The sequence below is a fragment of the Brevibacillus sp. BD137 genome (genome assembly GCF_041644655.1).
GTDB lineage: Bacteria > Bacillota > Bacilli > Brevibacillales > Brevibacillaceae > Brevibacillus > Brevibacillus brevis_D.
On the sequence record NZ_JAOTNO010000001.1, the window covers coordinates 1 to 115,343 of the forward strand.

Consider the following 115,343-nt stretch of genomic DNA (forward strand, 5'->3'; position numbering starts at 1 on the left):
TGAAAGCCCTGTTCGCTTCAACGGCGACAGGGCTTTTTTATTGATACTTTGGATTTGGACGTTGATGGTATTTCCAACACTCGGGTCAGATCATAAAAAAGAACCAGGATCACATGTATCCTGGCTGTTGGTGTTGCTTTGCTTACTGTTGGTTGTTCTCCTGAGACATGAGTGATACAGGGCGTTGCGGAGTGAAAGTGGAGATCGCATGCTTGTATACTAATTGTTGCTTGCCTTCGCTATCAATCACAATCGTGAAATTATCGAATGCTTTAATATACCCGCGCAATTGAAATCCATTCACAAGGTAAATGGTAACCGCGATGTTTTCTTTCCGCAAATGATTCAAGAACGTATCTTGAATGTTGATCGTCTGTTTCATGTACACTACCCCCTAAAAGGACTTGTATGTTATATATTCGGCAATTGTTGAAACTTTCCTGCCAATATTCGCTTGATAGTTTCCACGTTATTCCTATGTTCGGCTGGATCGGTCATGTCAAACCAATGAATTTCTTCCATGCGCCGGAACCAGGAAAGCTGGCGTTTGGCAAAATGTCGCGTTCGCTGCTGTATGTCGTTCACCGCTTTTTCTAGCGTGATTTCTCCATACAGGTAAGGGATGAGCTCCTTATACCCTAAGCCTTGCATAGAGACCAGTGACGCGTCGTAACCAGCATCCAAGAGCCCCCTCACTTCCTCAACCAGTCCCGCTTCGATCATGAGTTCGACCCGGTGGTTGATTCGTTCATACAGCTTTGCGCGGTCCATCGTGAGACCAATCATCACCAAATCATAGGGTGAATGCTTCGCCCGGAGCTGAAAGTCGGACATTTTGTACCCGCTGCTTTCATAAATCTCCAATGCGCGAATCACCCGCTTTACATCATTGGGATGCAAGCGTTCGGCTGTAATCGGATCGACATCGGCCAATCGGGCGTGTAGTGCTTCCACGCCTTCACTGTCAGCCAATCTTTGCAGTCGATCACGTAGCTCAGGGTCTTGAGAAGTGGTGGAAAACTGAAATCGATGAGTAACCGATTCTATGTACAGACCTGTCCCGCCGACGATAAACGGAAGTCTGCCACGTTGGTTGATGTCTGAAATCAACCCTGCGGCACTTTCCTGAAACATCGCAACAGAGTATTCCTCGTCTGGATTTTTAATATCAATGAGGTGATGCGGTATGCTCGCAAGCTCCTCAGGTTCTGCTTTTGCGGTGCCAATATCCATCCCACGGTATACTTGCATGGAATCTCCGGAAATAATCTCACCGTCGAACTGTTCGGCCAGCTCCAGACTAAGCTGGGTTTTGCCGACCGCTGTTGGGCCAATAATTACAACTAGCCTTTCTCTCTGTTGCAAGGTCACTCCCCTCCACCTATCTCTTTGTAGCTGTACACGACCTGCTGGCCGCGGGAGCGAAACGGCGTAAAGCCAAAGCGCTCGTACATCCTACCTTCTTTTCCTTCTTTCATTACCACACGTTTTCTCGCAACACGCTGCGCTTCCAAAACAGCCTCCTCGGAAAGAGCCTCTGGATTGGCGAGCTCACGGACTCCAGCGATCCCCGACGAGCTTTGTACAGTTATCTCGAACATAGGATCGAAATAAACGACGTCGAAGGAACGGGCGGGCAGTCCTCTCAGTACTTCTAGATGGTTGCCACATCGTACCTCAATACGACGCATGGCTTGCTCTAATTCTTCCGCATCGGATGACCAGTACCGCAACCCATCTTCTACTAAGATGGCTAGCAATCGCTCAGATTCGATGCCAACAACTTTCCCATTTGCACCAGTCGCATGAGAAAACACAATCGCATCAGCACCCAAACCCAAGGTGGCGTCCAGCACTTTATCCCCTGGATGAATTTGGCAAGCAACAAGCATAGTATCAGTATCGCCGCGCATGAGCCGCTTTATACGAAAAGCAGATGTGTTCGGATGAAAAAAGAATGGTTTTTTCCCCGGCACTTCCAGACGTGCTCCGAGAGCGGAAACCACCAACACTTCTTCTACCCCATATCGCTTACGCATTTGCCCCAATGAAAAATCGCGTCGATTCACAACTTGTAGCCCCAATGTACTAGCCAATTCAGCTGCGTGACGCAAGGTTTCTTCACCAGGCTCAAGTCCTGTCGTAACAATCACGCCTTTGTTCCCTTCCTTACGTCTTCGCCCTTTTGATCAGAACTGCTGTTCCAGAAAAACGACTCGACGGTTTTTACATAAACGGTAACGATCATATTATTGTAAGCAGGATTAATTTGCCGGTCAAATAGAATCTGAACCAAACTTTTTTCCTGTTCGCTATGACAATCATACCATTTTTTATGAAAGCGCGTCGGACTGTAGTATGATTTTCAGTCCATCAGCTTCACCCAAGTAAAAATGACCCACGAAGTTCCGTGGGCCTTGTTGCATAGGGGTATACGCCAAGTGAATGAAAAAGTTATCTCCACTCCTCAACGGCAAGGTTTGCCTGTTTGATCCAGTTCAGTCTGCGGTTATTTAACAGACCGAGATTGTAATAAACAATCGATTGAGCACCTGCGTCCACTGCTGTTTTCACCCTCGTTGCCAACTCGACTGCTGTCTGGATTTGGTTATGATGCAGGGAAAAAGCGGCTCCCAACGTCGCTTCTGGCGCTACAAGCTTGATTGCATGGAATGTATAGGCCACATCACCGACACTGTCCCCATAAGCGAGCGGCACGACACGATCGAGAGTAGCCGCTGCTTTTCGCAAAGAAACCCCTTCCCAATATGACTGATTCACAAAAAACGGTGTCGAGGACGGAAAGCCATCCAACGCAGTCCCCAGACTCTGTGCGATCTCCCTCAGGCTCCTCCATAACTGATCTACCGCTTCCAGACGAGATTGCTGATAGTGATACAATTCCGGGTACTCCAGCAGTAAAAAGGCAACTTCTCTCGCTTCGGCGGATACTTGCGAGTGAGTATCGGCATCCACCATCTGACTGACTAGCCTTGATACAAGCTGTTTAACTGCTCCGACATCGATTCGCTGCGATTCGGCACGCTCCGTACATGCCCCGCAAAAACAGAGCGAGAGTAACCATTGCAGCGATTCTCCTAACGGTAAGAGACATACTTCATGATGCTCGCCATGCTTCATCGGCAAAAAGGCAGTCGCTTCGATCAAAATCCGCTCTGGCTTGACCTGCTCTAGCGTATCGGTAAAAAGGGTCTTGGCGTAATGCTGAACCTCAGGCTGCGATGGACATAGCGCGTATGTGTATGTATCCCCCCAAATGTTTTGCACACAAAGATCTGGGTGAGCCAAACCAAGTGTAGAATTGTGAAGGCTAACCCACCAAGTATGAAACCCCATCCCTGCCTGCTCACAAGCTTCTTTCATTTTGCCAAGAATGCCTGCTTGTGCGATTGGCTCGTGTACAGTCGGGCGCAAACGGTTGTACTTCGACCATTCGGGCGTAAACGATACCCCTGAAAACGGCAGCCTGCGAAACGTTTTGCTTCGCGGGTGAAAAAATCTCCCCTGATGGTAGCTACTATTGACCACCGCTGTATTGCATCTGGCTTCTTGCAATGTTTGCATCACAGCTTCGATACCACTTTCGGCTATATCCCACGGATAGATAAACATCCCGGTTTGGCGTGATGAACTCATTTTGTTTCACCTCGTTTTTGCAAGTAATCATAAGTCAGTGTTTGCCTAAAATCAATTCCGATTTTCAAATTTTCTGAATAATACCCCAAACAATTACCCCCAAATCCCATACATCTTCCATGTTCTTAGTTGCAGGGATACGCCCTTCTTCAACATCTCATATTTATCGAATCAGTATATAGTTCATAAATATTTCATTTTTATTTAACATTTTATTATTATTTAGCATTTTATTTTTGTTAAAATCTGAAAGAGTTTTACATTACATATAAAGAAAATAGGGGTTGGCATCATGATTGCACTGGATAATAAATGGAATTCACTTAGGGTGTTCTACGGCCTAACAAAAGAAGACTTAGACCTCTTGTATTCACACAAAGAATTCTTCAGCACTCATTCAAAAGAAATCGTAGATTGTTTTTATGAAGAATTGGAAAAACATCCTAACTTGGATCAATTGATTCGTACAAATGTAACAATGGACCAATTAAAGAACATGCAGATTTGGTATATCGAAACACTTTCTTCTCCTGTTATTGATGAAGAATATGTAAACAGCCGAAAACGAATCGGAACAACCCATGCGAGAATTGGATTGTCTGCTTCTTGGTTTTTGGGTGGATACTCACTGTATTTACGTCTTTTTTCAGAAAGAATTCAATCGTTAGAAAACTCAGCTGCATTTTATCAGGCTCTTTTCAAAAGAGTTTTTTTTGATTCTGCAATTATTCTTGAACAGTATATTGGCGACACGATGCGTGAAAATGTAAGCTACCGCCACAATATGGAGCAAATGGCAGCCGAATTGACAGCTACAACCCAGGAAGCGCTTAGAATCTCTTCCGTCTTCACCGACTCCGCAACCAAACTATATGAATACAATGGTGAGATCGCTCATTCCATGAATGTGTTAAAGGAGCAGAATGAGGAGATTGAGAAACTCAGCGGCTTCGTAGCAGATGTTTCTACACAAACCAATCTTCTAGGCCTTAATGCTGCGATTGAAGCTGCTAGAGCTGGAGAGCACGGACGTGGCTTTACCGTTGTTGCTAATGAAGTACGTAAATTAGCCGATAAATCAAATGCCTCATCTAAAGACATTTATCAATCTCTACAGAACATTAACAATCAATTACTTAAAATTGATCAACAGGTCTCATTATCAACGGTTTCCGCTGAGCAATTAGATACTACTTCCGAGCAATTATTTTCTATCATCCATAAACTAGATGAAATTTCTCGTCGCCTTCAGAATAAACACTAACTACTTCTGAACGGCCAAAGGAGCTTATTTCTTTGGCCGTGTTCTATTAGTAGCTCCTTCCTTTTCCACGCTTCCAGGAACGTCATGTTATCTGGTTTAGAACGTTTCCACTCACTATATTACCTCCAACACTGTCAATTGCCGCCGCGAGATCGACCTGTCTTGATCCATAGTTCCTCTATTGTTGGTGTTCTACCCCGCCCTGCTGAAAAAACAAGGGCATTTGTTCTTGTTTTTTAGGGGTGACGAAAAAAGAAAAGCCCCACTTTTTAGTGGAGCAATGCAATCGGGTGCCAGACAGGACCGCCGTCCAAACGTAGTCCCCAATCAGGACCAGTTAATAGGTCCTCGATGGAAGAAGCTCTATTCCAGCATGAGATTTGCTTATTGACTCTTGTTTTTCCCGCTTTCTTTTACAGTAGAATACCCTTCCTGGATTTTTCCGCAGGAGGGCACAGTTCACATCACACGCTTAAACATTTTTTCTAAGTCATAACCAGTAAAATGAATCACAATCGGCCTGCCGTGCGGGCACGTATACGGACTGCTCGTCTTGCGTAGCTGGTTCAGCAAGCTTTCCATCTCTGCATGCGTGAGGAAGCGGTTCGCTTTAATCGATGCTTTGCAAGACATCATGATGGCAGCTTTTTCGCGCATCAGCACGACATTGGCTTGGGTGTTTTCTCCCGTTTCCAGTACAAACTGAATGAGCTCCTCTATGACCTCAAGCTCAGCCCCTTCTGGGAACCAATGTGGATGAGCACGAACGATAAAGGTCCGTCCACCGAACGACTCGATTTCCAAACCAAACGATTGCAAAAGCGATAGTCGCTTCTCCAGTTTGCTTGCCTCTGCAGCCGTATATTCCACCGTATGAGGAAACAGCATGATCTGACTGGAAATGTCCTCTTCTGCAAGCTTGTCCATGAAATACTCGTAAAAAATCCGCTCCTGCGCGGCATGTTGATCAATTAAATACATGCCTTCGTCATTTTGCGCGACGATGTAGGTACCATGGACCTGACCAACTGGGTACATAACGGGAACAGGCGAATCTGTTTCGTTTTCATTGGTGGCTTCCACGAGTGGCGGTGTTTGTTCGGTACCCGCTACGGCTGAGTGGTCCTCGCTGTTGATTTCATGTATCGGGTACGCAGGAGATGATGCCTGGGCAATGTCCAATTGTACCGGAATCTTCGTCTCATTAGGCCGGAAAGCTTCCCTCGTGTCTGTTTGATCCAATAGAGTCGCCTGCACGATTTCATGCGGGATAGCCTCTACTTTTGCAGCCTCCAGCTTTTCATAGTTAGCCGCAGTCTCCTTGACCGTGCCGTTCTCAAAAGATGGAGCGATAGGCGTCACTAGATCCACTTGCTTACTTGGTACCTCCTGCTTGGCCATCCATTCCTGGAGTCGGGGACTCGCGGCTAGTAACGGCGATTGCGGAGTATCAGGCTTGGTAATTTGCAGGTCAAACTGCGGTTGAACAACCTGGGTGACGACCTTAGCTTTTGGTTGAGTAACCATAGGTCTGACAATCCCCAAGCCTTGTCGCAATGTCTCTTTTACCGATTGTTCTATTGCACTGCACAATTCATCTTCTTTACTAAATCTCGCCTCTAGTTTGGCAGGATGTACGTTCACATCTACCAGTGACGGATCCATTTCGATCTGCAAAGCTACAATCGGATAACGACCGATCGGTAACAATGTATGATACCCGCGCATAATCGCATTGTTGATCGAATAGCTGCGCACGTATCGACCGTTTACCAGTGTCGAAAGGTAAGAGCGATTCGCCCTTGTCACTTCCGTCTTCGAAAGAAAACCAGACCACTTATAATCGAGAGTCTCCCCTGCAATTGGAAGCAATAGCTTCGCGACCTGCACACCGTAAATCGCCGCCATGACGTGCAGCAGCTTTGCGTCCCCAGACGTTTGCAAGAGTGTCTTGCCGTTATGAGTCAGCAGGAAGGAGATCGACGGATGCGTAAGTGCAAGCCGATTCACATAATCAGAAATATGTCCGACTTCCGTGGCGATCGACTTCATATATTTCAAGCGAGCAGGTGTGTTGAAAAACAAGCTGCGTACACATACTTCTGTCCCTTTTACAGCGGCTTTATCGGAAATTGTTCCGAGCTGCCCACCTTCAATCAAGAGATGAGTACCTACCTCACTACTGGACGTGCTGCTCGTTAGCTCCATACGCGAGACTGCCGCGATACTCGGCAGTGCCTCTCCGCGAAAGCCCAGCGTACGAATGCGGAATAAATCACGAGCGTTGCTAATTTTACTCGTGGCATGGCGCTCAAAAGCCAGCTGACAATCTTCCCGATCCATCCCCCTCCCATTGTCAACGATCCGAATCATCTCCAGACCGCCTTCCTCAACATGGATCTCGATTGTCGTTGCACGAGCATCAATTGCATTTTCGACCAGCTCTTTGACAACCGAAGCCGGTCTTTCCACTACTTCCCCTGCAGCAATCATATTGGCGAGTTGCTCATCTAAAACTTGAATGGTTCCCATGAGTGCCTCCCCTCCGGACGAACCCTATCGCTTTTTCAATTGCTGTTTCCATGCATATAGTTTCATCATGGCGTCCATTGGCGTCGTTGAATTCAAATCCAGCTCGCGCAGCTCAGCCATAATCGCTTCTTCCTCCGCTGACGCAAACTGCATCGGCTCTTCACGCACCGCAGCAACTGGTGCCGTCCATAGCGTTTCGAGCGACATTTGGACGTCACTCGCTGCATTTCCATTCCCTGTACTCCCATTTGCTTCAAGTCCAGTTAAGATGCTACGCGCCCGCTCAATGACCCAAGTCGGCATTTCCGCAAGCTCTGCCACATGAATTCCATAACTCTTATCTGCTCGTCCTTCTTCAATTTTGTGAAGGAACAAGAGCTTCCCTTCCCGTTCTTCGCATCGAGCATTGACATTCACGACACCACTCAACGTCTCAGCTAACCCGGTCAACTCGTGGTAATGCGTCGAGAAGAGTGTTTTGGCACCGATTTTTTGGCAAATGTACTCAATGACTGCTTGTGCAAGCGCCATTCCGTCGTACGTCGAAGTCCCGCGACCAATTTCATCGAGCAGGATCAAGCTCTTCGCTGTCGCTTTTTGCAGGGCGTGTCTCGTCTCCAGCATTTCCACCATAAACGTACTGTGCCCGCCTACCAAGTCGTCGGCTGCTCCAATTCGAGTAAAAATCTGATCGACAATCGACAGCTTGGCCTGTTTAGCAGGAACAAAGCAACCGATTTGTGCCATCACCGTGATCAAGGCAATCTGTCTCATGTACGTACTCTTACCCGCCATATTCGGACCCGTAATGAGCAAAACTTGACGATTGGTCTGATCCATCTCCACGTCATTAGCCACGTATTTTTCGCGCTCCAGAACGGCTTCTACCACTGGATGGCGCCCTTCTGTAATGACGTAATCGCCGCTTTCCACAAGCTCAGGGCGTACAAATCCCCGCTCGTCACTTACTGTTGCAAACGCCTGTAGAACGTCCACAGATGCAATGCGCTCCGCGAGGTTCTGTAGTCTTGGTATATGCTTCGCGACTTCACTTCTTACCGCGACGAACAGCTGGTACTCCAGCTCAATCATCTTTTCTTCTGCTTCCAGAATGAGGGCTTCACGTTCCTTCAGCTCTGGCGTGATGTACCGCTCTGCATTGGCCAAAGTTTGCTTGCGCTCATACCGACCAGCCGGAACGTTGGCAATGTTTGATTTCGATATTTCGATGTAATAGCCGAATACCTTATTGAAGCCAACTTTAAGCGAACGAATCCCTGTCGCTTCCCGTTCTCCCTGCTCCAGTTGGGCGATCCACGTCTTCCCTTCGCGGCTTGCCGTATGGAGCTTGTCCAGGTACTCATCATATCCCGTCCGAATCATTCCGCCTTCACGAACCGATATCGGGGGATCATCCACAAGGGCATGAGCCAAATAGTTGACAATATCTGTACATTCATCCATCCCATTAGCCAGTTCCATCAATACCGGGGTATTCGTTTGGATCATATACTGCTTCAGCTCTGGAACAGCTTCCAAAGACATCCGTAGCTGAATGAGATCTCGTGCGTTCGCATTCCCGTAGGAAATACGACCCGCCAGACGCTCCAAATCATAGACACGATCCAAGCAAGTCCGCAAATCCGAGCGAAGCAGCATGTCCCCCTTCAAGGCTTCCACAGCGCTCAGACGTGCCTCCAACTGATCGCGATTGAGCAATGGACGCTCAATCCATCTGCGCAAAAGACGACCACCCATTGCCGTTTGAGTCCGATCCAACAGCCACAACAGGGAGCCTTTTTTCGTTTTATCACGAATGGTTTCTGTCAATTCTAAATTGCGTCTGGAAAAGCCGTCCATTTGCAGATATTGCTTTGCATCGTACTGCTTTAACAGGCGCATATGGGCAAGGCTACGTTTTTGCGTCGTCCCTATGTAGAACAAGAGAGCATTGACCGCCGCTCGCATGGACACATCCAGCCCTTTTGCCTGCTCCGCGTATTGACTATCCACTGCAAATACGTCCAGTTGGTGCGCATCCACGACAGTAGATGGCAGTGCTGTCTTCGGCAAAGCAGCGAGGCCAAAAAAGACGAGCTCCTTAGGGCGATATTGCAAGGCTTCATCCAGGACACCCTCTGCCTGTCCCGCCAAAGAAGTAACGTACATCTCGCCTGTACTCATATCACACGCAGCAACACCCGTTCGCCCTTCTACTTGGGCCAACGCTGCCATGTAATTGTTTTCCTTATCCGTCAGCCATTTGCCTTCCATCATCGTACCTGGGGTAATGACGCGTGTCACTTCCCGGCGAACGACCCCTTTGGCTTCTTTTGGATCTTCGACTTGCTCGCAAACGGCTACTTTATGTCCTTTTTTCAGTAACTCTGCGATATAGCCGTCTGCCGCATGATGTGGAACTCCACACATTGGTATGCGCTCAGAACCACCACCATCACGTCCCGTCAGTGTAATTTCCAGCTCACGGGACGCAAGAATGGCGTCATCAAAAAACAGTTCGTAAAAATCGCCTAAGCGAAAAAATAAGAAAGTATCCGGATAATCTTTTTTGATAGCCAGATACTGTTGAATCATCGGGGTATATTGAGCCATGATTTTCTTCTCCTAGCCTACTAATTCTCGTCGCTATTATATCATGATTGAACGGTAATGTTGACCCTGCATCCGATGGTAGTATCCGTTTATGGTAGCTTCCATATCTTGCGCAGGTCTTCATCCGTTCTCCACGATTGACTCTCGATTAAAAACGAAAAGTATCGATCCAAATGAATTCGTGACAGCGTATAGCCTGGCAGCTCCTTTACTTCTTGCCAGACTTGAACTACGTACGGCAGGAGCTTTTCTTTTTCGCCTTGGTAGTATGCTTTGATTAGCGGTAGCTTGAGATGAGGCGTCGCTTGTAACTTCTCGTGATTGATTGCAACCAAATGGGCCAAATGAAGAATCCCTCGAGCGACAAGGGGATCAACGAGCCAACTCGGGAGTGTACGGTATTCGAATCCATATTCCTTCTCCCTTACATCCCCCAAAAATCCATAGCGCTCTCTGCGGCTCATACAGCCTACATCCTCAATCAGAACTAGAGGAAGAGCCAAGTACGCATCCAGCTTTCGCCGAAGAGAAAAAGTAGGTGTGAGCCCACCAAAATGAATATGCCCGCCGATTGGATAACCTTGAAACGGCATTCCTCCAGCGAGCCATTCGATAGACGCTTCCCCTATTTTTTGGTAGGCGAGTGCCAGATTATCGTAGATATGCGTAAATAATTGATCAGGGTCCTCCGATGGCGCAGGTCTCAACTCTGCAACCGGGTGCTGATGGAGACCTAATTCTTCCCGGTAGCGTGTCGTATCACATCCAACCGCCCCATTGATGCTCAGGAAGTCAGAAGCAAGTGCCATTTCTCCTGTGGGCTTGCGCAAAGCAAATTCCGGATCAGCCCCCAAACTTTGTAGCGTTTGCGGCTGTTTACGCATCCGAGCTTCCCACCAATCTCGGGCACGCTGCATATATTCGTCAGCATGGCTGGCTGGCCAATTTGGTTCCACCTCGACGACCTTAAGTCGATGGGGAGAAGCCGCCATGATCGTCACTTGACCCGCATCCGCTCCCACGGCATACAAACTGCGTGTAGCCAGCCCTTGCACCATCTGAATCTCTGTTTCAGTGGAAGGCAAGGTGACGGAATGCCACTCGGGTTCCTGCAGACGGTGCAGCAGCCAATGTGATTGCTCCTCGCTTTTGGCGATATCCAGTACATAGTCTTGGTAAAGGCATACCCTATATGTTCGCCAGCCCGGTCGCGCTTCATTTCCTGTTACAGGTATTCGCCCCTGCCGGAGCAACCAGCGACCGATTTCAGGACGATGTAAATAGGCTACGACTTCTTTCGCGTTAGCCGTCATCGGTTGTGTTGCTGGCGTTTCCTGCCCGTTAGCTCGCTGACTCGTTTTTGTGCGTAGAATCATGCCTTCCACACTCCCTCGCTGTTCTTTCGTTATCTTATGAATGCGCCCAGAAAAAAGTGTGAATGACCTGTATCCGAAAAAAAAGAAAAAAGAGGAGATAATTTCTCCTCTTTAGTCGAGCTCGTCGAGTAGCGTAGCGGAATCAAAGTCATCAAACTCGTCACTGTTATCTTCAAAGTCGTCAACCAGATGGAATTCTTTGTCATCACAACTATTGCAGACAACAACGCACACCTTTGTTTCTCCAATGACCTCTACTGCATATTCGCTTTCAACTCTGACCGTGATTGTGCCACCACCACTTAACTCCGCTTTTATGCACTTCGGTTGCTCCACGGCACGTGCAACGATTTCCAGATCGCCTCTGCAGTTCTTGTCGAAGAACGTAAGCGGTACGAGAACGGAGAAATGAACCGTTTCCCGCTTGACTTCGGTTTGCGTGTTATTAGCAAACGAAAACCACAGGTTGACGTCATACGTACCAGATACTTCAACGGCATCTCCGACTTTCTCTGCTTGGAAGTTCGTGTTTATAACCCAGCATCCGAGGATCGTCGAAGGAGTTTGCGACGGTATGATGGTGTGGGTGGTAATAGAAAATTTATGGCCTTTGCCGCAGACTGCTTTCGCGATAAGTTCCCGGCACTGTAGATCTTTGTCTATACCCGACATTTCGTTACCTCCTCCATACAACGTTTCTGTACATTTGTATGCAGGGCATTCGACTAGCGTGCAAACAACCACCTTATATTTGGGAAAGTTGTTGGGTATTGATCAGAACAGCGCCGGGAAGGCTTTCTATCAAGAATTAGGAGCAGCAGCCGTCAGATTTTTTCTTTTCAGGCCCGCCACCAGTCTTTCCAGTCAATGGGTTTCCGCCTGTATCCAAAATAATACGCTCCGATACGGTGTTCGTGATCACGTTCGTGACCATTTGCAAAAGATCGTTCACATCAACCTGCGATTGCTTGAATTCCGTAACGATTGGAATGGCATCCAGCTCTTCGTGCAATTGGTTGTACTCGTCTTCCACTTTTTTCACCAGTTCCGGCTTGTTGATGGATTCAAACATCACCATTTGCTTTTGTTTCTGCTTCAATGTATCAATCAAATCTTGCACACGTTCATTGTGCTTAATTTGCAGTTCGGCACGTTTGAAGAAATCAACTTCATTCGTACGCGCGATCATAGCGGCAAGCTCGCGAGCTTTATCGAGAATTTCCTTCTGTGTAAAAACGTTTGTTTGTTCCATAATGACCTACACCTCAACTTTGGATACGAGTTCACCGTGGAGTGTCCACGTTTTCGCATCCGTAATTTTTATGTGCACATACTGTCCGATCAAAGATTTGTCGCCGGTGAAATGGACAAGCTTGTTCGTACGCGTACGTCCCGCAAGCACTTCCGCATTCGTCCTCGATTCGCCTTCCACGAGTACCTCGACAACCTGATCCTGCAGTTTTTTGTTCTGCTCTAGAGCGATGCCAGCCAGCACTTCATTGAGTCGATACAAGCGTGCTTTTTTCACTTCCATCGGAACGTTGTCTTCCATGACAGCAGCCGGTGTCCCTTCACGTGGGGAGTAAATGAAGGTATACGCAAAATCATACTTGACCTCTTCCACCATCGAAATCGTATCTTCAAACTGCTCATCGGTCTCGCCTGGGAAGCCGACAATAATATCGGTAGAAAGCGAGACATTCGGGATCGCGTCCTTGATTTTGCGAACAAGCTCCAGATAATGCTCACGCGAGTATTTACGTGCCATTCGCTTGAGTACTTCTGTCGATCCGGATTGGACAGGCAAATGGATTTGCTCCACCAGGTTGCCGCCCTTTGCCAGCACCTCGATCAAGTGGTCATCAAAATCGCGCGGGTGACTTGTCGTGAAACGCACACGCGGGATATCAATCTTGCGGATCTCGTCCATCAGGTCTCCAAAACCGTACTTGATATCCTCAAAATCTTTCCCGTACGCATTGACGTTTTGTCCAAGAAGCATGATTTCTTTATAGCCTTGGCGAGCGAGATCACGCACTTCTGCGATGACATCTTCCGGGCGTCGACTGCGTTCTTTTCCGCGGGTATACGGCACGATACAGTACGTACAGAACTTGTCACAGCCGTACATAATGTTAACCCAGCCCTTGGTGTTTCCTTCGCGGAGCTTCGGCATATTTTCAACGATATCGCCTTCTTTGGACCAAACCTCAATCACCATTTCTTTGCTGAACATCGCATCGCGCAACAGTTCTGGCAATCGGTGAATATTGTGCGTTCCAAAAATCAAGTCGACCTGCTGGTAGCTTTTCAGGATTTTCTTGACGACTTTCTCTTCTTGGGACATACAGCCGCAAACACCGAGGATCAGATTTGGATTGTTATTCTTGAGCCGCTTCATGTGGCCAAGCTCCCCAAATACTTTATCCTCTGCATTTTCGCGTATCGCACAGGTGTTAAATAGAATGACATCCGCATCTTCGACAGAATCAGACGAGGTATAACCCATTGCCTGCAAAATACCAGAAATCGTCTCCGAATCATGCTCGTTCATTTGACAGCCATACGTACGAACGTGATAGCGCTTTCCTTTTCCGATGTTCTGCATGTCTTCTGGGATATGAAAATCGTAATGGACTAAAATCTCTTCCTTACCGCGTGTTTTCGCATCTTTCAGAGAGGGGGCCTGGAAGTATTTCGCATAGTCTTCCGTCTTCTTTGGAGACTTAACGGATTTTAAGTCCACAGTCGCCTCTTTCGTTTCCTTCATCATATATCACCTCAGCTATAATCATCTACATAAGTAACCAATAAAGAATTATATCATTTTGGGTGATACAAAAGCCAATGCATAATAACCATTATGAGGCAAAATATGTACGAAACGGCGAAAGTCTGATAGACAACGTCTTTCCAAACATACCCATGTTGGTCCTGCATGCCCTTACCATTGTACATACTCCTCCTTACCTGCCAATTTTTTTGAAACTCCTCCTTTTTTCCTATTTTCACCATAATATTTTTTTCCCCTGCAACAATACAAGCCCACTCGACGTCTGAATAGCAGTCAACAAAAACTACATTGCCATTTTGAGGAGGTTAATATGAAAAGAGCACTAGCCGTATTTTTGTCGGTGTTGATGTTCTTAACGATTATCCCGGTCGTCGGTGCCGCTTCCACCCCTTCGTTCTCAGACGTTCCACGTAGCCATTGGGCATACAAGGAAATTACGGAGATGGCGGCAAAAGGGATCATCAAAGGGTACGACAATCGAACATTTAGACCGAACAATGAGGTAACCCGCGCCGAATTTGCCAAAATTATGATCGCAGCAGCAGATGTAGATATAAACAAACGCTACGTCGAGCAAACCTTTAAAGATGTCCCGCGTCATCACTGGGCATTTTTGTATGTGGAACACGCCAAGCCTTTCTTGACTGGTTACAAATCCGGCTCTACCTACACGTATAAGCCAGATAAAGCGGCAGTACGTGAAGATATTGCTGTCGCATTGGTACGCCTGTTGGGCTACGACCAAAAGTACAAAGCCGACTTGAATCAATTGAAAAAGTTCCGTGATTACGACGATATTTCGTCCGCTCTGCGTCCGTATATTGCGATTGCGATCCAAACCGATCTGATGAAAGGATACAATGGCAATTTCCGTCCACAAGATCCGATTACTCGTGCGGAAGCTGCTTCTCTGCTCTATCGTGCTATTTTGGATCGTGGCGATGATGAAAGCAAAATTGTATTCCCTAACCCTGGTCAACCGCAGCCTCAGCCAGAACCAGAGAAAATCAATATCAGCGATTCCTTCTCTGATACCAAATTGAAAAACTGGGATACTGACAAAGCGATCGGTAACTGGGAGGTCGCTAGCAAACAAGTGACTGCTGAATCCGATGATGATGATCTGGATCATTACCTTCTGCCACTTCGCTGGAATGAATCTGACAACGTCAAGAATTATGAATTGAGCGTCGATGTGAATGTGGTTGGCAGTGAAGGTTTAGGCGGTCTGTACTTCAATGGCAAAGATGGAAAAGCCAATGTCGTCTTCATCCAAAAAGATCGCGTTGTTTTAGGAAAAGTAAATGATGTGGAAGACGACGATATCGACATCATCTCATCCAGCACCTACAAGCTGAAATCAAGCAATCACTTGAAGGTAGCTGTCACTGACAATACCGTTTCCATTTACTTGAACGATCAATACTTGTTCGGTCAACAATATGTGAAACAAGAAGGCAAAAAACTTGGTCTGTACCTGCAAGAAGAAGCGACAAAAGGCGCTCCTCGCAAAACGACTTACCTGGACAATTTCACCTTTAAAGAGACGAAATAAAGACCCATATCCCACCCGACAAGCTATCTTGGCCTGTCGGGTATTTTTTCACTCCACACGACATGCATGTTCTACCAAATGGAAAAAAGATAGCGAAAACGTAGAAATAAACGCATTTCAGATGTTATAATGATAGCTATTCTTGTCCTGTGAAGGAGCCTTCCTATGTCTTTTTCTGTTAATCAACCGTTTCGCTGGATGGACTCCGGTACCTACCAGGATAGTCCACTGGAGCCTTTAATTCGTGATGAAGCGTTGGCAGCCAGTATGCAATCTGAATCAGCAACACCTGTCATCCACCTCTGGGTGTACGATCAGGCGCTGTATCTCGGCCGCAGAGACGCCAAGCTTCCACATCTCCAGCAAGCCTTGCATCAGTTCGGTCAAGATGGCTTTGGTTGTGTTCTTCGCTCGTCTGGAGGAGCTTGTGTTCCGCTTGATGCTGGCGTACTCAATATGGCTTGTTTATTGCCTGACACTTCGATTTCCATTGACTCCTTCTTCTCGTTTGTTGCCCAGCTTCTTGATGTGGGCCTGCGCGATTACGGAAAGCTGGAATTTGGAGAAGTGACGGGTTCCTACTGTGCAGGGGAATACGATTTTTCCATTCACGGTAAAAAAATCGGAGGTATGGCACAAAGACGCACGCGACACGGCTCTATTTTGCAATTATGCATTAACGTCGACGATCGTCCACGAGGCGAATGGATGGAGCACTTTTACCGTCTCGCCGGCTTGGATGAAATGCAAAGCCATAAGCCAATTCCTTCCATCGATGCTTCTACCGTTGGCAGCATTGCGAGTTTGACTGGAAAATTGGCCACAATGGATGATGTAAAAGCACGTCTATTGGAGACAATCCGTTCTGAGTGGGCTGTATCACCTACCCCCTTTTATGTGCAAAATGAGTTAGTGACAGAGTCGAGGCATCATTTGTCGCAGCGATTACACTTATTTTCTTATACCGCAAAAGAACTGGCTGCACCTGACTGGCACTTACCCGAATAACGGGCGTTGTACTTGTTTTTGATTCTCCAGGTGCTGCCGGTAAAATTCTGGAGGAATTATGAATAGCAATCGAAAGGGGACGTTTCAGGATCTGAATGCCCTTTTTGTTTTTGGGGCTCTTACTGTCTTGATGATTCACATCCTCAGTTTTTTCCTGGCCAATGAGAAGACGTATCCGTGGAATAGTGATTTGCAAGCCGTTCTAATTATCTTATTAAAATTCGGTCGCTCTTTGTTTATATTTGCAACTGGAATGCTGCTGTTTTACTGGTATCAAAATCGACAATTGGATTGGCGTGCTTTCTGGCAAAAACGCTGGCGCGCTGTTATATTGCCTTACGTAATTTGGACGGCCATCTTCACCTATTTTAAACATCAAACCTTTGACCCAGCCGTGCTGGTAGGACCGTTTTTCGATAGTCTGTTTACGGGTAGCTCTTTCTACCACTTGTACTACATTCCAGTTTACTTGCAATTGTGCTTGTTGTTTTGCCTGATTAAACCGTGGATGGAACGGTACTTGAATTTCCGTTGGATCATCGTCCTATTTATTGGACAAGCTGGTCTGTACCTTCTCTACCACTATTTGTTCATTACGCCGTTATGGGCCATTGATTGGACTGCAAACCCATTCCTGTCCATCGTGAAGCACACGTATGTTTACGGACAGCATTATGTTTTCATGTACGTGTTTACTTTTGCACTCGGCGCTTATGCCGGGATGAATGTGGATAAATGGCGGACATGGGTGAAACGTCTTCAAACACCTTCTATCGTTGTGATGGCAAGTGCAGGCGTTTGGATGGCTTACAGCTATCTTTCCGGCTCCACAAGCTATTACGAGAGTATGAACATTTTCGAGCCGCTTTACTTGTTGTACACACTCTGTGTAATCGTCAGCTTTTATCCTGCATCCAGTTATTTCGGCAAGCTGCCTAAACTCGGTCCGTGGCTTTCCCGGTTGGCCAAACAAAATATGGCCATCTATTTGGTTCATCCGTTGATCTTGTTCTTGATGCAGAGCTACGTCATTCATCGACTAGGCTGGTCGACACCGTCAATGGTTCTCGGCATGTTCGTGATTACACCGCCACTTTGCATTTTCCTTTACGAGTTGACGACGATGTCCTTTTGGTTTAATCGAAAAAAACGGGTGGAAGCCAAGCCCATTTTCAAAAATCAAACGTATAAAGCGTAAGGGAGGAACTGGTTTCCTCTAAACTCCTAATGTAAAACACAATTTGAGCTCGCATACTAGAGCTAGGGACGATTGTTCCACACCTCGATTACTTGCCTGGCGTAACTGCCGGGCTTTTTTCGTCTTTAGCCCCCGACAAAGCCTTGGCGGCGCCAAGTTTTCTAAATGTAGCCCTACCGTTTGTACCTCTCTTACGGTATCATAGAAGGGGACCACATGCAGTTCTTACTGCTATAGACGACAGAAAGAAAAGGTGGTGGATCTGAATGAATCAAGAGATCCCTTTGTTACATATTCCGATCAAAGACCTCATAATCGCGTCCACAAAGGTCGCACATGTACAGCTAGGTAATTCGCTTGAGCACGCCCTTCTAGTCCTAATCAAGTCCGGCTATTCAGCCGTTCCTGTACTGGATCATCAGTATCGTTTGCATGGGTTAATCAGCACGAATATGATCATGAATAAGACTCTTGGTTTGGAGCGCTTCGAGACTGAGCGTATGTCCGAACATATTGTAGATGATGTGATGGATGCGAAGGTCCCTCGATTGCGTGACACCGATGAATTTTTGAAAGCATTAGAAGTGTCCATTAATCACCCTTTCGTCTGTATTGAAGACGAGGAGCACTATTTCCAAGGAATCTTGACTCGAAAATCGATTTTGGCTTTAGTATATCGTCACTTTCGCAATCTGCCCTTTCCTTTGGCTGACCAACAACAGCCGGCAGAATCGTAGGTCAAGGCATACGAAAAGACGGGGCAATAAATGCCACCGTCTTTTTCACATTCTTCTGCCTATCTTCTTTAGACCCATTGGCTTGGCACTAGGAGTAGATGTTTCCGTTTCTTTTTTTCCGTGAGCAATGCCTGCGCATATTCCAGTGGATGACGGTACGTTTGTTTAAACATCTCTTTCTCTCCTGCTTTGAAAAACGAATAGCGTTGGTCACGCACATTGACTTCAATTAAATACGGATTGCCTCTCTCGTCAATTCCCATGTCCATCCCTAAGTCTGCTAATGACGAAAAATGCCGACCGTACTGCTCCGCAATTTCCACCGCCGCTATGCCTACTCTTTCAATGACAGCTTGTTGTTGTTTCACCTCAGGAAAGATGGGTACCAAAGCTTCCGAAAACGGTACTGCTGTCCCTCCTCGAGAGAGATTACTCAGCTTGTTTTTCGTATTGGCGACCTTGGCAACCATCCCGCTCACAGTCCACTGTTTCTCTTTGTTTTTCTGCACCGAAACACGAATATCAAACGTTTTGCCTCCATAGCGGGCCAAAGGAATTCCTCGCTGGATCAAAAATCTTTTGTTACCAACCCAACGTCGCACCGTGGAGAATATCTGCGAATGAGATAAGATCTGCCGTTTTTTCGATGCAATGAAATGATAATTGCCTCCATGCCTTTCAATACGTGCTACCCCAATTCCGACTGATCCAATCGAAGGCTTGACGTACACCACCTGGTACTTATTTAAAAACTGGCGCAACTGCTCCATGGAATAAGGCACTGTATGCGGCAGATAGCTGCGAATTTGTTCATTTTTCCAGAGCATCTGGTGTACTTTCCGTTTATCCCGTACAACCAAGCCATTGAACACCGTTTTCTTTTGGCTCAATCTTCGAATCACATTCCGCGCTTTTGCATCCCCTGTCAAAACGCGATTGTGGATGACTCGCGGGACTGAAACCAATTGTGAGACGAGTCGGTTTCCGTTCCAAAAATATCCTTTGACTCTTTCATCTCCTGGCCTCACATGCCGCGGATGAAAAAAAACTGGCTCCAACCCAAGCTCTTTACCGATTTCGACATAATAAGGCAGACGCTCATATGACTTGATGCCTTGAATTCCTTTCACCATAAGGGCCCAATCCAACATTATTCCGATTCTGTCCACGCAGATCCCCCTTGCCACATTGCTCTACATAGGGTATGTGCCAGAAAGGCCAAGAGCGTGCCTATTTTTGTACACCTCTTTCGCAACCTGACAAAATCATTGCTTTCTCATAAGAATGATGTCGGATGCTGCGCTTGCCCGGGAAAGGATCGCGTTTCGTTTTTTTATTGTCCCCTGCGCTCGATGGCCAGTAAAAATGGGGCTTGGTTTTGCTGATTGATATATTGGTATTTTAAAACCAAATAATCCAATTGACTTAGCTCGTGGCAAAATGCTTCCACTGCCTCTTTTTCCGTCTCTCCCGCCGGATGCCCCCAATAAATCATGACTGTCATGATTCCACCTGGTCTGAGCACCCTCAATCCTGATTGAATCGCCTGAATGGTACTGCTCGCTTGAGTTGTAATTTCCTTGTCTCCACCCGGCAAATAGCCCAAATTAAACATGATGGCCGCGGCACGAATCTCCAGCTTGTCAATTTCCTCATGACTGGCGAGCTTCATTTCTACCCTGTTCGCCAGACCTTCTCTCTCGAGTCTCTCGCGCGTTTTCTCGATCGCCTGTGGCTGGATATCGAAGGCGATTACCTTCCCCTCTTCTTGCACCAATTGCGCAAGAAATAAGGTGTCATTTCCATTTCCCATTGTAGCGTCTACAACCGTTTCCCCTACTTGTACCCGTTCACGGATTAATTTGCGTGCGACTTCTAATACATTTGGAAACACAGTCAGCTCTCCTCTCTATGTACACAAACAACGTTATAAATCGATTTGCAGACCAATGCGTGCCGCATAAACTGGACCTGCGACAAAGGCATTGGCCTCCGCAATTACTTGGGACTCCTCATAGCCGTAAAACAGATGTGTGACTAATAAAGAACGGCAGGATAGGGATTGCGCCAATTCCGCCGCTTGGCGAACAGAAAGGTGTCCATTTGGCTTCGCTGGTACATTGTAATCCAGATAGGTCCCCTCGCAAATAAACAAATCTGCTTGACTTGCAAAGCCCTCCCAGGCAGTAGCTGGTCCACTGTCCGCTCCGTATACGAGGACACGTCCGTTGGCTTCCAAACGCATGGCGTAGCAAGGATCTCCGTCTCCATGATCTGTCCGTAAAAAAGTGATTGCAACGTCCCCAATGGTAACAGACGTTTCTTCGGTGATTGGGGTCAATGTGGTCGCCTTTCGATACACTAATGTCTCGGCATTGGCCACAGGCAGCGCAGGAGCGTAGATCGGAAGCGGCTTGTCAGCAGGTCTTTGTCCAAATAACTGATGAACCATCAAACCGTACTGCATCACTCCTACATCCGCAACATGATCATGATGATAGTGAGATAGGAGCATAGCATCCAGCTCAAAAATAGGTAAATGCTTGCCTAACTGCGCAAGAACACCGCTGCCGCAGTCGAGAAGAATTTTAACACGGTCTGTCTCAATCAAGTAACCCGGAGTAGCACCCCCTGGGCCAGGATAAGGAGATTGATAGCCTAACACAGTAACGCGCATATTCGGTTCACTCCCTCTCATAGGATGGAATAAGGTGGGACAGGAGGTCTGAGATGCAAGGAACATGGAGAGCCGCATGGCAGATCGCTTTTACGTATATTGGGACAGTCGTAGGAGCTGGTTTTGCCTCAGGCAAAGAAATTGTAGAGTTCTTTGTTCAATATGGAACACAAGGCTTAGTTGGCATCATTCTGGCAACGGTGCTGTTTATTTGGGCAGGTATCCGCGTCATGCTGATTGCCTATCGGATTCAGGCCGATTCCTATCAAGAAGTCAGCACCTATTTATTTGGGCATCCGTTTGGCACTGTATTTAATACCTTGCTTCTAACCGTATTGCTAGGCACTACCTCCGTCATGCTGGCTGCTACCGGTGCGATTTTTTGGGAGTCATTTCGATTATCTCCCCAAATCGGTATTTGGTTTAGCATGATCTTGATTTTTTTCGTGACGAAAAAAGGGCTATTTGCCATCCATCACGTGAACAGTATTTTTGTTCCGATGCTCATTGGTTTTACTGTACTTGTCTTTTTTTATACGAAGCCATGGTTAGATACGAGTGTCGTCGTTGAATCGTTACGGCCGTGGGCGTGGCTTAGCTCTCCCTTTTATTATGTTGCCTTAAATGTCACACTTACACAAGCAGTTTTGATTCCTATGGGCAGACAGAGTCCCAGCGAGAAACCTCTTCTCCTAGGGGGAATCATAGGAGGGCTGGGAATAGGCCTTTTGCTCTTGCTCGCTTACGCTTCCCTATCTGTAAAAATGCCGGGAATCCATCACGCGGAAATGCCCATGATCGCTGTGCTGCAAGGCTTGGGACCAACGATTCCCTTTTTGTTCTCCCTATTGGTATATGCCGAAATTTTCTCCACTCTTGTGGCAAACGTATTTGGTCTAGCCCAACAGATTAGACAAGTTATCCCCCTTCGAGGTCCGACAATTTTACTCGGGATTTTGCTGATTTGCTATTTGATCAGTTTTATCGGGTTTAGCTCACTTCTCCGTTACCTGTATCCACTCTTTGGTCAACTGGTCGTCTTTTTCCTTGTCATGCTCGTGTACAGGCAGTGGCGCGATCGCGTGTAATAAAAAAACCTCTCCCGTTAAGGAGAGGTTTTTCACTCTATCAAACTTAAGCAAATTCTTTAACCAATTTTTCGAAGTCTTCTTCAGACAAACGAATGTCTTGGTTAACCAAACCTTCTTCTTTGAAGCCATTTACGAGAGCTTCATAAGGTTTTTGCTCAGTGTTTTGGTAGATCAGACCTGTAATCAGGCCTTTGTATTGCATGGAAGTAGACATTGCTTTAATACGGTCATGTGCATCGTATCCTTCGATCGTGTCTACTGGTACGATGTTCTCTTTGAACCAGTCGTACGTATTAACCTTGTTGTACGTTACACAAGGGCTGAATACGTTGATCAAGGAGAAGCCTTCGTGTTGGATACCTTTTTCGATCAGTTCAGTCAAGCCCTTCAGATCGCTGGAGAAGGATTGAGCAACAAAAGTCGCACCTACAGACAGCGCCAGTTCAACTGGGGAAATGGAGGACTCGATGGAACCTGCCGGTGTAGACTTGGTCACGAAACCAGTCGCGGAACGCGGAGAGGTTTGACCTTTTGTCAGACCGTAGATTTGATTATCCATTACGATGTACGTAACGTTCATGTTACGACGGATAGCGTGTACAGTATGACCCATACCGATCGCGAAACCATCTCCGTCACCACCAGCTGCGATAACTGTCAGCTCGCGGTTTGCCATTTTCACCCCTTGTGCGATTGGCAGGGAACGTCCATGAATACCGTGGAAACCATAGCAGTTGATGTAGCCGGAAATACGACCAGAGCAACCGATACCGGAAACAACCGCCAGATTTTCAGGTTCCAGGCCTACGTTTGCTGCGGCGCGTTGAATAGCCGCTTGGATGGAGAAGTCACCACAGCCTGGGCACCAGTTTGGCTTAACGTTATTTCGAAACTCTTTCATAGTCGCCATGTTTTACCAGCTCCTTCACTTCAGCATAGATTTCCTTCGGCAGGAATGGGTTACCGTCATATTTAAGCACGGATTCGATTTTTTCAGCGTTTCCAACGTGTTGTTTGAGCAAGCTTGTTACTTGCGCTTGAGCGTTGTGCTCAACAACAACAACTTTCTTCGCTTTATCTACGAGTGCTTTGATTTCTTCAGTTGGGAACGGATGCAGCAAACGGATTTGTGCATGGTTTACTTTGATTCCCTCTTGTTCCAGACGGCCTTTTGCTTCTTGAATCGTACCAATTGTAGAGTTGATACCCACAACCAGAACATCCGCATCAGCGTGAGGAGCATCTGCTGTTACAGCGCCTTTGAAGTTTTTCAGGACGCCTTCCATTTTGCGCATACGTTTATCCATTTGTTGAATACGGTTTGCAGCATTCTCAGATGGACGACCAGTTTGATCATGCTCAACACCAGTTACGTGGTGCAGACCGTATTTTTGACCAGGAATAACACGAGGAGAAACGCCGTCTTCTGTAACTTCATAACGTTTGAACAGGTCGTTTTGCTCTTTTTCTGGCAATTCTTGTCCAGCAAGCAGTTTTCCGCGACGGATTTCTACTTTGTTGTAGTCAAATGGAACAACGGTTTGTTTACCCAAGGACAGCGTCAAGTCTGTCATCAGGATTACAGGCAGTTGGTATTCTTCCGCAATGTTAAACGCTTCAACTGCATCGTAGAAGCACTCTTCTACTGTGCTTGGCGCGATAACTACTTTTGGAATATCACCATGTGTACCATAGATCATAGCATTCACATCGGATTGCTCGATTTTGGTAGGCATACCGGTAGATGGGCCACCACGCTGCGTGTTCACGATTACAACTGGTTGTTCCGTGATACCCGCCAGACCAATTGCTTCCATCATCAGGGACAGACCAGGACCTGCAGAAGCAGTCAAGGAACGAGCACCCGCGAAGTTAGCACCGATTGCCATCGTAATAGCAGCAATCTCGTCTTCTGTTTGGATAACCGTACCGCCCAATTTAGGCAGCTTTTTGATCAAGTATTCCATTACTTCGGAAGCAGGTGTGATCGGGTAAGCTGGCATGAAACGGCAGCCTGCAGCTACAGCACCCAGAGCGATCGCATCGTTACCGATGAGGAACAGTTGTTTTTGTGGATCAGCCTTTTCCATTTGGAACTCAGGCAGTTGACCACCAGTCAATTCATTTACAAAATCAAAACCGCGGCGAATGGCATCCATGTTCTTTTCAACCACTTTTTCGCCCTTGCGGAGGAACATATCTTCAACGATGGGACGGAAGCTTTCCACTGCAATGCCGAGGATGGCACTGGAAGCACCGATCGACACCATGTTTTTCATCAGGGAAGTTCCCAGCTCATCAGCGATTTCAGTCAGTGGTACAGTGAAGAAGCGAACTGGCTTCAAGCCGTCCGGCAACTTTGGATTAAATTTCGCATCCGCGATAATGATACCGCCTTCACGGAGCTCATGCGCATTGAAATCGATCGTTTCTTGGTCAAACGCTACGAGAATGTCCAGATCGTCAGAGATCGCACGCATAGGCGTTGTGCTCACGCGAATTTTATTGTTCGTGTGTCCACCCTTAATACGGGAAGAGAAGTGACGGTAGCTATACAGATGGTACCCCATCCGGTTCATCGCCATCGAGAAAATCTCACCAGTACTCTCGATGCCCTCCCCTTGCTGTCCTCCAACTTTCCAGGAAAGTTGACTAATCATTCAGATTCCACCCTTTCAGTGACTGTGAGAAAAGCTGCTATCACACCTTGAAAAGACTGATAAGATGTGACATTTCTGTGCATAGACAGTAACAATTGTAGTCCTGTCCATGTCAAATTGCAAGTGCTTTTACTCAACTTACTTTTGACCTGAATTTTAATGTTGAACTTGGTACATTAATATCCTCATGCTTTATTGTAGCACGTTTCCGAAAACACGCAACCAATTTCCTTGCACAAATTTCAATACTTCCGCCTCTTTATAACGTTTTAACAAAGCTTCTAGTAACTGGGAGTAATCTGCCGCGGATACCATGTCTCCAAACGTCTCGGTAATCCCATCGAAATCGGAACCAAAACCTACGTGGTCTATACCACCCAATGCGCAGATGTGATCCAAGTGGCGTAGCAAGTCATCGATCCAAACTGTGCGCTTCTCCGATACGGTAAAGAAGTCTACAAACGTCAAGCCGATCGCTCCATCTTTGGCGATTAACGCTCGAATTTGCTCGTCCGTCAAATTGCGAGAGTGATGGCATAGGCTTCTCACGTTCGAGTGCGAAGCGATCACTGGTGTTTTCGAGCATTCTAGTACATCCCAGAATCCTGGATCGGCCAAATGCGAAACATCAATGATCATCCCCAGCCGATTCATTTCTTCTATGACTTCTCGTCCAAATGAAGTAAGTCCACCTGGATTCGGCTCCCCGTTTCCACTTGCTAGGGCATTGCCATGATTCCAGGTCAGTGTCATTCCTCGTACACCAAGCCGGAACCACGTACGTAGCTGAACGAGGCTCTCTTCTAATGCATGCGCGCCTTCTACAAACAGAATAGCCCCTTTCTGTCCCTTTAATACGCATTCAGCCAAATCTGCCTTTGTGAAAATAGGACGGAATTGTTCACTCGCCACCTTTTGATAAAAAATATCGATCATTTCTAGTACCGTATGAAAACGTCGTCCAAACGGCACCTGAGAAGGAACGAAGCAGGCAAGCACTTGTATGTCTACATTCCCTTTTTCAAGGGCGGTAAAACCAGCTTGCAAGAGCTTGTCTTCTTTATAAAAGTCCAGCTCGGGATTCTGCCACAGCTTGCATAATACATCGCTATGCGCATCAAAGATTTTCATATGGAAACGCTCCTTCTCTTCGATATCGTCGAAGTTCATACTTCTGGACAAACGAAAAAACCTGTTCATTCTTCGAACAAACAGGCAGGTGAAGCATTTGCAGTTGTATCATCTGGGTTCTACGATTAATTTGATTGCAGTTCGCTCTTCTCCATCAATCACGATGTCGGTAAAGGCTGGAATACAAATGAGGTCAACTCCACTCGGCGCTACGAACCCTCGTGCGATTGCTACTGCTTTCACAGCTTGATTAAGCGCCCCAGCGCCAATGGCTTGGATCTCAGCCGCACCTCGTTCACGAAGAACTCCGGCAAGGGCACCAGCAACGGAATTGGGGTTAGACTTTGCTGAAACTTTTAATACTTCCATCCTTTTTGAACCTCCCGTCTGATAGGAATCCTGTCATCATTAGAATGATATTCGCATAACCCCTAAAAATTCCTGCTAACTTGCATGAAAGATTCAAAAAATTCTAATCTTATTCCCATTATTCCATAAACGGATGGTCAGAGTCAATTCTGATTCGCTCCATTTTTTTCGCATGCCCATTCGTTTTATCTAGGGTAATCAACACCGCATTCAACTGCGCAGGATCTGGTGCTACCTCAAATCGAACAGGGAGCTGCGTTAAAAACTTCTTAATGACAGCTTCGCGTTCCATCCCCAAAATGCCGTTACTTGGGCCACACATGCCTACATCACACAAAAAACCGGTTCCTTGAGGCAAAATACGTTCATCAGCGGTTTGCACATGGGTATGTGTCCCCACGACCGCCGTTACCTTTCCATCGAGGTACCATGACATTGCTTGCTTCTCCGATGTGGCTTCGGCATGAAAGTCTACAAAAATGAACTTCGTGCGCTTCCGAGCTTGCTCTACTAGCTTGTCAGCCATTTGGAACGGGCAGTCCAGCGGTGGCAAGAACGTACGCCCCATCAAATTAATGACGGCTAGTTCCCCTTCAGGCTGTTTGATATATGTAATCCCTTTTCCAGGTGCCCCTTCTGGGAAGTTCGCGGGTCTAATCATCCGCGGCTCATCATCAATAAAATCGAAAATTTCTCTTTGATCCCACGTATGATTCCCGAGCGTAATCGCGTGAACCCCCCACTCGAAAAGCTCCTTGGTAATTTTCTCTGTGATCCCGCGACCATGCGCAGCGTTCTCTCCATTCGCTACGATAAAGGTAGGGTTGTATTTTCGTTTCAGTAACGGCAGATATGTTTTGACGATCTCTCTGCCAGGTAAGCCCATAATATCTCCAATGAATAACAACTTCATTACCAAATCACCTCATTGCTAGTATACACAATTCCTCTGCTCATTAGAAAACTTGACTTCGTCACGCATTTGGTGTGCGACAAAAAAAGTAAAGTGGCACGCAGCCACTTTACTTTGCATACTCAACTGCCCGTGTTTCACGGATAACCGTTACTTTAATATGACCTGGGTAGTCAAGTTCATTTTCAATTCGTTTCGTGATATCCCGTGCCAGACGGGTAGCTTCCGCATCGTCAATCTTATCAGGTTGAACCATCACGCGAATTTCGCGTCCTGCTTGAATCGCATAAGACTTTTCTACGCCATCGAACGACTCAGAGATTTCTTCCAGTTTCTCCAAACGTCTGATATATGTTTCCAATGTCTCACGGCGTGCACCTGGGCGTGCGGCAGACAGAGCGTCAGCAGCTCCCACGAGCATAGCAATGACGGAAGTTGGTTCGGTATCACCGTGATGAGACGCAATACTGTTCACTACAACGTGATGCTCATTGTACTTCTTAGCCAGTTCTACACCGATTTCAACGTGTGAACCTTCTACTTCATGGTCAATCGCTTTTCCGATATCATGCAGCAAACCTGCACGTTTGGCCAGCTTCACATCTTCTTTCAGTTCCGCCGCCATTAAACCGGCGAGATGTGCCACTTCCATAGAGTGCTTCAGTACGTTTTGACCGTAGCTTGTACGATAACGCAAGCGTCCGAGAATCTTGATCAGATCTGGATGCAAGCCGTGAACGCCTGTTTCGAACGTTGCTTGCTCACCGTATTCACGGATTCGCTCGTCTACTTCGCGACGCGCTTTTTCCACCATTTCCTCGATGCGAGCTGGGTGAATGCGACCGTCTGCGACCAGTTTATCCAGCGCTGTCTTGGCGATCTCCCGACGAATCGGGTCGAAGCCAGACAGGATGACTGCTTCTGGAGTATCGTCAATAATCAGATCGATACCAGTCAACGTCTCCAGGGCACGAATGTTACGTCCTTCGCGTCCGATAATACGTCCCTTCATCTCATCATTTGGCAGTGTAACCACAGAAACGGTTGTTTCTGCTACGTGGTCTGCTGCACAACGTTGAATGGAGGTCGTAATGATCTCACGCGCACGCTTGTCCGCTTCTTCTTTGGCCTGAGTCTCAATCTCCTTGATCATCACAGCCATTTCGTGACGGACGGTATTCTCCACATCAGTGAGAATAATCGTCTTCGCCTCATCCTGCGTCAAGCCGGAGATTCGTTCTAGCTCTGATACTTGTTCTTTATATAAGTGCTCTACCTTGCTTTGCAGTTCTGCGATGGCACGGTCACGCTCAGACAATTCTTCTTCTTTGCGCTCCAACTGTTCCATCTTACGGTCCAACGATTCTTCTTTTTGTAGAATTCGTCGTTCCTGACGCTGGATCTCATTGCGTCTCTCACGCAATTCGGTTTCCGCTTCGGATCGAAGCTTGAACACTTCATCCTTTGCCTCCAGCACCTTCTCCTTCTTAACAGCTTCGGCGTCCCGTTTGGCTTCCTCCACGATCTGTCGTGCAGCTTCTTCTGCACTGGAGATCTTCGCTTCCGCAATCGATTTACGAGTGAAGTAGCCAGCACCCAAGCCGATCAGCAGGGCAACGAGCACAATGACAACAGTAATTATAGGATCCATAGGCTTTTCGTTTCACCTCCTTATTGTAAGACATCTCCCCGCTTTCCAAGCATTTGTTTTTCATGGAGTGCTCTCACATTTGAACATTCGGCTATAAAACAAGACCGATTTTACTCGGTCCGCTGAATCCGTACTACTTTCGCACGGTTTTTCAGTTGTTTCATAGGCATCGAGTGAGCAAATCACAAAAGTTATGATACACCAAGTAAATACAAACCTATTTTATTATTTGTGAACAAGAATTGTCAAGATCATGCAAATAGAGTTGACCCTAACTATCGCTTCTACGACGCAATTCTTCACGCATTTGTTGAATGATCGCATGGGAGAATCCCTTGCGCATCAGCATGGACAGCAGTTTGCGTTCTTCATCGGGGTTCGGTGCACCTTCTATGCGTCGCACCTTCTTCTCTATCAATGCGCGAGCAGCATCTAGTTCAGCCTGCCTAGACACGCCACGTACTGCGTCCTCTACAATCGCTCTGTCCACTCCACGCTGGGTAAGCTCCATACGCAGCATATACGGGCTTCTCGGCTTCAAACGCAATCGCTCGTCTACCCATTGCTTCGCAAATGCTTCATCATCGATGTAGCCATGTTCCATGCAGCGCTGACATATCTCTTCTGCAATCTGCGTAGAAAATCCCTTCTCTACCAAATAAGAATGCAGCTGACTGCTTGTCCGTGGGCGTATGCCGAGGTATCGCAAAGCTCCTAAATACGCTTTATGCTTTTCTTCTGCTATCAGGACTTCTCGGCAAAAAGCTTCGTCTAATTCTGTTCCCTTAAATAGGTTGTACTTTACCAGTATGTCTTCATGTACGGTAATGGCATACTCGCCTTCTACATCGATATGGTAGCGTTGCTTTTGTTTGATATCTCGATGAACGGCAGTGATCAGGCCGCTCTTCATGATGATTCACTCCTTCGCAAAGCTAAAATAACAGCCTGTCTCATCGACAGGCTGTTCTTCCACTCTTCATTACTCCAGATCAAATGTAGGCTCTTCATCTTGCTCTGGGTCATGTTCTGCCTCTGCTTCTGGAACAGAACTAGGGTTCAGGCTGAAGTATTCGCGCACCTTTGTTTCAATCTGTGATGCAATGTGCGGATTTTCTTTCAGGAAGACTTTCGAATTCTCTCTACCTTGACCGAGTCGCTCCTCATTGAAGGAGTACCATGCGCCACTCTTTTGTACTACATCGATCTCGGAACCGATGTCGAGAATGCTACCTTCTCTGGAAATACCTTCGCCGTACATGATATCCACTTCAGCAACCTTGAACGGTGGTGCTACTTTATTTTTCACGACCTTGATCTTCGTCTTGCTTCCCAAAATATCGTTACCGACTTTGATAGATTCAGCTTTACGAACGTCCAAACGAACACTCGCGTAGAACTTCAATGCGCGTCCACCTGGAGTTGTTTCCGGGTTACCGAACATGACTCCCACTTTTTCACGAAGCTGGTTGATGAAGATGGCAATCGTTTTGGACTTGTTGATGGCACCGGACAGCTTACGAAGTGCTTGGGACATCAAGCGTGCTTGCAAACCTACGTGGGAATCTCCCATCTCGCCTTCGATCTCTGCTTTTGGCACGAGTGCCGCAACGGAGTCGACTACGATAATGTCTACTGCACCAGAACGTACCAACGCCTCAGCGATCTCCAATGCTTGCTCACCTGTGTCTGGCTGAGACAGCAGCAATTCGTCGATGTTCACACCCAGCTTAGCAGCATAAACCGGATCCAAGGCATGCTCTGCATCGATAAACGCAGCCTGACCACCCTGTCTTTGCACTTCTGCGATCGCATGAAGCGCTACCGTTGTTTTACCAGAAGACTCTGGGCCGTAAATCTCAACAATCCGTCCACGTGGGAAACCACCCACACCAAGTGCGATATCTAGAGCAAGCGCACCGCTAGAAGCCGTAGAAATCTGGATGTTGGATACTTCCCCCAACTTCATAATGGAACCTTTACCGAACTGCTTTTCTATCTGACGCAATGCACTCTCCAAAGCTGCGCGACGATCTGACAAATGGTACACACCCTTTCAACTTTTCGCTTCTGTTTTGCTTGTCTTCATCATACCTCGAGACAGAAGTGTTTGCCAAGTATTTTTTGCGAACAAATATTCGCATCACAAAAAAGCAGCCATTTCCTGGTTATTCCCAGCGAAATGACTGCTTCTCATTTCTATTGAATTAGGAACGCTTCGCTCCGCGAGGCTTTGCAGGCTCCAGATTGATTCGTTTTCCGTTGATTCGGGTTTGACGCAGTGACTCATAAACGAATGCCGCAACCTCTTCTGGAACCTCAACAAACGTGAAGCTCTCGAAAATGTCGATGCGACCTACTGATTTTCCTGGGATACCAACAGATTCAGAGATCTCTCGTACCAGATCCTGCGGCTTCATGTTCGCATTGCGACCTACGTTCAGGAAGAAGCGAACCATGCCTTTTGCTGCACCCGTCTCACCAAAGTTGTACGCTTCTGCTTCCTGCCCTTGTCCCGCTTCCGTATGGAATGCCAGGTGCAATGCAGCAGCTGCTACTTTTTCAGCCGGGTATTGACCTACGAGAGCATCCGCTACTTTTTGATACATATCCGCGATAGCATCGCTTTCCAAAAGGCTAGTCAACTGTTCACGCAACTGCTCTTGTTTACGCTCTGCCACTTCCTCCAAAGAAGGAACATTGCGAGAGAGCACTTGTGCTTTTGTCTGCTTTTGGATAAACATCATTTGTCTTACTTCACGAGGCGTAACCAACGTCATCGCAATTCCTTTGCGACCTGCACGACCAGTACGGCCAATACGGTGTACGTAGCTCTCAGAGTCTTGTGGAATATCGTAGTTGATTACGTGAGAGACGTTTCCTACGTCGATACCACGTGCTGCTACATCTGTCGCGATCAGGAATTCAATCGATCCCTCACGGAACGCATTCATGACCTTGTCGCGTTGTGCCTGGGACAAATCGCCATGCAAGCCGTCCGCAAGGTATCCGCGGGATTGCAGCACTTCGGACAACTCATCTACACCGCGCTTAGTACGACAGAAAATGATACCCAGCTCAACATCCTCACTGTCCAAGATGCGGCAGAGGCTCTCCACTTTATTTCGGTCAAACACTTTGTAGTATACCTGTTCGATCAATGGCGCCGTTACTTCTTCACGGCTCACCGCAATCGTTTGCGGCTGTTTCATGTACCGGGTAGCCAAACGCTTGATTTCTGGCGGCATCGTCGCAGAGAACAGCAAGGTTTGACGCTCATCTGGCATATGATTGATGATTGTCTCGATATCTTCGATGAAGCCCATGTCCAGCATTTCATCCGCTTCATCCAAAACGAGTGTATGTACGTGATCCAGCTTCAATGTTTTGCGACGCAAGTGGTCCATGACACGACCAGGAGTACCTACAACGATTTGTACACCTTGGCGCAGTGCACGAATTTGATGTCCGATCGATTGTCCGCCATAGATTGGCAGCGTACGAACCTTGTTGTATTTGGAGATACGCAAGAGCTCTCCTGCTACCTGAATAGCCAACTCACGAGTCGGGGTCAGCACGATCGCTTGTACACGATTGGCAGGTGTAATCTTTTCAACAAGTGGAATCCCGAAGGCAGCAGTCTTACCAGTACCTGTCTGTGCTTGACCAATCAGGTCTCCGCCATCCAGAACTTTTGGAATGCAAGCTGCCTGAATCGGTGATGGCTCCTCGAAGCCCATATCGTGAATCGCTTGCAGAATAGATTTATGTAAAGGAAAATCAGAAAAAATCGTCATGAAAAAATCACCTTTCTTTTTGCATTTGCAACGCATAAAACAACGCGTATTTAGCGGCACGCCCAACGATTGCATGCCTTCTTCCGGCAAGGCGCAGCTCTTTTACAACGGTGGGCATTCCTTCTGCCGCGATCCCCACGTAAACAAGGCCAACAGGCTTGCCCTCGGAAGGATCGGGTCCAGCCACTCCCGTAACGGAAATCCCGTAAGTAGCTCCCAGCTTTTCTCGTACATGTTCAGCCAGCATTTGAGCTGTTTTGTCACTGACTGCCCCATCTGTTTGCAAAATCGAATCAGGTACTTCGAGCAGCTGTTTTTTCACTTCATTGGTGTAGCAAACTACCCCGCCACGAAACACTTGCGAGCTTCCCGGCACAGAGGTAATCAACGAGGCAATCGCTCCACCTGTACAGCTTTCTGCACAAGCAATTGTCTCATTTCTCTTTTTCAGCTCAGAAACCAGCACATCATGCAGTGACGAGTTCTCGCCCATCCCGTACATGTACTGGCCAACACGGCTGAGAATTTCTTTTTCTACAGGTAAAATCAAGGTTTCTCCTTCTTCGACTGTAGCAGCTCTTGCCGTAATTCGCAGCGTTACTTCGAATTCTTTGGCGTATGGAGCGATCGTTGGATTGTCCTGCTTTTCGATCAGATCAAGCAGTTTTTCCTCCAAAGCGGATTCGCCTATTCCGTAGAACCGGAGTAAATGAGAATGAAACACTTGTTTATCGGGGAGCAAATCGGTCAAGTAAGGCATCACGTAATTCTCCACCATTGGGTACATCTCACTAGGTGGTCCAGGCAATAGCACGAACGTACTACTGTCATGACGGATCGCCATCCCCGGCGCCATCCCAAAATCGTTGGAGAATACATGGCTGCCAGAAAGCACCAGCGCCTGCTTACGATTGTTCTCCGTCATGACAATCCCACGTTGCGAAAAGAATTTTTCAATTCTCTCCATGGCCTCTGAATTCGTTTCCAATCCAATGCCTACATGCCCCGCCACGGTTTCTTTCGTCAAATCATCTTGAGTTGGTCCTAGCCCACCCGTGAAAATGACGAGATCAGATCGTCCTGATGCCAATCGAATCACTTGTAGCAATCGCTCCGTGTTGTCTCCCACAACCGTATGAAAGTAAACTCCCACGCCAATTTCCGCCAGCTTCTGAGAAAGAAACTGTGCGTTGGTGTTAGCGATCTGGCCTAACAAAAGTTCGGTACCTACCGCGATAATCTCCGCTCTCATCTTCCTCATCCATTCTCTTTGAGAGTAGAAAAGCCTCTAAACTAACAGTTTATCACTTGCAAACGCTCAAGAGAAGAGTCTTGTGAAAAAAGAGACCAATACCCGCATTACGAGTATTGGATCACGTTACGATTTTTCGCAAAGTAGTCGTACCCGGAGTAAATCGTGATGATCACCATCGCCCATGTAGCTAATTCGTCGAACGGAATGCCGAAGAAACCAAATGGGAAGTTGCGAATCATGACAGCCGTAATCGCTACGATCTGCACCCATGTTTTCAGTTTGCCCAATGCACTCGCGGCAATTACCTGTCCTTCTGCCGCAGCAACTAGTCGTAAACCCGTTACCGCAAACTCCCTGCTGATAATGACAATCGCAATCCACGCTTCCAAACGCTGCATCTCTACCAGCGAAATGAGTGCGGCAGAAACCAACAGCTTATCAGCAAGCGGATCCAGAAACTTCCCCAAATTTGTCACGATTTTTTTCTTCCGTGCAATATAACCGTCGAGTCCGTCCGTACTGGCTGCTAGGATAAATACCAAAGCCGCAATCAGCTCATTATACGTCATCGTCAGGCTACCAATCGAAAATGTCCCGATGTTGTAACGCACCAGCAGAAAAAACATAACTACCGGCACCAGAAAAATCCTGGCGAGGGTGATGCGGTTGGCGAGATTCACCTAGACTACCTCCCCGGCTAAATCGTATTCATAGGAGTGTGTTATTTTTACTTTTACAATGGTGCCCAGTTCGCCTTTAAAACCAGTGACGAATACTTCACCATCGATTTCCGGAGCGTCATACTGTGTTCGACCTACATAAATATCGTTACGTCCTTCGTAACGTTCAATCAAAACATCCAAGACTTGACCAACAAAGCGTCCATTGCGATCTCCGGCTACTTCACGCTGAATTTCCATCAGCATGTTCGCACGTTTTTCCTTAACCTCTTCGTCTACGTGGTCAGGCAGACGGGAAGCTGGAGTGTCATCCTCGTTGGAGTAAGTAAACACACCCAGTCGATCAAAGCGGATATCCTTGACAAACTCGCTCAGACGCTCGAAGTCTTCCTCTGTTTCCCCAGGGAACCCTACGATCAAAGAGGTACGCAGTGCAACATCTGGGACCTGTGCGCGAATTTTTGCTACCAGCGCACGAATATCCGTCTGTCTTCCTGGGCGACGCATTCTTTTCAGAATATGGTCTTCCGAATGCTGCAAAGGCATGTCTACGTATTTGCATACTTTTGGATTGGTAGCAAAGGTGTGGATCAGTTCATCCGTGAAAAATCCAGGGTATGCATAGTGAAGACGAATCCACTCGATGCCCTCGACTTCTGCCAGACGGTTTAAAAGTTCAGGAAGCATCAATTTTCCATCGTAAATATCTGTTCCGTAGTTCGTAGAATCTTGTGCGATCAGACTTACTTCTACGACCCCTTGTGCCGCCAGATGACGAGCTTCTTCCACGATGGATTCGATTGTACGACTGCGGAATCCTCCACGCATCAAAGGAATCGAGCAAAACGTACAGGCGTTGTCGCAGCCCTCGGCAATTTTAATATATGCGGTGTACGTGCCTTGCTTTACTTTCCGTTTCACTACATCTTCGTACGTAAAAATGGGATTTCCTACAAAGATCGGTCGCTTGCCCTCTAGAGATTCTTCGATAATACCTGTAATCGACATAAAATCGCCTGTTCCGACAATGCCATCCACCTCAGGAATCTCATTCAAGATATCCTCTTTGTAACGTTGTGTGAGACAGCCTGCCACCACAAGCGATTTCAGTTTACCGGATTCCTTCAATTCACCCATTTCCAGAATCTTATTTACGGATTCTTCCTTGGCTGCATCGATGAAACCGCAGGTATTGACGATAACCACAGTTGCTTCCTCCGGGTTATCAACCAGTTCATAACCTTTTTCATCTATCAGATGGGCCATCATGTCCGAATCAACGAGATTTTTTTCACAGCCCAGCGTAACAATCGCTACTTTTTCACGCGTGCCTACCTTCTCTGTCATCTTTTTTCCTCCAATTGGTCACACCAACCCATATTACACCTAACCAGTATAATATAAGCCTAAAGGAAGTGTCAAAAAAGAGAAAAGAACAAAAGGCAAGCATATGCTTGCCTACTGGGTGACCGCCTCTTTTACTTTCATCGTAATATTTGACGGCATTGACTTCATTTTAGACGTGTCTACCAAGACTCCGTTCACCTTTAATTCCAATACAGTCGGTTTGCCCAAACGAATATAAGCGGATTTCCCAAGCTCAATCGTTTTTTCCTGATCTTTTTTGAGCGTGCCCTGCTCAACATACTTTTTTCCTTTTCCTTCCGATATACCAAACCAGCTTGTTTCTTCTTTCACCTTCAGATAAACCGTGATTTTTTCTCCACCCTGCAAGGAATAGTTATACATGGATCCTTGCTGCGATTCAAATGTGATGGTTGCCTGAGGAGTTTCCGTAACGGTCTCAGGTGGGTTTGTTCCTGTTTGAGGGTTCGGTGTGGTAATAGAAGGAGGCTTCGGTTGTTGAGCAATCGGGGATGTTTCCGCTCCACCACCATTGCCAGGCGTGACAATTTCCGCACCAGGGTTAACAGTTCCCCCCGGCACTGGTTGAGTAAACTGACCTCCGTTGTTGTTGACGACAGCGAAATAAATAACCCCGATAATCAAGGCAATAAACAATACGAGCAAGGTTTTGGTCACCCATCGCCCCGCTTGTAATGGATTGTTCGCTGAAGCAACTCGTCTGCGACGCAGTCTCTCTACTTGCTCTGTAGGTGGCTGGGCCGGCAAATCGGACTGAAAGTGATTCAGGATGTGGTTCGGGTCTAGACCGACAGCTTCCGCATAACTCTTTATAAATGCACGCGCGTAAAAGTGGCCAGGAAGTACGTGAAAATGACCCCTTTCAATTGCTTCCAAATATCGCCGCTGTATCTTGGTGATACGTTGGATGTCGTCGAGCGTGATTCCTTTTTCTTCGCGGGCCCTTTGCAGGACTTGACCTAGCTCAGACACAGCTGCCCCTCCTTAATTCATTTCGAAATTATCAAAGCCGCGATTGTTGATAAGCTCATAGGTAATCTCTTCATCCGGATGATGGCGCAGCTCAATTATGTAATGGAAATCATCAAGTTGATACTCTGATTCCCTTACGAATATATCCGGATGCTCAATGATTTTTGCGGCAGGAAAGTTCATAATCTCCCGAAGCAAGGTGAAGTGCTTTTCTGTCGATCGCAGCGTTGAGACAATTCCATCTATCAAATATACATGATCAGTAGACATTTCATCAATGGCTAAGGAACTACGCACCGTCTGGCGCAACAAAGTGGAGGAAATAAATGTCCAACGTTTATTGGCGGATACGCTGGCAGCAATCATTGATTCAGTCTTCCCTACACGAGGCATTCCACGGATCCCGATGAGCTGATGACCTTCCCTCTTCAGGATTTCTGCCATGAAATCGACCAGCAAGCCCAGCTCTTCACGAACAAAGCGAAACGTTTTTTTGTCCTCGCTATCCCGTTCAATATAGCGACCGTGGCGAACAGCCAAGCGATCCAGCATTGTCGGGGGACGTAACCTCGTTATGGTTATGTTGTCCATTTTTTGCACAACGTTGCGCAAAACCTCCATTTTCTCATCATCATCGGTCAAAAGCAGCATACCTCGGCGCATGGTATCCACACCATTGATCGTCACGATATTGATGTTCAACATCCCCAGAATAGAAGATACGTCCCCTAAGAGACCGGGACGGTTACGGGCAATCTCATACTCCATGTACCATTCTTTCTTCGCTTCCATATGCAATCCTCTCCGCCAACCAGAATTCTCTTCTTATGTAGTATATCACGTTCGTTTCATTCGACAATCGCGAAAAGAAAAATCCCCAAAAGTAGGGGATTTGAATGGCTAGCTGCCAGCGTTCGCGTCATTGCGATTCTGAACAAGCTTCACCATGAGTGTTGCCAAAGCTTGTTGCTGCTGTTGATCACCTGCGTCCCACAGTTGTTTCAACAGACGCTCCTGATCGTTTTTCGGGTCTACTTGCTCAGATAGATAGCTACCGATTTGATAAGCTACATTTTGAAGCGTTTCGCTTTCCATCCCGGCTTGTTTCGCTTGTTCTACCCGATCTCCGAGAAACGCTTTCCAGTCGCTGAAATTGTCAAGAATCGACATAGGGAAATTCCCTCCTTTTGTACGTTGCGAACAGATTTGCTGCCCACACAAAAGGTAGAATTCCATCATTTCTCGTATTTTATTCATGCATACTTTTCTTCTAGGTGTACCATCCACCGTTTGGACTAATCACTTGCCCTGTCACATAACTGGAATCCGCCGAAAGCAAGAAACGCACGACTGCGGCTACCTCATATGGTTGTCCGAGACGGTTGGCAGGAATTTCTTCCGCGATCATTTCCATTTCATCCGGAGCAAAGCGCTCCATCATTCCACCAGCAATCGCTCCTGGAGCGACTGCATTTACCGTGATTCCGTTTGGTGCCATTTCCTTTGCCAAGGCTTTGGTGAACGTATTGATTGCTCCTTTGGTCATGGAGTACAGTACTTCACACGAACCGCCAGTAAGCCCCCATATAGAAGAAATATTGACGATGCGCCCATACCTTGCACGTAGCATCGCCGGAACAGCAGCTTGGCAGACCAAAAAAGCGGATCGAACATTGAGGGCAAGGAGCTCATCGAATTTCTCGACAGTCACATCCGTAAATAATCCGACATCGTCCACTGAAGCGTTGTTTACGATCAACAGTGGTGCAGCCTGCATCTGAGCAAACATCGCTGCAATTTGCTGTGGATCCCGCAGATCAGCTTGGAGGATGCCGAACGGAACGCCCCGCTCCTGGCATTTTTGCACCAACGGCTCTAATTTTTCTTTATTTCGATTGTAATGCAGATAAAGGGGAACCCCCGCATCAATCAGGTAGGCACCGATCGCCTGCCCGATCTCTCCGGAAGCTCCCGTAATTAACGCCCATGGCGTTTCTTGCTTGAACATGAATACATTACTCCTGTGGCGAAGCGGAACGAACGATGGAAACAGCCATCTGCTCGGTTAAAAAATGCTCCTTCAAACGTTTTTCCACATCTTCGCGTGTGATCGACTCCAAGGTCGGCACTACGGAAAACAGATCGTTTCCGTTAAATTTGAAGCTGGTAAACTGGTTAGCGATAAACTCCACGGAGTTTAAAGAACGCAGGAAGTTTCCGATTTTTTTACGCTTCGCACGCTCAAAATCTTCCTGGGCTATACCGGTTTGCTTCAACTGTTCGATTTCTGCTTTGATCGTTTCCACCAAACGCTCTGGATCAGGTGTATCTCCACCGATGATCGTATACGCATAATCCTGCTCACTGCTGTAGTCAAAATCAAAGCTTTCCGTAATCAGCTCGCTGTCATACAAACGCTCATAGACAGCGGAGCTAGTGCCGAACGCGATGTCCAATACCAGTTTAGTAGTCAACTCGCGTTTTAACAAGGCTTCCTTGGTTAGACCGTTTTCCTTTTCCTTGATTCCAATCATGCATTTGGGCAGACCCACTGTTAGAAACGCTTCTACTTTCGCTTCCGCTGGCTCTGATGGCTCTTCTGGAAAAACGCGCGTGATTTGTGGCGCAGGAGGAAACTCCTTAGCTCCCTGATTTTCACGAATGAGCTTCATAATCGCTTCTGGTTCAAAGGAGCCCACGACCAGCAGAAGCATATTGGCAGGATGATAAAACGTTTCATAGCACTGATACAAATTTTCTTTTGTAATATGAGAGATCGTCTCGATCGTACCCGCAATTTCAATGTTAATCGGATACTTCTGGTACATAGCTTTTAGAAGGTTCATGTACACCTTCCAGTCCGGATTGTCCTCGTACATGGTGATTTCCTGGCCGATGATTCCTTTTTCCTTTTCTACACTGGCATCTGTGAAATACGGGTCCTGTACATAATCAAGCAGCAGATTCAGATTGTCATCTAACTTATCTGTGCATGAGAACAAATAAGCCGTACGATTGAAGCTCGTGAACGCATTGCAGCTCGCCCCGTTTTTACTGAATTCGTGCATGACATCCCGATCTTTTTTCTCAAACATTTTGTGCTCTAGAAAATGCGCAATGCCGTCGGGAACATTGATTTCTTCCCCGCTTCGGGTGCGGAAATGGCTATCAATGGAGCCGTAGCGCGTTGTGAACACAGCGTATGTTTTGCTGAAGCCCTGTTTGGGAACCAAATAGACTTGCAATCCATTTTGGAGAGCTTCATGATATACCGTTTCATTTACTTGTTCAAAATCAGTGGTCTGCATCTTATGCCTCTCCCTTCTTGTCCCGTAGCAGATAAATCGTATCGATCGTCACCTTGCTTGCTACTTTCTTGATATCCTCAATGGTCGCTTGGTTGATCCCCGCCAAAAGCTCTTCGATTTTCCGAGGACGTCCGCTAATCACACCGTTGTACGTAAATTCAATCATGCCGCGAGCGCTGTCCAATAGTTCGCGGAACTGGTTAGACAATGTCGCACGTGTCTGGCTCATTTCCTCTTCCGATATGGTTCCTTGTCGCATCAAATCAAGCTGTTGCTTAATAATCTCAACCGCACGCTGATATTTGCTTACATCAATCCCGGACATAATCATGAGAATCCCTTTGTGGCTCTCTAGCCTGGATACGGCATAGTAAGCGAGACTCTCTTTTTCACGGACATTGACAAACAACTTGGAGTGAGGAAAACCGCCTAAAATCCCGTTATATAGCAACAACGTCGGGTAGTCCTCATCCTTATAAGTGATCTGCGTACGGCAGCCAATATTGAGCTTTGCTTGGCTGACATCGAGTCGATCGATCACTTCGCTTTCAGCAGATACGTCCTTCGCGGTCGATTCGATCTGTGGTTCACCTACTTGGGAGCGTTCCAAGGGAATGTGCTTAGAAATAGCCTCGCTCACTTCCTGCTGCTCGACATCGCCCACCACGAACATATTGATTGGATTCGTCGTCGTTATTTCTTTAAAATATTGATACAGCTCCTGACCAGTGATCTTCGGCAAATCCGCCACACGACCTTGGACGAGTAGAGAGAATGGTTCCCCTTTACACATTTCTTCTGTCACGCGTTGGTTTGCATACTTCATTTTGTCGTCGATCAAACTCTCTATCCGTTTACGAAGCGTCTCTTTTTCCTGTGCCATGTACTTTTCAGAAAAAGCGTTGTTTTGTACATATGGTCTGACGAGCATATCTCCTACGAATTCGATGGCCTGCTCCAAAAGTGAGGCTTCATTGGACAAATATTTTTCATTCGGTACTTCCATGTAAATTTGCAGGATTTGCCGCTCGCCCTTTTTCATCACATCGACATCAAAAATGGCTCCGTACAGGAAATCCAAATGTGCTCGCAATAGCTTCGTTTCTGGAAAACGAGCGCTGGCACGTTTCATGACCATTGCAAGCAAAGCTGTTTTTGTTACGTGCTCCTCCGATAGCGCCTGTTCAATCATCGTCACGACCGTCGTGGTCTTGAACTTTTTGGTTGGAAGGATATGTACGTTCATCCCATTGATTTGGGAGCTTTGAAATGCAATTTCGGTTGTAGTAGCAGTCATAGTTCAATCTCCCTTCTCCATCAGCTTACTTCATATTCTTCTCTATTGTAACCAATTGTCAGGGCATCAAGCATCAGAATCTTCCATTATATATCCCAGTGCTTCATCCTATGCGCTCACGCAAGTCCCGTAATACGTAAATCACAGCGCTTCCGTTGAATAAAAAAAGAGCGAACGGCCCTTTTTTACAAAGGGTGTTCACTCTTTTCCTTACATATCCATTGCATCCCAGTCCCCGGGATCATCCGATGTGCTATGCTCTTCAACAAATCGACCGCAATCAGACGAGAGACAGAGCATGCCATCCAGTTGCTCATCGTGAAAGGGTAAGCCGTGGCTTCCCCCACAGTACGGACAAGTCCACATACGAAGAGCCTCCTTTTATTCGTGAAGGTACTCCGTAGTAGTTTGTCCCAATTTTAAAGGGGACTTTCCACTTTATTTTGTTCCCAAACCCGCAAGTAATCATAAGGATCGATGGCCTTCCCCGTGCTGTTACGATAGAGGCCAAAATGTAGGTGAGGTTCAAACATTCCCACTGTCCCTGTTCCACCGTAGCCTGTATCTCCAACAAAACCGATCAACTGCCCAGCTTTTATCGTTTTCCCAACATACAATCCTGGTGTATACGCCTGCAAATGAGCGTAATACATCCGATATTGGCCATTCTCATCCGTAATGTTTACTCTCCAGCCACCATACGTATTCCAGCCCACTTTGTTGATCGTCCCATCGGATACCGAGTAAATCGGCGTTCCTTTCGGTGCCATAATGTCGATGCCCTCGTGACTTCGGACACTGCCGCTATTCGTCTCCGTCCACTCTCGATCAGATCCGAAGCTATCCCCATACGGCTCATACCAACTATGATCGTGGAAAGGAAAACGAAATTGTTTCCCAATCAATTGATTATCCGCAACTTTTGTGGCAATAGGGTGCTCAGCTCTTTGCGCCCCTTCTGGCAAAAATAAAACTTGCCCCACTAGTAACTCATCAAAAGAGAGATGGTTATTTTTCTGAATGGCACTCATGTTCGTGTCGTGGCGAGCTGCAATTTTTGATAAGGTATCACCCTGTTGAACGACATAAGGATTCAACGAGTATTTGACACTCGTTGTCTTGTCTTCCACAGGTTTGGATTGTATGTATGCAACGGCCGTATTCTCATCCCATTGGACTTGATAACCAAATGCCTCGGAGATAAATCGGATTGGCACAAGCGTCCGCTTATTCACAATGATTGGAGAGACATCCATCTTCAAACGTTTTCCATCTACATACGCTATCTGGCTACCAATCGTAAGGGATATATGCTTGCTTTTTTTGTTGAGTGATACTTTTTGAGTGGCGGCCTCGTAGCTTACTTCTGAGCCTGTTGCCTCGGCTACTACCCTTATCGGAACGAGCATTCGCCCATTTCGATGGATGGGCGTTACATCAGATTGGACGCCGATTCCATCGACAACAACAGAAATAACAGGTCCTGGCTCTTTTGCAAAAACCATTCCACCGGGTATTGCTATCATCAGGCAAAAAACAAAAGCGCCTAGAATCCTGTTCCATCGATAACTGCTGTACTCACGTAGACAGCGGTTCATCTTTTTCCCTCCCCACAGACAATTTGCTAAAACGGATAAGACCGTTTTTTGCGGACCGCAAGCAGTCACAAAAATTATCGCATAGGGGAAGTGACAGGTTCTAGACGCTAAATTTTGTCAACGAATGATTAACGCGATCCCGTATCGTAAGGTTTGCCGAGGGCCGCTGGAGCACTGGATCGTCCTACCAGACCAGCCATCACGAGAATTGTCAGTACGTACGGAAGCATGAAGATAAATTCAGTAGGAATGTAATTGGTCAATCCGAAGATTTGTACCAAAGACTTAATCGCTTGAGCGACACCAAAGAACAATGCTGCTCCCATCGCACCCATTGGATGCCATTTACCGAAGATCAAGGCTGCAATCGCGATGAAACCTTGTCCAGAAACCGTGTTATGGGAGAAGTTACTGGTTGTCGTCAAGGAAATCGTAGCTCCACCCAATGCAGCCAACAGCCCACTGATCATAACAGCCGTGTAGCGCATTCTCTTCACATTGATCCCGACTGTATCAGCAGCACGCGGATGCTCACCAACGGAACGCAAGCGCAATCCGAATGGTGTCTTAAAAATAACATACCAAGTAACGAATACAGCAATGAAAGCCAAATAGCTAGTCGGATACGCCTCAAAAATGGCATGTCCGATATAAGGAATTTCACTCAATCCAGGAATACTGAATTTGTTAAATACAGAGTTCAATGTTGTTGTTTGACCTGCTCCGTTGAAAATAATTTTGGTCAGGTAAATGGAAAGCCCCGCTGCCAAAAAGTTCAGGGCCACACCACTGACGGTCTGGTCCGCTTTAAATGTAACCGAAGCAACGGCATGCGGTAGGGCAAAAATAGCACCGGCAATCCCAGCCGCAATAAATCCGACCCACGGTGCCCAAGCTCCAAATGAATCTTGGAAAGCATAGGTCATTACGGCACCAGTAAAAGCACCGATAATCATCATACCTTCTAGCGCAATGTTCACGACACCAGAACGCTCCGAGTACAATCCACCCAATGCGGCAAAAATCAAGGCAGTGGAAAACACGATGGTATCATGAACGAGGTTGCTAAGAATTAATCCCCAATCCATCAGTTTCCACCTTCCTTTTTCTTCATCAAGATCGGCTTAACGAAAATTTTCACGATGCCGTGTGCAGCAACAAAGAAAATAACAGAAGCAATCACGACGCGAATTAACTCAAATGGTACACCCGCACTAAACTGCATGCCGCTCGCACCGAATGTAAGAACCCCAAACAAGATGGCAGCAAGGATAACCCCGAACGGAGTATTTCCGCCAATCAATGCTACCGCGATTCCATCGAATCCATAGCCCGTATGCTGCGTCATAATCGCTTGATAGTGGAAAACGCCCAAAATCTCAGTAGCTCCACCAATTCCTGCAAACATACCACCAATAAACATGGCCTTTACAACATTACGATTCACGTTCATACCAGCATACTCAGAAGCATGCGGGTTCAAACCAACGGAACGCAATTCAAAACCAGACTTTGTTTTCCAAAGGATGATATAGAAGAAAATAGCTGCAAGTACAGCAATCAGTGTACCCCAGTGCAAACGAGCATTGTCAAACATTTCAGCGAGCCATCCAATGGTAATGATCGCAGAATCCTTTACTTCTTCAGATGTTTGCTTGCCTGCTGGAATAAAGAAAGCATTCATGATCCAGTTTGCAAAGTACAGTGCTACCCAGTTCAACATGATGCTAGTAATAACCTCATTGACACCACGTGCTGCTTTCAAATAACCGGCAATGGCACCCCACAAACCGCCTGCTAAAGCACCTGCAAGGATAGCAAGTGGAGCATGAATGATTGCTGGAAGGTCAAAAGAAACACCTACGACAGTAGAAGCAATCATCCCTACGATAAATTGACCTTCTGCCCCGATGTTAAAAAGACCGGTACGGAAAGCAAAAGCTACAGCCAAACCTGTAAAGATCAAAGGGGTAATTTGGCGAATCGTTTCACCAAAGTTATACGCGCTTCCAAATACTTTTTTAATCAAAGCCGTATAGGCAGCGATTGGATCAAATCCACCTGCCAGCATTGCGATTGCTCCGGTCAAAAGACCAAGAATGATCGCAACGGCAGGAACGAGAAACGATTCTTTCGTGAAGACTGCAATAACTTTATTCATCGTTTCCCCCTCCTTGCATTACTTTTCCGCCGGACATCATCAAGCCGAGCTCTTGCTCCGTTGTTGATTTTGCATCGACAATCCCCACAATAGCTCCCTCATATATAACCGCAATCCGGTCGGACACATTGATAACCTCATCCAGCTCCAAGGAAAGTAAGAGAACCGCTTTTCCTTGATCGCGTTGATCAATTAGCCTGCGATGAATAAATTCGATAGCCCCTACGTCCAAGCCACGAGTAGGTTGAGCCGCAATCAGCAAATCCGGGTTCTTGTCCACTTCGCGGGCAATAATCGCCTTCTGTTGGTTTCCTCCCGAAAGCGCTCGTGCTGGCGTGTAAATACTCGGAGTCCGAACGTCGAATTCTTCGATAAGCTTAGCCGCATGCTTGTCAATAGCGCCATAATCAAGAAAACCGTTTTTGCAAAACGTTGGATGGAAGTACGTTTCCAATACCATATTTTCACTCATGGTGAAATCAAGAACCAATCCTCGTTTATGTCGGTCTTCAGGAATGTGCGACAATCCTGATTCCGAGATGTTGCGCGGATTTTGATTCGTAATTTCTTTGCCATTAAGAAGGACACGCCCACTTGTTGCCTTACGCAAGCCAGTTAATACTTCAATCAGTTCACTTTGGCCATTTCCGTCGACTCCTGCAATTCCGAGGATTTCTCCAGCGCGAACCTCTAGGCTGAGGTTGTTCAGCGCATTCACACCACGATTACCCATTGCAGTCACTTTCTCTACGGCCAAGATCGTTTCTTTTGGTTTTGCTTCCGTTTTATCGACGCGGAAGTTCACTTCACGACCAACCATTTTCGCAGCCAAATCGTCTGGATTCGTATTTTTTACCAATACGGAGTCAATGACTTTTCCTCGACGAATAATCGTAACCGCGTCACATACAGCCATAATTTCTTTCAGCTTGTGTGTGATCAGGATAATCGTCTTACCTTCTTTTACCAAGTTATGCATGATCTCGATAAGTTCATGGATTTCCTGCGGCGTCAATACAGCCGTAGGCTCATCAAAAATCAAGATGTCGGCACCGCGATAAAGCGTTTTCAAAATCTCTACACGCTGCTGCATCCCTACTGAGATATCCTGAATTTTTGCTCTCGGATCAACTTTGAGCCCGTATTGATTCGACAGTTTTTCTACCGCTTTCTCAGCGCTTTGAATATCTATCTTCAACCCGTTTTTCGGTTCATTTCCTAGCACAATGTTTTCCGTAACTGTAAATGTTTCTACGAGCATAAAATGTTGGTGAACCATTCCGATACCAAGTTCGTTTGCAATCCTTGGACTTGTGATCTGTACAACTTTCTCGTTAATCAGAATTTCGCCTTCATCCGGCTGGTATAGACCAAACAAGATGTTCATGAGTGTGGACTTGCCCGCGCCATTCTCTCCGAGCAGCGCATGAATTTCACCTTTACCTACAGACAGTGTAATACTGTCATTCGCAACAATGCCTGGGAACCGTTTTGTGATCCCTCTCATTTCAACCACTTTTTTTACCGAGTTCATGCATGCTCACCCCATTTTTCGGGTCTAGTGTGAAGGTAAAGGACAAGGCCAGTAGCTCAAACCAGCCTTGTCCATTTGCAGCTTCCTTGGTTTTTACTTATCAGGAACTGTGATTTCGCCTTTAACGATTTTTTGCTTGTATTCTTCAACCAGCTTCAGTACGTCTTCAGGAACGTTCTTCGTAGAAGTGTCAGCCAGACCTACACCGTTTTCAGCCAGTCCGAGCCATTGTACTCCGCCTTTGAATTTACCCTCAGAAAGCTCTTTCGATACACGAATAACTGCTTCGTCAACACGTTTTACCATGGAAGTCAATGTAACTTCGTCGCCGAAAGTCAGGGATTGGTCTTTGTCAACACCGATTACCCATACGTTCTCGCCTTTAGCTTTACGGTCTTTTGCTTCGTTGAACACACCGTCGCCTGTACCGCCGGAAGCGTGGAAGATGATGTCCACACCTTGACCGTACATGGAGGAAGCAGTAGATTTACCCATGTCTGGTTTGTCAAAAGCACCCGTGTAAACTTTCACTACTTGAATGCTTGGATCTACAGCTTTTACGCCCGCTTCGAAACCAAGGTCAAAACGTTTGATTACCGGGATGTCAACGCCACCCACGAATCCAACCTTTTTCGTTTTGGTCATCTTCGCTGCAACTACCCCAGCAAGGAAGGAGCCTTCATGCTCTTTAAAGAGTACAGATGCTACGTTAGGAGCATCTACTTCAGCGTCGATAATCGCCAATTTTGCGTTTTTGTTTTCTTCTGCTACTTTTTTCAGGTGGTCACCCATCAAGAAGCCGATACCCCAAGTCAGATCCCAACCGTCTTTTACGAATTGAGTCAGGTTTGGTACATAGTCAGCATCTGATTTTGATTGCAGATAGTTTACGTTTTCTTTCGGGAGATTCATTTCGGTTTGGAGTTTTTGCAGCCCTTCCCAAGCACTCTGGTTAAAGGAGTTGTCGTTTACACCGCCAACGTCTGTAACCATACCTACTTTGATAGCATTAGCGGCTGGAGCGCCTCCATTGCTACCAGTTTGGCCTTGAGGCTGTGCTTCTTGTTTGCTTCCGCAGCCAGCGAGAACGAGCGACAGGCTGAGTGTTGCCACAGAAAGCACGGATAGAACTTTCTTCATCTGAGATTACCCCCTGTTTTTAGTTGATGAAATTGTTGAGTGAGGTTGCCCCCACAGTTACAACCGTCTCCGTACGACATGAAAGTGAATTTTGTCAGCTCTGAAGTAATTATGGGAGTATAGCACTGGCTTTTCACTTTCGTCGTAATGAATCTGTTTGAGCAAGAGCATGGGAGCAGATTTATCGCAATGCAGCAGGTTGGAAACCTTTTCATTGTAGCCCACGGGTTCAATATCTGCTACTGCGTATGCGATCCTTACCCCTGTTACGCTCTCTAGCCATTTGAAGATAGACTCTCCACTTGCCGCATAGCCCTCGGGCACCAGATGTGCAGGAATGCGGTCCACACAATAAACCACAGGCTCACCGTCAGCCGTTCGAATTCGCTCTACTATGAGAACGCCTTCACCCGGATTTAAGGCAAGTCGCTTCCTCTCTTCTTCAGCAGATTCGCCAAAGGATGTTTTCAGGATTAAGGTTCCTGCCGTATATCCTTGACGCTCGATTGCATCCGTCACACTAAAGAGTTCCCCAATCCCACCTGAAAAAACAGGCTTTGAATTAATAAAGGTACCTACACCGTGTCTACGAATGACAATCTTCTCTTCCTCAAGAAGTCGGAGTGCCTCGCGAAGCGTCGCCCTGCTTACACCAAGCTGTTTGGATAGTTCGGCTTCAGAAGGGAGGCGTTCACCAGGACGAAGAAGTCCGGTTTCGATATCACTCTTGATCTTGTCCATTACCAAGAGAAACAGTGATCGAACATTCCCTTTGATGCTCATCATCATTCACTCCTGCTGTCCTTCAGCCATCCCAACAGGTAGGACGTCAGACCTCTGATTCGTATGAGACTTAATAACAACAATTTCCGTCAATCTCTTAGAAATTTTACATGAGGGGCGAGTATCATGCAAGCCAAATATTTATGAATAATAATGCAAAATGATTAATTTCGACAGGGATTTTTCTACTAAAATAGGAAAAAAGACCCTGCCAGTACAAATGTTGGCAAGGTCTCTCTTTATGAAATATTACTTTCTATGGACGGGCGCGGAAGACGAACCTCACGAGGCTTACTTCCCTCATAAGGACCGACTACTCCTTGGGCTTCCATCATATCAATCAATCGTGCCGCCCGCGTATAACCGACACGGAGACGACGCTGCAACAAGGATGCCGATGCCGTTTGGGCTTCTGAAACGATTTGGACGGCTTGATCGTACAGTTCATCATCCACAACTGGCTGTTGCTCCTCCTGCACGTCACCCGGGATCATCTCTTCATTGTAGCGAACCTCTTGCTGTTCTTTTACAAAACGAACGACCTCTTCTACTTCCTTGTCAGATACAAAAGCTCCTTGAACACGGGTCGGCTTTGATGCTCCCATCGGCAGTGATAGCATATCCCCTCTACCGAGAAGCTTTTCTGCTCCTCCCATATCGAGAATCGTTCTAGAGTCAGCCATGGAAGATACGCCAAAGGCAATGCGGGATGGAATATTTGCCTTGATCACTCCCGTAATGACATCTACAGAAGGACGCTGGGTCGCGATGATGAGATGAATTCCGGAAGCACGAGCCATTTGCGCGAGTCGACAAATCGCATCCTCCACTTCTCCCGGAGCTACCATCATCAAGTCCGCAAGCTCATCGACGATGACGACGATATAGGGAAGTGGGGTGCCTTCCACTTGTGCATTGTACATTTCAATATTACGGCTACCTGTTTTGGCAAACAAATTATAGCGGCGTTCCATCTCTGCCACGACTTTTTTCAATGCAACAGAAGCCCTTCTCGGGTCAGTAACAACTGGAGCCAACAAATGCGGAATTCCGTTGTACACATTCAGTTCCACCATTTTCGGGTCAACCATCATCAACTTGACTTCTTCTGGTTTGGCCTTGAACAAAATACTCATGATTAATCCGTTAATACAGACTGATTTACCGCTTCCAGTCGCACCCGCTACGAGCAAATGGGGCATTTTGGTCAAATCGGCTACAATCGGCTCTCCGGAAATATCCCGGCCAAGAGCAACGGTAAGCTTCCCTGCTGCATCTTGATACTCGGGAGCTTCCAACACTTCTCGTAGTGATACGACCGCTACCTCTGAGTTCGGAACCTCGATACCGATGGCTGATTTCCCTGGGATTGGTGCCTCAATGCGGATATCTTTTGCTGCTAATGCCAATGCAAGATCATCCGTCAAGCTGACAATCCTGCTTACTTTTACCCCTGTAGCAGGCTGAACCTCGTAGCGTGTAACAGCCGGTCCTCGATGTACCTCGGAAACAGTTGCATTGACGCCAAAGCTTTTCAGTGTCTGCACTAATTTTGCCGCATTTGAAGTATGATCGACGTCTTTACCTGTTGCACTCGCTTTGGGCCTTGCGAGCATTTGCAGACTTGGTAGCTCATACGGTATGGCATTCTTTTCTTCTCCGGTATCTATTGTACCGAAGATTTCTGCTTCTCCTTCAAGTGCAAACGTAATCTCCTGATTCGGTTTCGGTTGTGCAGCTCTCGCTTGATGACCAGGATTACTCGGTTCTTCATCCTCTTCCAGCGCAATGCGATCCGTAAAATCACGAATTAATGGGGCATTCAGTTGCTGGACTGCTTCCTCCTGATTAGCAGGCTGTGAATGAGGTTTTTGCTCTTTCAACGCCGTGACAGCAATGGCCTCGTTCTCTTCCGCCGATTGCTTTTGCTTGCGAGCCTCTTCGGCTTCCTTTGCTTCTTTCTTTCTCTTCTCGCTCTCTTCCTGCAAAAGCTGTACAGAGTCCTTCACTGTATGCTTGGCCTTTCCGTAAAACAAAGCGAGCTTGTCCTTGGCAAACATCAAAATGTTTACATAAGAAAGATTGAACAGAAACATCAGTCCCACGAGGAAAAGAAACACAATCACCAGACCAGTACCAATTGTTCCAACAAGGCCATTTGTCACCGCAAAAAACAGAGCGCCGATCATTCCTCCGCCTACCCCGGTGGTGGACACTTTCTGACCGTGATCGAGCCAAATCCTGTCCCATGTAACCTTAATAATGCTTTGCTCTGCAAATTTTCCATCTGCGGTAATTTGTTTGTACAAAATCATGTGATCCCAGGTCAAAATCGCCACACCAATGAGCGCTATCCCTAAGACGCGGTAAGTAAGCTTCGGTGACTTTCTCGTAAACATCATATGTATGGCCATACCGATTAGCAGAACAGGAATGATAAAATCCCATGAGCCCGCAATAAACCGAAATAGAAGTGCCAGTACATTTTTGCCCAGCCATCCACTCTCCAATAGCCCGATCAAGGACAGCACAATGATGAGAAGTCCCAGCAGCTCTATTTTGACAACTGAGGCCAATGCCGCTTGTGAACGCTCTTTTTTTCTCCTACTCAATGGCATGCCTCCTCCTCGTTATGTACCTAATGGAAAAAAGGCAGCCGTCGCGTGTTCGGCTGCTGTTCGTACTTCTCTAGTATAACACAGGAAATTCATAGAAATACAGGACTTCTTAGGCCAGCCACTCAGGTTGAAACTGAATTTTTTGTCCGGGTGCGTATTGCTCCTTCAGGTAGTCTTGCGGATCTGGACTAATCAGCCTGACGATTTTTCCTTCAAACGGTCCGGTTTGCTCAATGAGCATCGTGGCATGACCCATCGTTATCTCTTTCAGCTCTTGCTTCTCCACTTGCTCCATGTTCTCAAAAACCGTTTCCATCGGAATGATGGAGTATAAGATCATTGGAGTACACTCTCCTCGCCTTTTTGCGCTTTGATCAGTTCGTTCAGTTTTTTCAGCGCGCTACCAAGACCGCCAACTTCATCTATCAATCCATATTTCACCGCATCTACGCCAATCACATTGGTTCCAATATCTCGTGTCAATTCACCTGTTCGGGTCATGAGCTCACGGAACTTTTCTTCTGAAACTTTGGAGTGACGGGCAATAAAGCTTACTACACGATCCTGCATTTTGTCTAAATACTCAAACGTTTGGGGCACACCAATTACAAGACCAGTCAAACGGATCGGGTGAATCGTCATCGTAGCTGTTTCTGCAATAAACGAGTACGAACCAGCAACAGCGATTGGCACACCAATGCTATGGCCACCGCCGAGTACAAGTGTGACTACCGGTTTGGACAAGGACGATATCATCTCCGCAATTGCCAAGCCCGCTTCTACGTCCCCGCCAACTGTGTTCAAAATAACGAGAACGCCCTCTATTTTATTGTTTTGTTCTGCTGCAACCAATTGAGGAATGAGGTGCTCGTATTTGGTCGTCTTATTTTGTGGGGGCAACTGAATATGCCCTTCTACTTGTCCGATGATGGTCATACAATAAATATTGCTTTCGAGTTGTGGGACGTTTGTCTGACCCAGTTGTGTAATCGAATCGAGCAGTTTTTTCTTCGGATCTTCTTGCCCAGGTGTTTCTGATGGCGGCGAGGCAGCAGGCTCCTGATCATCAGTTGGTGATTGTGGCTGGGATTCCTTACTCGTTACCGCTGTGCTTGCAAACGGCGGCTTATTTAAAAAATCGCTAAATTGTTGATTCGACATGGATGATCCTCCCTCACTTTCCTCTGTAGTATGGATAAGGGGAGGAAAAATCATGCGCCCACAAAGGCAAAAAAAGCCAGAAACCCTTTTTCCAAAGGATTTCCAGCTCTTTATCGTGATCCTACACTTCCATGATAATCGGCAAGATCATCGGACGTCTGCGCGTTTGCTCGTACAGATAACGGCCTAATGACTCTTTTACATTATTTTTCAGTGAAGACCATTCATTCACATTTTCTTCCATGCATTTGACAAGTGTTTGGGTCACTATGCGATTTGCCTCATCCAGCAGCTCTTCGGATTCACGCACGTAGACGAAACCGCGAGAAATGATGTCTGGACCTGACAAAATCGTGCCATTTTGTTTGCTGAGTGTAACGACAACTACCAGTATGCCATCTTGTGACAGTAATTTGCGATCTCTAAGGACGATGTTTCCTACATCACCAACACCCAAGCCGTCAATCAAAACGTTGCCAGCATGGACTTTTCCACCGTAACGGGCCTTGCCCCCTGAGAATTCAACTGTATCGCCGTTATCCAGCAAGAACGTGTTTTCTTCAGGAATGCCAACCTGGTCAGCAAGTAAAGCATGTGTTTTCAGCATGCGATATTCACCGTGAACGGGAATAAAGTACTTCGGCTTCATTAGGTTAAGCATCAGGCGCAATTCCTCTTGGCTACCATGACCGGAGACGTGGACGGTTCCGTTAGGTCCATGGCCGCCATAGATGACATCTGCACCAATGCGCGATAATTGATCGATCGTACGAGCCACGTATTTTTCATTCCCTGGAATGGGAGTGGCTGCAATGATAACGGTATCCCCTGGAAGGATGTCAATTTTCCGATGGGCGGATCGGGCCATCCGAGTGAGCGCGGACATAGGCTCTCCTTGGCTTCCAGTTGATAAGATAACGACTTGTTCAGCAGGCAATTTGTTGATTTCATCGATCTCAACAATCAAGCCCTCTGGGACCAATAAGTACCCTAAGTCTCTGCTGATATTAATAACATTTTGCATGCTCCGGCCGACAACCGTTAATTTACGGTTGAACTGTGCTGCAGCGTCCACCACTTGTTGAATGCGGTGAACATTTGATGCAAACGTAGAAACAACAATACGTCCAGATGCTTTGCTGAACACATCCATGAGTGCTTTTCCCACTGAGCGTTCCGATCCGGTAAATCCAGGCCGTTCTGCATTCGTACTGTCAGAGAGCAAGCACAAAACGCCTCTGTCACCGATCATCGCCATTTTTGCCAGATCAGCTACCTGATTGTTAACAGGTGTTTGATCGAACTTGAAGTCTCCTGTATGAACGATGTAACCTTCCGGCGTATCCAAGCATACCCCTACACAATCCGGGATGCTGTGGTTTACACGGAAAAAGGTCGCCTTCATCTTTCCGAGAACGACTTCCGAGTCGCTGTTGATCAATACGCGTTTTGTTTCATTTAGGATGCCCGCTTCTTTTAACTTTGCATCAATTAAACCAAGGGTAAGTTTTGTCGCATAAACCGGGACTTTCAAATGCTTCAGCACATAGCTGAGGCCGCCGATGTGGTCTTCATGTCCATGCGTAATAATAATACCCCGAACCTTGTCGCGGTGTTCCTCCAAGTAGGTGATATCCGGAATAACCATATCAATCCCCAGCATTTCCTCTTCTGGGAACTTCAATCCGGCATCAATCACCACGATGTCGTCACCGCTTTGTACCACGTACATATTCTTCCCAATTTCGCCGACTCCGCCCAGGGCGAAAACGAGAACAGAGTGATTCGACTTTGCCAAAACGTGTAACCTCCTATATTTAGTTGTCATGTCCACTCAAAAAAACCGCCCCAAATCACTTGTTCTTATTATACCCGAAGTGAAATCATGAACACAAGGAAAAAGAGCCATCCCGGGAAGGAATGGCTCTTGAACTTCTATGGAGTTAAACAAGCAGAGAATGTACGAAATCTTTTTCTTGTTCGTTCAGCTCGACTAAAGGCAGCCGAACGCCTCCAACTTGAACGCCGAGCTTTTCTAAAGCGACCTTGGTCGGTCCAGGGCTCGGGTACGCAAAGAGGCCTTCAAAAATCGGCAACAGCTTGCGGTGGAGTCTTGCTGCCTCTGTATAGTTACCGGCAAAATAAGCGTCCATCATATCTGTCATTGGGCGGCCGACTACGTGACTCGCCACACTGACAATGCCCACTCCCCCGATTGACAAGATCGGCAAAGTTAAGCCATCATCGCCACTGTACAGCTCAAAGCCTTCCGGGGCATGCTCAATAATTTGCGCCATTTGCGACAAATTCCCGGAGGCTTCCTTGATGCATACCACATTAGGCAGTTCTGCCAAACGAAGTGTCGTTTCGGCAGTCATATTGACCACGGATCTTCCTGGCACATTATATAGCATCACGGGCAACTCAGTCGCTTCCGATATTGCCTTGAAGTGTGCGTAAAGCCCTTCCTGCGATGGCTTGCTGTAATAAGGAGCAACGACCATGACAGCGTCTACGCCAATCGATTGTACAGCTTGGGTGAACTCAATACTTGAGGCTGTATCATTGCTTCCTGTTCCTGCAATGATGTGGCATCTTCCTTTTGCGTAGGAAACCACATGGCGGAAAAGATCGAGTTTCTCCGTACGGGATAAAGTCGGTGATTCACCCGTGGTACCACTCAATACGATTCCAGTTGTTCCATTTGCAATTAAATGGTCAATCAATCGCTCTGTTTTATCGTAATCGACCTGTAGCTGCTCATTAAAAGGCGTTACCATAGCGGTAACCAGTCGACCAAAACGTGCCACTACCACTCCAACTCCTCTTATCGTGATCAGTAGGTATTTAAAGTCAGGATATGCTCTTACTTATGTTGAACATGCAGGTTGAACTGCTGATGAAGTGCGCGAACCGCCTTCACCATATCCATTTCATGCACGAGTACCCAGATGGTTGTATGAGAGTCTGCCGATTGAAGAATTTGAATATCTTCTTGTGTAAGTGCCTCCACGATTCTTGCCATCACGCCGGGCACGCCCGTCATCCCTGCACCAATCACGGACACTTTCGCGCAATGCGGCAAAAGCTGCGGCTCGTATCCCATTTCCGTTAACAAACGAGCAGCTTTTTCTCCCATTTCATCATGGACCGTGTAAGCGACACCCATTGGGTTCACATTGATGAAATCTACACTGATGTTATTGGTTGCCATCGTTTTGAAGACTTGCAGCTGTGTATCGTAAGACCCTTCTTTGTTCGCGACCTTAATTTGAGTAATGTTCGGTACATGAGCAATTCCCATAACGACTCTGTCGTTTACTGTGTAGCCCATTTTCCCAATCTCCAGCATAGTCGTAACAAGTGTACCGGGGTCGTCCGAAAACGTAGAGCGAACACGAATCGGCACGTTTGCGTGCATCGCGATCTCCACCGCTCTAGGATGAATAACTTTTGCACCCAGGTGAGCCATGTTGCAAATTTCCGTGTAAGTCACCATACCGAGCCGCTGCGCTTCCTCAACGATCCGCGGGTCTGCGGTCATGATGCCTTCCACGTCGGTGAAAATATCCACCGTTTCAGCCTTCAAGGCGACACCGAGAGCGGTTGCAGTCGTATCGCTTCCGCCCCGTCCCAGTGTCGTAATTTCCCACTCGGCTGTACGTCCCTGAAATCCTGGGACGATCACAACTTGACTTTCCTGCAAGTCCTGCAAAATGCGAGCTGGATCGATCGACATAATTTGTGCATTCGTAAAGTCGTCGCTCGTCACTATATTTGCCTGACCGCCTGTCAAAATTGTTGCTTTTATTCCCCGTGCATTTAGCATGCTGCACATGACTGTAGCAGAGATGATTTCTCCGGTATGCATCAGCATATCCATTTCTCTACTCGGCAGTTGGTTCCCATTCGCACGAACCAACTGCAAAAGTGTATCGGTCGCATATGGATCGCCCTTGCGCCCCATCGCCGATACGACAACGACGAGGGCATAACCCTCATCAATTGCTTTTTCCATATGGTAGATTGCCCGCATCCGGCAATCCTCCGTCGTCAAGGAAGAACCACCGAACTTCTGGACGAGAATCTTCACTAACCTCTCCCCTATACTCTTGCTTTTATGAGTTCTTCAGCGATTTGTACTGTATTCCATGCTGCACCCTTGAGAAGATTGTCAGAAACGATCCACATATGCAGTCCACGAGGATGATGGAGATCACGACGCACCCGGCCCACGAATACTTCCAGTTTGCCTGTTGCATCAGTAGCGAGTGGATACTGCTGTTCCTCCGGCGCATCTACTAACGCGATACCCGGAGCGTCTTTCAGCAGGGCTTTTACTTCTGCCAGATCGTAATCCTGTTTCAGCTCTACATATACCGACTCGCTGTGGCCGTAGACCACTGGAATACGTACGCAAGTAGCTGAAACAAGTACAGTGTCATCACCGAAGATTTTTTTGGTTTCATTAACCATTTTCATTTCTTCATAAGTAAAACCATTGTCGGTGAACACATCAATCTGCGGAATCGCGTTGTACGCAATCTGATGATGTACAGGCAATTTGCCTACGGGAAGTACGTTACACTGCGGTTCTTTACCATCCAAAATGTCTCGACTCTGGTCGAGCAATTCATTGATCGCAGATTGACCTGCACCAGATACTGCCTGGTAAGTAGAAACGATAATTCTGTCTATACCAAAACGATCATACAGGGGTTTTAGAGCGGCAACCATCTGAATCGTAGAGCAATTCGGATTCGCAATGATTCCATTATGAGCGAGCGCAGCATCCATGTTTACTTCTGGCACAACGAGAGGAACATCTGGGTCCATCCGGAATGCGCTGGTATTGTCAATGACAACTGCTCCATGACGCACTGCGTGATGAGCCAGTTCCTTGCTGACCGATCCACCAGCACTAAACAGGGCAAAATCAACCCCTGCAAAACTGTCTGGAGTCGCCTCTTCCAGTACAATTTCTTGCCCCTTGAAGGTGACTGTTTTTCCTGCAGAACGTCCAGAAGCAAGCAGCTTAAGCTGTTTGATTGGGAAGTTGCGCTTTTCTAATAGTTGAATCATCTGCTGTCCGACTGCACCAGTCGCACCGACTACAGCAACATTGAAAGTCAGTTGGTTTGCCATCTCTTACTCTCCTCCTAATCGCGAAAAAGCAGGTTTATTGGTTTTTCTGTAGTCTTATTAGTAGTTAAATCTCTCGATGAGCAAGGGTTGCAATTGTCGACCTTCCAAAGCTGCTTCGCATGTTTCCAATAGGAGATCCATACGAGCTACAAGCGAATTCGGTTTTTTATCCGGGGCATCCTGCCCGAATGGCACGAAATACATATTCTTCGCAGCCAACAGCTTGGCAATATTGGCTGCATTTAATCCCAGACCATCATTGGTGGATATGGCAATCACAATGGGTCGCAAATTACGCATGGTCGCTTTAGCTGCCATTAGTACGGCACTATCCGTAATGGCATTCGCCAGTCGACTCGTCGTACTGCCTGTGCAAGGCGCAATCAGCATGACATCCAACAACTTGGAAGGTCCCAACGGCTCAGCCTGAGGAATCGTCGAAATAAGTTCCTCCCCTGTCAGTTCCTTGATTTGTTGCTGCCAGCTTTGCGAAGTACCGAAGCGTGTATCCGTGGTCATAATCGTATTCGATACAATCGGAACCACCCTTGCTCCAGCATCCACAAATCGCTTAATTTGCGGCATCGTTTCCTCAAAGGTACAATGCGATCCAGACAAACCAAATCCAATGGTCTTTCCCTGAAGCTTACTCATGTTGCATCCCCTCCTGGCGCTTTCCTTTGATCCGCAATCAGACGAGACAATGTTTGGGCCAAAATTTGTCCAGCGGTTTTAGGTGCAACGATTCCAGGTAAGCCGGGAGCAAGAAGAGCTTTGATACCTCGTCTTTCAGCGTAACGAAAATCTGTTCCTCCTGGCTTGGAGGCAAGATCAAGAATAAACGCCGATTGAGGCATTTGAGCAATCACTTCTGCCGTGAGTAATAATTGCGGGATGGTATTAAAAATGAAATCAGCATTCGTAACCTGTTGCCTTACTTCGCTTATATGGAAGGGAGTCAATCCCATCTCATAAATGCGTGCCAAGTGTTCTTGACGTCTTGCCCCAACTCTTACGCGGGCCCCTAACGCATGCAATGCTCGAGCCATGGACAAACCTGTTCGGCCCAATCCCAAAACAATTGACTGTGATCCATGAATCGTAATATCCGTATGCTGAATCGCCATCATTAACGCTCCCTCTACAGTAGGGATAGAGTTATAGATAGCTACGTCATCACGATCCAAGAGCTCCACGAGAGGAAGCCGTGTGGAAGCCAATAGTTTTTTCAGATAAGGCTTTGCCATTCCCGTGTAAACCACGCAATGACTCGGCAGACTTGCCACATGTTCATCTAGCAACTGCAGTTGTTTGGAGCAGAAAATACTTTCCACGTATCCTTGATCATCGGTCCCTACGATGGGTAGGATGAGGGCGTCCACGTCTTTCAACACATCGCATGTTAATGGTTTCTTCGTTGCCCCTGTAAAATTACTTTCCAGGTTGTCGAAGCCAACTAACGTGACGCTAGCATCCAGTTGTATGCATCGCTTAATGACTTCCAACTGGCGAGCGTCTCCGCCGATGAAGGCAACATGTATGCCCGTTAGCATGCTGCGTTCCCCTTTCCACACATTTTACTGCATTAAATGATCGGAACGCAAAGGTTTTCCTTTTGGAAAAGTTGACGGAAATCCATGCGGTCTACCCCCATCCTATTCCGCTCCTGCTACTTCGGTGACAGTAGCGCCTACTTTTGAGAAGCTTGTGCCTCAGGCGCTTTAAGCTGGATGATGACCATATCTGGCCCAATTTTCACGATGGAGCTCCATGGGATCACGAGGTCCTCTCGTTTCTTTCCGAACCCAAAGAAACTACCTCCTGGCAAGATGATGGATTGAATCATACCGTTTTCGGGATGGATGACTAAATCGGAATCACTGATAACCCCCATTTTCTCTCCGTTGTCCAGTCCGATAATCTCCTTCCCACCCAACTCGCTTAATCGCATGGAGAAGCCCCCTTTGTCCTTTCATTTACTGTTGATATACGCAAAAAAATCCGGGCTATGCCGGATTTTTCCCTACAACAGAATATCGTTCTTCACATTTTCAGGGAAGCCATCGAGTGGACTCACCATCGCCATAGACATCTTGGAACGGAACAGCTGCTGCGCCACAGCCAGAACAGATTCATGGGAAACGCGGTCAATTTTGGCGATGATCTCATCTAGACTAAGGTGACGGCCCAGCAAGAGTTCATTTTTGCCAAGACGACTCATACGGCTATTCGTGCTTTCCAAGCTGAGCATCAGGCTGCCTTTCAGCTGCTCTTTTCCTTTGTTCAGCTCTTTGTCCGTAATTCCATGATCAGCGACATCGCGCAGGACGCGCGAGACAATGTCAAATACCTGTCCTACTTGCTCTGGTGCCGTTCCTGTATACACGTGGAACGTACCCGCTTCTTTATAGGAAGAGTGATAGGAATAAACAGAGTATGCCAATCCGCGTTCTTCTCGAATTTCTTGGAATAGACGCGAGCTCATGCTACCACCCAGCACGTTGTTCAGCAAAATCAAGGAGTATACTTCAGGATGTCCTACCTTAAACCCAGGTAAAGACAGGCACAAATGCGCTTGCTCTGTTGCCTTATGATGCGCGATCACATTTCCAGCAAAATCTGGGGTAGACAAGGTCGGCATAATGCCTGAACGCGAGAAAGCTTGAAAGCGCTTTTGGATATCTTCAATCAAACTGTCTTCAAAATTACCCGCTACCGTAATCACCGTATTCGTTGGAAGATAGTGCTGATCAATATAAGCGAGCAAATCGTCACGCTTCAAGCTGCGCAGGACATCTTCCGTACCTAAAATCGAATAGCCTAGCGGATGTGTACTGTATGAAGCACGTGCAATCAAATCATGCACCAAATCATCCGGCGTGTCTTCATACATGCTAATCTCTTCAATGACGACGTTCTTTTCCTTTTCCAACTCATCTGCATCAAATACCGAGTTGAAATACATATCGGAAAGAACATCGAGAGCAATAGGAGCATGTTGGTCGAGCACCCTTGCGTAATAGCAGGTATACTCCTTCGAAGTAAAGGCGTTCACGTTCCCACCAATCTCATCAAAGGTTTCCGCAATTTCCTTTGCAGAACGAGTTTTTGTACCTTTAAAAAACATATGCTCGAGAAAATGGGAGATCCCGTTGTTTTTCTCGTTTTCATATTTCGAACCAGTCCCTACCCAGATGCCTAAGGCAACGGAGCGAACGGACGGAATCCGTTCCGTCACGATTCGAAGACCGTTATCACACGTATGACGTTGTATCACGTAAATCCTCCTCGGTTGTTCATCTGTCTCTACCCGAAACCTCGGGGAATTTCTTGTAAACACGTCTAACTATAGCAAACTTCCTTTGTCTCCACAATAAATGAACATGTATTTACGGTGACGGGAGTCTACGACTCGATATAACCTCCGAAACAGTCGTCGGCTGTAGCCCCTTCTTTTTGGCGATCGTCAAAAGTTGATCTAAACTCGCCTCGGAGGTAGACGTAGGGTGCATGAGCACGAGGACACCGTTCTCCATTTTCCGGCTTATTTTATTGATCACATAAGCAGGCGATGGTTTCTGCCAGTCAATTGTATCTGCCGTCCATAGAATCGTCTTCATTTGAAAAGACGAGTCCGCGATTTGTACAACGCGTTGGTTAAAAGCACCAGATGGCGGAGCAAACAGGGTAGGCTTCACTTCCAGCGTTTTAAAAATAACATCTTGCGTACGACTTATCTCTTGATGAATCCTCTGTGTTCCCAGCGTGTTCATATCGGGATGGGAATACGCATGATTACCAATCTCATGGCCACGTGCCATGATCTTTTTTGCTTCTTCGGGGTAACGTTTTACCCAAGAGCCATCCAGAAAGAACGTTGTCTTTACCTTATGTTTATCGAGTGTATTGAGCATCGAGTCGAGATACTCATTTCCCCAAGCCACGTTGATCATGAAAGATATCGCTGGTTTATTTGGATTTCCTCGATAGATGGGTTGTGCTCCCAATTGCTCAAGTGAAACCGCTGGAGGTACTTCCTTGTATACGAGCAAATCCGGGCTAAACACACCCGCAGCCAGCATTTTATTGAGCGATTCTTCTACATCGACTACACGTCCATTATAGCCGGGAATCGCCTTCCACGTCTGATCAACGACGGCATCGATCGGCTCTTCCTCTCGGCCCTCTCGCCACTTTTCAATCTGCGCCCGTAAACGCGCTTTTTCATTTTCGTTTCGATCCCCAGTCACTACGTGGACATTTTTGATCGTGTTAATGTAATGATGAATAGGCTGATAATTCAAGAGAACAATCAGCGCTGCTCCATATATAAATATGAACAAAAGTCTCCTGGTCCTATTCGTCATTAGGGCGTCGCCCTCCTCTATCGATCGTACGAGTCTCTCTTGTCCAATGTATGAGAGGATGGGACGACTTAGACATACGAAACGGGAGTATTCTGGCATAGAAAAGAAAAAAGCTTCCGTACACGAATTTCTTCGAGTGACGAAGCCTTTTGTTTTTCTTTATTCTGCTTTTGTTGGTGTTTCAGCAGCTTGTTCCGCAGCAGCTTGTTCTTTCAAAACTGCTTTGCGTGAGAGATTCACACGACCTTGGTCGTCGATCTCGGTCACTTTCACTTGTACTTTATCACCAACTGCGACAACATCTTCTGTTTTGGCTACACGCTCTTCTGCCAGTTGAGAGATGTGGCACAAGCCCTCTTTACCTGCGAACAACTCGATAAACGCACCGTACTTCTCTACACGTTTTACTGTTCCCAGGTACACCTGACCAACAGCTACTTCACGAACCAGATCTTCAATGATTTGTTTCGCGCGCAGATTCGCTTCGTGGTTGATGGATGCGATGAAGACACGTCCATCTTGTTCGATGTCGATTTTTACGCCGGTTTCTTCGATAATCTTATTAATGACACGACCTTGTGGACCGATTACATCGCGAATTTTCTCCGGATTGATCGTCATGGTCATGATTTTTGGTGCATAAGGAGACAGTTCTTTACGTGGTTCGGAAATCGTGCTCATCATATGGTTCAGAATGTGCAAACGACCTACACGCGCCTGTTCCAAAGCCAACTCTAAAATCTCACGGTTGATACCGGAAATTTTGATGTCCATTTGGATAGCTGTTACACCAGCCTCTGTACCCGCTACTTTGAAATCCATATCTCCCAAATGATCTTCCATACCTTGAATATCAGTCAGGATCGAGAAAGATTTCTCATCTTTGCTCATGATCAAGCCCATCGCAATACCTGCTACTGGTGCTTTGATCGGTACACCTGCATCCATCAAGGCGAGTACGCTCGCGCAAATCGACGCTTGGGATGTGGAACCGTTGGATTCAATTACTTCTGATACGAGACGAATGGTGTAAGGGAACTCAACCTCAGATGGAATAATCGGCTCGATTGCACGCTCACCCAACGCACCATGTCCGATTTCACGACGACCCGGAGGACGCAACGGACGTGCTTCACCCACGCTATACGGCGGGAAGTTGTAGTGGTGCATAAAGCGCTTCGATTCTTCCAGACCGAGTCCATCGAGAATTTGAACATCTCCCAGCGCGCCCAATGTACAAACGCTCAGTGCTTGCGTCTGACCGCGGGTAAACATAGCAGAGCCATGTGTACGGGAAAGAATGGTTGTCTCACTGGACAGCGGACGGATTTCGTTCAGAGCTCGTCCATCAGGGCGAACTTTCTCGTCAGTAATCAGACGGCGAACCTCGTCCTTGACAATATTGCCAAGTACTTCGCTAATCATCTTTTCCTGCTCTGGATATGCCTCAGCATCCTTGGCTGCAAAATGCTCTTTGGTTTCTGCCTTGATATCGTCAATGGCATCGTAGCGTGCTTGTTTTTCCTCGATGCGAACAGCTTCTTTCAAGCGAGCTTCCGCATATGCACGTACAGCTTGATCGATTTCAGGATCAACCTCATGCAAGATGACTTCCATCTTTTGCTTGCCAATTTCGGACACGATCATGTTCTGGAATTCTACCAGTTGCTTAATCACGTCATGACCAGCCATGATCGCTTCGAGCATGATTGCTTCCGGTACTTGGTTCGCAGCTGCTTCCACCATGTTAATCGCTTTATGCGTACCTGCGACAGTCAGGTGAATATCGCTTTTCTCTGCTTGAGCTACTGTAGGGTTAATGACGAACTCTCCGTCAATTCGTCCTACGATTACTCCTGCAATCGGACCTTCAAAAGGAATCTCCGAGACGCATAGCGCTGCGGAAGTACCGATCATCGCAGCGATTTCAGGTGAGCAGTCTTGATCCACAGACAGAACAGTATTTACGATTTGTACATCGTTACGGAATCCTTCTGCAAAAAGAGGGCGGACAGGGCGGTCAATCAAGCGGCTGGCCAAAATCGCCTTTTCGCTTGGGCGTCCTTCTCTTTTAATAAAGCCGCCAGGAATTTTCCCAACCGCGTAGAGACGCTCCTCATAGTTGACAGTCAATGGAAAGAAATCAAGTGGTTTTGGTTCCTTCGAGACTGTAACTGCGGACAGGATTGCTGTATCGCCGTAACGAACCAAGACCGAACCATGCGCCTGTTTAGCCATTTTGCCAAATTCCAGGGTCAGTTTTCGGCCTGCCAGTTCGAAGTCATATGTACGGTATTGTTGCTCCATGATGCTAGCAGTCCTCCTTCACAACAATGTGCGTTTACACACTTTGTTTTCTACCTATATGTATTATTTCCTGCCAAGATAAAAATTAAATGGCTACCTTTGGCAGTCTTTCTAGATAATAAAAAAAGCTTCTTTTGAAGCTAATTGAAACTAACAGATACGGCACAAGCCTTTTACTCGTTTCGGATGGGCTTAGCGCATTTCTACGCTAAGCCCTCCTACACGATAGAAAAAGCGGGTAGAACCCGCTTTTTACAAGACGCTGATTAGCGGCGCAGACCCAGACGGTCTACAACCGAACGATAGCGTTGAACATCTGCTTCACGCAGGTATGTCAACAGGTTACGACGTTGACCAACCATTTTCAAGAGACCACGACGGCTGTGGTGATCTTTCTTGTGCGTACGCAAGTGTCCGTTCAGATTGTTAATGTTTTCGGTCAAGATAGCGATTTGCACTTCCGGTGAACCGGTGTCGTTCTCATGAGTACGGAACTCTTGAATCAGTTGAGTTTTACGTTCTTGAGTCAATGCCATCATGACTCACCTCCTCATTTTTTATACCGTTCGCCGAGTCTGCCGTCGGTGAGAATCGGACAGCCAAGCTACGGTTATCTGTACAACGTTTTGAATTATAGCATACCATTTTGTGAAAAGCAAAGAGAATCCTTTACGAGATTCCTTCCGCGAATTTTTGCTTCGCCGTTTGAACATCTCGTCCTATTTGCGCGATGAGTGCATCGACTCCAGCAAATTTCTGTTCTTCTCGGATGTAGAACAAGAACTCTACCTCTACTTCTTTGTCATAGATTTCACCAGAGAACTCAAAAATGTGCACTTCTAGTGACTTTTCTTTTTTCTCCAGTTCGAATGTTGGCTTGATCCCAACGTTCATGACGCCATAGTAGCTTTGTTCATCCACGGTAAAGCGAACGCCGTAGACCCCATTCTTTCCGATCAAGTAAGGCTGATTCACTTGAACGTTCGCTGTAGGAAAGCCAATGGTTCGACCGCGTTTGTCACCATGCACGACTGTTCCGCGCACTTTGTAGGAGCGACCTAGCAAATGGCGAACCTGCTCGACATCCCCATGATGGAGGTATTCACGGATGATTGTACTGCTCACTTTTTCACCCAAGCGATTTACCGGACCCACGATGTCGAGTCCATAGCGACCTTTGCTCATTTCTTGCAAGGTATGGGCAGTCCCCATCCCGCGATAACCAAAGGTGTAGTCGAAACCAACGACAATATGGCGGCATTCCAATGGAAGAAGGCACTCTGTGATGAAATCTTCTGGATAAATAGCGGCAAAGCTAATGTCGAACTTCATCACATATGTAGTGTCTACGCCCATCTTTTCGAACTGCTCGAGCTTGTCTGCAAGTGGTGTCAAATAGCGGGTATAACCGCTTTGCCCCAATACTTCACGTGGATGCGGATCAAAGGTCACTACCGTACTTTGCCATCCGTTTGCTTTCGCTGTATCAATCGCCTTTTGGATTACACGGCGATGCCCAATATGTACACCATCAAAGTATCCCAGTGCAATCGCACAAGGATTCGCTTGCAGATCAGACGGAAACGGGTATGTTAGGTAGATCGTTTTCACGGATTACACCTCGGCTGGAAAGACTTTTTCTGGTTTGGCGAAAAGTCCTTTGTCTCCACAGCATACACGATGAATGCCAAGTAAATCTTCCCCCGCAAACAAGCAAATCAAACTTCCTTCCTCCGCAGTGACGCCCGGAAGTGCAGTCGCAAGTCCATTCCGTACTGCTTTGATCCGTTCTGGCTTGACCTGAAACGATGGTAAGAATGAGATTGCCTGGGGGATGGAGACCAAGTGACGGGAAATATCTTCCCCGCTTGCTGCCTGTTCCTCGATTTGCTGGAGGGGGATTGCCTCTTGCTCCTGGAACGGGCCACTTTTAATTCGCCGCAACAGCTTCATATGGGCAGGATAACCCAGAGCGCGTCCGAGGTCAACACATAAGGTACGCATGTATGTGCCTTTGGAGCACGTGCACGTAAATGCCACATCGACAGTGTCCCCATCCACGCTAATCTTATGAAGCGTCAGCTCATAGAGCGTCACTTTCCGTGCCTGCCGCTCGATCACCGTGCCTTCACGAGCCAGGTCGTACAGCCGCTTGCCGTTTACCTTTACCGCAGAGAACATCGGAGGTACCTGCTCCATTTCACCCAAAAAGGATTCGAACAGCGCTTGAATACGCTCCGTCGTAATCGATGCTGCATCTACTCCAGCTTGCTCCACCACTTCTCCAGAAGCATCTTCCGTTGTGGTCGTAGAGCCTAGGCGCATGACTACATCATAACGCTTAGGCAGCTCTTGCAAATATTCAACCAGCCTCGTTGCGTGTCCCACACAAATGGGGAGTACACCCGTCACATCTGGATCAAGTGTACCCGTATGCCCCACTTTTTTCGTTCCATACAATCGACGAATACGTGCTACACAATCATGGGAAGTCATTCCAGCTGGCTTGTCGATAACCAGCACGCCGTTCACGTTACTCATCGAATTTCACTCCTACTGCATCATCCAGCACAATCCATACTTTTTTCTGTACTTCTAAAAGTGGTCCTTTGATCGTACATCCTGCTGCTTTTGCGTGTCCACCGCCACCGAGTTGCTTCGCAATGACAGCTACGTCAACCCGATCGCGAGCACGCATGCTCACCTTGACCACTCCTGGTTCCGCTTCCACAAAAGAAACGCCTACCTCGACTCCCTCAATGTTGCGGCAGTAATTCACCAATCCACCGGCATCTTCCCGCTCTGCACCCAGTTCGGCAAAATCTGCGGTTGAAACAGTGATAGAGGCAACCAGATTTTGATGGGATAGTTGCAAGGTTTGCAGAGCGCGTCGCAGTACTTTCACATGGGCAAAAGTAATTTCCTCCAGACACCGTTCTGCTACGTCTCCTGGCTTCACACCGTAACCAAGTAATTGGGCAGCGATTTCCATGACGCGCGGTGATGTATTGGAATAGCGGAAACCACCTGTATCTGTCAGAAGGCCGGTATAGATGCACAGCGCAAGCTCTTCGTCGAAAGAAACCCCTGCTGCTTCTGCAACATCAAACAAAATTTCTGCTGTTGCGGCTGCATCCGGACGAATCAGATTGACCGTTCCAAAATGATCGTTGGTCGGGTGGTGATCGATATTCAGCAAAGCAGCGCCAGACGCAAATAAAGACCGTACATCGCCCATCCGCGACTCATCCGCGCAGTCTACAGCGATTACGGCCCCGAACGTCTCGTTCAGTGGTTGTTTGCGCAGGTTATAAAGACGGTCAAACCGCGGCAAGAAGTTAAACTTGATCGGTGTTTCCCCTTCGTTTACAACCACATACTCTTTTCCCAATTGCTCCAGCATGAGCACGACTCCCAAAGCAGATCCTGTAGCATCTCCGTCAGGACTTACATGAGAAAGAACCAGGAAGCGGTCGTGCTCCTGCATAAACCGCGCCGCTTCCTGTACTGCTACTTGATTAGGATTCATCCTGTTTCTCTCCCTCTGTGGAGATTTCCCGCAGGATTGATTCAATTTTGCTGCCGTAGTCAATGGACTCGTCCAGCTTGAATACAAAATCAGGAATGTGACGCAGCTTTACGCGTTTCCCGATCTCCGTACGCAAATAACCTTTTGCTTTTGTCAAACCAGCAAGAGAAGCTTTACGCTCTTCCTCACTGCCAAAAATGCTGACATAAACCTTCGCCAATTGCAGGTCACTGCTTACCTCTACATCTGTTACTGTTACAAAACCGACACGAGGATCTTTGAGTCCACGCTGCAATACGAGGCTCAGCTCTTTTTTGATTTCTTCGCCTACGCGGCTAATCCGTGTTTTATTCATCGATTTTTCACCTCCGCTGACTGTTCATTAATCGTAGTATTCCGTATCCACACGAATCAACTCTACATCTGGATGGTTCTCTACAAATCGAACGACAGTCTGCATTTCTTGTTGTAAAAAAGAGATCTCATTAGCAACGGCAGCGATACCCAACACGGTACGCTGCCATTGCTCGAGATAAGCCACCTCTGCTGCGGAGACGTTAAATCGGCTCCGCAGCTTGCCGATCAGACTTTTGACGATGGCTCGTTTTTCTTTCAGGTTTTGGCTAGCGGGCAGAAACAGTTCAATCTGCACACCTGCTATCATTATTGTTTCACTTCAACCATGACGAATGCTTCGACTACGTCGCCGATTTTGAGGTCATTGAAGCGTTCCAAAGTCAGACCGCACTCATAGCCTGCTGCAACGTCTTTCGCATCATCTTTGAAGCGCTTGAGGGTATCAAGCTTACCTTCATAAATCACAATGCCTTCACGGATCAAACGTGCACCAGCATCGCGGCTCAATTTACCTTCAGTCACATAGCAACCTGCAATGTTTCCGACTTTGGATACTTTGAACACTTCACGAATCTCAGCTTGGCCGATAATGTTTTCTTTGAAGACTGGATCAAGCATCCCTTTGAGAGCAGACTCGATCTCTTCGATTACAGTGTAGATGACACGGTGCAGGCGAATGTCGATCTTCTCTTGTTCAGCCATGCTGCGTGCATTCGGTTCAGGACGCACGTTGAAGCCAATGATGATCGCATTCGATGCATTTGCCAACGTAACATCAGATTCCGTAATCGCCCCAGCACCTGTATGAATGATTTTCACACGTGTACCGTTGACATCGATTTTTTCCAAAGAACCGCGCAGAGCTTCTACAGAACCTTGTACGTCACCTTTTACAATCAGGTTCAGCTCTTTGATGTCGCCTTCTTGAATGTGCTGGAACAAGTCATCCAAAGAAACGCGGGAGCTTTCACGACGCTCGGATTCACGCTGCTTGGATGCACGTGCTTCCCCGATTGCGCGCGCCTTTTTCTCGTCTTCAAAGACACGGAATTGGTCACCAGCTTGTGGTACATCATTCAGACCAGTGATTTCTACTGGTGTAGATGGACCCGCTTCCTTCAGACGACGTCCTTTGTCGTTCACCATTGCACGTACACGTCCGAATGCGGAACCTACTACAATCGGGTCACCAACGCGCAGGGTACCTTGTTGTACCAGAATGGTTGCAACTGGACCGCGTCCCTTGTCAAGCTCAGCTTCTACAACGGTACCGCGAGCGCGCTTGTCTGGGTTTGCTTTCAGTTCTTGAACCTCGGATACGAGCAAGATGTACTCGAGCAGTTCTTCGATACCTGTACGCTGTTTAGCGGACAATGGGGAGAAAATCGTCTCGCCGCCCCACTCTTCGGCAACCAGTTCGTACTCGGTCAGTTCTTGTTTGATACGATCCATATTGGCTTCTGGTTTATCAATCTTGTTTACCGCTACGATGATAGGAACATTTGCTGCTTTTGCATGGCTGATTGCCTCTACGGTTTGCGGCATAACACCATCATCTGCTGCAACTACCAGAATGGTAATGTCTGTAATTTGAGCACCACGAGCACGCATAGTTGTGAAGGCCGCGTGACCTGGAGTATCCAGGAAAGTAATTTTCTTTCCTTTGATCTCGACTTGGTAGGCACCAATGTGCTGGGTAATTCCACCTGCTTCTCCTGCTACCACGTTGGTAGAGCGGATCGCATCGAGCAATGTTGTTTTCCCGTGGTCAACGTGACCCATGATCGTAACAACTGGCGGGCGCTCCATCAGGCTTTCTGGTGCATCTACTTCTTCCAATGTTTCGAAGTTGGTTTCATCAATGATGATTTTTTCTTCGACTTCAATGCCATAATCTGCGCAAATGAGTTCGATGGCTTCACGGTCAAGGTACTGGTTAATCGTTGCCATGATTCCCAAATTAAACAGCTTTTTGATGACTTCTGCTGGTTCTTTGCGTAGTTTTACAGCCAATTCGTTTACGGTCAAAGACTCCGTAAAGGTAATTTTTGTAGGTGGGTCAAAAACTGGACGTGGAGCTTTTTGACCACCACGATTGTTATTGCCACGGCGATTATTTTGGTTATAGCGGTTATTACCACCGCCACGGAAAGGCTGACTCTTCTTGTTATCTTCAAAAGTCTTTTGAGTCTGTGGACCTTTTTTGATTTTCTCACGTTTTTCTGTACCAACATTGGATGGAAGATTTACTTTATCTTCAAATTCTTGTCCCTCTGTTTGATTAGCAACAGGTTGTTGTGCAGGACGCTGTTGGTTTTGTGGTCGTTGCTGATTGTTCTGTGGTCTTTGTTGTCCTTGACCCTGTGGTCGTTGTTGTCCTTGACCCTGTGGTCTTTGTTGTCCTTGGCCTTGTGGTCTTTGTTGTCCTTGGCCTTGTGGCTTACGGTCATTCGGCTTTGCGGGTTGACTTCTCATATTGTTTGGTTTTCTCTCCTGATTCTTCCCCTGATTTTTTCCATGCTGAGGACTTTGCTGATCGGAATTGGCACTCGCACTGTTGTTAGCTGGACGATTGATGTTTGATGTGCTTCCTCCACGATCGCTGTTTGGTCTGTCATTTCTAACCGTTTGAGTTTGCCCCGCTTGTTGCTGGGGCTTGTTCAGTTGTCCTCTGGAGTCGTTGGGGCGTTGTTGATCTTCCGTTTGCTTGGGTCTTGCATCACTTGGCGTATTACGCTGCTCCGGTTTGGCACCAGAACGCAATTTGGCCATGTGATCCTCGATCCGCTTGATCGTCCCTTCTTCCATGATACTCATATGATTTGCTACTTCTATATTCAATCGTTTTAGCAAATTGAGGATTTCCTTACTGCTCATGTTGTGCTGTTTGGCATACTCATACACACGTGTCTTCAAATATACTTCACCCTTTCTAAGTTAGGTGAGCAGACGCTGAATGCTTTCGGCCAATTTCCCATCGGTTACCGCCACGGTAACGCGCCCATCTTTTCCGATTGCGTGTCCCAATGAATGTCGGTCGCCAGTGGTTACACATGAGACACCGTAATAGGAACATTTATCCTTTACTTTCTTGGCGGTATTGTCTGATGCATCTGATGCGAGCAATACCAGGCGAGCCTGCCCATTACGAACAGCAGTAATGACCAGCCCCTCCCCACTAACGATCTTTCTCGCACGCATCGCTAATCCGAGTAATTGTGCTGCTTTTGGGGTCATTTTCCCACCATCTCCAGCCATTTCTCACGGAAAGCATCATACTTTTCTTGGGAGATGGACATATTGAGGGCACGTTCCAGCACTTTTTTCCATTTTCCCGATGCGAACGCATCCGGCTTCAGACAGCTTTCCTGCCGACACACATAGGTACCGCGTCCCGCCGCCCTTCCAGTAAGATCAATGACGATCTCTTCTTCTGGCGTCCGGACAACGCGGATTAATTCCTTTTTCGGAAACATTCCTTGGCAAACAATGCACTTACGCAACGGGATCTTTTTTTGCTTCATGATTATTCGTTGTCCGTCCCTTCATCGCTCTCTACTTCTTTTGGATAAGCGATGCCTTCTTGGTCGGCTTGGGACTCGCTCTTGATATCGATCTTCCAGCCAGTCAGCTTGGCTGCCAGGCGTGCGTTTTGACCGCGCTTACCAATCGCCAGAGACAATTGATAATCAGGAACGATCACACGTGTAACCTTCTCCGCTACGTTAACCTCTACATGCAGCACTTTTGCTGGGCTGAGTGCATTGGCTACGTACTCGGCCGGATCTTCAGACCAACGAACAATGTCGATCTTTTCGCCTTTCAGCTCTGTAACGATCGTTTGGACGCGCATGCCCTTTGGACCGACACAAGCCCCTACTGGATCAACATCTGCGTTGATGGAATGCACAGCGATCTTTGAGCGATCACCCGCTTCACGTGCAACAGATTTGATTTCAACCACACCGTCATATATTTCTGGCACTTCTAATTCGAAGAGACGCTTCAAAAGCCCCGGGTGAGTACGGGAAACGACGATTTGCGGTCCTTTAGTGGTTTTCTCTACTTTGATGATGTATGCCTTCACACGATCTTGTGATTTAAAATCTTCGGATGGCATTTTTTCGGTGATCGGCATAACGGCTTCCGCCTTACCCAGATCAATGTAATAATTGCGAGCGTCCATACGCTGAACGACGCCTGTTACGATATCGTCTTCACGCTCGATAAACTCGCTGTAGATCAAACCGCGCTCCGCTTCGCGAATGCGCTGCGTAACCACTTGCTTCGCTGTCTGAGCAGCAATACGACCGAAATCACGAGGCGTTACCTCGATTTCGACGATGTCCTCCAGACGGAAGTTAGGATCGATTTCTTGTGCTGCTTCTTGAGAGATCTCTAGGCGCGGATCTAAAACCTCTTCGACTACGCTCTTCCGCGCATATACACGCACCATACCTGAATGACGATTTACATCCACCCGCACATTTTGGGCCGAGTTGAAGTTACGTTTGTATCCAGAGATAAGAGCCGCTTCGATGGCCTCAATCAGTACGTCTTTGGTGATGCCTTTCTCTCTCTCAATGGCTTCTAAAGCCTCGATAAAATCGCCGTTCATGACTTTCGTTGCCTCCTCCTTTACTAACCACGGGCTAACACAGACCGCGACAACTAAAAAATAATTGCCATTCTAGCCGTGTCAATTTGCTCTTGGGAAATTACATACGTTTTCTTTGCTTCTTTAACTGTCAGCTTGCCATCCTCATAGGATACCAGTTCGCCTTCGAACGTGGTTGCACCTTCTATTGGCTCTTTTGTTGTGATATGCACATTTCTGCCGACAGCTTTCGTGAAATCCTTATCCTTGCGTAATGGGCGCTCAGCACCCGGCGAAGATACTTCTAAAAAGTATGCCGTAGGGATGGGATCTACTTCGTCAAGTTTTTCGCTCAGCTTCTCGCTGACAAGGCGGCAGTCATCAATGTCGATGTTGCCAGTTTCATTGTCGATAAACACGCGCAGAAACCAGTTGCTGCCTTCCTTTTTGTACTCGATGTCAACTAGCTCCAGGCCCACTTCTTCAACAATGGGCGTGATGAGTTCAGTGACGATGCCTGTTACCTTGCTCAAGCAAGTACCTCCTTCTCATTTGAACCATGAGGTGTAGCCAGAAAGAAAGAGTGGGTTTCCCCACTCTCGATCAGCCATGCGTATAAAACCAGTATTTCCAAAAAAATTATAGCATAACAGCCCTTCGCTGACAACCTTTGGATGACTGTAAGCCTTGACTGCACGCCTTAGAACAAGGATAGCTGGTTGGATTCTGGCAATCCTTGCAAAGCACCTTGCTCGTCCAAGAACTCCAAAATAGTCTTGGAGATGCGGGATCGGGATAGGAGGTCCTCCTTGGACAAAAACTCCCCTTGCTCTCTCGCTTGCACGATACTGATCGCTGCGTTCGTCCCTAAACCAGGCAGGGCGTTGAATGGAGCGATGAGAGAATCACCTTCGATCAAGAAGCGAGTAGCGTCCGATTTGTACAAATCAACATTGACAAAGCGGAAGCCCCGCTCTATCATTTCCAACGCCATCTCCAAAACAGTCAGCAATGCCTTTTCTTTTGGCTGTGCATCATGTCCCTTGCCCTCGATCTCTTCAATCTTTTGCTTGATTGCCGCTGAGCCTTTGACCATCAGTGGGATGTCAAAGTCATCCGCACGAACTGTGAAGTACGTCGCGTAAAACTCCAGAGGTCGATGAACCTTGAAATAGGCGATCCGTACAGCCATCATGACGTAGGCAGTCGCATGCGCCTTCGGGAACATGTACTTGATCCGTTGGCACGACTGTATATACCATTCTGGCACATTGTTATTGCGCATTTCTTCCTGATCATCCTCAGGAACCCCTTTACCTTTACGCACGGACTCCATGATCTTAAAGGCACGAGATGGCTCTAGCCCTTTATAGATCAAATACACCATGATATCGTCACGACAACCAATTACGTCTGGCAGCTTGCAAGTACCATTGCGGATCAAGTCCTGCGCATTGTTCAACCAAACGTCCGTACCGTGAGAGAGTCCAGAAATCTGAACGAGCTCGGCAAACGTAGTCGGTTTAGTGTCCTCTAGCATCTGTCGTACGAATTTGGTTCCGAACTCTGGAATCCCCAATGTTCCCATGTTCGTACCGATTTGCTCCGGTGAGACCCCCAAGGCTTCCGTCGAACTGAAGATGGACATTGTCTTTTTATCATCCAGTGGAATCGTCTTCGGGTCCATTCCTGTCAAGTCTTGCAGCATACGAATGACGGTTGGATCGTCGTGTCCCAGAATATCGAGTTTTAGCAAGTTGTCATGGATGGAGTGGAAGTCAAAATGGGTTGTGCGCCATTCAGACTCATTATCATCAGCCGGGAACTGAATCGGACAAAAGTCTTCGATTTCCATGTAGTCAGGAACTACGATAATACCGCCCGGATGCTGCCCTGTCGTCCTTTTTACACCTGTGCAGCCGTTGACGATTCGGGATATCTCCGCATTGCGCAACGTCATGCCTCGTTCGTCGGCATACTTGCGCACGTAGCCATACGCTGTTTTTTCCGCAACCGTACCAATCGTTCCTGCACGATATACGTAGTCGGCTCCGAACAGCTCTTGTGTGTACTTGTGTGCACGCGGCTGATAATCCCCAGAGAAGTTCAAGTCAATATCCGGTACCTTGTCTCCTTTAAAGCCGAGGAACGTCTCGAACGGGATGTCCTGTCCATCCTTGGCAAACATGGTTCCACATTGTGTACATGCTTTATCCTCCAAGTCAAAGCCAGAGGCGATTGAACCATCTGTAATAAACTCGCTGTGCTTGCAATTTGGGCAGCGATAATGAGGAGGCAATGGGTTTACCTCTGTAATCTCAGACATCGTTGCAACAAAAGACGAGCCTACAGATCCACGTGAACCTACCAGATAACCATCATTCAACGATTTCGTTACCAAACGCTGCGAAATCAAATAAATCACACCGAAACCGTGCTTGATGATACTGTTCAATTCTTTTTCCAAGCGATGCTCGACCAGTTCGGGCAAGGGGTCACCATACAACAACCTTGCTTTGTCATAACACATTTGACGTAGCTCATCGTCCGCCCCTTCAATGATCGGCGTGTACAGCTTGTCTGGAATCGGACTGATATCCTCAATCATATCCGCGATGGCATTTGTGTTCGTCACGACAATTTCTTTTGCGATCTCTTCTCCCAAAAAGGAGAACGCCTCCAGCATCTCATCCGTTGTATGAAAGTACAGCGGCGGCTGATTGCCAGCGGTTGGATCCCCTTTTGACAGTAAGAAAACATCGCGGAAGATCTCATCCTGGGGATTCAGGAAGTGCACATCCCCTGTAGCTACGACCAGCTTACCAAGCTCTTTTCCCATTTGGACGATCTTTTCATGGTAGCCTTTCATCGTCTCCAGCGAAGGAATTTCTTCATTACGCAACAGTGGTGAGTAATGGGCGATCGGCTGTACTTCTATAAAGTCGTAAAAAGCCGCAACTTCCTTCAGTTCTTCAGGTGACTTACCACGGAGAATCGATTGCATGAGTTCTCCGTCTTTGCAGGCCGTACCAATTAACAAGCCTTCGCGGTATTTGGTCAGCTGGCTTCGCTGAATTCGTGGCCAACGGAAGAATGTTTCCACATGGGAGCGACTTACGAGCTTGTACAGGTTTTTGAGGCCCTCTTTATTTTGTACGAGAATGGTCGCATGGAATGGGCGTCCGCTTTTATAGTCGGCCTCTTCGTTACTTTTTTCATTCAGCTCTGCTAGCGATTTGATTTCCGCTTCTTTTATGTCCTTCAACATTTGCTGGAACACGTGAGCCAAGGCTACGGTATCGTCCAACGCACGGTGGGCATTGATGAGCTCGACGTTGAACTTTTTCGCTAGTGACCCCAATCGATAATTGCGCATGCCTTTGTACATCAAGCGCGCCAAAGGTAGCGTATCTAAAAATGGATTGGTCCATGGCTCCATGCCAATCCGTTTGGCGCAGGCGTTAATAAACGCTTTGTCAAACTCTGCATTATGTGCGACCAGAATGGCGTCACCAGTAAAATCCTTGAACTTGCGGAGAACCACATCAAGTGTCTCTTGCCCGCGGAGCATTTCGTTGGTAATCCCCGTAATCTCGGTTGTCTTTGGCCCAATTTGCAATTGCGGGTCAATCAGCTCCGTCCATTGGTCGATAATTTCTGCGCCTTTCATTTTGACAGCAGCGATCTCGATGATGGTATGCTCTGACGCGTTTAAACCCGTCGTCTCCGTATCAAACACGACGTATTCCGTATGTTCATCAATGGAAAGATTATTGTCTGCTTGCAGGTTGTAGACGATGTCGATACCATCCTCGACTACGTACGCTTCCATACCGAGAATGCATTTGATGTTGTTCTTTTTGGCGATGGAATACGCCTCTGGAAAAGCCTGTACGACACCATGGTCTGTGACAGCAATGGCTTTATGACCCCACTTGGCTGCCGTCGAGATCAGTGATTTTACAGATGCAACAGCATCTAGTGCACTCATTGGCGTATGGCAATGAAGCTCGACACGTTTTTCTTCCGCTTGATCTTTCCGAATAACCTGCTCAATCTGATTCAAATCATTGGCATTCATAACGAGATCACGTACAAATGTGTCATGCTGTACACTTCCCCGCACTTTCACCCACATGCCGTCTTTCAGCAATTCGAGCATTTTCACATCTTCTTTATCGCGAGAGAACATCTTCACCGTGAGAGAATCCGTATAGTCAGAAATGTTGAACGTGAGCAAATGACGCCCACTACGGAGCTCTTTTACCTCTACGTTAAACACGGTTCCTTGGATGACAATACGGCGTTCCTCATCTTGAATCTCGCAAATCGGGATCGGCGCATCTTTGATTTCATAACCCATCATGAGCGTAGTGACAGCCTCAGCTTTATCAGACGATTTGCCCTCTTGTTGGACAGCCGTCATCACAACTTCGACGAGAGCACGTTCTTCTTCTTTACGTTGCTCCTCGAAGGCTTTATACGCGTCATCGCTTTCTTCCCCATGGAAAGAAAAACGCATCGAACAATCCGTAGCTTTCTGGAAAGCAGCCAAAAGCTCATTATCCGCTCGTTTTCGCTTGGCAACCTCAACGGACATCTCCGTTGGCAAGTACACCTTGACTTCCTGTTGGTCGACTTGTTTACGCGCTTGACGCATCGTAACTGCCAAGGAGTTCAGCGTTGGCTCTAGCCCAGCCAGCAAGACATCCCAATACTCTTCAACTACGTGATCGAGAGAGGGCTTTTGGTGATAGCGAAATCGAGTATCCACTTTGGCCAGATGTGAAAATGTATGCGTTAATCGCTTGGTAAAAGCAGCATAAACATCCGCTGGTATCATTCTCGGGAGGGCAAAGTGAAAAACCCATTCTTTGTTTTGCTTATACAGCTCTAGCTTTTCAATCTGAGCATCAAGAAAAAATCGCTCCACCCATTCGTCAGGAACTTCCATTTGCTTGACCAATAGGGAGAAGCGATGTTTTTGCTCTTGTAAACGGTCCACGTTTTTCCCACCTTCCCCATAAGTGAGCGTTCAAACAAGAAAAAGAGGCACTCCCCTTTAATCTAGGGGAGTACCCCGTAAAAATTCGACAAAATCCTTCTTATTCCTGCATGCAACTAGTTCCCGAACAACGCAGCTCCGGTTTGGTCAACACGAGATAGGATACCTTTCACTTCATCGACCAATTGATCCAGCTTCACATCATGTGTTTCACCGTTTTTGCGGATACGCACTTCCACTGTTCCTTCTTGTGCCGCTTTATCGGAAACCGTAATACGCAGAGGCAATCCGATCAAATCGGCGTCTTTAAACTTCACACCAGCGCGCTCCGGACGATCATCAAACAATACTTCGATGCCAGCCTTACGCAGTGCTTCTGTAATTTGTTCACTAACTTGACGTTGCTCTTCTACTTTAACATTGACCGGAATCACATGCACATGGAAAGGTGCAACAGACACTGGCCAAATGATACCATTTTCATCATTGTTCTGCTCGATCACTGCCGCAATTGTACGAGATACACCGATTCCGTAGCAACCCATGATCATCGGTTGACTGCGTCCGTTTTCATCCAAGTACGTAGCACCCATCGCTGTAGAGTATTTTGTACCCAGCTTGAATACGTGACCGACTTCAACACCACGTGCGAACTTGATAACACCACCTGTACGAGGGCACTCGTCACCTTCAGTAATGTTGCGCAAATCAGCGTACTTCGAAACCGTGAAATCACGGCCAGCAACTACGTGAGTCAGATGATAGTCGGTTTCATTGGCACCGACAACACCATCATAAACATCTTGAACAAAATTATCCGCGATGATATCCACTTTTTCAGGATCAATGCCAACTGGGCCAACAAATCCTGCAGGCGCTCCTGTTACTGAAACGATATCCGCTTCAGAAGCCAGTCCAACGATCGTCGCATCATACAAGTTTTTCAGCTTCACTTCATTGATCTCATGATCACCGCGCACCAGAACCATAACCAACTTGTCGTCAACGCGATAAATGAGACTCTTGATGATTTGCTTTGCTTCGATTTGCAGTGCTTGTACCAATTGATCGATCGTTTTAATGCCAGGTGTATGCAATTTTTCTCGTGCTGGCGCTTCTGTTGCTGGCTTCGCAGATGGCTTGTACACGACTTCTGCCTTTTCCAAGTTGGCCGCAAAATCGCCTTCTTCAGAATAAGCAATCGTGTCTTCCCCAATGTCGCACAACGCCATGAATTCGTAAGTGCCTTTTCCGCCGATTGCACCTGCATCCGCTTCTACTGCACGGAAGTTCAAGCCTACTCGGGTAAAGATGTTTGTGTACGCATCGTACATCGCCTGGAAGTTGCGATCCAGACCTTCTTGTGACGTATCAAAAGAGTAAGCATCCTTCATAATAAACTCGCGGCAACGAATCAAACCGAAGCGTGGACGCACTTCATCACGGAACTTGGTTTGAATTTGATAAAGGTTGATCGGGAGTTTTTTGTAAGAGTTAATCTCATCACGCACGAGACTCGTAATGACTTCTTCATGGGTTGGACCCAAGGCAAAAGGACGATCATGACGATCACGCAGGCGAACGAGCTCGGGACCGTATACATCCCAGCGACCAGTTTGATGCCACAGCTCAGCTGGTTGCATCGCTGGCATCAACAGCTCTTGTCCCCCAGCATTATTCATTTCTTCACGCACAATTGCTTGGATTTTGTGCAGGGAACGGAGCGCCAGGGGCAGGTACGTATAAATACCGGAAGCCAGTTGGCGGGCCATACCAGCGCGAAGCAGCAGCTTGTGGCTGGCAATCTCCGCGTCGGATGGCACTTCCCGCAGGGTAGGGATCAACATTTGACTTTGCTTCAACACGTGCGTGTCCTCCTTATGCCTTATCAGCAATCAACGTGCATTATCCTACAGTTGTAGGTTTTTGCTCGTTTACTATTTCGTTAATTTCTTTCATCAGTTCTTCAAACAACTCGGTTTCTTTTACTTTCCGAACAATTTCACCATTACGGAAAATCAAGCCCTCGCCATTTCCGCCGGCAACGCCGACATCTGCTTCACGCGCTTCACCAGGGCCATTTACCGCGCAGCCCATTACCGCTACTTTTAACGGTACTTTCAGCGTGGAAACGGCATCCTCGACTTTGGTTGCCAAGCCGATCAGGTCAATTGCGCATCGACCGCAAGATGGGCATGCAATCACCACTGGATCGTTGTTCACGATATCCAAGCTGCGAAGGATTTGTTTCGCTACTTTAATTTCTTCAACAGGATCAGCCGTCAGAGATACGCGAATCGTGTCACCGATGCCCATCGACAAAACCGTTCCGATTCCAACTGAAGACTTAATGCTACCAGAGAACTGTGTACCTGCTTCTGTTACACCTACGTGCAGCGGATAGTTGCGTTTCTGTGCCATCAACGAATAGGTTTGGATCATCGTTGGAACATCGGAAGACTTCAAGGAAATGACAATGTTGTCGTAGTTCAAGTCTTCTAAAATTTGCACGTGGTCCATCGCGCTTTCTACGATTGCTTCCGGAGAAGGGTAACCGTATTTATCCAATAGTCTTTTCTCAACAGAACCGGAGTTGACCCCGATACGGATCGGAACATTGCGCTCACGGCACGCTTCCACTACGCGTTGCGTTTTTTCTTTCGAACCGATGTTTCCTGGGTTGATCCGAATTTTATCAATCCCGCTCTCCAGTGCAATCAATGCCAGCTTGTGGTCGAAGTGAATGTCGGCAACAAGCGGCAATGGGGAGCGTTCTTTAATTTTTTTGATGGCACGTGCTGCATCTTCATTGATGACGGCCAAGCGAACAATTTGGCAACCGACATCGTGCAGTCTCTGAATTTCCGCCAGAGTTTTTTCTACATCACGTGTGTCTGCTGTCGTCATCGACTGGATGACTACGCTTTTTTGGCCCCCGATTTGCACTCCACCTACAAAAACCGGTTTCGTCTCCTCGCGCTTGAACATTTTGCACCATCCTTTTACGTATGTCTGTTTTTCTTTCTATCGTGTTAGTACGTGATTAGGAGAACAATCGTTGCAGGTCATTCCAAGTCACTACCAAAATCAGTAACATCAAAAAAGCAAAGCCCAAGAAATGAACCATTCCTTCTTTATGCGGGTCAACAGGTCGACCGCGCAGCGCCTCTACTCCCAAGAATGCGAGACGTCCGCCATCCAAGGCTGGCAGTGGCAACAGATTGAACAAACCAAGGTTAATGCTCAATACAGCAGCCCATTTCAACAGAATCGCCATACCTTGTTGGGCAACCTCTCCAGTCATCTTGAAAATACCGACTGGACCACTCAAGTCCTTCAATCCGTATTCCCCGGTTACGAGCATTCCCAAGCTTTTCAGGATCATCACCGTAAACTCGTACGTGGAAGTTGCACCGTATTTGAGAACTTCTCCTGGGGCAAACGTGGTTGCATTAGTTACCATGATTTTACCCACGTTGTTCTCGTCTTTCCCTACTTTAACTGGCACAGTCATACGCTGGCCATTGCGCTCGTACTCAAATGTTAATTGTTGGTCCGGCGCTTTGCTAATCTTCTCTACAACGTCTTTCCATGAGGTTACAGGCTGACCTTGAATCGCGATCACCTTATCACCTGGCAATAATCCAGCTTGAGCAGCAGGTCCATCGGGGATCACATTCCCCAGATAACTGCCATTCGGCACGCCGTACAAGAAGCCGATCACGATAAACAAGACAAATGCCAGCAAAAAGTTGGCTGCAGGTCCTGCAAAAATCGCCCAAAAACGTTGTGAAACTGTCTTGCCTTTGAACTGCCTGTTCAGAGGGGCAATCTGTACTTCTTGTCCATCCTTGACCAGCTGAGCCTGTGGATGAACAGCAAACGTCTTCTGCTCTCCGTCCAGTTCCAGTACGATATTTAAATTTTGCTCCAAATCGAATTGTACCACCGTACCAGTAATCGCACGAGCAGAACCAGAACTTGGCCCATCGAGCAAAATATGTGTGACCTTTCCTAACGCATCCCGCTCCACAGTAACTTCCATGTGCGGTTTTAACATATCCATCTCCGGGTCTTCTCCCGCCATACGAACGAGACCACCGATGGGTAACAGGCGTAAGGTGTATTCCGTTTCTCCCCGCTTCACGCGAAAAATTTTTGGCCCCATTCCCAGTGCAAATTCACGACATAAGATTCCTGCCTTCTTGGCCAGAAGGAAGTGTCCTAGTTCGTGCACAAAGACAAGTACCCCAAATACAACGACAATCGCGAGAATTGATTCAACGGAATCCAGGTTGGGCAAAGGCAAGTGAACAGCCACCTTTCTGTCAAGTATCTAACACTCATATTCCTTAGATGGAGACGAGCGCATAAGAGCGTGCCCACTCATCAGCGGCAAAAATATCTGCAAGCTCCGGACTCGCTACACCAGGGTGAGCTTCGCATGTTTTTCGGACGACCTTTTCGATATCTAAAAAACGGATCGCTCCCTTCAAGAACATATCAACTGCGACCTCATTGGCTGCATTCAGTACTGCAGTATGCGTACCTCCTGCCATGCCGCACTCATACGCTAATTTTAACAGAGGATAACGCTCATAATCCATGGCTGCAAAATGAAGCGTGGCGATCTTGACCAAATCAAGTGGTTCCGTAGGCAGTTCTTTTCTGATGGGATAGCTCATGGCGTACTGAATCGGAACCTTCATATCCGGTGTACCCAGTTGGGCCATGACCGCTCTGTCTTTGTATTCTACCATAGAGTGTATGATACTTTCATAATGCAAAACGCATTCGATCTGCTCATAAGGTAGATCAAACAGCCAATGAGCCTCGATCACTTCGAAACCTTTGTTCATCATGGTCGCAGAATCGATGGTAATTTTTGCACCCATGCTCCAATTCGGATGAGCCAATGCCTGCTCTACCGTCACTTGCTCTAGATCCTCGCGTGAGAGATGACGGAAGGAACCGCCTGATGCGGTCAAAATAATCTTTGCCACATCTTCCATACGTTCGCCTTGCAGACATTGGTAGACAGCTGAATGCTCGCTGTCTACTGGAATAATGGATACGCCTTTTTCTTTCGCTCGTTTCATGACGACAGGGCCAGCGCTCACCAGTGTCTCTTTGTTGGCCAGTCCAATTGTTTTTCCCGCCTCAATCGCAGCGAGTGTAGGTGCAACCCCTACACTACCGACAACAGCGGTCATAACGAAATTGGCAGCTTCATGACGGGCAACCAGTTCCAAACCTTCCGCCCCGTAAACGATTTCTGGTTGAGACTTGCCCGCCAATCTATCGCGCAGTTCAACGGCAGCCTTCTCATTTCCTACAGAAACGAGCTCGGGCTTGAATGTTTCCACCTGGAGTGTCAATAGATCGATGTTTGTTCCAGCAGCCATAGCTACCACTGAAAAATCCTCAGGATGCTGGCCTACGACTTCAAGTGTGCTCGTTCCAACTGACCCCGTTGAACCTAAGAGCGCTATTTTTTTCACGGATTTCACCCTCTATATCTCTTTCTATATGCAAAAGGTTTTAGACAATACCTAATAGATGTAGAACCGGAAAGACGAGCAAAAAACTATCAAAGCGATCCAAAACGCCCCCATGACCTGGGATCAGCTGCCCTGAATCTTTTACATGGAAATGTCTCTTGAAAGCCGACTCAACCAAATCACCCAATTGCCCGACGATCCCCGCAACAAGTGCGATGGTCAAAGCCTGATCAATCGCAAAATGTCCAAAGCTTGCATTGATGGAAAGAACAATCAAGACAGAAGCGGCGAGACCGCCTAAGGCCCCTTCCACCGTCTTGTTTGGACTTATTTCTGGCCACAGTTTACGTTTACCTATTGCTTTTCCGACAAAATAGGCGCCCGAATCAGTCGACCAGATTCCCATAATGACCATGACCGTAAGCATGAATCCCTCAGGTAGGTTTCGGGTAGCGGCCATATAAGTAAAACCATAGCCTATGTATAACGCCCCCACCAACGTAAGGGCGACGTGTTCAATGTGAAACTGATTTTTCCGTAACACGGAGTAAATCAACAAGAGCAGGATGACGGGCAGCATCAGATCCGGCATGCTGATACTGAGCCAATCCGAAAATAATAGAGACGGCCACAAAATGCTTAACATCAATACATATCCGAGCAATCCTGCCAAATAAAATGACTGAATGCCAGCCATTCTCATAAATTCAAAATAGCCAATGACAGCCAGTAAAAACACCAATAGTGAGTACCAAACTCCACCAGCATACATCAATAATAGAAATGCAGCCCCACCAATCAGGCCTGTAATTATACGTTGCTTCAACTGATTCCACCTCTCGGCTATACCGCCCCGTAGCGACGAGCTCGGCCTTGGTATTCCACGATTGCTTGATAAAAATGTTCACGGGTAAAATCAGGCCATAGCACGTCCGTAAACCATAATTCTGTATATGCTAATTGCCACAGCATAAAGTTACTCAAGCGAATCTCTCCACTTGTACGAATCAAGAGGTCTGGATCGGGAATTTCGCTTGTGTACAGGTAACTCGATATCAATTCCTCAGTCAGTTGTTCTGGTTGAAGCTCGCCTGCTTTTACTTGTGCTGCCATCACTGAAAATGCTTTTGCAAGTTCATCTCGCCCGCCGTAATTCAGGGCAAAATTCAATTGCAAACCGCTATTGTCCTTCGTTTTCTCTTCTGCTTCCAGTAGCGCTTTCAACGTATGAGAAGGCAGCTCGTTTTTACTGCCCAGCATGCGTATGCGGACACCTCGTTCAATTAATTCATCCAATTCTGTCGACAAAAATTCCTGCGGAAGTTTCATGAGAAAATCCACTTCATCGCGTGGACGCTTCCAGTTTTCGGTAGAGAATGCGTACATCGTCATGTAACGCACGCCAATCTCGTCAGCAGCCTTGACGACCTCTTTTACTGCTTTCATTCCTGCACGGTGCCCGGCAACCCGGGGTAAACTGCGCTTATTGGCCCAACGACCGTTACCATCCATAATAATCGCCACATGTTCCGGAATCTTACCGGAACGATCCAACTCGGCTGGCTCCGATTGCTTTTCTTTGCGGCCCCATTTGCGCGCCAGATGTTCTAACATAAAGTGTTCCCCCGTAATGAGAGATATAGACGTACATCCCCCTCAAACGAGGGGGATTACCATTACCTATACTTCCAAAATGTCTTTCTCTTTGTCCTTAACGATCTTGTCAACTTCGGCGATGAATTTATCCGTCGTTTTTTGAATGGTTTCTTGATGACGACGGGAATCGTCCTCAGAAATGGTAGCAGCTTTTTCCAGCTTTTTGATTTCATCGTTTGCATCACGACGGATGTTACGAATCGCTACCTTTGCTTCTTCTCCACCTTTTCCTGCCAGCTTCACGAGCTCTTTACGACGCTCTTCTGTGAGGGGAGGAATGATCAGGCGGATAATCACGCCATCGTTGGATGGAGAAATTCCCAAATCCGATTGTTGCAGCGCACGGTCAATTTCTTTAAGCGCCGTTTTATCCCAAGGCTGGATTGTCAGCATACGTGGTTCTGGTACACTGATGTTTGCCAATTGGCTAATCGGCGTTGGAGTGCCGTAGTAGTCTACTGTAACACGATCCAGCATCGCTGGGTTCGCACGACCTGCACGCAGGCTGGACAGATCTCTTTTCAAAGCATTGATCGCTTTATTCATGCGATCTTCCATGTCATTTAGCACAGTTTGTGGCATAATTATTCCCCTTTCACTAGAGTACCGATTTTGTCGCCCATTACTGCCCGACGAATATTACCTTCTTCAGAAATGTTAAAGACGATCAACGGAATACTGTTATCCATGCACAAGCTGGATGCTGTTGAATCCATGACACCTAAACCTTTATTCAGCACTTCCAGGAATGTCAGCTGGTCGTACTTCTTAGCGTTCGGGTCAAGGCTTGGGTCTGCAGAGTATACACCGTCTACCTTGTTTTTCGCCATCAGGATCACTTCAGCTTCAATCTCAGCTGCACGCAGAGCAGCAGTCGTATCCGTTGAAAAATAAGGGTTACCAGTACCGGCAGCGAAGATGACCACACGCATTTTTTCCAAATGACGAATGGCACGACGGCGTATGTATGGTTCTGCTACCTGTCTCATCTCAATCGAGGTTTGAACACGAGTCGGGACGTTCACTTTTTCTAACCCATCCTGCAAGGCGAGTGAGTTCATAATTGTGGCCAGCATCCCCATGTAATCGGCTGTTGCCCGATCCATTCCTTTTGAGCTGCCGGAAAGTCCGCGCCAGATGTTACCTCCTCCGACGACTACTGCGACTTGTACACCCAATTCTACGATTTCCTTGATCTGGTTAGCGACGGAGAAGATTATCTTTGGGTCAATTCCATACCCTAAGTCCCCCGCCAAAGCTTCCCCACTCAACTTTAACACAACCCGTTTATAGGCAGGAAGTGGCATGTGAAACGGCCTCCATTCATGAATCATTCTCTGTGCCCAGTCTTCATTCCTTCTAATTGGGAACAGGTACACACTTGCTATTTACATGCAGAAAGTTTCACACAAAGTGAAACTTTCGCTTTGAAAATAGGGAACACGAAGGTGTTCCCTATAACCTTTATTATTGCTTATTAACTTGAGCCATTACTTCAGCTGCGAAGTCTTCTTGTTTCTTCTCGATACCTTCGCCAACTTGGAAGCGAGCGAATCCTTTCAAGGTAGCACCTGCTTCTTTCAGAAGTACAGCTACTTTCTTGTCAGTATCTTTTACGAATGGTTGCTCAACCAGTACGTATTCTTCGAAGAATTTGGAGAGGCGGCCTTCTACCATTTTCTCAACGATGTTAGCAGGTTTACCTTCAGCCAGTGCTTGGTTTTTCAGAACTTCACGCTCACGCTCGATCTCATCAGCGGAAACTTCTTCACGGTTAGCAAAACGAGGGTTAGACGCTGCTGCGTGCATGCCCAGGTCGCGAGCCAGTGTTTCGTCTTGTGTACCTTCCAAAGTAACCAGAACGCCGATGCGGCCACCCATGTGCAGGTAAGCACCGAAAACGCCGTTGTCTGTTTTCTCGGAGAGTGCAAAACGACGGAAGGAGATGTTTTCTCCGATAGTCGCGATTTTCTCGTTGATTACATGACCCAAAGTCTCGCCAGCACCTTTGAAAGGTTGCTCCAGAGCTTCTTCAACAGATGCAGGACGTTGGGATACAACGTGCTCAGCGATGTCTTTCACGAGTGTTTGGAACTCAGGGTTTTTACCAACGAAGTCAGTTTCGCAGTTTACTTCTACAACTGCTGCTACGTTTCCAGCTACCGCTGTCGCAGTCAAACCTTCAGCTGCAATACGTCCGGATTTTTTCGCTGCTTTCGCTACACCGCGCTCACGGAGCAAGTCAATTGCTTTTTCCATGTCGCCTGCTGTTTCTTCCAGCGCGCGTTTGCAATCCATCATACCTGCGCCTGTACGCTCGCGCAGTTCTTTAACCGCTTGTGCACTAATTGCCATTGAGTGAAACCTCCTCGAAAAGTTACGATCCTATTATAATCGAAAAGCAAGTCACCTGTTAACCTCGGCGACGCTATTCAGCAAAAAAGGATGGACGGGGGTTCTGACACCCTCAGTCCACCCTTTAACACACATGCTTACGCAGTTGTTGTTGCTTGTTGCTCTGTACCTTGGTTTCCTTCCAGGAGAGCGTCTGCCATTTTAGCAGTGAGCAATTTCACAGCGCGAATTGCGTCATCGTTACCTGGGATCACATAATCGATTTCATCTGGATCGCAGTTAGTATCTACGATCGCTACGATTGGGATACCCAATTTACGAGCTTCTGCTACAGCGATGCGCTCTTTACGAGGATCGATGACAAACAGAGCGTCAGGCAGTTTATCCATGTGAGCGATACCGCCCAAGAATTTTTCCAGACGATCCATTTCTTTGCGCAGAACGATAACTTCTTTCTTAGGCAATACTGCGAAAGTACCATCGTTTTCCATACGCTTCAGCTCAGCCAAGCGAGCAGTACGTTTTTTGATGGTTGTGAAGTTTGTCAGAGTACCACCCAACCAACGTTGGTTGATGAAGTAGTGACCTGTGCGTTCTGCTTCTTCTTTAACGGATTCTTGTGCTTGTTTCTTCGTACCAACGAAGAGAATTTTTCCGCCGTCTTGAGCGAGTTCACGTACGAAGTTGTACGCTTCCTCTACTTTTTTAACGGTTTTTTGCAGGTCGATAATGTAGATTCCGTTACGTTCGGTGAAGATATAGCGAGCCATTTTCGGGTTCCAACGACGAGTTTGGTGACCGAAGTGTACACCAGCCTCGAGCAATTGTTTCATCGAAATTACTGCCATATTTCACACCTCCTTCAAAGATGGTTTTTGTGATGCCTACCTCCGCCTCACCGCATCTTCCAAGCAATTCTGCCATTGGCAGCACCGTTGCTGGAATTGGTGGACGTGCGATTTCAACACCGTAAATGAATATATCATATGGGAGTTTCAATTGCAACAAACGAATTCCATTTATTTCGTAAAAAAAGTTTTGACCCTTCTTGGCTGACGACAAAAGGACACATTTGGTTACATTGAAAAAAACCGCCTATTTTTTAGGCGGCGTTGTTATCAACTTGACGATATCCGCTTCCTTAGCGGCGGTCGACACTTCATAGGTACCGACACGAATACGATTTAGCTTGTCGCTCGCTCGTAGCTGGGACACAAATTGATTTTCGGCAGGAAGGATTCCTTCCTTTACGAGAATCTGCGCTACATCCTCTGCAGTTGCTTTGTAAGGAACGGTGAAAGAAACCTTTTTATCTGCTACAGGTGCTTCCACTGTCGGAGCTTTAGGTGCCACCGTATTGGGAGACGTTGGTGTCTGCGTATTCGGTACGGTTGGAATAGCCTGGCTGTCCTTACTCACTGGATTTGTTGGCGGATTCACCTTTTGTTCCGATGTAGCTCCAGGAGTCGTTGGCTGTACAGTTGGCGTTTGTGGTTGCTTTGTCACGGGCGTCGCTGTTTGACCTACCTTTGGCGTAACTGGCGACTTAGGCACTCCAGGAGCTGGCTGTACGTTTACTTTCTTTTCTTCCTGCCACTGTTTGTATTCTTCTGCCGTAAGTACGACCATTTCCAGCTCTTGTGCAGCTACCTTCATTTGATCTACAGACATGGCTGGGGCTTGCGCAGTCTGCTTAGGCGCTATCAGTCCGATAATGGAGGTAGCCACAATCAGTCCTGCTCCAAATCCAAATAATAGCTCTTGTTTACGCATCGGCAAGACCTCGCTCATGCCTGTCAGCCAAGGAAAAGATCAAATCGATTTCCCCTCTGCCGGCACCGAGTCGTTTTGCGATCTCATCCCGAGACAAACCTTCCTTACTCAGTTCAAAGGCACGGCGATAACGTTCTCGCAAGGCCAGCATATCCACCTCTTGAACTTGAGGTGCTGGTTCTATCCTATTCGTATCCTTTGGAGCTTCTGGTTTGTGACTCGAACTCTTTTGCCATTGTTCTTCCATATTGTCTAAGCGTGTGCGCAAACCAGCGATATCCTCAAGAAGATCCGCTCTCATTTCCTGCCATTCTGCCGCAAGAAGATTGGTTTCTTGCTTTACCTGTTTTTGAAGACGCTGCACGCTTTTTTCGAGCTCGTCCTTGTCCGTCGTGCGTTGTGTCGGTAATGAGGAAAAGGAGTCAACAGGCTGCTTCTTATTAATAACAAAAGCAAGAAGCATGCTGATCATTCCTGCTCCAATCAGGATGGGATACACTACGTCCATGTTGTCCACCTTTATTTCTGGCTTGACTTCATTTATAAAGAAATATCTATAATCCGTCCACGCATTGGATCTCTCATGAGGTCAGCATTCGTAGATACACCTTCGCTCGATTCGGACAATTGGCTCCCAGTGGATTCTTTTTTGTCCTGATGTTCTTGCTGCCCCTGTTTTTTTTCTCGTTCGCGTATCTGGTTTTTTTGTGATTGCTCAAGATCGCTCGGGCGCTGGCGCATATGTTCATCCAGGTCTCTTCGCTGATCAATCATTGATTGTTGTTCATGCATGGTTCGTTGTTGCTGATGCTCCTGAATTCGGCTGACTTCTAACGTGCGTGGTATTGCCACCTGCAATTCAACCGCTTTCAAACTCATATGGCCACAACTCCCTTTGTCACACTAAGTATGTACGCATCCTGGATTAGATAAGAGTTGCTGTGCTAATTTCACCGTCCAGCACGATAAATCGGGTTCTCGCATACTCGTGCTTGATAAAGTGCACCAGCTTTCCGAACGTCATTTTAATTCCTGGATACATCACATGATATGCCTCAATAGCTGCTGGGCCTTCCCCTTTTAGCTCGAGTTCAATATCATTTCTGCGTGCTTCCAATTCCTTGCTTTCTTTTTCCAGAACCAAACGAGTGTTGGTTAGCTTGATTTGCATGAGTCGTTTGTCTGCTGGAAGTTCTTTGCTGACTTGAAGGATCTGATTCATAACGCCAAGGCCTTGATCTGTTTTGCGTAAATTTTCATACACATTTTGTAGTTCTTTTTGAATGTTCGCCAGTTCTTGTCTTAATTCCGGTTTTACTCCTACTTCGAGTATCGTAGGTGTGGCGCTGCTGTTCCCAAATACTCTTGCCACAATCTTTTCCCCAGCCTGTAGCACGCCGCCAATAATAAAGCCTTTTGACCCTTTGCAAATGATTTGCTTTCCGGCTCGTACAGTTGAGAACATGATGCTTTGTGAAACAATCACTTGATTGCCAGCTGTTACATTGGCGTTTTGGATAAACGATGTCCGGACATCTTTCCCTGCAACAATGCAGCCTTTGTCCTGGGCAACAATTCCGCTTTTGATCTCGATGGAGCCTTCCGCGTACAACTCGGCGCCTTCTACACTGCCAAGTACGCGAATATCTCCTGATGACTTTACGCGAAAGCCATTCAATACGTTCCCGCGAATGACCACCGTTCCCACAAAATCAATATTGCCAACACCAAAATCAACATCGCCGTTTACTTCAAATACGGGAAACACGTTCATTTTTGACTGTTCCGTAAAAGAGACTTGTCCGTCAATAGCAGCGTAAAGCATCGTCCGCTCTTGATTGAGCACAACATTTTTCCCAGGCTTCATGTTTATTTCCTTGCCGGCTTTGGGAGCGATGGGCTCTCCGGTAACTGCTGTGCCTGGTTCACCCTGGCTTGCTGGTATTTTACGTGCCAAGAGTTGTCCTTTTGCTACATTAGGGATTGTCGTCACATTATAAAAATCAACTCGGCCATCCTCTAGCTCTTTAGGACCTTCCCCTTCATTAATAGATGCTAAATAAGGGTACTCGATAGTCCCATCGGTTCCCGCCACAGGCGCAACCCCTTGAGCAACCTTTACTCTCGCGTTTGCATACTTCGCGGGTAAAGTGCACACGTCCCGAACTACATCATCAAGAATTCCATATTTCACATTGCTTGCTTGCAATGCTTTATATACATCTGTTTCCAAGATGACGATTTCATCGATATCTTGTTCGTCTACACGTAGAAGTACTTCAGCCTCCAATTTATCAGCGGAAACTTTTACGTCTATTTTATATTTCCCGATCCCTTCCATCATTCTACCCCTCTCAAGCTTGGGTAATGGCCCCTCACATCAATTGCGATTTCCATCTGGACAACGCAGAACGAAGTCGGAAAAGAGCTTTGGAGTGCAACTGGGATATTCTTGAAGGTGACAAGCTCATGATTTCCGCAATTTCTGATAAGGTCATTTCTTCAAAATAAAACAAGGAGATAACCAGTCGTTCCTTTTCAGGCAACTTATCGATGACCGTTACAAGAACCTCTTTTAAGCTGGATACTTCCGCCACATTATCAGGGCGAGGTGTGAGCTCGTCGATGATATACGAATGTCTTGCTGTTTTTTGTTCATCTTCATCCCCTACTGCCTCATCGATAGAAACCATGCTGGCAAGAGAGGTTTCCAAGAAAACCTGTTGAAGCTCCTTTTTGCTTATTCCCAGATAATCAGACACTTCTTGATCGGTTGGCATTCGCAGCATTTGCTGTTCCAAGGTGGTGTATGCTTCTTCGATTTTTTTGGCCTTGTCCCGAACAGTACGAGGGATCCAGTCGTTCTCGCGTAGTCCATCGATCATTGCACCACGAATCCGCCACATGGCGTACGTCTCAAATTGGAGACCCCGGGTATGATCGAATTTAGCCAAAGCGTCCAATAGCCCAAAGCGCCCATAACTAATCAAGTCATCCTTGTCCACATTGGCTGGCAGATTAATTGCCAACCGATTTGCCACCTTATCTACCAGTGGCAAAAAACGCGTGATCAAGTCAACCTCGGCCTCCCGACTTCCCTCTTGCTTCCACATGACCCATTTATCGAACTCTTTTGCTTTTTCTTGACTGGTTAGCCGTGCCACGAATAGTCACCAACCTTTACTCATCTGATAAGCGCCTAACGACCTCTGCAACGGTGGCTGGATCCTCAGTAGGATGAATCCTTTCCATCTTGTCGATTGAGGTTGGTGCAAATGTTTCATCTTCCTGTTCCAATTGTTGTCCAATTTCCAGAACAACCCCACCTTCTGCTAGAGGAGAGCTTGTCCCCTCTAGCGAATCCGTAACCATTGGTGGAGTAGATGCCTGTATGAACGTTGCGAGCAGCCAACGAATTGGAAATGCAGCGAGGAAGAATAGGACAAATGCAATACCTGCCCTCTCCAGAGATACGAGCCAGACATTACTAGCCACAGCCGTACCCAGCGTTACAAGAAATGCGAGCATCCCTAATCCAAAATTAGTCCAAATGGTTCCTAACATTTGTTATACTTCCTTCATACCTTGATTTACGGTCCTGATTTGAAGAATGCCGTTTGTGGCATCTAACTCTATTGTCCGACCGCAGTTTCCCCCTGTATCTTCTGCCACGATCTTTATATGAGCATCCTTCAATGCTAGTTTGCACGCCTCTACATTCCGAGGCCCAATCCGCATGGTGTCATTATTCCCTAAAAACGCGAACATTTGTGCGCCTCCAGCCAATTTCGCAACTGTGTGTCTGGTCTCCGCACCAGCCTTCACCATCAACTGAATCAGATGAGGGATTGCTGTATCCGCATATTTTCCTATCGTTAACTCCCCGCCTTTAGCCAAAGTCGATTCAGGGAGCATAACATGTGCCATACCTGCAATTTTATGGATATGATCGTAGAGCACTACCCCTACGCAAGAACCTAAACCGGTAGTACGTAGCTTGCTCGGCGGCTTTGCCACACCGAGATCAGCCATCCCTATCTTAATAATCTCCATCGAACGGAACCCCTAATGAACGAAATAGTATTGGGAGCGATTCAGGATCAGGAATTAAGAAAAAGTTCCCTTTTACTTGATCATTGCCTTCGAAAAAAGCGGTGTCAATCGTGAGGGCAAAGTCACCCGCTTGACCCAACGCTATTAATCCGTAACTTAGAATAGCTCCAGCCATATCCACAGCGAGTGCAGGTACGGACGGCTGTAAATTTAAGCGTGTAAAATCAGCTAACGATGATAAATAAGAACCTGTTAAGATGTTGCCAATCTCATGCAGCGCCGAGATCTCCAACTCTTCCCACTCGTACACATCTTTATTAATTCCTGTAATTTGTTCGAGCAGGTGCTTGGCAGACTCCAGATCAAGGATAAAAAACATGTTACCTGGACAATCGCCTTCAACCCGGAGGAAGACGGTCACTACTACAGTTTCCGCTCCTCCTACAAAATCTGCCACTTCGTCGAAGGAGATAATCTTGACTTGTGGAACTTTCATATCGATTTCTTTTTGTATGAGCTTGGAGAGAGCAGTGGCAGCGTGACCAGCACCGATGTTCCCGATTTCCCGTAAAACGTCAAATTGGAAATCCCCAAACTTCGTAAAATCGCCCATTTTACTTACCCCTCAATTGCGTCCAACTGCTTGATTTCCTCAGTACTCAATACTTTATCGAGGTTTAAGAGGATTAACAGTCGTTTATCCAGCTTAGCGACGCCTCTCAAATAAGCAGCTTCCACACCACCAACAACCTCTGGAGGCGGTTCAATCGCATCAACTGGTATATCGATAACATCATTTGCAGCATCTACAATGAGACCCACTTCCAATTCACCTACGGCCACGATAATGATTCGAGTGGTTTCGGAATAGACGCTTTCTTCGAGACTAAAACGATTGCGCAGGTCAATAATCGGTGTCACAACGCCGCGCAGATTAATAACCCCTTTGACGAAACTAGGCGTTCGAGGAACTCTTGTAATGTGCTCCAGCTTTTCAATAGATTTGACCTGATGAACCTCTACGCCATACTCTTCGTCCTTCAACCGAAAGACAATCACTTTGACTTCGCTAATGACTTCTTTTTGATCGAGCATGTGGCTGCCCCTCCTTCTACTTAATCAGCGAGTTACAATCTATGATGAGCGCGACCTGACCGTCTCCCAGAATCGTTGCACCTGAAATAGCAAATACATTAACCAGATATTTGCCGAGAGATTTTAGAACAATCTCTTGTTGACCGATGAACGAATCGACGACAAGGCCTGCCATTTTCTCACCTTTACGTACGATGACGACTGCCACTTCATCTTCCGTCGTTTCCCCATTATCAGGCACTTGGAAAATGTCCTGCAGCGAAACGAGCGGAACTACACGTCCCCGGAAGTCGATCACTTTTTGGCGGTGAGCCATCATGATTTGATCTTTTTTAAATACAGCCGTCTCAATGATGGAGCTGAGTGGGACAGCGTACTTCTCATCTTTCACTTGTACCAGCATCGCGGAAATGATAGAGAGAGTAAGTGGCAATTGAATGAGGAAAGTCGTGCCCTGACCGCGCACAGAATCTACGCCGACACTACCGCCCAACGATTCAATTTTGGACTTCACGACATCCAATCCAACACCACGACCGGAAATATCAGAAACAACTTCCGCTGTACTAAAGCCTGCTGCAAAAAGCAATTCGTGGATTTGCTTGTCGCTCATGCTATCTGCAGTAGCAGGATTGACAATGCCTCTCTCAAGCGCTTTTTTGAGGACTTTATCTTTATTGATTCCAGCACCGTCATCTTTTACTTCAATAAATACGTGGTTCCCACTGTGGAAAGCGCGGAGCTCGATTTTTCCTTCTTCTGGCTTCCCCGCCTTTTTCCGATCTGCTGGAGACTCAATTCCGTGGTCAAGCGAGTTACGCAGCAAGTGATTGAGTGGGTCCCCGATTTCGTCGATGACGGTACGGTCCAATTCTGTCTCCGCACCGATGATCTCCAGATTCACTTTTTTATTCAGATCTTTTTGCAGATCACGAATCATACGTGGGAAACGATTGAATACTTGCTCCACCGGTACCATGCGCATGGTCAGAATGATGTTTTGCAAATCGCCACTAATCCGGCTCATGTGCTCCACGGTTTCCTGTAGTTCGTTCTTTCCGATCTCCCGCGCCAACTGCTCCAAACGACCGCGGTCAATAACTAATTCGCTAAACAGATTCATCAAGATATCCAAGCGTTCGATATCCACACGAATGGTTTTACCACCAGCCGTCGCCTTCTTCACGGGTGCTTGAGGAGCTTCTGCTGCTCCTTTTTCAGCTGGTGCTGGTGTCTGTTGTACTACAGGAGCAGGCGGAGCTTCACTCTTCATTTGAATCGTTTCGATTGTCACATCTTGGATTTCCGAAATGTTAAGAATCGTAGTACGTACTTTTTCAATCGATTGCTCCGTCACATAGGCGATTTCAAACGATTGTTCAAATCGCTCATTCTCGATATCTTCAACAGCTGGCTTCGTTTTGATCACTTCACCCATGGATTCCAATTGATCAAAAACCATGTAAGAGCGAGCGGCTTTGAGCAAGCAGTTTTCATTCAAAGTCACTTTGATCCACAAAACATTATTACCGAGCTCCTGAGACTGCTTCAAGACCATCATGGCATAGTCATCCAGCTCATGATCTTCAGCTGGTGTACTTTCCTCTTGCGGTGCTTCCACAGCCATCGTAGCAGCTGCTACTTCCTGCTCAGCTGAAAAGTCTCCCGCTACAATCGCTCGCAGCTTCTTTACAATAGCGGTTACATCCGCGGAACCGTCTCCGCCTTCTGTGATATCGATGACCATGCCTTCAATCAAATCTACACTCTGGAAAATAGCGTCCATGATGTCGCTGGTAATCGTTAACTTCTGATTGCGAATCAGGTCCAATACATTTTCTGCTTCGTGAGTCAAACTCGCCATGTCTTCAAAGCCCATAGTTGCCGACATACCTTTCAATGTATGTGCGGAACGAAAAATCTCTTTGACGTGGCCAATGTTACCCGGATCACTTTCCAAGAGTAACAAGTTGGCGTTGATCGCCTGTAGGTGTTCCTTTGACTCCTCAATAAACATGTCCAAATACTGATTCATATCCATAGGTGATCCACCTCCCAAAAATCAGTGCAAGAGCTTGCACAACAGCTCTGGAATCTTTTCCAATGGGGCCACGTTGTCTGCCAAGCCTGCTTGAATGGCTGCTCGTGGCATTCCGTATACGACACAGCTCGACTCATCTTCGATAATACTTGTGACATGGCCAAGCTCCTTCATGAGCTTTAGCCCTTTAGTCCCATCATTCCCCATGCCTGTCATGATGATTGCCCATTTGTCTACATTTGTCAATTGACTGACTGATTCAAACAGGATATCGACAGATGGTCTGTGTCCGCCTCGTGGCTCCTCTTGATGCAAATAGGCCTGTAGTCTCCCATTCACTTGACGAACTTCGAAATGGAAGCCTCCTGGAGCGATGTACGCTGTCCCATTTTCCAAATACTCGCCATCGACAACTTCGGTTACTCGATTTTGGCATAACGAGTCCAGTCGATTTGCTAACGATTTTGTGAAACCTGCTGGCATATGCTGAACGATGGCAATTGGTGCCGGAAAATTCGCCGGAATTGCAGTTAGTACACTTTGCAATGCTTTAGGACCACCTGTTGAAGTACCTAAAACCACCAGTCTTGCCTTTCCACCCACTTGTGACCGTATCACAGCAGGCGGGCTCGGTATTTTCGTACGTATTACTGGAGTTACCGGTGTAACAGGTGCTGCTTTTGATTCAGAAGATACCGGTTTGGCTACCCGAGTTATCTGCTGTTTCAAACGTACTTTCGATGCTGCCGCCGCCTTCACGCGCTCGATGAGACGATCGCCCACCTTGTGGATGTCGAGAGAAATTGGTCCAGAAGGCTTTGTTACAAAGTCAAACGCACCTAGTTCCAACGCATGAATCGTAGCTTCTGCCCCTTCTTTCGTCAGGCTGCTCAACATGACGATCGGAACTGGGCACTCATTCATCAGCTTTTCCAGAGCGTCCAAACCATTCATGACTGGCATTTCAATGTCGAGTGTGAGAACATCCGGCGCCAGTTGCTTACATTTTTCTATACATTCGAGTCCATTTTTGGCTCGATCGATCACTTCAATCTCAGGATCCGTAGATAAAATGTCCGAAATCACTTTACGCATGAATGCAGAATCGTCCGTGACGAGAACGCGGATTTTGCTCATTCGAATGTCGCTCCCTTCCTACTTTTGTGTCTCATCGTATGAAGTGCCTCAACCTCGCAAGAAAACCTTTGAGACCACTGATAGAATCATCTGTAGTAACCGGACGATCCAAGTACCGCTCTACCAGATTTCGTATGCTTCTCGCAGCTTGCGATTGTGGATATGTAAGTAGAAAAGGACGCTGCAGTTTAACAGCTTTAGAAACATAAGGATCATCCGAAACATATCCAAGCGACTGAATATCCATATTCAAAAAACGTTTGGAAACCATCGCAAGCTTGTCTGCCGTCATTTTCCCTTCTCTCTCCGACGACGCCCTGTTTATCACCAATCGAATGGAAACAGCGGGGTTACGTGAGTGAAGCATCTTGATGACTGCATATGCATCTGTTATCGCTGGTGGTTCGGGAGTGGTAACAAGGATGACCTCGTCTGAGGAGAGCATGAATCTCATGGATTCTTTTGAAAAACCTGCTCCCGTATCAAAAATGATAGTGTCAGCATAGCCCTGTAATGGGTCCAGATGTGAGAATAAGCGATCAAGCTTCTCATCATCTAACTGCATGATCTGCGTAAAGCCAGAACCACCCGCAATGAATTCTAAGCCTCCAGGCCCGTGCTCGATAATGTCCCAAACAGTCGTATCTGGCTCTAGCAAATGAAACAGATGCTTTTTTGGGGTAATTCCCATTAATACATCCAGATTTGCCAGACCCAGGTCCAAGTCAAACAAAACCGCCTTATGACCCTTCTCAATCAAACCAAGTCCAAAATTCAGGCTGAAATTGGACTTGCCGACACCACCTTTTCCACTCGTCACTGTCACCAGTCTAGTCGGCCGTGTCTTCTTGTTTTGTAGCATCCTCTCACGGAGTTGCTCTGCTTGGTCACGCATCTGTTTACTCTCCCATAATCATCGTTGAAACCAGCTCGGGTGTAGCTACAACGATATCATCTGGTACATTTTGACCTGTCGTTACATAGGAGAGCTGTAGATTCATCTCCTGACAAACATTCAACATCGTGCCAAAGCTGTTCGTTTCATCCGCTTTTGTAAAAATGACTTGCTTCACTTGAACTTCCGCAAAATTTTGGACGATCGCTTTCATATCATTGAATTTGGAGCTTAAGCTAAGTACTAGGTAGTTCACGCTGTCATTTCCATGCTCCAGCAATTCACGAATGCCTTCGACGTACTCATCGTTGCGAAAATTTCGTCCAGCCGTATCTACAAAAATGAGGTCACAATCACTTAAGCGCTCCATCGCTGCCGCCATTTCTCTCGGAGAAAAGACAACCTCCAGCGGGACATTCAGGATGTTTGCATACGTCTTCAGCTGTTCTACAGCAGCCATTCGATACGTATCCGCCGTGATAAAGCCGATTTTTCGCTTTTCCTTCAACATGCTGTTCGCCGCAAGCTTGGCAATGGTCGTTGTTTTTCCTACCCCTGTCGGACCGAAAAAGAAAGCATACCGTACGTTCTTACCCAGCCTTGGCGAAGATGCTGTATACGGCTCGATCATGGAAGTGATGATTGTTCGGCATACCGTAAACGCTTCTTCCTCCGTCCACTTTTCACCCGGTTGCGACTTTTCCATTATTTGGCGAATGATTTCCGCTGTCAGCTCTTCAGTCACTTCCTGCTTCAATAGCTGTGCACGAATAGACTGAACCGCTGGAGGAAGTTGTTCGCTTAAGTCATGCACCAACAGCTTTTGAAACATTTGACGCATATCTCGCATTTCAGTAGCAATCGCGTCATGATTGCTTGCGGGTAAAGCTCTTTCTTGGGAAGTCGTGACAGGAACATGCTGCTCAGTTGGCTCGCCTTGCTTTGGCATAGCTCTCGTATCTGTGATCTCTTCCTTTGGAAGCGTCGCAACCGCGGTTTGTGTCATCGCAGCTACGACCTGCTCCCTACCTGTAGTTTCAGCTTGTTGATTCTCTGATGTTTTGGTAACAGTCGGTCTTCGATACGCTTGAGCAGCCGTGTACGTACCTGTCTGCGATTTGGGCAAAACGTTGTTGGTTCGATGTTCAGCTGCTACTGTGGAATTTTCTCGCTCGGATGCCTTTTCATCGACAGCAGCGATTACTTCGATTCGTTGTTTGCCAAACATCCCGAACAATCCACCTGTTTTGATCGGCTTAGAATTCAGAATCACTGCATCCATTCCTAAGTCCGTCCTGATTTTTTCCATTGCTTCTGGCATCGAATCGACAATGTAACGTTTTACCCTCACGAAATGTTCACCATCCCTACGCTTTGCACTTCAACATGTGGTTCGAGCTCGCTGTACGACAAAACGGGAACGTCTGGCATCATGCGATCTACTAATTGACGCAAGTACATTCGAACTGCTGGTGATGATAGAATGATCGGCTGTTGACCCGAGTTGATCATTTTGCTCACTTCAGTCGACATGTTTTGGAAAATTCGCTGAGACGTTTCCGGATCCATCGCCAGATAGCTTCCTTGCTCAGACTGTTCCACACGTTCGGAGATTGCTTTTTCCAATCCTGCTCCAGCTGTAAGCACGCGAAGTGGTTGTCCTGGCTCCGTAAATTGGAGTGTGATCTGTCTCGACATCGCTTGTCTCACATATTCTGTCAGTACATCCGGATCTTTTGTATACAAGGCATGATCCGCAAGAGCCTCGAGAATGACGTGGAGATTTCGAACAGAGACTTTTTCACGCAACAGCTTTTGCAATACTTTTTGTACGTCCCCAATGGCGAGCAAACTTGGAATCAGCTCGTCTACGAGAACTGGTGCTGTCTCCCGAACATTGTCGATCAGGGCCCTTGTCTCTTGGCGACCTAACAATTCGTGGGCATGTCGCTTGATGACCTCTGTCAGATGTGTAGCCACAACAGATGGCGGATCGACAACTGTATAGCCAGACAGCTCAGCAATCTCCTTATTCTCTTCTGTTACCCATAATGCGGGCAATCCAAACGCAGGTTCTACGGTTTCTATCCCAACAATGGAATCATCTTCAATCCCCGGGCTCATCGCCAGATAGTGATCCAGCATGATTTCCCCTTTAGCGACCTGGTTGCCTTTTATTTTGATCATGTATTCATTCGGTCGAAGCTGGATGTTGTCACGTATACGAATAACCGGTACAACGATCCCCATCTCGAGTGCGATTTGTCTTCGAATCATAATGACTCGATCTAGCAGATCTCCACCCTGCTTCACATCAGCAAGCGGGATTAAGCCATAACCGAATTCAAATTCGATCGGATCGACCTGCAGCAGGTTCACGACGCTTTCGGGACTGCGTACTTCTTCCATTTGCTGCTCTTCCACCTTGTCGGCGGATTCCTGTATTTGCATCTTTTGGTTCTTCTCCATTTTCCAAGCAGCAAATGCCATGATCCCGGAAACCGGAAGCACAGGCAGAATTCCAATCGGTGTAAAGAGTCCCAGTAATAGCATACATCCAGATACGATATAGAGAAGACGCGGAAAGCTGAACATTTGCTTGACGATGTCTTCTCCCAAACCTTCACCAGAAGTGGAACGCGTTACAATAATACCCGCAGCAGTCGAGATTAAGAGCGCTGGAATCTGACTCACCAATGCGTCACCGACAGACATGGTAGTGAAACGAGAGGCAGACTCAGCAAAGCTCATATCGTGGATGAGCATCCCGATAATAAAACCACCAATAATATTTACGATAAAAATGATAATACCCGCGATGGCGTCCCCTTTTACGAATTTGCTGGCACCATCCATTGCTCCATAAAAGTCAGCTTCGTTCTCAATCTTTTTTCTTCGGACACGTGCTTCAGCTTCTGTGATCATTCCTGCATTCAGATCCGCATCGATACTCATCTGCTTACCAGGCATCGCATCGAGCGTAAAACGCGCTGCTACCTCAGCGACACGCTCAGAACCTTTGGTGATTACGATAAACTGAATGATGATCAAGATCAGAAACACGACGAAACCGACGACTTGATTACCACCGACTACAAAGCTACCGAACGTTTCAATAACTTTACCGCCTTCACCGTGCGAGAGAATATTTCTCGTCGTCGACACGTTTAGGGCTAGTCGAAAAAGTGTTGTAATAAGCAAAACCGTCGGAAAGATCGAGAATTCCAAAGTCTCTTTTGTATACATCGACACAAGCAAGATGGTCAATGCAAGGGAGATATTCAAAATCAACAGCAAATCAAGAAGCGCTGAAGGAAGTGGGATTACCATCATGACAACAATGCTTATGACAAAAAGGATCGTACCAACTTCTTTAAATTTGAATCCCACTGGTTATCCTCCTTCCATTTATTTCACTTTCCCTTGCAGCTTGTAGACGTACGCGAGAACTTCCGCGACCGCTTTAAACATCTCTTCGGGAATTTGTTGCCCAACTTCAACTTGACTATAGAGAGCCCGGGCCAAGGGCTTGTTTTCCATGGTAACGATACGATGCTTTTTCGCTACTTCCCTTATTTTTAATGCCAGATAGTCTTGCCCTTTGGCGATTACCGTCGGTGCACTCATCGCACTTGCGTCATAGCGAACGGCAACGGCAAAGTGAGTCGGGTTCGTAATAATGACATCCGCTTTGGGAAGCTCCTGCATCATACGGCGAATGGCCATACTTCTTTGCCGTTCACGAATCTTCCCTTTGATGAGCGGATCACCTTCCGCTTGCTTATGCTCGTCCTTGAGATCCTGTTTGGACATCCGCAGATTCTTTTCATACTCATAACGTTGATAGGCATAGTCCAGAACCGCGAGAATGAAAAGCAATAACCCGAGATAGATTCCCAGCTTTGTCACCTCTTCGGCAGTAAACGATAGGACTGCTCCGAGAGACAATAAGGAAAGTTGTACAACTTGTTCCTTTGCATTCCACAAAATGACGTACGCGACGTATATGCCTGCGCTTATTTTTAATAAAGACTTCAGTAGCTCTACGAGTGAGCGTAAGGAAAAAATTCTTTTTGCCCCTTTAATCGGATCGATCTTTTCCAACTTCATTTGAAGGGGCTCTGTACTAAAATGCCAGCCTACTTGCATGTAGTTCACCGCAAACGCGACAAGAAAACTCAAGCCTAAGATAGGTCCTACAATTTTTATTGCTTCAAATACGAGTTGCATCACCATGACTTTTAAATTTTCTTCATTTAATTGCCATGTGGTGTATGTAATCAATGATTCCCGCATCAAATCTTGAAAGGTGCCTAGCATGGTAGAGCCAAGCATCATTAACAGAAAGAAAAATGCTGTCAAAGATAGGGCTGGGGAAAGATCCTGACTTTTGGCAACTTGCCCTTTTTTTCGTGCGTCTTGTTTTTTCTTGGGCGTAGCTTTTTCCGTCTTTTCCCCATTAAAAAATTGAAGATCTACTTGATAAGAAAGCCTCAATTGATTCATGGTGATCCTCCGAGCGATTTCATCATTTCTGCAAGTGCCCGGAACATATTCCCAAACAATCCGTTCAGGGTCAGCAAGAACGCAGGCATCACTACGATAAGTAGTAAAAAGCCGGCAAGCAGTTTAATGGGCAAACCCACCACAAAGATATTAAACTGCGGGACAGATTTGGCGATAATACCAAGAGAGAGATCAACCAGAAACAATGCAACGACGATCGGTGCCGCAATCATAAACGCACTCGTAAACATCGTCAGAAATGTCTTTACTGCTGTCATCATGACGTTTTCGCTTCCGAAAGCCGCCCACATGATGTCCACCGGTATAACCTGGTAACTGCTTATCACACCTCGTATAAGCATGTGATGGCCGTCAATACTGAAAAAGTACAAGACAGCGAGAATGTTTTTGAAGTTACCTGTCACTGGGATATACGCACCCGTTTTCGGGTCAATCACGTTTGCCATGGCAAGACCCATCTGCATGTCCATCAGTCCGCCGGCAACCTGAATGGCAATAAACATCATTTCACATATGTAACCAAGAATGACACCAACAAGCGCTTCTTTTATGACATACATAACAAATGTCAAATCCATTGGAATCTCGCCTTGTACGGGCAAGGATTGAAAGCTGATGACGGCAATGATAAACGCGAGCGCGATTTTAAACTGATTCGGTACTCCACGAATGGAAAAGAACGGAGCCGTTACAAAAAAAGCACTCATTCGGACAAAAACAAGCATGAATATGGGTAAATACATCAGAAAAAGATTCATATGCTACCCAACAAAACGATGAAGGTTACCGAAGATCCCCATCGTAAAATCAAGCAGTACCCGAAGCATCCATGGACCAGCAGCCAAGATCACAACAAATACGGCCACGATCTTCGGAATGAAAGCGAGTGTCTGCTCCTGAATTTGTGTCGTTGCCTGAAAGACACTGACCATCAAACCGACCAGCAAGGCGACCCCAAGTGCGGGTGCCGAAATCAGCAGGATGGTATAAACAGAGCTTTGGGCAATCTGCATAAGTAATTCTTGTGTCATGCTCTACCTCCTGAGGCATTCGGAATGTCGCTAAAAACTGGTCAAAAGTGATTTCACAATGAGATACCAGCCGTCCACCATGATGAACAATAAAATCTTAAACGGCAAGGAAATCATCACCGGCGGTAACATCATCATCCCCATCCCCATCAAAATACTGGAGATGATCATATCAATTACGAGAAAAGGAATGAATATCATAAAGCCGATCTGAAAAGCCGTCTTCAATTCGCTGATGGCATAAGCAGGTACCAGCGCATTCAAAGGAATATCTTGGATCGATTTTGGTCGTTCTGCTTTTGTATATTCCAGAAAAAGTGCTAAATCTTTTTCACGCGTCTGTTTTGCCATAAATTGCTTAAAGGGTATGACCGCCGCGTCAAATGCCTGCTGTTGCGTTAGTTTTCCTTGCATAAATGGCTGCACGGCTGTTTCGTTTACTTGTCCGAGTGTTGGGGCCATTATGAAAAATGTCATAAATAACGCAAGAGCAATCAATACCTGATTCGGTGGCATTTGCTGAGTTGCCAACGCATTTCGTACAAAAGACAAGACAATGATAATTCGCGCAAAACTAGTCATTAAAAGCAAAATTGCTGGAGCTACAGATAATACTGTCAAAATCAGTAACAGCTGAATGGCCGTCGATGTCTCCTGCGGTGTTCCTGTTCCGCCGCCTATCTTCAAATCAATGCTTGGAACAAGCGGTGTCCCCACTGGCGCCGCCATGGCCATATCAGGTACGGATAGCAACACTGCGACAAGCATCAGCACCTGCAAAAAATATTTCATTTTTGGTCCCCTCTGTCCTGAGCTTGCTCGTTCTTCCAATGTTCTGTTTGGTTTGGACGATTCTTCAAGTCGTTCCATTGACCTTGCAACAGATCTTGAAAGCTTTTCCCGTCCATTTCAGAAGAAAACAAGATTTCTTCTTCAGCCTGCTTTTTCTTACCGAACGGAAGCCATTCTAGCGAGAATGGGCTTTTCATCGGTTTGATCTCAGCGTCAGCCAAAATCAAATCTACCTCTTCACCCGGTTCGATTCTACGAAGCAATTGAACGTTTTCTCCTACTCCCACGATGTACAATGACTCACCGATCATAACAACCTGTAGTGTTTTGCCATTACCTAGTGCAGTTGCGCTAATCACTTTAATCGGTCCATGACTTTGAGCCCCTTGACGTCGACCAAGAAAACGGAGCAATAAAAAGATCAATACTGCAATAAAGCCAAGCGAAAAGATGACTTGAACCAGATACCCGATCATACTTCCTGTTCCGCTGCCCGGAATGGCCGCCGGCTGTTCACTGCCGGCGGGCGCATTGCTAGTTGGCACTTTTCCCTGGTTGTACGCATCCGCTACTGAACCTTCCGCAAAAGCGGTACTCGGCAGGGAGGAGACGAAAAGCAACAGGATCAGACTAAAGGCTAAAATGAGTCTTGCCCCTGCATTCCGGATCATCATCATTAGCTCATTGTCTTTTTGATCGCTTCCAAAACGCGATCCGCTTGGAATGGTTTTACGATGAAGTCTTTTGCGCCCGCCTGGATCGCATCGATTACCATCGCTTGTTGTCCCATCGCAGAGCACATGATAACGCGCGCGTTAGGATCCAACTTTTTAATTTCTTTCAGTGCAGAAATTCCATCCATCTCTGGCATGGTAATATCCATGGTTACGAGATCAGGTCCCAATTCTTTGTATTTTTCAACTGCTTGTGCACCGTCACTTGCTTCCCCTACGACGCTGTACCCGTTTTTCGAAAGAATTTCCTTGATCATCATACGCATGAAAGCTGCATCGTCGACGATTAAAACTTTGTTAGACATGAATAGCTCCTCCCTAATGCTTCCCACTTGATTGGTTTATTGTAATTTTTGAACACGATCTATCTGACTGATGATGTCTGTAACACGAACCCCAAAGTTCTCATCAATGACGACAACCTCGCCCTTGGCAATTAATTTGTTGTTCACCAATATGTCTACATGCTCACCTGCCAGCTTGTCCAACTGTATAATCGATCCAGCGGACAAGTCAAGGATTTCTCTAATGAGCTTTTTCGTACGTCCTAACTCAACTGTTACCTGTAATGGAATATCGTGAAGCAAGTTCAAATTCTGTATGTCTCCTGTATACATAGGAGCACCTCCAAGTGGAGCAAATTGTGCTGGTACTACATTCGCCTGATTAGCCGCAGGACCTCCGAAATGCTGTGGTGTTGGCGGAGCCATTGGAGGCTGCTGATACATTCCTGGGTACGGAGCGTAGCCAGGTGGCATCATTTGTTGTCCATACGCGTCAGGATACATCGGCGGCTGTCCTGGGTAGCCCATTGGCGGTGCGTAACCCGGCGGTTGCTGATACATTGGCTGTTGCTGTGCCTGTGACGGCTGCGCTACAGGCGGTACGTGGCTCTGTGACTGCTCTTGCATACTTGGCTGGACAGAAGGAGCCGACAGACCCATAGCTGGCAGAGAAGGCATCTCTATCTCATCTATGAGGGCCGCTGCTGCTTCTTCATCCCCTGCACCTCCAACTAGTCGATCAATCATCTTTTTCGCAAAGGAAAGAGGGAGAAGCTGCATAATATTTGAATCAATAAGTTCGCCATGTTCTCCTACCTTTAAGCGGAAAGATACCTTCACCAGAGGACTGTCATCATCAGAGAAGCTGTCTCCACCCTTGCCTTGCGCCAGATCCATTACATCGATGCCTGGTGGCGTAATATTAATGAACTGGTTGAAAATCGTCGACATGGACGTAGCAGCGGAGCCCATCATCTGATTCATTGCTTCCTGAACCGCGCTGATATGAAGCTCAGACATTTCAGTGCTCGCTGGCCTACCATCTCCGCCCATCATCAGATCCGCAATAACAGCAGCATCTTCCATGCGAATGACGAGCAGGTTTATTCCTTTGAATCCATCTGTATATTCCACATGGACAGCCACGTGAGGAATCGGAAATTCGCTTTCCAATTCATCAACATTGACTACGGAAACAGTAGGGGTTGTAATATCTACCTTTTGACTTAACAAAGTAGATAACGCAGTAGCTGCGCTCCCAAAGGAGATATTACCAATTTCTCCGAGTGCATCCTGTTCAAACGGGGACAGAAATTCGGCAACATCCTGGGTTACTGCCGATACAGCTTCCTCTTCGTCCTCAACCAAGTTGTTCGCACGTAACAGCGCGTCAATCTCGTCTTGAGAAAGCATATCTCTACTCATTTTGTTCCTCCCCCTCCTCTATGACTTCATCAATCTGTACGGCGACTCTTCCTTTATGCGTTCCTGGCTGACCCAAGAACTTTAAGTGGTTGCCAACTTTAATTTTCAACTTGTTGTCGATCGATTGATCTAATTGAATGACGTCGCCTTTTTGTAGCTGCAAGAAATCTCCTACTGTAATCGTAGCTGTTCCCATCTCAGCAACAATCGGTAATTTTGCAACTTTTACTCGCTCTTCTACACGCAGGCGCTCTTCTTCATCCCGCGTTTTCTTCTGTTTGGAGAACCAGTATTGTCCAGACAGCTTTGTCATGATTGGCTCCAGTACCACGTGAGGCAAACAGAGATTGATCATTCCTGTTGTATCACCGATTTTGGTACTAAAAGAGATTACCACGACAATCTCATTAGGTGAGACGATCTGCATGAACTGTGGATTCATTTCCAAGCCTTCCTGATACGGGTCCAGTTCAATGATTTGCTTCCATGCCTCGTGGAAAGTATCCAGCGCTTTGCCGAATACGCGTTCCATCACCGTTGTTTCAATTTCCGTAAGGGCGCCCATTTTTTCCGGAATCGCCCCCTGTCCTCCCAGAAGTCGATCCAACATGGTATAGGCGATGTTTGGATTTACTTCCAAAACCATTCGTCCTTCCAGCGGAGGAGCTTCAAAGATGTTCAAGATGGTCATCTTGGGAATAGAACGTATAAATTCGTCATACGGCAATTGATCGACGGAGGCAACCGTAATTTGCACGAAGGTACGGAGCTGAGCTGAAAAATACGTAGTCAACAGCCTCGCGTAGTTTTCATGGATTCGCGTTAAACCACGGATCTGATCTTTCGAGAATCGCAGGGCGCGTTTGAAATCATATACTTTGACTTTACGCTCAGTTTCTTCCTTTTTCAGCTCGTTGGCATCCATTTCGCCCGAAGATAGGGCGGCCAACAGCGCATCAATCTCACTCTGTGAGAGAACCTCGGCCATATGTCGTCACCTCCTTGCTATGTATACCATAATCGCTTCCTATGACAAGACGCGTTTGGTTGTCACTACTTGAACAATCTTACCCTCTTGCATCAGGGAGCTGATTTCATTCATGATTTTTGCTTCAAGCTTGTTCACACCTTCAGTTCCTTTTATGTCTTCTGGTGTCAACCCCGCCAATGTTTTAATAATCACCTGATTGACTTGCGGCAAACGCTGTTCCAACTCTGTTTTGGCAGCAGAACTGTCAGCCGTAATGCTAAAGCGTACAATCATGTAATTATTCGTTAGCAAGTTCGTAGTAATTTCGCCAGTGTCAACGGAGAACTCTTTTATTTCCCCTGCCGTGAGCGGCTTCACTTCTTGCTCTTCCGTCGAAGCTGTTTGCGCAGCTGGAGAGAGATAGGTTTGCCAGAGAACAAACGAGATCACTCCCAGTAGCGATATCGCGATGATAATAATTAGAGCCATGTTAAACAATCGATTTTGAAACATCGCTAATGCCTCCCGCTATTCATTTGAATCACCCGGCATTTTCGGTACAGAAGTTGCCGGAGGAACATTATGATAAAAAGCCTGAACACGTTCAGCGATGGATTCCACCGAATCCTTCACGATGTACTTTCTGTCGTTGAACAGCGTAATTACGCTATCCGGAGTTCCTTCAACAGTTTCAATGTGAGTGATGTTCAGATAAAAAGTAGAACCGTTAAACCGCGTTAACTTAATCATTGGCTGCTCCTTTCCGGATCAAGCTGGGGAAGGCTTAGAACACTTCCCCGGCTTTTCCGTTAAACGAAATTATCGTTTGAGGTTCACCAGTTCTTCCAATACTGTGTCAGATGTCGTGATGATCCGTGAGTTTGCTTGGAAACCGCGTTGTGCCACGATCATTTCTGTAAATTCTTCAGAAAGGTCAACGTTGGACATTTCCAGTTGGCCTGCGATGATGCTTACTTTTGCATCAGCTGGCGTCACTGGTGTCATCGGGTCACCATCATTCGCACCAGCGTTTACTGTATTTTCGTAAAGATTGTTCCCGATTTTCTTCAAACCACCTGGGTTATTGAATTTCATTACCCCAATGGTATTCGTAGAGTCTAGGGCACCAGTTTCATCCACTGTTGTGATGACCCCATCTTTTCCGATGGAGTAAGAAACAATCCCATCATTTTGGCTGATCTGAATCGCACCTGGATCGGTGTTCATGAGTTTCATCCCTTGGGAGTTCACCAGGTATCCCTCTGCATCACGTGTAAAGTTGCCTGCACGCGTATAATAGATCGTTGCCCCTTCATCCGGGCTTACCATAAAGAATCCATCGCCCTCGATAGAAAGGTCTGTTGGCAGGTTGGTTGTCATCGGACTACCAGCAGAGAAGACGGTATCAACGGATGCGATTGAAGCTCCTAGTCCAATCTGAGTTGGGTTAGTTCCGCCCTTCCCACCTGCTGTAGGTGCCCCAGCCCCTTGAACGTTTTGGCTCAAAATATCTTGGAACATCACGCGTCCCTTTTTGAAACCAACCGTGTTTACGTTTGCGATATTGTTACCAATAACGTCCAACTTCGTTTGAAATCCACGCAAGCCTGAAATACCTGAATACATAGATCGAAGCATACTTATTTCCTCCTTCACTTTCTCTTTTGCAATGGCTACCTCTGTCAGTCGGTAGCCGAATGGGCTTCCTCAAGAGGAGGTCCAGCCCAGTGAACAGCCACCTACACGAAAATGGCACTGTCAATGTTAGTAAATACGTTGTCCTTCATGCTGCCATCGTCTACGGCGGTAATAATTTTCCGATTTACGATGCTCACGACGTAGGCCACATTATCCATCATAACGAGAGACTCTCTGGCGCCTTTGGCGGCTGCTTTTTGCACAGCGGATTCCAAACGCTCCATCTGTTGTCGCTCTAGCGTAATGCCCCGCTCCTGCAAGCGATTGACGGCATGCTGGCTAAAACTGAGTGGTTCCGTCTTGGTTACAGCGCCAATCGATTCCGTCAAATACTGCTGAAATAACGCGTTGTTTCCCGGAGCGGTTTGGGTAGTAGCTTTTGCGGCGTGATTCGTTTTCGGAGGAAAATAGGGTTGCCCCACACGAAAATGGTTCATGGCGCTTCCTCCTTATAGCCAATCCTAGACGATGTCGTCAATGCCGCGAGCCGTGTCCCGCAATCGATTCCATAGCACTTCTGTTGATTCATTGCTGTCTACCAGGGCATCGAGAGCAAATTCTTGCTCGTCTTTATCTTGCTGTTGTCGATTCTCTTGTTGCTGTCGTGCTTGTTCACGCTGCTGTTGGAAGTTAAAAGCGGTATCCTGCTGCTGGTTTACCTCCAAGCGATCAACCTGTAAGCCTTGTTGTGTCAGAGCAGCTCGAAGCTGTGGAAGCTGATTATCCAGCATATCCTTTCCTGCCTGTGTTTCAGCATGGAACTGTGCTGTAATCACGCCATTTTGGGAAGTAATCGTTACGTCTACTTGGCCCAAAGATTGTGGATTCAGAATCAGCTTTGCCTCATGTACGCCATTATGTTGGGTCAACTGCATCTTGGACACGAAAAGCTGTGTGACTTGCTGTGTCAGTTGATTGGCGTTTACATGGTGTGTTGGAACAGACTGTTGTTGAAAGGTCTGTACAGATTGTGTCTGTGTATTAGATGAAGCAATAATTGGTGTCTGACCATTTCCATTCAACATGCCGTCTTCTGGATTGCCCTCTTGATTCAAAAGGCCGCTTTGAAGGGTTGACTGTACGGTCTGGGACTGAATCCCTGCTTCTAGCTTGTAAGCCGAGAGACCTTGATTCAACCGCAGTGGAGAAATTGTCTTAAACGAATCCTGTTGGGTTGTGTTCACGTTTGTCATCACATCGGATCGCAAGTTCAGTCCACTTCGTTTTGACTCCTCAGCATTTCCTTTTTGATTCTTCAGGGATTCGAGAAGCGCTGCCAGCTTGTCCAGTTCGTTTGGAGTTGCTTCCCCTTTTTTCAGGTTAGCTAGAATCTGCTTTAAATCCTCACTCACTTGACCAGCATTTCCTTGCGCTTTGCCCAAGAGTTGTTCCATTGCAGTTGCAAATTTTTCTTGAGCGTCAGACGGTAATTCGTCTTGCGTCGTTTGACCAGTGCCAAGCAGTTGGGCAAATAATGCCATGAGATCAGCTAATGCTAGCATATCCTCTTCACTTAAATCCTCTGGAGCCACCGTTGTCTCTTCTGGGTTCTGATCCAACACCTGCATCAATTGCATAGAAAACATTTGACCTAAACCAGTTCCTTCTGCATTCGCTACAGGTGTCGCTGTAACAGAACCTGCTGATCCTACTGCGGGGGTCAAATTGGCTACATTCATCTCGTTCACCTCCTCTTTTTGATTTGTTGCTTATAGGAACGAAAACAGATGATTATTTCCATCTATTTTCGAAGCAACTCTGTCGTGATGCGAGCCGCCAGATTATCTGGTTCTTTCTGTTTCTTGTCATCATTGGCTATCGCTGAGAGAGTTTGTGCCCGTTTATCCGCAGGCAAATCTTTCATTAAGGCAATGGCTTGACCACTGTTGGTAACCATGAGGGAACGAATGATAGCAGCAGCATCCGCAGGTGGCAATTGAGTGAATGTTTTCATTATATCCTCTTTCGATTCAGACCCATCACGCGTATCACTTAACGCCTTTGTCAGAACATCAACACGTTGTTGCAGAGCTGCAATGTCATCATCTTTGTTCACTACTGAATCTTTTAACAAGATGGAAATATCGGCAGCTTTCTTCGGTTCCATCTTGGCCAAAATGTCTGCCTGTTGTGCAGGCTTCATTTTTGTCATGACGGCAACTGACTCTTGCAATTTTAGATTTCCGATGATGGCCGCTGCATTCTTTGCAGACATGGTTGTGTACACTTTCGCCAAATCCGCAAACTGCTTCTGACGTTCTTCCTCAGTAGCACGCTTGTCCTCCATTGCCTTGTTTACATCATCGATTTGCTTTTCTAGTGCCGCAATGGTGGCATCTTTCTTTGCTGACTCTTCTTTTAAAGCGGTAATCTGCTGCTGGTTTTTTGCTTGATCTTGCTGTAGGGTTGCCACTTGTTTGTCCATGTCAGGTTTTTCTTCTGAGCCGGGAGTTGCTGCATAGTCGTCCGGGACTAATTTTTCCACGTACGGTATGGAGTTAGCCCAGTGGAGAACAGTCCCTAACACGTTTACTCCGAGCAAGCTCAGGAGCACACCGCCAAGGAGGCTGGCAAACAGTGCAGGAATGACAATCATATAAAAGAACCATTCCCACCTGCCGTATTCCCGTTCTTCTTGGATTTCTTCCATTTGGAACCTCCCTCAGTAGCTTCGGCGAAGATAGAGCTGCGTACCGATCTCATCCAACTCTTTTTGCTCTCTTTGCTTCTGGTCGTCCAGAAATTGGTGGAGCGACTTTTCCCGAAGGCGTTGCCATAGTTGGGACTCTTTCATACGTTCCGTCAATCGTGACTGACAGCGTTCCACATCCTGTTCGCAACCATGCAAGGTACGTTGCTGATTCTGAATGGATCTCGCAACAGATTGCTGATATTGCGTAATGGAAATGAGCTGCGAAGCACTGCATGTCTGCATCTGTACTTCCTGGAGCCTCATCGTCATCTCGTCATGATGCTCGGTTAGTTGAGAAAGCTTCCACTCTTCTTCGTTTTTACGCTGGATCGACTTTCCGAAAGCCCACTCTGCTTGTTCTTTTTCTTTTTCCTTTAAATCAAGAACCTTTTGGAGATGAAACTGAAACACACGCACATTAGTTCACTCCTCCGAAATGAGCTGTCAATGCTTGGATAGCGCCCTGCAAAGTAGACGGTTCATGCGTTCCTTGTGCCGTAAAACCAGAAATGATATCACGATAGCGAATGGCTGCATCGATTTCCCGATTGCTGCCCGGCTTATACGCCCCAATATTTATGAGGTCCTCCGCTTCACGAAACGTAGCCAAATATTTTTTCAACTGACGAGCAGCATCCAAATGGTTACTATCGACGATTTCATTCATGACACGACTCACACTCGCCATCACATCAATGGCAGGAAAGTGACCTTTGTGAGCGATTTTCCGGTCAAGAACAATGTGACCATCCAAAATCCCCCGCACTGCATCCGCAATCGGATCGTTCATGTCGTCAGAATCAACTAATACGGTATAAAAGGCCGTAATACTTCCCTTATCCGCTGTTCCTGCGCGCTCCATCAGCTTTGGCAGCATCGCAAACACCGATGGCGTATAACCACGCGTAGCGGGCGGTTCACCGATCGCCAAGCCTACCTCACGTTGTGCCATGGCAAAGCGCGTGACAGAATCCATCATGAGCATGACATTCATTCCTCGATCGCGGAAATATTCCGCTATGGAAGTCGCAATCATCGCGCCCTTGATTCGAATCATGGCAGGTTGATCGGAAGTAGCTACGACAACAACAGACCGCTTTAGTCCTTCTTCCCCAAGATCCCGCTCGATAAACTCCATGACTTCACGGCCGCGTTCTCCAATGAGACCAATCACATTGATATCTGCCGTAGTATTTCGGGCAATCATTCCCATCAATGTACTTTTTCCTACCCCTGATCCAGCGAAAATGCCGACCCGCTGACCTTTCCCGATGGTAAGAAGACCGTCTATCGCTCTCACTCCCACACTCAATGGTTCTTGAATGCGCGGTCGGAGGATAGGATTTGGCGGCATATTGTTGGTAGGATAGGACGTCAGCCCAAATGGCAGTGAGCCTTGATAGGGTCGCCCCAATCCATCGAGGATCGAACCCAATATTTCAGGTCCAACCTTTACATCTAGCGAACGTCCTGTCGCAACCACGTCACAACCTGGACCAATCTCGGTCAATTCGCCTAATGGCATTAGCAGCACTTTGTTTTCGCGAAAGCCAACCACTTCTGCGATGATCGGTTCCTTTGTATTAGCCGGATATAGATGGCATATCTCGCCTAATTTCACTTCTGGCCCTTGCGATTCGATAGTGAGCCCAACAACCTGTGTCACTTTGCCATTCACGCGCATCGGATCTAATCCATGCAGCATGTGCTTGTACTTCGAGAGATCTAGGATGCTCATGGAGCCTCACTTCCTCTGGCAATCGTAAGCAACGCCTGCTTAATCTCCTCCATTTGTGTATCGATGCGGGCATCGACACTCCCCAAAGCAGTACGGATGACACATCCACCATCTTGTACGGTATAGTCAGGATAAATGGATAGCTCTGCTTGTCCATCTAACAATTCCAGAAAACCAGCACGATGCTCGAGCACATAATCGAAGTACTTATGGTTGACGCACACCGTAATCTCGCCATGAACACGTGAGCGGCGGAGTGCTTTTTTCGTCATTTCCAGGACCTGCTCGGGATGCTGTTGCACTTCCTGTCCAATGATTTTTTTCGCAATTTCTATGCTGAGTTCCACTACAAAAGGCTCCGCCTCAGCGATAATTTGTTTTTTCTCGGCAAAGGCTTGTTCCAAAATGGTTTTTGCTTGGACGAGTGAAGCTGTTTGCTCCTCGTATGCCTCACGTTTACCCGCTTCGAAACCTGCCTCTTGCCCTTCCGTCATAGCCTGCTCTTGCACTTGCTGAAACAGTTGCGCAGCTTCCTGACGTTTTTGTTCCCACCATTCTTCCATCTGAGCAAGCGTCTCTTGTCTTAGTTGCTCTGCTTGCTCCGCAGCTTGCTGCAAGATGTTTTGCGCGGTTTCTTCTGCATCTGAGATGATCGCTTTCGCCTCAATCTCAGCTTGATTAAAAATTTCTTGATTTTCTTGCAACCTTTCGGCAACTTCTTCC

General features: G+C 46.9%; 110 protein-coding genes (1 of these 110 running past the window's edge). 6 read left to right on the top strand and 104 right to left on the bottom strand.

Annotation, left to right across the window (positions count from 1 at the left end; translation table 11 throughout):
- Nucleotides 1-142: 142 nt before the first annotated feature.
- From hfq to ODZ53_RS00020, 4 genes are all read right to left on the bottom strand, one after another.
- A complete protein-coding gene (gene hfq / locus ODZ53_RS00005) occupies nucleotides 143-382 on the bottom strand; it encodes an RNA chaperone Hfq (protein ID WP_007719110.1) in 240 nt (79 codons plus the stop codon).
- Between the two features lie 29 nt (nucleotides 383-411).
- Nucleotides 412-1,371: a tRNA (adenosine(37)-N6)-dimethylallyltransferase MiaA gene (miaA, locus tag ODZ53_RS00010; protein ID WP_372675514.1), complete on the bottom strand. Its 960-nt coding sequence runs from the start codon at nucleotides 1,369-1,371 to the stop codon at nucleotides 412-414.
- Complete coding sequence (locus ODZ53_RS00015) at nucleotides 1,368-2,153, bottom strand: class I SAM-dependent methyltransferase (protein ID WP_173605046.1); 786 nt, start codon at nucleotides 2,151-2,153, stop codon at nucleotides 1,368-1,370. Before ODZ53_RS00015 ends, miaA begins: the two co-directional genes overlap by 4 nt.
- A gap of 301 nt (nucleotides 2,154-2,454) precedes the next feature.
- A complete protein-coding gene (locus ODZ53_RS00020; RefSeq protein ID WP_372675515.1) occupies nucleotides 2,455-3,657 on the bottom strand; it encodes an alpha-amylase family protein in 1,203 nt (400 codons plus the stop codon).
- 292 nt (nucleotides 3,658-3,949) lie between these two features.
- Here ODZ53_RS00020 and ODZ53_RS00025 point away from each other — a divergent pair, with 292 nt between their 5' ends.
- A complete protein-coding gene (locus ODZ53_RS00025; RefSeq protein WP_372675516.1) occupies nucleotides 3,950-4,921 on the top strand; it encodes a protoglobin domain-containing protein in 972 nt (323 codons plus the stop codon).
- Nucleotides 4,922-5,380: 459 nt separating this feature from the next.
- On the opposite strand, the gene mutL is transcribed toward ODZ53_RS00025, so the two are convergent.
- The 6 genes from mutL to miaB all read right to left on the bottom strand — a co-directional run bounded on the left by mutL (nucleotide 5,381) and on the right by miaB (nucleotide 14,212).
- Nucleotides 5,381-7,453 (bottom strand): DNA mismatch repair endonuclease MutL, encoded by a 2,073-nt coding sequence (gene mutL, locus ODZ53_RS00030; protein ID WP_372675517.1) that lies wholly within the window; start codon nucleotides 7,451-7,453, stop codon nucleotides 5,381-5,383.
- 24 nt (nucleotides 7,454-7,477) lie between these two features.
- The gene (gene mutS, locus ODZ53_RS00035; protein WP_372675518.1) at nucleotides 7,478-10,066 is read right to left on the bottom strand and encodes a DNA mismatch repair protein MutS; all 2,589 of its coding nucleotides are present in this window, start codon (nucleotides 10,064-10,066) and stop codon (nucleotides 7,478-7,480) included.
- Between the two features lie 89 nt (nucleotides 10,067-10,155).
- Nucleotides 10,156-11,442, bottom strand: a complete 1,287-nt coding sequence (locus ODZ53_RS00040) for a putative amidoligase domain-containing protein (protein WP_372675519.1) — start codon at nucleotides 11,440-11,442, stop codon at nucleotides 10,156-10,158.
- 111 nt (nucleotides 11,443-11,553) lie between these two features.
- On the bottom strand, nucleotides 11,554-12,114 hold the full coding sequence (gene cotE / locus ODZ53_RS00045; protein WP_015891662.1) for an outer spore coat protein CotE: 561 nt from the start codon (nucleotides 12,112-12,114) through the stop codon (nucleotides 11,554-11,556).
- A gap of 136 nt (nucleotides 12,115-12,250) precedes the next feature.
- Nucleotides 12,251-12,694, bottom strand: a complete 444-nt coding sequence (locus tag ODZ53_RS00050) for a YlbF/YmcA family competence regulator (RefSeq protein WP_015891663.1) — start codon at nucleotides 12,692-12,694, stop codon at nucleotides 12,251-12,253.
- 6 nt (nucleotides 12,695-12,700) lie between these two features.
- Complete coding sequence (miaB, locus tag ODZ53_RS00055) at nucleotides 12,701-14,212, bottom strand: tRNA (N6-isopentenyl adenosine(37)-C2)-methylthiotransferase MiaB (protein WP_372675966.1); 1,512 nt, start codon at nucleotides 14,210-14,212, stop codon at nucleotides 12,701-12,703.
- A 334-nt stretch (nucleotides 14,213-14,546) separates the two neighbouring features.
- Here miaB and ODZ53_RS00060 point away from each other — a divergent pair, with 334 nt between their 5' ends.
- The 4 genes from ODZ53_RS00060 (at nucleotide 14,547) to cbpB (ending at nucleotide 18,734) form a co-directional block, all read left to right on the top strand.
- Entirely contained in the window at nucleotides 14,547-15,791 is a 1,245-nt protein-coding gene (locus ODZ53_RS00060; RefSeq protein WP_372675520.1) for an S-layer homology domain-containing protein, read from the top strand.
- 165 nt (nucleotides 15,792-15,956) lie between these two features.
- Nucleotides 15,957-16,799 carry a lipoate--protein ligase family protein gene (locus tag ODZ53_RS00065; RefSeq protein WP_064202676.1) on the top strand — a complete coding sequence of 281 codons (843 nt, stop codon included), beginning with the start codon at nucleotides 15,957-15,959 and terminating at the stop codon, nucleotides 16,797-16,799.
- A 58-nt stretch (nucleotides 16,800-16,857) separates the two neighbouring features.
- A complete protein-coding gene (locus ODZ53_RS00070; RefSeq protein ID WP_372675521.1) occupies nucleotides 16,858-17,997 on the top strand; it encodes an acyltransferase in 1,140 nt (379 codons plus the stop codon).
- A 266-nt stretch (nucleotides 17,998-18,263) separates the two neighbouring features.
- Entirely contained in the window at nucleotides 18,264-18,734 is a 471-nt protein-coding gene (gene cbpB, locus ODZ53_RS00075; RefSeq protein WP_015891668.1) for a cyclic-di-AMP-binding protein CbpB, read from the top strand.
- Nucleotides 18,735-18,802: 68 nt separating this feature from the next.
- Here the strand turns inward: cbpB and ODZ53_RS00080 are convergent, their stop codons facing one another.
- The 3 genes from ODZ53_RS00080 to ODZ53_RS00090 all read right to left on the bottom strand — a co-directional run bounded on the left by ODZ53_RS00080 (nucleotide 18,803) and on the right by ODZ53_RS00090 (nucleotide 21,411).
- On the bottom strand, nucleotides 18,803-19,903 hold the full coding sequence (locus ODZ53_RS00080) for a YheC/YheD family endospore coat-associated protein (RefSeq protein ID WP_199928476.1): 1,101 nt from the start codon (nucleotides 19,901-19,903) through the stop codon (nucleotides 18,803-18,805).
- 164 nt (nucleotides 19,904-20,067) lie between these two features.
- Nucleotides 20,068-20,628 carry a tRNA 5-(aminomethyl)-2-thiouridylate-methyltransferase MnmM gene (gene mnmM / locus ODZ53_RS00085; protein WP_087346693.1) on the bottom strand — a complete coding sequence of 187 codons (561 nt, stop codon included), beginning with the start codon at nucleotides 20,626-20,628 and terminating at the stop codon, nucleotides 20,068-20,070.
- 33 nt (nucleotides 20,629-20,661) lie between these two features.
- Nucleotides 20,662-21,411: an MBL fold metallo-hydrolase gene (locus ODZ53_RS00090; RefSeq protein WP_372675522.1), complete on the bottom strand. Its 750-nt coding sequence runs from the start codon at nucleotides 21,409-21,411 to the stop codon at nucleotides 20,662-20,664.
- Between the two features lie 53 nt (nucleotides 21,412-21,464).
- On the opposite strand from ODZ53_RS00090, the gene ODZ53_RS00095 reads away from it, so the two are divergent.
- Nucleotides 21,465-22,499, top strand: coding sequence for a YkvI family membrane protein (locus ODZ53_RS00095; protein ID WP_372675523.1), 1,035 nt, complete (start codon nucleotides 21,465-21,467; stop codon nucleotides 22,497-22,499).
- 46 nt (nucleotides 22,500-22,545) lie between these two features.
- Here the strand turns inward: ODZ53_RS00095 and ODZ53_RS00100 are convergent, their stop codons facing one another.
- From ODZ53_RS00100 to ODZ53_RS00550, 91 genes are all read right to left on the bottom strand, one after another.
- Nucleotides 22,546-23,412, bottom strand: a complete 867-nt coding sequence (locus ODZ53_RS00100) for a 2-oxoacid:ferredoxin oxidoreductase subunit beta (RefSeq protein ID WP_087346699.1) — start codon at nucleotides 23,410-23,412, stop codon at nucleotides 22,546-22,548.
- On the bottom strand, nucleotides 23,384-25,162 hold the full coding sequence (locus ODZ53_RS00105; protein ID WP_015891674.1) for a 2-oxoacid:acceptor oxidoreductase subunit alpha: 1,779 nt from the start codon (nucleotides 25,160-25,162) through the stop codon (nucleotides 23,384-23,386). The genes ODZ53_RS00100 and ODZ53_RS00105 overlap by 29 nt, the downstream gene beginning before the upstream one ends.
- Nucleotides 25,163-25,354: 192 nt before the next feature.
- Nucleotides 25,355-26,293, bottom strand: coding sequence for a dipeptidase (locus ODZ53_RS00110; RefSeq protein ID WP_372675524.1), 939 nt, complete (start codon nucleotides 26,291-26,293; stop codon nucleotides 25,355-25,357).
- 108 nt (nucleotides 26,294-26,401) lie between these two features.
- Nucleotides 26,402-26,662, bottom strand: coding sequence for a stage V sporulation protein SpoVS (gene spoVS / locus ODZ53_RS00115; RefSeq protein ID WP_003385776.1), 261 nt, complete (start codon nucleotides 26,660-26,662; stop codon nucleotides 26,402-26,404).
- A 118-nt stretch (nucleotides 26,663-26,780) separates the two neighbouring features.
- Nucleotides 26,781-27,575: a TIGR00282 family metallophosphoesterase gene (locus tag ODZ53_RS00120; protein WP_199928471.1), complete on the bottom strand. Its 795-nt coding sequence runs from the start codon at nucleotides 27,573-27,575 to the stop codon at nucleotides 26,781-26,783.
- Nucleotides 27,576-27,684: 109 nt separating this feature from the next.
- Nucleotides 27,685-29,226 carry a ribonuclease Y gene (gene rny / locus ODZ53_RS00125; protein ID WP_007719154.1) on the bottom strand — a complete coding sequence of 514 codons (1,542 nt, stop codon included), beginning with the start codon at nucleotides 29,224-29,226 and terminating at the stop codon, nucleotides 27,685-27,687.
- Between the two features lie 271 nt (nucleotides 29,227-29,497).
- Nucleotides 29,498-30,139, bottom strand: coding sequence for a RecX family transcriptional regulator (locus ODZ53_RS00130; RefSeq protein WP_015891677.1), 642 nt, complete (start codon nucleotides 30,137-30,139; stop codon nucleotides 29,498-29,500).
- A 69-nt stretch (nucleotides 30,140-30,208) separates the two neighbouring features.
- On the bottom strand, nucleotides 30,209-31,267 hold the full coding sequence (gene recA, locus ODZ53_RS00135; RefSeq protein WP_015891678.1) for a recombinase RecA: 1,059 nt from the start codon (nucleotides 31,265-31,267) through the stop codon (nucleotides 30,209-30,211).
- A gap of 166 nt (nucleotides 31,268-31,433) precedes the next feature.
- Nucleotides 31,434-33,023, bottom strand: coding sequence for a DEAD/DEAH box helicase (locus ODZ53_RS00140; RefSeq protein WP_015891679.1), 1,590 nt, complete (start codon nucleotides 33,021-33,023; stop codon nucleotides 31,434-31,436).
- A 7-nt stretch (nucleotides 33,024-33,030) separates the two neighbouring features.
- Nucleotides 33,031-34,275 (bottom strand): competence/damage-inducible protein A, encoded by a 1,245-nt coding sequence (locus ODZ53_RS00145; protein ID WP_372675525.1) that lies wholly within the window; start codon nucleotides 34,273-34,275, stop codon nucleotides 33,031-33,033.
- Nucleotides 34,276-34,382: 107 nt separating this feature from the next.
- Complete coding sequence (pgsA, locus tag ODZ53_RS00150) at nucleotides 34,383-34,958, bottom strand: CDP-diacylglycerol--glycerol-3-phosphate 3-phosphatidyltransferase (RefSeq protein WP_015891681.1); 576 nt, start codon at nucleotides 34,956-34,958, stop codon at nucleotides 34,383-34,385.
- The gene (rimO, locus tag ODZ53_RS00155; RefSeq protein WP_064202400.1) at nucleotides 34,959-36,305 is read right to left on the bottom strand and encodes a 30S ribosomal protein S12 methylthiotransferase RimO; all 1,347 of its coding nucleotides are present in this window, start codon (nucleotides 36,303-36,305) and stop codon (nucleotides 34,959-34,961) included. It lies immediately after the preceding gene.
- A gap of 111 nt (nucleotides 36,306-36,416) precedes the next feature.
- Nucleotides 36,417-37,316, bottom strand: coding sequence for a helix-turn-helix domain-containing protein (locus ODZ53_RS00160; RefSeq protein WP_199928469.1), 900 nt, complete (start codon nucleotides 37,314-37,316; stop codon nucleotides 36,417-36,419).
- 12 nt (nucleotides 37,317-37,328) lie between these two features.
- Nucleotides 37,329-38,108 (bottom strand): YmfK family protein, encoded by a 780-nt coding sequence (locus tag ODZ53_RS00165; protein ID WP_015891684.1) that lies wholly within the window; start codon nucleotides 38,106-38,108, stop codon nucleotides 37,329-37,331.
- A 108-nt stretch (nucleotides 38,109-38,216) separates the two neighbouring features.
- Nucleotides 38,217-38,486 carry a DUF3243 domain-containing protein gene (locus ODZ53_RS00170; RefSeq protein WP_015891685.1) on the bottom strand — a complete coding sequence of 90 codons (270 nt, stop codon included), beginning with the start codon at nucleotides 38,484-38,486 and terminating at the stop codon, nucleotides 38,217-38,219.
- A gap of 100 nt (nucleotides 38,487-38,586) precedes the next feature.
- Nucleotides 38,587-39,324: an elongation factor P 5-aminopentanone reductase gene (gene ymfI / locus ODZ53_RS00175; RefSeq protein ID WP_087346722.1), complete on the bottom strand. Its 738-nt coding sequence runs from the start codon at nucleotides 39,322-39,324 to the stop codon at nucleotides 38,587-38,589.
- 7 nt (nucleotides 39,325-39,331) lie between these two features.
- A complete protein-coding gene (gene yfmH, locus ODZ53_RS00180) occupies nucleotides 39,332-40,624 on the bottom strand; it encodes an EF-P 5-aminopentanol modification-associated protein YfmH (RefSeq protein ID WP_064202403.1) in 1,293 nt (430 codons plus the stop codon).
- A gap of 1 nt (nucleotide 40,625) precedes the next feature.
- Nucleotides 40,626-41,921: an EF-P 5-aminopentanol modification-associated protein YfmF gene (gene yfmF, locus ODZ53_RS00185; protein WP_372675526.1), complete on the bottom strand. Its 1,296-nt coding sequence runs from the start codon at nucleotides 41,919-41,921 to the stop codon at nucleotides 40,626-40,628.
- A gap of 210 nt (nucleotides 41,922-42,131) precedes the next feature.
- The gene (locus tag ODZ53_RS00190; protein WP_016743372.1) at nucleotides 42,132-42,287 is read right to left on the bottom strand and encodes a hypothetical protein; all 156 of its coding nucleotides are present in this window, start codon (nucleotides 42,285-42,287) and stop codon (nucleotides 42,132-42,134) included.
- A gap of 53 nt (nucleotides 42,288-42,340) precedes the next feature.
- Complete coding sequence (locus ODZ53_RS00195) at nucleotides 42,341-43,519, bottom strand: stalk domain-containing protein (RefSeq protein ID WP_372675527.1); 1,179 nt, start codon at nucleotides 43,517-43,519, stop codon at nucleotides 42,341-42,343.
- A gap of 128 nt (nucleotides 43,520-43,647) precedes the next feature.
- Nucleotides 43,648-44,607 carry an ABC transporter permease gene (locus ODZ53_RS00200; protein WP_372675528.1) on the bottom strand — a complete coding sequence of 320 codons (960 nt, stop codon included), beginning with the start codon at nucleotides 44,605-44,607 and terminating at the stop codon, nucleotides 43,648-43,650.
- The gene (locus ODZ53_RS00205) at nucleotides 44,607-45,680 is read right to left on the bottom strand and encodes an ABC transporter permease (RefSeq protein ID WP_015891691.1); all 1,074 of its coding nucleotides are present in this window, start codon (nucleotides 45,678-45,680) and stop codon (nucleotides 44,607-44,609) included. Before ODZ53_RS00205 ends, ODZ53_RS00200 begins: the two co-directional genes overlap by 1 nt.
- Nucleotides 45,673-47,214: an ABC transporter ATP-binding protein gene (locus ODZ53_RS00210; RefSeq protein ID WP_087346733.1), complete on the bottom strand. Its 1,542-nt coding sequence runs from the start codon at nucleotides 47,212-47,214 to the stop codon at nucleotides 45,673-45,675. The genes ODZ53_RS00205 and ODZ53_RS00210 overlap by 8 nt, the downstream gene beginning before the upstream one ends.
- A 93-nt stretch (nucleotides 47,215-47,307) precedes the next feature.
- Nucleotides 47,308-48,354 carry a BMP family lipoprotein gene (locus tag ODZ53_RS00215; RefSeq protein ID WP_173605023.1) on the bottom strand — a complete coding sequence of 349 codons (1,047 nt, stop codon included), beginning with the start codon at nucleotides 48,352-48,354 and terminating at the stop codon, nucleotides 47,308-47,310.
- Between the two features lie 57 nt (nucleotides 48,355-48,411).
- The gene (locus ODZ53_RS00220) at nucleotides 48,412-49,137 is read right to left on the bottom strand and encodes a GntR family transcriptional regulator (RefSeq protein ID WP_015891694.1); all 726 of its coding nucleotides are present in this window, start codon (nucleotides 49,135-49,137) and stop codon (nucleotides 48,412-48,414) included.
- Nucleotides 49,138-49,376: 239 nt separating this feature from the next.
- Nucleotides 49,377-51,755: an FtsK/SpoIIIE family DNA translocase gene (locus ODZ53_RS00225; protein ID WP_372675529.1), complete on the bottom strand. Its 2,379-nt coding sequence runs from the start codon at nucleotides 51,753-51,755 to the stop codon at nucleotides 49,377-49,379.
- Between the two features lie 109 nt (nucleotides 51,756-51,864).
- The gene (locus tag ODZ53_RS00230; RefSeq protein WP_173605020.1) at nucleotides 51,865-52,095 is read right to left on the bottom strand and encodes a YlzJ-like family protein; all 231 of its coding nucleotides are present in this window, start codon (nucleotides 52,093-52,095) and stop codon (nucleotides 51,865-51,867) included.
- Nucleotides 52,092-52,916 (bottom strand): ClpP family protease, encoded by an 825-nt coding sequence (locus ODZ53_RS00235; RefSeq protein WP_199928461.1) that lies wholly within the window; start codon nucleotides 52,914-52,916, stop codon nucleotides 52,092-52,094. Before ODZ53_RS00235 ends, ODZ53_RS00230 begins: the two co-directional genes overlap by 4 nt.
- Nucleotides 52,917-53,037: 121 nt before the next feature.
- A complete protein-coding gene (locus ODZ53_RS00240) occupies nucleotides 53,038-54,714 on the bottom strand; it encodes a ribonuclease J (RefSeq protein WP_064202410.1) in 1,677 nt (558 codons plus the stop codon).
- 145 nt (nucleotides 54,715-54,859) lie between these two features.
- Nucleotides 54,860-55,726, bottom strand: a complete 867-nt coding sequence (gene dapA / locus ODZ53_RS00245; protein ID WP_372675530.1) for a 4-hydroxy-tetrahydrodipicolinate synthase — start codon at nucleotides 55,724-55,726, stop codon at nucleotides 54,860-54,862.
- A 56-nt stretch (nucleotides 55,727-55,782) separates the two neighbouring features.
- Nucleotides 55,783-57,009: an aspartate kinase gene (dapG, locus tag ODZ53_RS00250; RefSeq protein ID WP_015891700.1), complete on the bottom strand. Its 1,227-nt coding sequence runs from the start codon at nucleotides 57,007-57,009 to the stop codon at nucleotides 55,783-55,785.
- An 11-nt stretch (nucleotides 57,010-57,020) separates the two neighbouring features.
- Nucleotides 57,021-58,061, bottom strand: coding sequence for an aspartate-semialdehyde dehydrogenase (locus tag ODZ53_RS00255; RefSeq protein WP_015891701.1), 1,041 nt, complete (start codon nucleotides 58,059-58,061; stop codon nucleotides 57,021-57,023).
- A gap of 57 nt (nucleotides 58,062-58,118) precedes the next feature.
- On the bottom strand, nucleotides 58,119-58,715 hold the full coding sequence (locus tag ODZ53_RS00260; RefSeq protein ID WP_007719213.1) for a dipicolinate synthase subunit B: 597 nt from the start codon (nucleotides 58,713-58,715) through the stop codon (nucleotides 58,119-58,121).
- On the bottom strand, nucleotides 58,712-59,614 hold the full coding sequence (dpsA, locus tag ODZ53_RS00265) for a dipicolinate synthase subunit DpsA (RefSeq protein WP_015891702.1): 903 nt from the start codon (nucleotides 59,612-59,614) through the stop codon (nucleotides 58,712-58,714). The genes ODZ53_RS00260 and dpsA overlap by 4 nt, the downstream gene beginning before the upstream one ends.
- A gap of 137 nt (nucleotides 59,615-59,751) precedes the next feature.
- Nucleotides 59,752-60,012 carry a YlmC/YmxH family sporulation protein gene (locus ODZ53_RS00270; RefSeq protein WP_372675531.1) on the bottom strand — a complete coding sequence of 87 codons (261 nt, stop codon included), beginning with the start codon at nucleotides 60,010-60,012 and terminating at the stop codon, nucleotides 59,752-59,754.
- Between the two features lie 72 nt (nucleotides 60,013-60,084).
- Nucleotides 60,085-61,338 carry a M16 family metallopeptidase gene (locus ODZ53_RS00275; protein ID WP_015891704.1) on the bottom strand — a complete coding sequence of 418 codons (1,254 nt, stop codon included), beginning with the start codon at nucleotides 61,336-61,338 and terminating at the stop codon, nucleotides 60,085-60,087.
- A gap of 112 nt (nucleotides 61,339-61,450) precedes the next feature.
- Complete coding sequence (locus ODZ53_RS00280) at nucleotides 61,451-62,428, bottom strand: polysaccharide deacetylase family protein (RefSeq protein WP_372675532.1); 978 nt, start codon at nucleotides 62,426-62,428, stop codon at nucleotides 61,451-61,453.
- A gap of 159 nt (nucleotides 62,429-62,587) precedes the next feature.
- The gene (gene pnp / locus ODZ53_RS00285; protein ID WP_015891706.1) at nucleotides 62,588-64,735 is read right to left on the bottom strand and encodes a polyribonucleotide nucleotidyltransferase; all 2,148 of its coding nucleotides are present in this window, start codon (nucleotides 64,733-64,735) and stop codon (nucleotides 62,588-62,590) included.
- A gap of 266 nt (nucleotides 64,736-65,001) precedes the next feature.
- Entirely contained in the window at nucleotides 65,002-65,271 is a 270-nt protein-coding gene (gene rpsO, locus ODZ53_RS00290; RefSeq protein ID WP_015891708.1) for a 30S ribosomal protein S15, read from the bottom strand.
- 133 nt (nucleotides 65,272-65,404) lie between these two features.
- Nucleotides 65,405-66,346 (bottom strand): bifunctional riboflavin kinase/FAD synthetase, encoded by a 942-nt coding sequence (locus ODZ53_RS00295; RefSeq protein WP_015891709.1) that lies wholly within the window; start codon nucleotides 66,344-66,346, stop codon nucleotides 65,405-65,407.
- A 3-nt stretch (nucleotides 66,347-66,349) separates the two neighbouring features.
- Nucleotides 66,350-67,276, bottom strand: coding sequence for a tRNA pseudouridine(55) synthase TruB (gene truB, locus ODZ53_RS00300; RefSeq protein WP_372675533.1), 927 nt, complete (start codon nucleotides 67,274-67,276; stop codon nucleotides 66,350-66,352).
- Nucleotides 67,269-68,264, bottom strand: a complete 996-nt coding sequence (locus ODZ53_RS00305; protein WP_372675534.1) for a DHH family phosphoesterase — start codon at nucleotides 68,262-68,264, stop codon at nucleotides 67,269-67,271. Before ODZ53_RS00305 ends, truB begins: the two co-directional genes overlap by 8 nt.
- Nucleotides 68,254-68,619, bottom strand: a complete 366-nt coding sequence (gene rbfA, locus ODZ53_RS00310; RefSeq protein WP_199928454.1) for a 30S ribosome-binding factor RbfA — start codon at nucleotides 68,617-68,619, stop codon at nucleotides 68,254-68,256. The genes ODZ53_RS00305 and rbfA overlap by 11 nt, the downstream gene beginning before the upstream one ends.
- Before the next feature lie 27 nt (nucleotides 68,620-68,646).
- Nucleotides 68,647-68,928: a DUF503 domain-containing protein gene (locus ODZ53_RS00315; RefSeq protein WP_007719228.1), complete on the bottom strand. Its 282-nt coding sequence runs from the start codon at nucleotides 68,926-68,928 to the stop codon at nucleotides 68,647-68,649.
- Nucleotides 68,928-71,537, bottom strand: coding sequence for a translation initiation factor IF-2 (gene infB, locus ODZ53_RS00320; RefSeq protein ID WP_199928453.1), 2,610 nt, complete (start codon nucleotides 71,535-71,537; stop codon nucleotides 68,928-68,930). The genes ODZ53_RS00315 and infB overlap by 1 nt, the downstream gene beginning before the upstream one ends.
- Before the next feature lie 21 nt (nucleotides 71,538-71,558).
- Nucleotides 71,559-71,858 (bottom strand): YlxQ family RNA-binding protein, encoded by a 300-nt coding sequence (locus ODZ53_RS00325; RefSeq protein WP_015891713.1) that lies wholly within the window; start codon nucleotides 71,856-71,858, stop codon nucleotides 71,559-71,561.
- Nucleotides 71,855-72,145 carry an RNase P modulator RnpM gene (gene rnpM / locus ODZ53_RS00330; RefSeq protein WP_015891714.1) on the bottom strand — a complete coding sequence of 97 codons (291 nt, stop codon included), beginning with the start codon at nucleotides 72,143-72,145 and terminating at the stop codon, nucleotides 71,855-71,857. The genes ODZ53_RS00325 and rnpM overlap by 4 nt, the downstream gene beginning before the upstream one ends.
- A gap of 2 nt (nucleotides 72,146-72,147) precedes the next feature.
- Nucleotides 72,148-73,239, bottom strand: a complete 1,092-nt coding sequence (gene nusA, locus ODZ53_RS00335; RefSeq protein WP_015891715.1) for a transcription termination factor NusA — start codon at nucleotides 73,237-73,239, stop codon at nucleotides 72,148-72,150.
- A 53-nt stretch (nucleotides 73,240-73,292) separates the two neighbouring features.
- Nucleotides 73,293-73,751, bottom strand: a complete 459-nt coding sequence (rimP, locus tag ODZ53_RS00340) for a ribosome maturation factor RimP (protein ID WP_015891716.1) — start codon at nucleotides 73,749-73,751, stop codon at nucleotides 73,293-73,295.
- A 167-nt stretch (nucleotides 73,752-73,918) separates the two neighbouring features.
- A complete protein-coding gene (locus ODZ53_RS00345; protein ID WP_372675535.1) occupies nucleotides 73,919-78,223 on the bottom strand; it encodes a PolC-type DNA polymerase III in 4,305 nt (1,434 codons plus the stop codon).
- Between the two features lie 116 nt (nucleotides 78,224-78,339).
- On the bottom strand, nucleotides 78,340-80,085 hold the full coding sequence (locus tag ODZ53_RS00350) for a proline--tRNA ligase (protein ID WP_142496899.1): 1,746 nt from the start codon (nucleotides 80,083-80,085) through the stop codon (nucleotides 78,340-78,342).
- Between the two features lie 43 nt (nucleotides 80,086-80,128).
- Nucleotides 80,129-81,211 carry a flavodoxin-dependent (E)-4-hydroxy-3-methylbut-2-enyl-diphosphate synthase gene (gene ispG / locus ODZ53_RS00355; protein ID WP_015891719.1) on the bottom strand — a complete coding sequence of 361 codons (1,083 nt, stop codon included), beginning with the start codon at nucleotides 81,209-81,211 and terminating at the stop codon, nucleotides 80,129-80,131.
- Nucleotides 81,212-81,266: 55 nt separating this feature from the next.
- Nucleotides 81,267-82,532, bottom strand: coding sequence for an RIP metalloprotease RseP (gene rseP, locus ODZ53_RS00360; protein WP_372675536.1), 1,266 nt, complete (start codon nucleotides 82,530-82,532; stop codon nucleotides 81,267-81,269).
- Between the two features lie 43 nt (nucleotides 82,533-82,575).
- Nucleotides 82,576-83,724, bottom strand: coding sequence for a 1-deoxy-D-xylulose-5-phosphate reductoisomerase (locus tag ODZ53_RS00365; RefSeq protein WP_064202461.1), 1,149 nt, complete (start codon nucleotides 83,722-83,724; stop codon nucleotides 82,576-82,578).
- Between the two features lie 40 nt (nucleotides 83,725-83,764).
- Nucleotides 83,765-84,550, bottom strand: a complete 786-nt coding sequence (locus ODZ53_RS00370; protein ID WP_173605009.1) for a phosphatidate cytidylyltransferase — start codon at nucleotides 84,548-84,550, stop codon at nucleotides 83,765-83,767.
- Nucleotides 84,551-84,567: 17 nt separating this feature from the next.
- Nucleotides 84,568-85,338, bottom strand: a complete 771-nt coding sequence (locus ODZ53_RS00375) for an undecaprenyl pyrophosphate synthase (RefSeq protein ID WP_048033430.1) — start codon at nucleotides 85,336-85,338, stop codon at nucleotides 84,568-84,570.
- A 66-nt stretch (nucleotides 85,339-85,404) separates the two neighbouring features.
- Nucleotides 85,405-85,962, bottom strand: coding sequence for a ribosome recycling factor (gene frr, locus ODZ53_RS00380; protein WP_015891724.1), 558 nt, complete (start codon nucleotides 85,960-85,962; stop codon nucleotides 85,405-85,407).
- A 2-nt stretch (nucleotides 85,963-85,964) separates the two neighbouring features.
- A complete protein-coding gene (gene pyrH / locus ODZ53_RS00385; protein ID WP_199928450.1) occupies nucleotides 85,965-86,687 on the bottom strand; it encodes a UMP kinase in 723 nt (240 codons plus the stop codon).
- A gap of 160 nt (nucleotides 86,688-86,847) precedes the next feature.
- Nucleotides 86,848-87,735, bottom strand: a complete 888-nt coding sequence (tsf, locus tag ODZ53_RS00390; protein WP_015891725.1) for a translation elongation factor Ts — start codon at nucleotides 87,733-87,735, stop codon at nucleotides 86,848-86,850.
- Nucleotides 87,736-87,872: 137 nt separating this feature from the next.
- On the bottom strand, nucleotides 87,873-88,583 hold the full coding sequence (gene rpsB / locus ODZ53_RS00395; protein WP_015891726.1) for a 30S ribosomal protein S2: 711 nt from the start codon (nucleotides 88,581-88,583) through the stop codon (nucleotides 87,873-87,875).
- Nucleotides 88,584-88,830: 247 nt separating this feature from the next.
- Nucleotides 88,831-89,526 carry a DNA polymerase III subunit gamma/tau gene (locus tag ODZ53_RS00400; protein WP_372675537.1) on the bottom strand — a complete coding sequence of 232 codons (696 nt, stop codon included), beginning with the start codon at nucleotides 89,524-89,526 and terminating at the stop codon, nucleotides 88,831-88,833.
- Nucleotides 89,501-90,025, bottom strand: a complete 525-nt coding sequence (locus ODZ53_RS00405) for a DUF6115 domain-containing protein (RefSeq protein ID WP_015891729.1) — start codon at nucleotides 90,023-90,025, stop codon at nucleotides 89,501-89,503. Before ODZ53_RS00405 ends, ODZ53_RS00400 begins: the two co-directional genes overlap by 26 nt.
- Nucleotides 90,026-90,048: 23 nt before the next feature.
- The gene (locus ODZ53_RS00410; RefSeq protein ID WP_199928447.1) at nucleotides 90,049-90,387 is read right to left on the bottom strand and encodes a hypothetical protein; all 339 of its coding nucleotides are present in this window, start codon (nucleotides 90,385-90,387) and stop codon (nucleotides 90,049-90,051) included.
- 46 nt (nucleotides 90,388-90,433) lie between these two features.
- On the bottom strand, nucleotides 90,434-91,852 hold the full coding sequence (locus ODZ53_RS00415; RefSeq protein WP_372675538.1) for a flagellar assembly protein A: 1,419 nt from the start codon (nucleotides 91,850-91,852) through the stop codon (nucleotides 90,434-90,436).
- 31 nt (nucleotides 91,853-91,883) lie between these two features.
- Nucleotides 91,884-92,672: a FliA/WhiG family RNA polymerase sigma factor gene (locus ODZ53_RS00420; protein ID WP_015891732.1), complete on the bottom strand. Its 789-nt coding sequence runs from the start codon at nucleotides 92,670-92,672 to the stop codon at nucleotides 91,884-91,886.
- A gap of 16 nt (nucleotides 92,673-92,688) precedes the next feature.
- Nucleotides 92,689-93,072: a hypothetical protein gene (locus ODZ53_RS00425; protein ID WP_199928445.1), complete on the bottom strand. Its 384-nt coding sequence runs from the start codon at nucleotides 93,070-93,072 to the stop codon at nucleotides 92,689-92,691.
- 3 nt (nucleotides 93,073-93,075) lie between these two features.
- Nucleotides 93,076-93,561, bottom strand: coding sequence for a chemotaxis protein CheD (locus ODZ53_RS00430; RefSeq protein WP_372675539.1), 486 nt, complete (start codon nucleotides 93,559-93,561; stop codon nucleotides 93,076-93,078).
- Nucleotides 93,548-94,174: a chemotaxis protein CheC gene (locus tag ODZ53_RS00435; protein ID WP_015891735.1), complete on the bottom strand. Its 627-nt coding sequence runs from the start codon at nucleotides 94,172-94,174 to the stop codon at nucleotides 93,548-93,550. The genes ODZ53_RS00430 and ODZ53_RS00435 overlap by 14 nt, the downstream gene beginning before the upstream one ends.
- Nucleotides 94,175-94,179: 5 nt before the next feature.
- The gene (locus tag ODZ53_RS00440) at nucleotides 94,180-94,656 is read right to left on the bottom strand and encodes a chemotaxis protein CheW (RefSeq protein ID WP_015891736.1); all 477 of its coding nucleotides are present in this window, start codon (nucleotides 94,654-94,656) and stop codon (nucleotides 94,180-94,182) included.
- A gap of 16 nt (nucleotides 94,657-94,672) precedes the next feature.
- Complete coding sequence (locus tag ODZ53_RS00445) at nucleotides 94,673-96,697, bottom strand: chemotaxis protein CheA (RefSeq protein WP_173605003.1); 2,025 nt, start codon at nucleotides 96,695-96,697, stop codon at nucleotides 94,673-94,675.
- Nucleotides 96,698-96,718: 21 nt separating this feature from the next.
- A complete protein-coding gene (locus ODZ53_RS00450; RefSeq protein ID WP_372675540.1) occupies nucleotides 96,719-97,834 on the bottom strand; it encodes a protein-glutamate methylesterase/protein-glutamine glutaminase in 1,116 nt (371 codons plus the stop codon).
- A 31-nt stretch (nucleotides 97,835-97,865) separates the two neighbouring features.
- A complete protein-coding gene (locus ODZ53_RS00455; protein ID WP_015891739.1) occupies nucleotides 97,866-98,729 on the bottom strand; it encodes a MinD/ParA family protein in 864 nt (287 codons plus the stop codon).
- 4 nt (nucleotides 98,730-98,733) lie between these two features.
- Nucleotides 98,734-100,080: a flagellar biosynthesis GTPase FlhF gene (flhF, locus tag ODZ53_RS00460; protein WP_372675541.1), complete on the bottom strand. Its 1,347-nt coding sequence runs from the start codon at nucleotides 100,078-100,080 to the stop codon at nucleotides 98,734-98,736.
- On the bottom strand, nucleotides 100,077-102,119 hold the full coding sequence (gene flhA, locus ODZ53_RS00465) for a flagellar biosynthesis protein FlhA (RefSeq protein ID WP_199928438.1): 2,043 nt from the start codon (nucleotides 102,117-102,119) through the stop codon (nucleotides 100,077-100,079). The genes flhF and flhA overlap by 4 nt, the downstream gene beginning before the upstream one ends.
- Nucleotides 102,120-102,137: 18 nt before the next feature.
- Nucleotides 102,138-103,235: a flagellar biosynthesis protein FlhB gene (flhB, locus tag ODZ53_RS00470; RefSeq protein ID WP_372675542.1), complete on the bottom strand. Its 1,098-nt coding sequence runs from the start codon at nucleotides 103,233-103,235 to the stop codon at nucleotides 102,138-102,140.
- Nucleotides 103,232-104,014: a flagellar biosynthetic protein FliR gene (gene fliR, locus ODZ53_RS00475; protein WP_015891743.1), complete on the bottom strand. Its 783-nt coding sequence runs from the start codon at nucleotides 104,012-104,014 to the stop codon at nucleotides 103,232-103,234. The genes flhB and fliR overlap by 4 nt, the downstream gene beginning before the upstream one ends.
- 3 nt (nucleotides 104,015-104,017) lie before the next feature.
- Nucleotides 104,018-104,287: a flagellar biosynthesis protein FliQ gene (gene fliQ, locus ODZ53_RS00480; RefSeq protein WP_007719290.1), complete on the bottom strand. Its 270-nt coding sequence runs from the start codon at nucleotides 104,285-104,287 to the stop codon at nucleotides 104,018-104,020.
- 30 nt (nucleotides 104,288-104,317) lie between these two features.
- The gene (gene fliP, locus ODZ53_RS00485; RefSeq protein ID WP_199928436.1) at nucleotides 104,318-105,079 is read right to left on the bottom strand and encodes a flagellar type III secretion system pore protein FliP; all 762 of its coding nucleotides are present in this window, start codon (nucleotides 105,077-105,079) and stop codon (nucleotides 104,318-104,320) included.
- On the bottom strand, nucleotides 105,076-105,756 hold the full coding sequence (locus ODZ53_RS00490) for a flagellar biosynthetic protein FliO (RefSeq protein WP_016743327.1): 681 nt from the start codon (nucleotides 105,754-105,756) through the stop codon (nucleotides 105,076-105,078). Before ODZ53_RS00490 ends, fliP begins: the two co-directional genes overlap by 4 nt.
- Nucleotides 105,756-106,118, bottom strand: a complete 363-nt coding sequence (locus tag ODZ53_RS00495) for a response regulator (RefSeq protein WP_007719294.1) — start codon at nucleotides 106,116-106,118, stop codon at nucleotides 105,756-105,758. Before ODZ53_RS00495 ends, ODZ53_RS00490 begins: the two co-directional genes overlap by 1 nt.
- A 36-nt stretch (nucleotides 106,119-106,154) precedes the next feature.
- Nucleotides 106,155-107,522 carry a flagellar motor switch phosphatase FliY gene (fliY, locus tag ODZ53_RS00500; protein ID WP_372675543.1) on the bottom strand — a complete coding sequence of 456 codons (1,368 nt, stop codon included), beginning with the start codon at nucleotides 107,520-107,522 and terminating at the stop codon, nucleotides 106,155-106,157.
- A complete protein-coding gene (fliM, locus tag ODZ53_RS00505) occupies nucleotides 107,515-108,510 on the bottom strand; it encodes a flagellar motor switch protein FliM (RefSeq protein ID WP_015891747.1) in 996 nt (331 codons plus the stop codon). Before fliM ends, fliY begins: the two co-directional genes overlap by 8 nt.
- Before the next feature lie 39 nt (nucleotides 108,511-108,549).
- Entirely contained in the window at nucleotides 108,550-109,005 is a 456-nt protein-coding gene (locus tag ODZ53_RS00510) for a flagellar basal body-associated FliL family protein (protein ID WP_015891748.1), read from the bottom strand.
- 15 nt (nucleotides 109,006-109,020) lie between these two features.
- A complete protein-coding gene (locus tag ODZ53_RS00515) occupies nucleotides 109,021-109,242 on the bottom strand; it encodes a flagellar FlbD family protein (RefSeq protein WP_015891749.1) in 222 nt (73 codons plus the stop codon).
- A 69-nt stretch (nucleotides 109,243-109,311) separates the two neighbouring features.
- Complete coding sequence (gene flgG / locus ODZ53_RS00520) at nucleotides 109,312-110,130, bottom strand: flagellar basal body rod protein FlgG (RefSeq protein ID WP_064202442.1); 819 nt, start codon at nucleotides 110,128-110,130, stop codon at nucleotides 109,312-109,314.
- 101 nt (nucleotides 110,131-110,231) lie between these two features.
- The gene (locus tag ODZ53_RS00525; RefSeq protein ID WP_064202443.1) at nucleotides 110,232-110,627 is read right to left on the bottom strand and encodes a TIGR02530 family flagellar biosynthesis protein; all 396 of its coding nucleotides are present in this window, start codon (nucleotides 110,625-110,627) and stop codon (nucleotides 110,232-110,234) included.
- A 24-nt stretch (nucleotides 110,628-110,651) separates the two neighbouring features.
- Nucleotides 110,652-111,869, bottom strand: a complete 1,218-nt coding sequence (locus ODZ53_RS00530) for a flagellar hook-length control protein FliK (RefSeq protein WP_372675544.1) — start codon at nucleotides 111,867-111,869, stop codon at nucleotides 110,652-110,654.
- Between the two features lie 62 nt (nucleotides 111,870-111,931).
- Nucleotides 111,932-112,840, bottom strand: a complete 909-nt coding sequence (locus ODZ53_RS00535) for a MotE family protein (protein ID WP_372675545.1) — start codon at nucleotides 112,838-112,840, stop codon at nucleotides 111,932-111,934.
- A 12-nt stretch (nucleotides 112,841-112,852) separates the two neighbouring features.
- The gene (gene fliJ, locus ODZ53_RS00540) at nucleotides 112,853-113,299 is read right to left on the bottom strand and encodes a flagellar export protein FliJ (RefSeq protein ID WP_015891754.1); all 447 of its coding nucleotides are present in this window, start codon (nucleotides 113,297-113,299) and stop codon (nucleotides 112,853-112,855) included.
- 1 nt (nucleotide 113,300) lies between these two features.
- Nucleotides 113,301-114,620 (bottom strand): flagellar protein export ATPase FliI, encoded by a 1,320-nt coding sequence (fliI, locus tag ODZ53_RS00545; protein ID WP_372675546.1) that lies wholly within the window; start codon nucleotides 114,618-114,620, stop codon nucleotides 113,301-113,303.
- Nucleotides 114,617-115,343, bottom strand: the 3' portion of a protein-coding gene (locus tag ODZ53_RS00550; RefSeq protein ID WP_142496626.1) for a FliH/SctL family protein. It continues 92 nt past the right edge of the window; 727 of the gene's 819 nt are visible here — the last part of the coding sequence; its start codon lies beyond the right edge, outside the window; its stop codon occupies nucleotides 114,617-114,619. The genes fliI and ODZ53_RS00550 overlap by 4 nt, the downstream gene beginning before the upstream one ends.

Bases quoted from the DNA above. Each gene is read 5' to 3' on its own strand.
- hfq (WP_007719110.1), bottom strand. From the start codon at position 382: ATGAAACAGACGATCAACATTCAAGATACGTTCTTGAATCATTTGCGG.
- ODZ53_RS00020 (WP_372675515.1), bottom strand. From the start codon at position 3,657: ATGAGTTCATCACGCCAAACCGGGATGTTTATCTATCCGTGGGATATA.
- ODZ53_RS00025 (WP_372675516.1), top strand. From the start codon at position 3,950: ATGATTGCACTGGATAATAAATGGAATTCACTTAGGGTGTTCTACGGC.
- mutL (WP_372675517.1), bottom strand. From the start codon at position 7,453: ATGGGAACCATTCAAGTTTTAGATGAGCAACTCGCCAATATGATTGCT.
- mutS (WP_372675518.1), bottom strand. From the start codon at position 10,066: ATGGCTCAATATACCCCGATGATTCAACAGTATCTGGCTATCAAAAAA.
- ODZ53_RS00040 (WP_372675519.1), bottom strand. From the start codon at position 11,442: ATGATTCTACGCACAAAAACGAGTCAGCGAGCTAACGGGCAGGAAACG.
- cotE (WP_015891662.1), bottom strand. From the start codon at position 12,114: ATGTCGGGTATAGACAAAGATCTACAGTGCCGGGAACTTATCGCGAAA.
- ODZ53_RS00050 (WP_015891663.1), bottom strand. From the start codon at position 12,694: ATGGAACAAACAAACGTTTTTACACAGAAGGAAATTCTCGATAAAGCT.
- miaB (WP_372675966.1), bottom strand. From the start codon at position 14,212: ATGAAGGAAACGAAAGAGGCGACTGTGGACTTAAAATCCGTTAAGTCT.
- ODZ53_RS00060 (WP_372675520.1), top strand. From the start codon at position 14,547: ATGAAAAGAGCACTAGCCGTATTTTTGTCGGTGTTGATGTTCTTAACG.
- ODZ53_RS00065 (WP_064202676.1), top strand. From the start codon at position 15,957: ATGTCTTTTTCTGTTAATCAACCGTTTCGCTGGATGGACTCCGGTACC.
- ODZ53_RS00070 (WP_372675521.1), top strand. From the start codon at position 16,858: ATGAATAGCAATCGAAAGGGGACGTTTCAGGATCTGAATGCCCTTTTT.
- cbpB (WP_015891668.1), top strand. From the start codon at position 18,264: ATGAATCAAGAGATCCCTTTGTTACATATTCCGATCAAAGACCTCATA.
- ODZ53_RS00090 (WP_372675522.1), bottom strand. From the start codon at position 21,411: ATGCGCGTTACTGTGTTAGGCTATCAATCTCCTTATCCTGGCCCAGGG.
- ODZ53_RS00095 (WP_372675523.1), top strand. From the start codon at position 21,465: ATGCAAGGAACATGGAGAGCCGCATGGCAGATCGCTTTTACGTATATT.
- ODZ53_RS00100 (WP_087346699.1), bottom strand. From the start codon at position 23,412: ATGGCGACTATGAAAGAGTTTCGAAATAACGTTAAGCCAAACTGGTGC.
- ODZ53_RS00105 (WP_015891674.1), bottom strand. From the start codon at position 25,162: ATGATTAGTCAACTTTCCTGGAAAGTTGGAGGACAGCAAGGGGAGGGC.
- ODZ53_RS00110 (WP_372675524.1), bottom strand. From the start codon at position 26,293: ATGAAAATCTTTGATGCGCATAGCGATGTATTATGCAAGCTGTGGCAG.
- spoVS (WP_003385776.1), bottom strand. From the start codon at position 26,662: ATGGAAGTATTAAAAGTTTCAGCAAAGTCTAACCCCAATTCCGTTGCT.
- ODZ53_RS00120 (WP_199928471.1), bottom strand. From the start codon at position 27,575: ATGAAGTTGTTATTCATTGGAGATATTATGGGCTTACCTGGCAGAGAG.
- rny (WP_007719154.1), bottom strand. From the start codon at position 29,226: ATGGATCCTATAATTACTGTTGTCATTGTGCTCGTTGCCCTGCTGATC.
- ODZ53_RS00130 (WP_015891677.1), bottom strand. From the start codon at position 30,139: ATGAAGAGCGGCCTGATCACTGCCGTTCATCGAGATATCAAACAAAAG.
- ODZ53_RS00140 (WP_015891679.1), bottom strand. From the start codon at position 33,023: ATGACGATTTTTTCTGATTTTCCTTTACATAAATCTATTCTGCAAGCG.
- ODZ53_RS00145 (WP_372675525.1), bottom strand. From the start codon at position 34,275: ATGAGAGCGGAGATTATCGCGGTAGGTACCGAACTTTTGTTAGGCCAG.
- rimO (WP_064202400.1), bottom strand. From the start codon at position 36,305: ATGACAGAGAAGGTAGGCACGCGTGAAAAAGTAGCGATTGTTACGCTG.
- ODZ53_RS00165 (WP_015891684.1), bottom strand. From the start codon at position 38,108: ATGGAAGCGAAGAAAGAATGGTACATGGAGTATGAGATTGCCCGTAAC.
- ODZ53_RS00170 (WP_015891685.1), bottom strand. From the start codon at position 38,486: ATGTCGATTCTTGACAATTTCAGCGACTGGAAAGCGTTTCTCGGAGAT.
- ymfI (WP_087346722.1), bottom strand. From the start codon at position 39,324: ATGTTCAAGCAAGAAACGCCATGGGCGTTAATTACGGGAGCTTCCGGA.
- yfmH (WP_064202403.1), bottom strand. From the start codon at position 40,624: ATGCAGACCACTGATTTTGAACAAGTAAATGAAACGGTATATCATGAA.
- yfmF (WP_372675526.1), bottom strand. From the start codon at position 41,921: ATGACTGCTACTACAACCGAAATTGCATTTCAAAGCTCCCAAATCAAT.
- ODZ53_RS00190 (WP_016743372.1), bottom strand. From the start codon at position 42,287: ATGTGGACTTGTCCGTACTGTGGGGGAAGCCACGGCTTACCCTTTCAC.
- ODZ53_RS00195 (WP_372675527.1), bottom strand. From the start codon at position 43,519: ATGAACCGCTGTCTACGTGAGTACAGCAGTTATCGATGGAACAGGATT.
- ODZ53_RS00200 (WP_372675528.1), bottom strand. From the start codon at position 44,607: ATGGATTGGGGATTAATTCTTAGCAACCTCGTTCATGATACCATCGTG.
- ODZ53_RS00205 (WP_015891691.1), bottom strand. From the start codon at position 45,680: ATGAATAAAGTTATTGCAGTCTTCACGAAAGAATCGTTTCTCGTTCCT.
- ODZ53_RS00210 (WP_087346733.1), bottom strand. From the start codon at position 47,214: ATGAACTCGGTAAAAAAAGTGGTTGAAATGAGAGGGATCACAAAACGG.
- ODZ53_RS00215 (WP_173605023.1), bottom strand. From the start codon at position 48,354: ATGAAGAAAGTTCTATCCGTGCTTTCTGTGGCAACACTCAGCCTGTCG.
- ODZ53_RS00220 (WP_015891694.1), bottom strand. From the start codon at position 49,137: ATGAGCATCAAAGGGAATGTTCGATCACTGTTTCTCTTGGTAATGGAC.
- ODZ53_RS00225 (WP_372675529.1), bottom strand. From the start codon at position 51,755: ATGCCATTGAGTAGGAGAAAAAAAGAGCGTTCACAAGCGGCATTGGCC.
- ODZ53_RS00230 (WP_173605020.1), bottom strand. From the start codon at position 52,095: ATGATCTTATACTCCATCATTCCGATGGAAACGGTTTTTGAGAACATG.
- ODZ53_RS00235 (WP_199928461.1), bottom strand. From the start codon at position 52,916: ATGTCGAATCAACAATTTAGCGATTTTTTAAATAAGCCGCCGTTTGCA.
- ODZ53_RS00255 (WP_015891701.1), bottom strand. From the start codon at position 58,061: ATGGCAAACCAACTGACTTTCAATGTTGCTGTAGTCGGTGCGACTGGT.
- ODZ53_RS00260 (WP_007719213.1), bottom strand. From the start codon at position 58,715: ATGAGTAAGCTTCAGGGAAAGACCATTGGATTTGGTTTGTCTGGATCG.
- dpsA (WP_015891702.1), bottom strand. From the start codon at position 59,614: ATGCTAACGGGCATACATGTTGCCTTCATCGGCGGAGACGCTCGCCAG.
- ODZ53_RS00270 (WP_372675531.1), bottom strand. From the start codon at position 60,012: ATGCGATTAAGCGAGTTGGGTGGGAAGGAGATTATCGGACTGGACAAC.
- ODZ53_RS00280 (WP_372675532.1), bottom strand. From the start codon at position 62,428: ATGACGAATAGGACCAGGAGACTTTTGTTCATATTTATATATGGAGCA.
- pnp (WP_015891706.1), bottom strand. From the start codon at position 64,735: ATGGAGCAACAATACCGTACATATGACTTCGAACTGGCAGGCCGAAAA.
- rpsO (WP_015891708.1), bottom strand. From the start codon at position 65,271: ATGGCATTGACTCAAGAACGTAAAACTCAACTGATTCAAGAGTTCCGT.
- truB (WP_372675533.1), bottom strand. From the start codon at position 67,276: ATGAGTAACGTGAACGGCGTGCTGGTTATCGACAAGCCAGCTGGAATG.
- ODZ53_RS00305 (WP_372675534.1), bottom strand. From the start codon at position 68,264: ATGAATCCTAATCAAGTAGCAGTACAGGAAGCGGCGCGGTTTATGCAG.
- rbfA (WP_199928454.1), bottom strand. From the start codon at position 68,619: ATGAATAAAACACGGATTAGCCGCGTAGGCGAAGAAATCAAAAAAGAG.
- ODZ53_RS00315 (WP_007719228.1), bottom strand. From the start codon at position 68,928: ATGATAGCAGGTGTGCAGATTGAACTGTTTCTGCCCGCTAGCCAAAAC.
- ODZ53_RS00325 (WP_015891713.1), bottom strand. From the start codon at position 71,858: ATGACCCCAAAAGCAGCACAATTACTCGGATTAGCGATGCGTGCGAGA.
- rnpM (WP_015891714.1), bottom strand. From the start codon at position 72,145: ATGAAGCAAAAAAAGATCCCGTTGCGTAAGTGCATTGTTTGCCAAGGA.
- nusA (WP_015891715.1), bottom strand. From the start codon at position 73,239: ATGAACGGCGATTTTATCGAGGCTTTAGAAGCCATTGAGAGAGAGAAA.
- ispG (WP_015891719.1), bottom strand. From the start codon at position 81,211: ATGTTCAAGCGCGAGGAGACGAAACCGGTTTTTGTAGGTGGAGTGCAA.
- ODZ53_RS00375 (WP_048033430.1), bottom strand. From the start codon at position 85,338: ATGTTAGAACATCTGGCGCGCAAATGGGGCCGCAAAGAAAAGCAATCG.
- frr (WP_015891724.1), bottom strand. From the start codon at position 85,962: ATGCCACAAACTGTGCTAAATGACATGGAAGATCGCATGAATAAAGCG.
- pyrH (WP_199928450.1), bottom strand. From the start codon at position 86,687: ATGCCACTTCCTGCCTATAAACGGGTTGTGTTAAAGTTGAGTGGGGAA.
- tsf (WP_015891725.1), bottom strand. From the start codon at position 87,735: ATGGCAATTAGTGCACAAGCGGTTAAAGAACTGCGCGAGCGTACAGGC.
- rpsB (WP_015891726.1), bottom strand. From the start codon at position 88,583: ATGGCAGTAATTTCGATGAAACAATTGCTCGAGGCTGGTGTACACTTC.
- ODZ53_RS00400 (WP_372675537.1), bottom strand. From the start codon at position 89,526: ATGAGCGAGGTCTTGCCGATGCGTAAACAAGAGCTATTATTTGGATTT.
- ODZ53_RS00410 (WP_199928447.1), bottom strand. From the start codon at position 90,387: ATGAGTTTGAAAGCGGTTGAATTGCAGGTGGCAATACCACGCACGTTA.
- ODZ53_RS00415 (WP_372675538.1), bottom strand. From the start codon at position 91,852: ATGATGGAAGGGATCGGGAAATATAAAATAGACGTAAAAGTTTCCGCT.
- ODZ53_RS00425 (WP_199928445.1), bottom strand. From the start codon at position 93,072: ATGTTAGGAACCATTTGGACTAATTTTGGATTAGGGATGCTCGCATTT.
- ODZ53_RS00430 (WP_372675539.1), bottom strand. From the start codon at position 93,561: ATGGAGATTATTAAGATAGGGATGGCTGATCTCGGTGTGGCAAAGCCG.
- ODZ53_RS00435 (WP_015891735.1), bottom strand. From the start codon at position 94,174: ATGGGCGATTTTACGAAGTTTGGGGATTTCCAATTTGACGTTTTACGG.
- ODZ53_RS00440 (WP_015891736.1), bottom strand. From the start codon at position 94,656: ATGCTCGATCAAAAAGAAGTCATTAGCGAAGTCAAAGTGATTGTCTTT.
- ODZ53_RS00445 (WP_173605003.1), bottom strand. From the start codon at position 96,697: ATGGATATGAATCAGTATTTGGACATGTTTATTGAGGAGTCAAAGGAA.
- ODZ53_RS00450 (WP_372675540.1), bottom strand. From the start codon at position 97,834: ATGAGCAAAATCCGCGTTCTCGTCACGGACGATTCTGCATTCATGCGT.
- ODZ53_RS00455 (WP_015891739.1), bottom strand. From the start codon at position 98,729: ATGCGTGACCAAGCAGAGCAACTCCGTGAGAGGATGCTACAAAACAAG.
- flhB (WP_372675542.1), bottom strand. From the start codon at position 103,235: ATGAATCAATTGAGGCTTTCTTATCAAGTAGATCTTCAATTTTTTAAT.
- fliR (WP_015891743.1), bottom strand. From the start codon at position 104,014: ATGAATCTTTTTCTGATGTATTTACCCATATTCATGCTTGTTTTTGTC.
- fliQ (WP_007719290.1), bottom strand. From the start codon at position 104,287: ATGACACAAGAATTACTTATGCAGATTGCCCAAAGCTCTGTTTATACC.
- fliP (WP_199928436.1), bottom strand. From the start codon at position 105,079: ATGAAATATTTTTTGCAGGTGCTGATGCTTGTCGCAGTGTTGCTATCC.
- ODZ53_RS00490 (WP_016743327.1), bottom strand. From the start codon at position 105,756: ATGATGATGATCCGGAATGCAGGGGCAAGACTCATTTTAGCCTTTAGT.
- ODZ53_RS00495 (WP_007719294.1), bottom strand. From the start codon at position 106,118: ATGTCTAACAAAGTTTTAATCGTCGACGATGCAGCTTTCATGCGTATG.
- fliY (WP_372675543.1), bottom strand. From the start codon at position 107,522: ATGAGTAGAGATATGCTTTCTCAAGACGAGATTGACGCGCTGTTACGT.
- fliM (WP_015891747.1), bottom strand. From the start codon at position 108,510: ATGGCCGAGGTTCTCTCACAGAGTGAGATTGATGCGCTGTTGGCCGCC.
- ODZ53_RS00510 (WP_015891748.1), bottom strand. From the start codon at position 109,005: ATGTTTCAAAATCGATTGTTTAACATGGCTCTAATTATTATCATCGCG.
- ODZ53_RS00515 (WP_015891749.1), bottom strand. From the start codon at position 109,242: ATGATTAAGTTAACGCGGTTTAACGGTTCTACTTTTTATCTGAACATC.
- flgG (WP_064202442.1), bottom strand. From the start codon at position 110,130: ATGCTTCGATCTATGTATTCAGGTATTTCAGGCTTGCGTGGATTTCAA.
- ODZ53_RS00525 (WP_064202443.1), bottom strand. From the start codon at position 110,627: ATGAACCATTTTCGTGTGGGGCAACCCTATTTTCCTCCGAAAACGAAT.
- ODZ53_RS00530 (WP_372675544.1), bottom strand. From the start codon at position 111,869: ATGAATGTAGCCAATTTGACCCCCGCAGTAGGATCAGCAGGTTCTGTT.
- ODZ53_RS00535 (WP_372675545.1), bottom strand. From the start codon at position 112,840: ATGGAAGAAATCCAAGAAGAACGGGAATACGGCAGGTGGGAATGGTTC.
- fliI (WP_372675546.1), bottom strand. From the start codon at position 114,620: ATGAGCATCCTAGATCTCTCGAAGTACAAGCACATGCTGCATGGATTA.